The organism is Blautia sp. MCC270 (assembly GCF_018785605.1).
GTDB lineage: Bacteria > Bacillota > Clostridia > Lachnospirales > Lachnospiraceae > Blautia_A > Blautia_A fusiformis.
The window spans coordinates 1-85,656 of the sequence record NZ_WQQD01000008.1; the positions used below are offsets into that span (position 1 = coordinate 1).

The 85,656-nt window shown below is 46.1% G+C and carries 73 protein-coding genes, 1 tRNA gene and 1 pseudogene; 62 read left to right on the forward strand and 13 right to left on the reverse strand.

Annotation, left to right across the window (positions count from 1 at the left end):
• Together GPK58_RS03365 and GPK58_RS03370 are read left to right on the forward strand one after the other, a co-directional pair.
• Nucleotides 1-422 (forward strand): carbohydrate ABC transporter permease (locus GPK58_RS03365; RefSeq protein ID WP_215638204.1); only part of this gene is annotated, 422 nt, incomplete at its 5' end.
• The gene (locus GPK58_RS03370; RefSeq protein WP_092068387.1) at nt 422-1,243 is read left to right on the forward strand and encodes a carbohydrate ABC transporter permease; all 822 of its coding nucleotides are present in this window, start codon (nt 422-424) and stop codon (nt 1,241-1,243) included. The genes GPK58_RS03365 and GPK58_RS03370, both read left to right, overlap by 1 nt.
• Nucleotides 1,244-1,333: 90 nt before the next feature.
• Here the strand turns inward: GPK58_RS03370 and GPK58_RS03375 are convergent, their stop codons facing one another.
• Both GPK58_RS03375 and GPK58_RS03380 read right to left on the reverse strand, forming a co-directional pair.
• Nucleotides 1,334-2,464, reverse strand: coding sequence for a pyridoxal-phosphate-dependent aminotransferase family protein (locus GPK58_RS03375; protein ID WP_215638205.1), 1,131 nt, complete (start codon nt 2,462-2,464; stop codon nt 1,334-1,336).
• A gap of 48 nt (nt 2,465-2,512) precedes the next feature.
• Nucleotides 2,513-3,076 (reverse strand): ECF transporter S component, encoded by a 564-nt coding sequence (locus GPK58_RS03380; RefSeq protein WP_215638206.1) that lies wholly within the window; start codon nt 3,074-3,076, stop codon nt 2,513-2,515.
• Between the two features lie 443 nt (nt 3,077-3,519).
• Between GPK58_RS03380 and GPK58_RS03385 the strand changes: the two genes are divergently transcribed.
• The 4 genes from GPK58_RS03385 (at nt 3,520) to GPK58_RS03400 (ending at nt 8,468) form a co-directional block, all read left to right on the forward strand.
• Nucleotides 3,520-4,650, forward strand: coding sequence for a hypothetical protein (locus tag GPK58_RS03385; RefSeq protein WP_059086908.1), 1,131 nt, complete (start codon nt 3,520-3,522; stop codon nt 4,648-4,650).
• A 176-nt stretch (nt 4,651-4,826) separates the two neighbouring features.
• Nucleotides 4,827-5,600, forward strand: coding sequence for a class I SAM-dependent DNA methyltransferase (locus GPK58_RS03390; protein WP_215638207.1), 774 nt, complete (start codon nt 4,827-4,829; stop codon nt 5,598-5,600).
• A gap of 17 nt (nt 5,601-5,617) precedes the next feature.
• Nucleotides 5,618-6,499, forward strand: coding sequence for an Hsp33 family molecular chaperone HslO (gene hslO, locus GPK58_RS03395; protein ID WP_015527218.1), 882 nt, complete (start codon nt 5,618-5,620; stop codon nt 6,497-6,499).
• Nucleotides 6,500-6,518: 19 nt separating this feature from the next.
• Nucleotides 6,519-8,468 (forward strand): NAD(+) synthase, encoded by a 1,950-nt coding sequence (locus tag GPK58_RS03400; RefSeq protein ID WP_215638208.1) that lies wholly within the window; start codon nt 6,519-6,521, stop codon nt 8,466-8,468.
• 23 nt (nt 8,469-8,491) lie between these two features.
• On the opposite strand, the gene GPK58_RS03405 is transcribed toward GPK58_RS03400, so the two are convergent.
• On the reverse strand, nt 8,492-8,929 hold the full coding sequence (locus tag GPK58_RS03405) for an FMN-binding protein (RefSeq protein WP_015527216.1): 438 nt from the start codon (nt 8,927-8,929) through the stop codon (nt 8,492-8,494).
• 239 nt (nt 8,930-9,168) lie between these two features.
• Between GPK58_RS03405 and addB the strand changes: the two genes are divergently transcribed.
• Nucleotides 9,169-12,519, forward strand: coding sequence for a helicase-exonuclease AddAB subunit AddB (gene addB / locus GPK58_RS03410; RefSeq protein ID WP_215638209.1), 3,351 nt, complete (start codon nt 9,169-9,171; stop codon nt 12,517-12,519).
• The gene (addA, locus tag GPK58_RS03415) at nt 12,500-16,222 is read left to right on the forward strand and encodes a helicase-exonuclease AddAB subunit AddA (protein WP_215638210.1); all 3,723 of its coding nucleotides are present in this window, start codon (nt 12,500-12,502) and stop codon (nt 16,220-16,222) included. Before addB ends, addA begins: the two co-directional genes overlap by 20 nt.
• 52 nt (nt 16,223-16,274) lie before the next feature.
• On the opposite strand, the gene GPK58_RS03420 is transcribed toward addA, so the two are convergent.
• Nucleotides 16,275-17,735, reverse strand: coding sequence for an RsmF rRNA methyltransferase first C-terminal domain-containing protein (locus GPK58_RS03420; protein WP_215638211.1), 1,461 nt, complete (start codon nt 17,733-17,735; stop codon nt 16,275-16,277).
• Nucleotides 17,736-17,991: 256 nt separating this feature from the next.
• Between GPK58_RS03420 and GPK58_RS03425 the strand changes: the two genes are divergently transcribed.
• The 10 genes from GPK58_RS03425 (at nt 17,992) to GPK58_RS03470 (ending at nt 26,454) form a co-directional block, all read left to right on the forward strand.
• Nucleotides 17,992-18,309, forward strand: coding sequence for a PadR family transcriptional regulator (locus tag GPK58_RS03425; RefSeq protein ID WP_015527209.1), 318 nt, complete (start codon nt 17,992-17,994; stop codon nt 18,307-18,309).
• A 2-nt stretch (nt 18,310-18,311) separates the two neighbouring features.
• Nucleotides 18,312-19,088, forward strand: coding sequence for a DUF1700 domain-containing protein (locus GPK58_RS03430; RefSeq protein ID WP_092068371.1), 777 nt, complete (start codon nt 18,312-18,314; stop codon nt 19,086-19,088).
• Complete coding sequence (locus GPK58_RS03435) at nt 19,085-20,002, forward strand: DUF4097 family beta strand repeat-containing protein (protein ID WP_215638212.1); 918 nt, start codon at nt 19,085-19,087, stop codon at nt 20,000-20,002. Before GPK58_RS03430 ends, GPK58_RS03435 begins: the two co-directional genes overlap by 4 nt.
• A gap of 13 nt (nt 20,003-20,015) precedes the next feature.
• A complete protein-coding gene (locus GPK58_RS03440; protein ID WP_015527206.1) occupies nt 20,016-20,198 on the forward strand; it encodes a PspC domain-containing protein in 183 nt (60 codons plus the stop codon).
• 97 nt (nt 20,199-20,295) lie between these two features.
• Nucleotides 20,296-20,487: a small, acid-soluble spore protein, alpha/beta type gene (locus GPK58_RS03445; protein ID WP_015527205.1), complete on the forward strand. Its 192-nt coding sequence runs from the start codon at nt 20,296-20,298 to the stop codon at nt 20,485-20,487.
• A gap of 168 nt (nt 20,488-20,655) precedes the next feature.
• Entirely contained in the window at nt 20,656-21,600 is a 945-nt protein-coding gene (locus GPK58_RS03450; RefSeq protein ID WP_215638213.1) for a DUF308 domain-containing protein, read from the forward strand.
• 43 nt (nt 21,601-21,643) lie between these two features.
• Complete coding sequence (locus tag GPK58_RS03455; RefSeq protein ID WP_021651344.1) at nt 21,644-22,462, forward strand: arginase family protein; 819 nt, start codon at nt 21,644-21,646, stop codon at nt 22,460-22,462.
• Nucleotides 22,459-23,229 carry a prolipoprotein diacylglyceryl transferase gene (locus GPK58_RS03460; RefSeq protein ID WP_015527202.1) on the forward strand — a complete coding sequence of 257 codons (771 nt, stop codon included), beginning with the start codon at nt 22,459-22,461 and terminating at the stop codon, nt 23,227-23,229. The genes GPK58_RS03455 and GPK58_RS03460 overlap by 4 nt, the downstream gene beginning before the upstream one ends.
• Nucleotides 23,230-23,333: 104 nt before the next feature.
• A complete protein-coding gene (locus tag GPK58_RS03465) occupies nt 23,334-25,145 on the forward strand; it encodes a S8 family peptidase (protein ID WP_215638214.1) in 1,812 nt (603 codons plus the stop codon).
• 220 nt (nt 25,146-25,365) lie between these two features.
• A complete protein-coding gene (locus tag GPK58_RS03470) occupies nt 25,366-26,454 on the forward strand; it encodes a class II aldolase/adducin family protein (protein ID WP_215638215.1) in 1,089 nt (362 codons plus the stop codon).
• A gap of 151 nt (nt 26,455-26,605) precedes the next feature.
• Here GPK58_RS03470 and GPK58_RS03475 read toward each other — a convergent pair whose 3' ends face one another.
• The gene (locus GPK58_RS03475; RefSeq protein WP_215638216.1) at nt 26,606-27,832 is read right to left on the reverse strand and encodes a 6-phosphofructokinase; all 1,227 of its coding nucleotides are present in this window, start codon (nt 27,830-27,832) and stop codon (nt 26,606-26,608) included.
• A 157-nt stretch (nt 27,833-27,989) separates the two neighbouring features.
• On the opposite strand from GPK58_RS03475, the gene GPK58_RS03480 reads away from it, so the two are divergent.
• The 17 genes from GPK58_RS03480 to GPK58_RS03560 all read left to right on the forward strand — a co-directional run bounded on the left by GPK58_RS03480 (nt 27,990) and on the right by GPK58_RS03560 (nt 41,933).
• Entirely contained in the window at nt 27,990-28,220 is a 231-nt protein-coding gene (locus GPK58_RS03480) for an HPr family phosphocarrier protein (RefSeq protein ID WP_022426601.1), read from the forward strand.
• Nucleotides 28,221-28,436: 216 nt separating this feature from the next.
• A complete protein-coding gene (locus GPK58_RS03485; RefSeq protein ID WP_021977088.1) occupies nt 28,437-28,715 on the forward strand; it encodes an autorepressor SdpR family transcription factor in 279 nt (92 codons plus the stop codon).
• Nucleotides 28,705-29,361 carry an SdpI family protein gene (locus tag GPK58_RS03490; RefSeq protein ID WP_021977089.1) on the forward strand — a complete coding sequence of 219 codons (657 nt, stop codon included), beginning with the start codon at nt 28,705-28,707 and terminating at the stop codon, nt 29,359-29,361. The genes GPK58_RS03485 and GPK58_RS03490 overlap by 11 nt, the downstream gene beginning before the upstream one ends.
• 156 nt (nt 29,362-29,517) lie before the next feature.
• On the forward strand, nt 29,518-29,949 hold the full coding sequence (locus GPK58_RS03495; protein ID WP_021977090.1) for a hypothetical protein: 432 nt from the start codon (nt 29,518-29,520) through the stop codon (nt 29,947-29,949).
• A gap of 144 nt (nt 29,950-30,093) precedes the next feature.
• Nucleotides 30,094-31,380 carry a vWA domain-containing protein gene (locus GPK58_RS03500; protein ID WP_242996937.1) on the forward strand — a complete coding sequence of 429 codons (1,287 nt, stop codon included), beginning with the start codon at nt 30,094-30,096 and terminating at the stop codon, nt 31,378-31,380.
• Complete coding sequence (locus GPK58_RS03505; protein ID WP_215638217.1) at nt 31,377-32,897, forward strand: ATP-binding protein; 1,521 nt, start codon at nt 31,377-31,379, stop codon at nt 32,895-32,897. Before GPK58_RS03500 ends, GPK58_RS03505 begins: the two co-directional genes overlap by 4 nt.
• 124 nt (nt 32,898-33,021) lie before the next feature.
• Nucleotides 33,022-33,894 carry a phosphoribosylaminoimidazolesuccinocarboxamide synthase gene (locus GPK58_RS03510; protein WP_021977093.1) on the forward strand — a complete coding sequence of 291 codons (873 nt, stop codon included), beginning with the start codon at nt 33,022-33,024 and terminating at the stop codon, nt 33,892-33,894.
• A gap of 176 nt (nt 33,895-34,070) precedes the next feature.
• Nucleotides 34,071-34,889 (forward strand): class B sortase, encoded by an 819-nt coding sequence (gene srtB, locus GPK58_RS03515; protein ID WP_021651401.1) that lies wholly within the window; start codon nt 34,071-34,073, stop codon nt 34,887-34,889.
• Nucleotides 34,890-34,921: 32 nt separating this feature from the next.
• Nucleotides 34,922-35,644, forward strand: a complete 723-nt coding sequence (locus GPK58_RS03520) for an NAD-dependent protein deacylase (protein WP_110103217.1) — start codon at nt 34,922-34,924, stop codon at nt 35,642-35,644.
• 49 nt (nt 35,645-35,693) lie between these two features.
• Nucleotides 35,694-35,888: a DUF951 domain-containing protein gene (locus GPK58_RS03525; RefSeq protein WP_022426426.1), complete on the forward strand. Its 195-nt coding sequence runs from the start codon at nt 35,694-35,696 to the stop codon at nt 35,886-35,888.
• Nucleotides 35,889-36,003: 115 nt separating this feature from the next.
• Nucleotides 36,004-36,291: a 30S ribosomal protein S6 gene (gene rpsF, locus GPK58_RS03530; protein WP_015527189.1), complete on the forward strand. Its 288-nt coding sequence runs from the start codon at nt 36,004-36,006 to the stop codon at nt 36,289-36,291.
• A 73-nt stretch (nt 36,292-36,364) separates the two neighbouring features.
• Entirely contained in the window at nt 36,365-36,823 is a 459-nt protein-coding gene (locus GPK58_RS03535; protein ID WP_015527188.1) for a single-stranded DNA-binding protein, read from the forward strand.
• Between the two features lie 48 nt (nt 36,824-36,871).
• A complete protein-coding gene (rpsR, locus tag GPK58_RS03540; protein ID WP_021651398.1) occupies nt 36,872-37,135 on the forward strand; it encodes a 30S ribosomal protein S18 in 264 nt (87 codons plus the stop codon).
• Nucleotides 37,136-37,307: 172 nt separating this feature from the next.
• Nucleotides 37,308-39,356 (forward strand): DHH family phosphoesterase, encoded by a 2,049-nt coding sequence (locus tag GPK58_RS03545; protein WP_215638218.1) that lies wholly within the window; start codon nt 37,308-37,310, stop codon nt 39,354-39,356.
• Between the two features lie 2 nt (nt 39,357-39,358).
• Nucleotides 39,359-39,805 (forward strand): 50S ribosomal protein L9, encoded by a 447-nt coding sequence (gene rplI / locus GPK58_RS03550; RefSeq protein WP_015527184.1) that lies wholly within the window; start codon nt 39,359-39,361, stop codon nt 39,803-39,805.
• A gap of 3 nt (nt 39,806-39,808) precedes the next feature.
• On the forward strand, nt 39,809-41,137 hold the full coding sequence (dnaB, locus tag GPK58_RS03555) for a replicative DNA helicase (RefSeq protein ID WP_015527183.1): 1,329 nt from the start codon (nt 39,809-39,811) through the stop codon (nt 41,135-41,137).
• Between the two features lie 226 nt (nt 41,138-41,363).
• Nucleotides 41,364-41,933, forward strand: coding sequence for a MerR family transcriptional regulator (locus GPK58_RS03560; protein WP_022426424.1), 570 nt, complete (start codon nt 41,364-41,366; stop codon nt 41,931-41,933).
• Between the two features lie 46 nt (nt 41,934-41,979).
• On the opposite strand, the gene GPK58_RS03565 is transcribed toward GPK58_RS03560, so the two are convergent.
• A complete protein-coding gene (locus GPK58_RS03565; protein WP_015527180.1) occupies nt 41,980-42,150 on the reverse strand; it encodes a DUF362 domain-containing protein in 171 nt (56 codons plus the stop codon).
• Between the two features lie 207 nt (nt 42,151-42,357).
• Between GPK58_RS03565 and GPK58_RS03570 the strand changes: the two genes are divergently transcribed.
• On the forward strand, nt 42,358-42,558 hold the full coding sequence (locus tag GPK58_RS03570) for a DUF1858 domain-containing protein (RefSeq protein ID WP_015527179.1): 201 nt from the start codon (nt 42,358-42,360) through the stop codon (nt 42,556-42,558).
• A 106-nt stretch (nt 42,559-42,664) separates the two neighbouring features.
• Here GPK58_RS03570 and GPK58_RS03575 read toward each other — a convergent pair whose 3' ends face one another.
• Complete coding sequence (locus GPK58_RS03575) at nt 42,665-43,432, reverse strand: adaptor protein MecA (RefSeq protein WP_021651393.1); 768 nt, start codon at nt 43,430-43,432, stop codon at nt 42,665-42,667.
• A 359-nt stretch (nt 43,433-43,791) separates the two neighbouring features.
• Between GPK58_RS03575 and GPK58_RS03580 the strand changes: the two genes are divergently transcribed.
• The 10 genes from GPK58_RS03580 to GPK58_RS03625 all read left to right on the forward strand — a co-directional run bounded on the left by GPK58_RS03580 (nt 43,792) and on the right by GPK58_RS03625 (nt 54,500).
• Nucleotides 43,792-44,061, forward strand: coding sequence for a hypothetical protein (locus GPK58_RS03580; protein ID WP_227573883.1), 270 nt, complete (start codon nt 43,792-43,794; stop codon nt 44,059-44,061).
• Nucleotides 44,062-44,246: 185 nt separating this feature from the next.
• On the forward strand, nt 44,247-45,896 hold the full coding sequence (locus tag GPK58_RS03585; RefSeq protein ID WP_215638219.1) for a glycosyl hydrolase family 18 protein: 1,650 nt from the start codon (nt 44,247-44,249) through the stop codon (nt 45,894-45,896).
• An 82-nt stretch (nt 45,897-45,978) separates the two neighbouring features.
• Complete coding sequence (locus GPK58_RS03590) at nt 45,979-46,701, forward strand: N-acetylmuramoyl-L-alanine amidase (protein ID WP_302690699.1); 723 nt, start codon at nt 45,979-45,981, stop codon at nt 46,699-46,701.
• A gap of 69 nt (nt 46,702-46,770) precedes the next feature.
• A complete protein-coding gene (locus tag GPK58_RS03595) occupies nt 46,771-48,768 on the forward strand; it encodes a hypothetical protein (protein ID WP_173723233.1) in 1,998 nt (665 codons plus the stop codon).
• The gene (locus GPK58_RS03600) at nt 48,758-49,468 is read left to right on the forward strand and encodes a glycosyltransferase family 2 protein (protein ID WP_021651388.1); all 711 of its coding nucleotides are present in this window, start codon (nt 48,758-48,760) and stop codon (nt 49,466-49,468) included. The genes GPK58_RS03595 and GPK58_RS03600 overlap by 11 nt, the downstream gene beginning before the upstream one ends.
• Nucleotides 49,469-49,486: 18 nt before the next feature.
• Nucleotides 49,487-51,745, forward strand: coding sequence for a DUF2298 domain-containing protein (locus tag GPK58_RS03605; protein ID WP_173723235.1), 2,259 nt, complete (start codon nt 49,487-49,489; stop codon nt 51,743-51,745).
• Nucleotides 51,746-51,881: 136 nt separating this feature from the next.
• Nucleotides 51,882-52,463, forward strand: a complete 582-nt coding sequence (locus GPK58_RS03610) for an HD domain-containing protein (protein WP_015527168.1) — start codon at nt 51,882-51,884, stop codon at nt 52,461-52,463.
• A gap of 12 nt (nt 52,464-52,475) precedes the next feature.
• Nucleotides 52,476-53,558 carry an L-threonylcarbamoyladenylate synthase gene (locus GPK58_RS03615; protein ID WP_173723237.1) on the forward strand — a complete coding sequence of 361 codons (1,083 nt, stop codon included), beginning with the start codon at nt 52,476-52,478 and terminating at the stop codon, nt 53,556-53,558.
• On the forward strand, nt 53,539-53,967 hold the full coding sequence (rpiB, locus tag GPK58_RS03620) for a ribose 5-phosphate isomerase B (protein ID WP_015527166.1): 429 nt from the start codon (nt 53,539-53,541) through the stop codon (nt 53,965-53,967). The genes GPK58_RS03615 and rpiB overlap by 20 nt, the downstream gene beginning before the upstream one ends.
• 38 nt (nt 53,968-54,005) lie before the next feature.
• Entirely contained in the window at nt 54,006-54,500 is a 495-nt protein-coding gene (locus tag GPK58_RS03625) for a deoxycytidylate deaminase (RefSeq protein ID WP_015527165.1), read from the forward strand.
• Between the two features lie 86 nt (nt 54,501-54,586).
• Here GPK58_RS03625 and GPK58_RS03630 read toward each other — a convergent pair whose 3' ends face one another.
• The gene (locus GPK58_RS03630; RefSeq protein ID WP_215638220.1) at nt 54,587-57,271 is read right to left on the reverse strand and encodes a sensor histidine kinase; all 2,685 of its coding nucleotides are present in this window, start codon (nt 57,269-57,271) and stop codon (nt 54,587-54,589) included.
• 42 nt (nt 57,272-57,313) lie between these two features.
• Nucleotides 57,314-58,015 carry a response regulator transcription factor gene (locus tag GPK58_RS03635; RefSeq protein WP_021651384.1) on the reverse strand — a complete coding sequence of 234 codons (702 nt, stop codon included), beginning with the start codon at nt 58,013-58,015 and terminating at the stop codon, nt 57,314-57,316.
• Between the two features lie 269 nt (nt 58,016-58,284).
• Here GPK58_RS03635 and GPK58_RS03640 point away from each other — a divergent pair.
• Nucleotides 58,285-59,186, forward strand: a pseudogene (locus tag GPK58_RS03640) (radical SAM protein).
• Between the two features lie 182 nt (nt 59,187-59,368).
• Here GPK58_RS03640 and GPK58_RS03645 read toward each other — a convergent pair.
• Together GPK58_RS03645 and trkA are read right to left on the reverse strand one after the other, a co-directional pair.
• On the reverse strand, nt 59,369-60,808 hold the full coding sequence (locus GPK58_RS03645) for a TrkH family potassium uptake protein (RefSeq protein ID WP_021651380.1): 1,440 nt from the start codon (nt 60,806-60,808) through the stop codon (nt 59,369-59,371).
• 12 nt (nt 60,809-60,820) lie between these two features.
• The gene (gene trkA / locus GPK58_RS03650; protein ID WP_015527160.1) at nt 60,821-62,179 is read right to left on the reverse strand and encodes a Trk system potassium transporter TrkA; all 1,359 of its coding nucleotides are present in this window, start codon (nt 62,177-62,179) and stop codon (nt 60,821-60,823) included.
• 313 nt (nt 62,180-62,492) lie between these two features.
• Between trkA and GPK58_RS03655 the strand changes: the two genes are divergently transcribed.
• From GPK58_RS03655 to GPK58_RS03665, 3 genes are read left to right on the forward strand one after another with little or no spacing between them, the layout of a single operon-like run.
• Nucleotides 62,493-62,669 carry a spore coat associated protein CotJA gene (locus GPK58_RS03655; RefSeq protein ID WP_243269284.1) on the forward strand — a complete coding sequence of 59 codons (177 nt, stop codon included), beginning with the start codon at nt 62,493-62,495 and terminating at the stop codon, nt 62,667-62,669.
• The gene (locus GPK58_RS03660) at nt 62,669-62,947 is read left to right on the forward strand and encodes a spore coat protein CotJB (RefSeq protein ID WP_015527158.1); all 279 of its coding nucleotides are present in this window, start codon (nt 62,669-62,671) and stop codon (nt 62,945-62,947) included. Before GPK58_RS03655 ends, GPK58_RS03660 begins: the two co-directional genes overlap by 1 nt.
• Before the next feature lie 3 nt (nt 62,948-62,950).
• Nucleotides 62,951-63,574, forward strand: coding sequence for a manganese catalase family protein (locus GPK58_RS03665; RefSeq protein ID WP_015527157.1), 624 nt, complete (start codon nt 62,951-62,953; stop codon nt 63,572-63,574).
• A 135-nt stretch (nt 63,575-63,709) separates the two neighbouring features.
• On the opposite strand, the gene GPK58_RS03670 is transcribed toward GPK58_RS03665, so the two are convergent.
• Nucleotides 63,710-67,951 (reverse strand): 2-hydroxyacyl-CoA dehydratase, encoded by a 4,242-nt coding sequence (locus GPK58_RS03670; RefSeq protein WP_173775713.1) that lies wholly within the window; start codon nt 67,949-67,951, stop codon nt 63,710-63,712.
• A 302-nt stretch (nt 67,952-68,253) separates the two neighbouring features.
• On the opposite strand from GPK58_RS03670, the gene tgt reads away from it, so the two are divergent.
• From tgt to GPK58_RS03720, 10 genes are all read left to right on the forward strand, one after another.
• Nucleotides 68,254-69,405, forward strand: coding sequence for a tRNA guanosine(34) transglycosylase Tgt (tgt, locus tag GPK58_RS03675; RefSeq protein ID WP_015527155.1), 1,152 nt, complete (start codon nt 68,254-68,256; stop codon nt 69,403-69,405).
• Nucleotides 69,406-69,562: 157 nt separating this feature from the next.
• Nucleotides 69,563-69,877, forward strand: a complete 315-nt coding sequence (gene yajC, locus GPK58_RS03680; protein WP_015527154.1) for a preprotein translocase subunit YajC — start codon at nt 69,563-69,565, stop codon at nt 69,875-69,877.
• 676 nt (nt 69,878-70,553) lie between these two features.
• Nucleotides 70,554-71,909: an SPFH domain-containing protein gene (locus GPK58_RS03685; protein ID WP_015527153.1), complete on the forward strand. Its 1,356-nt coding sequence runs from the start codon at nt 70,554-70,556 to the stop codon at nt 71,907-71,909.
• Between the two features lie 84 nt (nt 71,910-71,993).
• Complete coding sequence (locus GPK58_RS03690) at nt 71,994-73,079, forward strand: hypothetical protein (RefSeq protein WP_015527152.1); 1,086 nt, start codon at nt 71,994-71,996, stop codon at nt 73,077-73,079.
• Between the two features lie 13 nt (nt 73,080-73,092).
• Nucleotides 73,093-73,893, forward strand: coding sequence for a TPM domain-containing protein (locus GPK58_RS03695; RefSeq protein WP_215638222.1), 801 nt, complete (start codon nt 73,093-73,095; stop codon nt 73,891-73,893).
• Between the two features lie 266 nt (nt 73,894-74,159).
• The gene (gene leuB / locus GPK58_RS03700; RefSeq protein ID WP_015527150.1) at nt 74,160-75,245 is read left to right on the forward strand and encodes a 3-isopropylmalate dehydrogenase; all 1,086 of its coding nucleotides are present in this window, start codon (nt 74,160-74,162) and stop codon (nt 75,243-75,245) included.
• A gap of 117 nt (nt 75,246-75,362) precedes the next feature.
• Complete coding sequence (ilvD, locus tag GPK58_RS03705) at nt 75,363-77,036, forward strand: dihydroxy-acid dehydratase (RefSeq protein WP_021651413.1); 1,674 nt, start codon at nt 75,363-75,365, stop codon at nt 77,034-77,036.
• A 15-nt stretch (nt 77,037-77,051) separates the two neighbouring features.
• Complete coding sequence (gene ilvB, locus GPK58_RS03710; RefSeq protein ID WP_015527148.1) at nt 77,052-78,734, forward strand: biosynthetic-type acetolactate synthase large subunit; 1,683 nt, start codon at nt 77,052-77,054, stop codon at nt 78,732-78,734.
• Nucleotides 78,727-79,809, forward strand: coding sequence for a 3-phosphoserine/phosphohydroxythreonine transaminase (gene serC / locus GPK58_RS03715; protein WP_015527147.1), 1,083 nt, complete (start codon nt 78,727-78,729; stop codon nt 79,807-79,809). The genes ilvB and serC overlap by 8 nt, the downstream gene beginning before the upstream one ends.
• A complete protein-coding gene (locus GPK58_RS03720) occupies nt 79,809-80,972 on the forward strand; it encodes a phosphoglycerate dehydrogenase (RefSeq protein ID WP_021651414.1) in 1,164 nt (387 codons plus the stop codon). Before serC ends, GPK58_RS03720 begins: the two co-directional genes overlap by 1 nt.
• 867 nt (nt 80,973-81,839) lie before the next feature.
• Here the strand turns inward: GPK58_RS03720 and GPK58_RS03725 are convergent.
• On the reverse strand, nt 81,840-82,811 hold the full coding sequence (locus tag GPK58_RS03725) for a carbohydrate kinase family protein (RefSeq protein ID WP_022427213.1): 972 nt from the start codon (nt 82,809-82,811) through the stop codon (nt 81,840-81,842).
• 215 nt (nt 82,812-83,026) lie between these two features.
• Between GPK58_RS03725 and glgB the strand changes: the two genes are divergently transcribed.
• Nucleotides 83,027-85,300, forward strand: coding sequence for a 1,4-alpha-glucan branching enzyme (gene glgB / locus GPK58_RS03730; protein WP_215638223.1), 2,274 nt, complete (start codon nt 83,027-83,029; stop codon nt 85,298-85,300).
• A gap of 126 nt (nt 85,301-85,426) precedes the next feature.
• Nucleotides 85,427-85,499, forward strand: a tRNA-Thr gene (locus tag GPK58_RS03735).
• Nucleotides 85,500-85,656 lie beyond the last annotated feature (157 nt).

The following is an 85,656-nucleotide window of genomic DNA, read 5'->3' on the forward strand; positions in this document are numbered from 1 at the left end:
TGGCTATTGTATGGAAATCCATCTATGGTGTAGATGCATGGCGAGGTATTGGTTATGTTATGACTATCTTTCTTGCAGGTCTGAATACGATTCCGAAATCTTATTATGAGGCTGCGCAGATCGATGGTGCAAACTTCTGGCAGAGACTTCGGTATGTAACACTTCCGATGCTGAGTGGTGCTATCATGATCAACCTTGTATTTGGTATTACATATGGTTTGAAAGTATTCGATATTGTTTATGTACTTACAAACGGCGGTCCTGGACATGCAACAGAGGTTCTTACAACTTATGCATTCCAGCTCTATTCCAGAGGCCAGTATGGAATGTCTTCTGCATTGAATACTGTTCTTCTTGTAATTACAGCGATCATAGGTGTATTTATTGTTAAGACATTAAGTAAACAGGAGGTACAGCAGTAATGGCAAAAAAAAGAATTCAGAATTTATTAAAACATGTTGTATGTATCCTGCTTTGCTTATGTGTCGTGCTTCCATTTTATATGGTATTGATCAACTCTTTTAAGACAAAAGCAGAGGCAGCCAGAATGAGTCTGGCACTTCCTACAGAGTGGGTATTTTCCAACTACTCTGAGGTTATTGAAAAAGGAAGCCTGATCCAGGGATTCCTGAACAGTTTTGCATATGCGCTGATCGCTACAACACTTGGCGTTGTACTTTGCTCCATGGCTGCATTTGTTATGTGCCGTAAGAGAACAAAATTGAATGTATTCCTGTATTACTTTGTACTTTGCGGACTGTTCTTCCCGGTCAACTATGTAACATTGGTACGTGTACTCAGTACACTGCACCTGAACGATACAAGAGTTGGCATTATCATGGTATTTACCAGTGCAATGATTCCGTTCTGTGTATTTACCATCCGTAACTTCGTAATCTCTGTCCCGGTTGAGCTGGACGAGGCTGCTGTTATCGACGGCGCAGGCCCGTTAAGCCTGTTCTTCAAGATCATCATGCCGCTTCTGAAACCAACTATGGTAACATGTTTTATCCTTCAGTTCATGACAGTATGGAGTGATTTCCTCACACCTTTGTATCTGTCAAGCAAGAGCCGTCTCTTCCCGATGACAATGGCTGTATATCAGTTCTTCGGAAAGAACAAGAGTTACTGGAACTATATTTTTGCTGATATCGTACTTACCTGTATCCCGGTTATTATTGTTTACATGATCGGCCAGAAATACATCGTAGGTGGTATGACATCCGGTGCGGTAAAAGAATAAAGAAAAATATTATAAGAATTATAAAAAAGCACTGCGAGATGAAAAGTTGGATTCATCTTACAGTGCTTTTTACTATTGAAATCTCAGAAATTACTGCATGTTTTTGCAGAAGATATCCTCCATGGAAGCCTTAAGCGGAACGCCAAGCCTGCGTAAAGTCCCGTCCAGGGCTGCGAAAACTTCTCTTACATTATAGAATGTAGCGTTGTTTCCCATATGTCCGATGCGGATCACTTTGCCAGCCAGGACATCGAAGGAACCTGCCAGCATAATGTTGTAGCCTTTTTTTACTCCCTCAAGGATCGCTTCGGCTGTTGTGCCCTCCGGTACTTCAAAAACAGTAACTGTACTGGAATATCCGCTGTGCAGGTAAAGGTTCAGGCCTGCTCCTGTAATGGCCTTTCGGGAGGCTGCGGCGATTCTGGCATGGCGTGTAAGGATCCCAGGATCATCGGCAATGTTGTCAATAGCAGCCCGCAGGCCATAGATATCGCTGATCGGCATGGTATATGGAAACCATTTTTCTTCATAATAATGTGCAAAGGTTGTGAGATTTGCGTAGAAAGAAGCAATGGGTGTCTTTCTTTCAGTCATTGCCTTCTTTGCATCGCTGCTGACTACAACAAAGGTAAGTCCCGGAGGTGCAGATACCACCTTCTGTGATCCGCCGCACATGATATCGATCTGGCATGCATCAATGTTCAGGGGCTCGCCGAAGGAAGCGGAGACAGAATCTACAACGGTAAGGATCCCGTATTTTTTAAGAAGCGGGCAGATGGCAGATACATCGTTAAGCATGCCACTTGGAGTATCGCCGTGTACTACGGTTGCATATTTGTAGTCATGGTTATCCGCAAGGAAGGCTTCCAGTTCCTTTACATCGAAAGTGTTCTGATAATCTCTGGTATAAAGCTCCGGTCTGCCTCCGTACATGGAAACAAAATCGGCAAAGCCTTTTCCGTAGATACCATTGTCCAGAACAAGAACTTTATCTCCGGGCTCAGTCATGGAAGCAATGGCAGCCTCCAGTCCAAGGATACCCTCACCGCTTAAGATGAGAGTTTCGTTGGAGGTATGGAGAAGAGAGCTGATCTTCTCGCAGGTTTCTTTATAAAATTCGACAAAATCTTCGTCCAGATCCGGATTTGTGCATTCCATGCTTCTTGCCAGACGGACATTCTCTGCGACCTGTGTAGGTCCCGGTGTCATGATCTTATACATAAGCTCACCTCTTGATCTTTATATTATTTCCGCAAATTACGGCAGCTGTTACAGCTGTTTTTTTAATCCGGTTTTTCTTGCTGCAAGGTTTAATGGCGTGATCACTACGAGAACGATGACAGCTGCAACACCGATCTGGACCAGGTTTCCCGGGATGGAAGATACCGGTGCCAGTGGATTTCCATAGATGATAACCTCTGCAATGTAGTATCCCACAACCTTGATCACGCAGGCTGCGGCAATGGCGATCACATACCATTTCATGTTCTGGTGCAGGGGATCCTCTGTGAGCTTACCTACTGTGAAGCCCATGATCCCTACAATAATAAGAGTAAATGGTGCCCACAGGGTCCAGCCGGAGAGAAGGTCAAAGAGCCCCATTCCGATCCCACCGGCAATGGCTCCGGTTTTCTTTCCGAATAAAATGGCACCGATGAATAACGGTACATTTCCAAGGTGGATCAGTCCGCCGTTGGCAGCGATCGGAAGCTTAACATTAATAAATGCGGTGAAGATATAAGTCAGTGCAACAAATGCGGCTGTAATGGTGAGAAACTGAACAGATGAAAGCTCCTGGTCAGTTCTATGAGATGTCTGAACTGCTTTTTCCATAGTGATAGATCCTTTCCCGAAAACATCGATGTATGGATGTCCTCTTTTCATATATTTTTGGTTGGGTATACTTTACAACATGAGTGTACATGAATAAAGACACAATTATAGAAAAAAAAGAGGGGACAGATTCAAGGAGATATTTGTCATTAAAACAGGAGGCTTACTTGGTGGGGAATAAATCAGAACTTTCGTAATGAAGGCGTAAAACGGGAAATACAGGATCAGCATAAGAAGAGAATAAGATAGGTATATCTGGGAAAATTATAATGTTAGAAAAATCCTGTACGGAGCAGGATATCTGCTTACAGGATATTCATAAAGTACAGGGAGAAATCAATTGACAAAGCTGTAATAAAATCGTAAACTATAGCAAAGAGTGTGTTCAGGAGTGAATATTCCGGACACATTTTGTGACTGATGATGATTATGAGGAGGATACTATGAAGAATAAAAAATTTATTGCACTTTTAGCTATGACTGTTGCTCTTTCTGGTGTCATGACGGCATGTAGTTTCGGAGGAGGAAAAGAGGACAGCGTGGTTGTGGAGTCTACTCCTACTCCGACACCGGCGAAAAAAGCGAAGGTTACACCGACTGTTGCAGCAGACGCACAGAATACAACCTATACATCCAAGGATAAATCCGTAGCGATCAAGCTTCCAGATGCAACCTGGGCCAACAAGTCCGATGAGACAGATATGGTAAGCTTCGAGTCTCCGGACCAGGGCAGGATCCTGATCCTTCACGGCTCCGGTGCAGATCTGGAATCTGCAGTGATCCCGAACTCCCAGGATATGGCAGTTTCCATGACACAGGCAGAGAACATGGTAAATGGAACCGATTTTGAGATCCAGGATTACAAGGCAGATCAGAAAGACGGAATCAACATTTATTCCTATACTGTGAAATATAAGGATACGACCAAGAGTGACGGTTATGTATATGCTATCAATAAATACTTTGTAAATGACAGTGAGTATTACAGCCTTGTGGCATCTGTTAAAAAAGAGGATGCTCTGAAAAAGGTTCAGGAGTCTGTCGACAGCTTTGCGATCCTTGGTGATTCCACTCTGAAGAGTGCGGCAAATGGTTCCGCAGCCAAGACTGCCGGTAAAGGTAATGCAGCAGCTTCCTCTGACGGAAGTGCATCTGCAGATGGTAATGCAGCAGCTTCTTCTGACGGAGCAGCAGATGGAACTACAGCTGCCGACGGAAGCACATCTACAGACGGAAGTGCAGCATCTGACGGAACATCTACAGACGGAAGCAGTACATCTGATGGTTCTTCCAATGGAACTGCATCCACTGACAGCAGCTCCTCCGGTGCTATCGTAAATGGCGGATTTACAGATGAGCAGCTTGGCAACACAGATGAGACAAGAACTATTTACAGAAATTCCGATGGTAAACCACGTGTTATCGTTCCGGACGGAAACGGTGCATGGATGGATAACGAAGGAAACCGTTTCACCTTCTCTTCTCAGTATGACTGTGATGTATATGAAGAGGATGGAACAAGCTTCTACTGGCACGGTGAGGCTGCAGACGTATACTATATGCCTGTACAGTAAAGCCTGGAGTAGCAGGAAATTCGGTTAGATAAGAATTCCGGGATCACAGCTTTTGTGGCTGCGGTCCCGGATTTTTTGTGTCATATTATGTCAGAGGCGTATACTTATACAGGAAGACATGGTATAATGTGAACGCTGCGGGCGATGGAACGCCCGGAAAATATTTGGAGGTTTTTATGGAAGCATACAGTGATTTCGCCAGAGTTTATGACATTTTCATGGACAATGTGGAATATGAAAAATGGGCGGAATATCTTATAGGAAGTCTTAAAGAATACGGAATTGAATACGGGATCGTGCTGGAACTTGGCTGTGGGACCGGAGTGATGACAGAGCTTCTGGCTGAGTCCGGTTATGATATGATCGGTGTGGATAACTCTGAGGAAATGCTTGGCGAAGCCATGGAAAAACGTGCAGAATCCGGTCATGAGATCCTTTATCTGGAACAGGATATGCGGGAGTTTGAACTTTATGGAACAGTACGTGCTGTCGTCAGCGTCTGTGACTGTATGAATTACATCACAGAGGAGGATGATCTGCTTACTGTATTTAAACTGGTGAACAATTATCTTGATCCGGATGGAATTTTCATATTTGATATGAACACCCCGTATAAATACCGGGAAATGCTTGGAAATACGACTATTGCAGAGAATCGGGAAGAGGGAAGCTTTATCTGGGAAAATGAATTTGATGAGGAGACCGGGATCAATGTGTATGATCTGACTCTGTTTCTTCCGAGAGAAGATGGTCTTTATGAGAGAGACGAGGAAATTCATTACCAGAAGGCCTATGATCCGGAGAAAGTAAGGGAACTTCTTGAAAAGGCAGGCCTGATCCCGCTGGCGGTTTATGACGCATACACCAAGGATGCACCGAAGCCGGACAGCGGAAGATTGACTTTTGTGGCCAGAGAACATGGAAAGGAAATTCCGTCAGACGAGAAATAAAGGAGGAAATTTTTTATATGAGTGATTATATTGTAAGAGCAACAGCAGCAAACAGCCAGATTCGTGCATTTGCGGCTGTTACAACCGATATGGTGGAGACAGCGAGAAAGAATCATAACACCAGTCCGGTGGCAACAGCGGCACTGGGACGTCTCCTTACCGGCGGTGCCATGATGGGAGCTATGATGAAAGGGGAAAAGGATCTCCTTACACTTCGGATCCATGCAGGCGGACCACTGCAGGGAATCACAGTAACTGCAGATTCTCACGGAAATGTAAAGGGCTATGTTGGGAATCCGGATGTATGTATCCCGGCAAACAGCAAAGGCAAGCTGGATGTTGCGGGAGCTGTCGGCGTAGGCTTTATGGATGTGATCAAGGATATGGGACTGAAAGAGCCATATGTGGGACAGGTTGCTCTTCAGACCAGCGAGATCGCAGAAGATCTCACCTATTATTTTGCAACCAGCGAGCAGGTTCCGTCTGCGGTAGGACTGGGTGTGCTGATGAATAAGGATAATACAGTCCGTCAGGCGGGAGGCTTTATTGTACAGCTGATGCCTTTTGCAGAGGAAGAGGTGATCGCAAAGCTTGAGGAAAACGTATCAAAGATCGATTCTGTTACCAATCTTCTGGAGCAGGGACACACACCGGAAAGTCTTCTTGAAAAAGTACTGGAAGGCTTTGACATAGAGATCAATGATACACTGCCCACACAGTTCCATTGCAACTGCTGCAGAGAGCGTGTGGAAAAAGCGCTGATCAGCATCGGAAGAAAAGAACTTAACGAGATGATCCAGGAAGGCAAGGACATTGAGATGAACTGCCATTTCTGCAATAAGAATTATAATTTTACCGTGGAAGATCTTAAGAGGATCATAAGAGAGTGCAAGCGATAAAACTCGGGAGGAAGAAAAAATGAAGCATGGTTTTATCAAGGTGGCAGCGGCAACGCCGAGAGTTACCGTTGCAGACTGCAAGGCAAACGGAGAGGAAATCCTGAAGGCCATTCATGAAATGGAAAAGGAACATGTCAAGCTGATGGTATTTCCGGAATTTTGTGTCACAGGATATACCTGTCACGATCTTTTTCTCCAGAGATGTCTTCTGGATAGTGCGTGGGATGAGCTTCTGCATATTGCAGAGGAGACAAGGGAGACGGACGCCCTGATCTTTGTGGGACTCCCGCTGCGTCACAGAGGCAAGCTCTATAATGTGGCAGCAGCTCTGAATCATGGCCGTATCGTGGGATTTGTTCCCAAGACTCATATTCCGAATTATAATGAGTTTTATGAGCAGAGACAGTTTGCAGGTGCAGAGGAAGAAGATGTGGAATTTGTGGACTTCCTGAAGTGCGAGAAAAATGAGGAGGATGAGTTCTGGGATGAAATTCCTTTTGGAACAGAGCTGATCTTTGAATGTAAGGAATTTCCGGAATTCACCGTTGCAGCAGAGCTTTGTGAGGACCTTTGGGTTCCTGCACCGCCAAGTATCCGTCATGCTATCAACGGTGCCCATATCATCGTCAATCTTTCTGCCAGTGATGAGATGGTAGGGAAGGATTCCTACCGGAGAACACTGGTAAGCGGGCAGTCAGCACGACTGATCTGCGGATATATTTATGCCAGTGCAGGGGAAGGGGAGTCTACCCAGGATCTCGTGTTTGGCGGACAGAATATGATCGCAGAGAACGGTTCCATGCTTGCGGAAAGCAGACGCTTTGAGAACGGCATCATTTACAGTGAGATCGATGTGCAGAGACTGGCTGATGAGAGAAGAAGAATGTCCACGTATCCGGCAGTTTCTACCTGCAGTCATACAAGAGTTGATTTTTCCGTAGCAGAGGAGGAAACAAGACTTACCAGAAAATATCCACAGTATCCCTTCGTTCCGTCTGTGAAGGAAGAGCGTGATGAGCGCTGCGAGGAGATCCTGAACATCCAGGCTATGGGACTTAAGAAACGTATGGAGCATATCCACAGCAGGAGTGCGGTAGTAGGACTTTCCGGAGGACTGGATTCTACCCTGGCGCTTCTTGTAATGGCACGTGCCTTTGACCGGATGGAAATGCCGAGAGAACAGATCCACTGTGTGACTATGCCATGCTTTGGAACCACAGACAGAACCTATCAGAATGCCTGCAAGTTAAGCCGTTGCCTTGGTGCAAGGCTTACCGAGGTAAATATTAAAGAGGCGGTAAATATCCATTTCCGGGATATCGGACATGATCCGGAGATCCACGATGTGACGTATGAGAACAGTCAGGCACGTGAGCGTACTCAGATCCTGATGGATACGGCAAACAAGGAAGGCGGCGTTCTTGTGGGAACCGGAGACCTTTCCGAGCTGGCTCTTGGCTGGGCAACCTATAATGGCGATCACATGTCCATGTATGGTGTAAATGCTTCTGTCCCGAAGACACTGGTACGTCATCTGGTACGTTATTATGCGGATACCTGCGGAGATGAGGAACTGAAGGAGGTTCTTCTGGATATCCTGGATACTCCGGTAAGCCCGGAGCTTCTTCCTCCTAAGGATGGCAAGATCGCCCAGAAGACGGAGGATCTGGTAGGACCTTATGAGCTTCATGATTTTTATCTGTATTACATGCTGCGTGCAGGATTTACACCGGATAAGATCTACAGGCTTGCCTGCCTGACCTTTGAGGGGATTTATGATAAAGAGACGATCCTGAAATGGCTGAAAACCTTCTATCGGAGATTTTTTGCCCAGCAGTTCAAGCGTTCCTGTCTGCCGGATGGCCCGAAGGTAGGTAGCGTGGCACTTTCTCCAAGAGGAGATCTCAGAATGCCAAGTGATGCAAGTGCAAGGATCTGGCAGGATGTGCTGGAGAAGATTGAAATCTGAACGTAGATCGCAAAGCGGAGAGCTTAAGTGTTCTCCGCTTTTTTTACTGCATCCGTGATAGCTGAAAGGAGTACCTGGGAGGTATATTTCCGGTCTCCTGCGTACTGAATGTCTTCCAGGGACTGACTGGAATAGATCTGACTTGCCAAAGAATCCAGAACCGGTTCCATAAGAGGATAGGAAGCTTTTGTGGTTTCATTTAAATTCACCAGACGGATGGCCTTGATCCTGTCAGCATTTACAGTAACTTCCACATCGAAGGTATTCTCGTTCAGGGTGATGGAAGAGGTATAGACGCCCGGCTTGTAGCGGGATTTTTCGCTGGCTGTATGACTGGCATTTTTTCCGGGACCGAACATGAAGAAAAGAACGACAGCCAGAACGACAGCCAGAGCCAGAAAGACAGCTGTGTAAATGATCTCTTTCATATGTAGGACGATGATCCTGGTTTTGGAACTCATGGCGCACGCCTCCCAAAGCTTTTTATATAGTTTATTATCGGGAGGGAGGATTTATGCCACAGCTGTGCCCAGGTTATCCGATACTGTGCCTGGAAAAATAAGGAAAAGAGCAGGCAGATATTTCAGAATATAGAGAACGACCGTTCTATAGGAGTAGAATTTGTGGTATGATAGGAATACTTCAGGCGCAGGATGGCGCCGGAATGACTGAAAATCTGCAAGTGATCGGGAGGATGAAGATGTCATTACAGTTTATCATAGGAAGTTCCGGAAGCGGAAAATCCTGTTATGCTTATCAGAATATCATAGAACAGGCGGGGCTGCATCCTGAGAAGCTTTTTTATGTGATCGTGCCGGAGCAGTTTACCATGCAGACCCAGAAGACACTGGTGGAGATGAGTCCGGGCAGGGGAATCCTGAATATTGATATCCTGAGCTTTGAGCGTCTTGCGTACCGTGTTCTGGAGGAAGTTGGAGGAGACAGCCGCATCCTTCTGGAAGAAACCGGTAAGAGTATGGTGCTGCAGAAGATGGTACAGCAGCATGGAAAGGAGCTTTCCTATCTGGGAGGTCAGATGCGTAAAGCGGGATACCTGGATGAAGTGAAGTCTATCCTGTCGGAGTTTATGCAGTACGATATCCGGAACAGTGAGATCCAGGAGATGATCGAGGATTCCGGTGACAGAGCGTTACTTCAGATGAAACTGAAAGACGTAGCTGTTCTTTACCAGGCATTTACCGGATATCTGAAGGATCATTATATGACAGGAGAAGAAGTAATGGATGCGCTGGAAAAAGCTCTTCCGTTTTCTGAAAAAATGAAAAACAGTGTACTCCTTCTGGATGGTTACACCGGTTTTACGCCTATTCAGATGCGTGTTGTGGGAGAACTTCTTGCTGTCTGTGAGAAGGTGATGGTAACGGTGACCATGGATGCGGATGAGAATCTGAGCATGAGAGGAAAACCTTATCAGCTTTTTTATATGAGCCGTCAGATGATCCACGGGCTTTCGGAGCTGACCAGGGAGATCGAGACACCGGTTCTTTTGAAGGATGTGGGAAAATCCCGCTTTTCCCAGGCACCTGCCCTTCATTTCCTTGAAAAAAATATCTTCCGTTACCGAAAAAATATATATAAAAAAGCGCAGGATGAGATCTGCATGTTTTCGGCAGTGAACCCGCAGAAGGAAATGGAAGAAGCTGCCCGCCGGATCGCCAGACTTGTAAGGGAAAAGGGCTGCCGTTACGGTGAGATCGCCGTGATCACAGGTAACCTGGAGGAGTATGGAAATCTTGCAAAGCAGGTATTTACAGCAGCAGGGATCCCGTATTTCATTGATGAGAAGCATACGGTCCTGATGAATCCGTTTGTAGAATATTTCCGGGCAGCACTTGAGATGGCAGTGCAGGATTTTTCCTATGAGAGTGTATTCCGGTATCTCCGGTGCGGAATGTCCTGTGTGACCAGGGAGGAAGCAGACCTTCTGGAGAATTATGTGCTGGCTCTTGGTATCCGTGGATTTAAGAAATGGGATGAAGTGTGGGTGCGTATTTACCGGGGAATGCCGCCGGAAAGCATTCAGAGGCTTAATGAGATCCGGCAGCGGTTCGCAGATGAGACCAGAGAGCTTGCGCTAAGCTTTAAAGGTGGGAAAAAGACGGTGCGGGAATACTGTACTTTTCTCTACGAGTTTGCAGTGCGGAGCCAGGTGCAGCAGAAACTGAAGCATCAGGAACTGAAATTCAAGGAACAGGGCGACAAGGCCATGGAAAAGGAATATGCCCAGATCTACGGAATTGTTATGGAACTTCTGGATAATATGGTGGAGATCCTTGGAGAGGAAACCGTGAACCGCCAGGATTTCCGTCAGCTTCTGGAAACAGGACTGAACCAGGCCAAGGTGGCTCTGATCCCGCCAAGTATGGACCAGGTACTTGTGGGAGATATGGAGAGAACCAGGCTGAAGGATATCCGTGCACTGTTTTTTGTGGGAGTAAATGAAGGAAATATTCCGAAGAATACATCCGGTGGAGGAATGCTTACGGAGATTGACAGAGAATTTTTTAAAGATCAGGGGATCCAGCTTGCACCGGGGCCAAAGGAACTGATGAACATGCAGCGATTTTATCTGTATCTGAACATGACCAAGCCAAGAGAACTGCTCTGTCTGTCCTTCTGTCAGTCCGACAGCCAGGGAAAAGCCCTGAGTCCGGCCTTTCTTGTCAGTAATATCCGGGAGATGTTTCCGGAAATGGAGATCCGGCAGTGCGGAGATATGCAGGAACCTATGGAATTACTGGAGCTTCCGGGAATCAGCCTGGATTATTTCCTGAGAGGGCTTGCAGGAGAAGCTTACCAGGATAATGCGGTCTTCCAGGAACTGTACAGCTGGTATCTTCAGAGCCCGGAATACCGGATCCTTGTAAAAAAACTTACAGAGGCATCTTTTTCAGAACGACCGTCAGACAAGATCGGAAAAACAGTGGCAAAGATCCTCTATGGAGAAATTTCCCCGTACAGTGCTACCCGGCTGGAGCGTTTTGCGGCCTGTGCATTTGCACATTTTCTGCAGTATGGCCTGAAGGTTACAGAACGTGCAGAGTATGAGTTCCGGGCTATGGATATGGGAAATGTCATGCATATGGCACTGGAAAAATTTGCGGCGGAAGTCCGAAAAGAGGGACTGGACTGGGCAGAGCTTACGGAGGAAGAGCGAAACCGTATCATAGACAGCTGTCTGGATCAGGTTTCCGCAGATTACGGAAATACGATCCTTAAAAGCAGTGCGAGAAATGAATATATGATCGAACGGACCAGACGTATTTTGCGGCGTACCGTGTGGGCTTTGCAGGAACAGCTGAAGCATGGAGCATTCCGGCCGGAAGGATTTGAGGTGAGGTTTCAGGGCGGAAGGATCGACCGTGTGGATATCATGGAAGAGCCGGAGAACAACCGGGTCTATGTGAAGGTGATCGATTATAAAACCGGAAATACTTCGTTTGATCTGCTGGCGTTGTATCATGGCCTTCAGCTTCAGCTGATGGTCTATCTGGATGGAGCATTACAGGTGGAAAAACGGAAGTATCCGGATCGCGAGATCGTTCCGGCCGGTGTGTTTTATTATAATGTGAAGGATCCTATGATACAGGAGAAGATCCATGCGGATATGGAAAGCATCAATGAGCAGATGCTGAAGAAAATGAAAATGAACGGGCTTGTACAGGCAGATGATAATATGAGTACCAAAATTGACAGCACTATGGCCTCCATACCGGTATCCCTGAACCGGGACGGAAGCTTCAGCAAAAGATCTTCTGTTGCCTCCAGGAAGCAGTTTGATGCTCTGGGAGCGTATGTGCGGAGAAAGATCTGTGACATCCGGGAATCGATCCTGGATGGAAATGCGGCAGTGGAACCCTATGAACTTGGAAAAAAGAATGCCTGCACATATTGTCCGTATCTTACTGTGTGCGGCTTCGACAGGAAGATACCGGGATATGAGTTTCACAGGCTGTCGTCCATAGAAGAAGATGCACTGTGGAAAAAGATCATGAAGGGAGAGGAAGAGAATGGCAGTGAAATGGACTGAGGAGCAGAAAAAGGTCATCACGCTCCGGGAACGGAATATTCTGGTCAGCGCAGCAGCCGGTTCCGGTAAAACTGCAGTGCTGGTGCAGCGGATCTTAAGTAAGATCATGGATCCTTTGAAACCGGTGGACATTGACCGTCTTCTGATCATGACATTTACAAGGGCGGCAGCGGGAGAGATGCGGGAACGTATCGAACGTGGACTGGATCAGGCACTGGCTGAAGATCCGGATAATGAGCATCTGCAGAGACAGATGACGTTGATCCATACGGCACAGATCACTACCATTGACGGCTTTTGCGCCTATGTGATCCGAAATTATTTTCATCTGATCGGACTGGATCCGGGTTACCGGACTGCAGATGAGGGTGAACTGAAGCTTTTGCAGGAAGATGTGCTGAAGGAGCTTTTTGAAGATCATTATGCAGAAAGAGAGGCAGATTTTACTGCATTTGTGGAATGCTATGCGCCAGGAAAAACGGATGAAGGACTGAAGGAACATGTGCTGGAGCTTTATAATGCTGCGATGAGTAATCCATGGCCCGAAAAATGGCTGGACAGCTGTGTGGAGAATTATCATCTGGATCCGGAAAAAGGTCTTGAGGGAACGCGATGGTTCCGATATCTGTGGGAGGCTGCAGATTGTGCACTGAAAGAAGCGGAAGAGCTTACAGAAACCGCAATGAAGACCTGTCAGCTCCAGGATGGACCGGAGCTTTATCTGGAGGCTCTGGAAAAAGATATGATACTGATCCGGCAGTTAAAACAACTGTCCGTTAAAAGGGATTATGATGAGATAGCGCAGAATCTCCGGAATCTGAAGTTTGCAAGACTTTCCTCAAAAAAAATGGAGGGAGTATCGGAGCAGCTGAAAAATCTGGTAAAAGCTCTTCGCGAAGATGCAAAAGATAATCTGAAGGAACTGGGGATCCGATATTTTTACGGAAATCTGGTTGAGCTGACGGAACTGACAGAAGCATCTGCACCACCGCTGGAGATGCTGGTAAAGCTGACAAAGGATTTTGCAGAACGTTTCCAGGCAAAGAAGCGTGAAAAAAATGTTCTGGATTTTTCAGATATGGAACATTTTGCCCTGGACATCCTTCTGAAAAAGGAAGGAGAAACCTATGTGCCCAGCCAGGCGGCAAGAGAGCTTTCTGAAAAATATGATGAGGTCCTGCTGGATGAGTATCAGGACAGTAATCTGGTTCAGGAGATCCTGATGCAGACAGTTTCCGGCTGGGTCAATGAACGCAAAAATATCTTTATGGTAGGAGATGTAAAGCAGAGCATCTACCGTTTTCGTCTGGCCCGTCCGGAACTGTTCATGGAAAAATATAAGAGCTATTCACTGGAAGACAGTCCGGAACAGCGGATCGACCTGCACAAAAATTTCCGAAGCAGACCGGAAGTCCTTGAAAGTGTCAACTTTATTTTCCGGCAGATCATGGGGGAAGATTTGGGAGGAATTGCTTACGACGAGGCGGCAGCTCTGTATCCCGGAGCTTCTTTTCCGGAAGGCCAGGATCCGGAATTTGTAAAAACAGAGATCCTTCTTGTGGATAAATACAGTCCGCTGCTGGAAGAGGAGGATGAAGAAGTAACGGAGAATGAGAGAGAGCTGGAGGCCCTTGCCATTGCAGGAAGAATCCGATCTATGGTAGGGCATGAACGGGTGCTGGATAAGGAAACGGGAGAGTATCGACCTCTTCAATATGGAGATATCGTGATCCTGCTCCGATCTGCTTCAGGCTGGGCTGAAACCTTCGGGGAGGTTTTGAGTGCAAGAGGGATACCGGTATATACGGCCTCCAGAACCGGATATTTTTCTGCAACAGAGGTTGTGACACTGCTGAATTATCTCCGGATCCTGGATAATCCGCTGCAGGATATTCCCATGACCGGCGTACTGCGTTCACCGATCGTTGGATGTACCACAGAAGAGCTGGCTGAGCTTCGGATCGCATATCCGGAAGGAATGATCTATGAATGTGTGTGCAGGTTTGTGGAGGACTACAGAAAGCATGGGAGTTTTGAGGAAAACAAAAAAATCCTCGGAGAGAAGCTGTCCTGTTTTATGGACACCATGAATACACTTCGTGATAAGGCGGCTTATACGCCGGTCCATCAGCTGATCCTGGAGGTACTTGCACGTACCGGATATGGAGACCATGCAAAGGCAATGCCAAATGGTGAACAGAGGAATGCAAACCTGAACATGCTTGTGGAAAAGGCAATGGAATATGAGAAGACAAGCTATCGAGGCCTTTTTAATTTTGTAAGATATATCCAGAAGCTTCAGCAGTATCAGGTGGATTACGGGGAGGTAAATCTTTCCGGAACCGGGGAAAGTGCAGTACAGATCATGACGATCCATAAGAGCAAGGGACTGGAGTTTCCGGTAGTGTTTGCAGCAGGAATGGGAAAACGCTTTAATTTCCGGGATATGAACACAAGTATCCTGATCCATCCGGAGCTGGGGATCGGTGCGGATGCGATCCTGCCGGAGAAGAGGATCATTGCTCCATCCCTGTGTAAGCAGATCATACGGAGAGCGCTTCTGATGGAAAGTCTCGGTGAAGAGCTGAGAGTACTTTATGTAGCGCTTACGCGTGCAAAGGAAAAACTGATCCTCAGTGGAACCATTGGAGCTCTGCATCCGGAATTGGGAGAATTGTCCGCATTAAGGGACAGTGAGGAACCATTGCTTTCTCTGGGCAGGAGGCTTGGCGGGAAGACTTACTGGGATTATGTGCTTCCGGCACTGGCAAGACATCGCTGCATGGCACCATTATTTCATGAATATGGCATCTTTATGAATACCGCAAATCCTCTGTACAAAGATCCGGCAGAATTCAAAGTTACACGGGTCACAGCACGGGAACTGACAGAAAGCGAGGTTATGGAACAGGCAGAGCGGGAAATGAAGAAGGAAACACTGGAGAACTGGAATCCGGGCAGAGTTTTTGACAGTGAGATCCGGGAGGAGATCCAGAGACGTTTTTCCTTTGTATATCCCTATCACTATCTGGAAGATCTTCCTGTGAAGGTGAGTGTATCAGAACTGAAAAAGCGAAGCTACCACAGTGAGCAGGATCTGGAAGAAACGGTGGATTATGAGACGGAAGAAGAGATCCAGCCGCTGGTTCCCCGATTTATCGAGGAGAAGAAAGAGGAAGGGTATACAGGGGCACTTCGTGGAACGGCTTATCATCGTGTAATGGAATGCCTGGACTATCAGAAGACAGCAAACAGGGATGAGATCCGCAGACAGCTGAGAGAATGGGTTGACGCCAGGAAGATGGAAAGAAAAGAGGCTGAGTCGGTCCGGGTAAAGGATATCTGGAATTTTGTGGAAGCACCTCTCGGACAGCGGATGAAAGCAGCTTCAGAGAAGAGACTTCTGTTCCGGGAGCAGCCTTTTGTGATCGCAAGAAAAGCTTCGGAGCTTGATCCGCAGTGGCAGTGTGAGGAAAATGTTCTGGTACAGGGAATCATTGATGCGTATTTTATAGAGGATGAAGAAATCGTTCTGGTGGATTATAAAACGGACTTTGTGAGACGTGGAGAAGAACAGAAGCTGATCGACCGTTATCATGTACAGCTGGAGGATTACGCCCAGGCGCTGGAACGGATGACAGGCCGGAAGGTGAAGGAACGGTATATTTATTCGTTTACTTTTGGAGAAGCGTTCAGTCTCTGATCTGAAAATGAAATGATATGTTAATGTGGGCAGATATCCTGCGGCGGAGAGATTACACTCTCCAGCCAGCAGGATATTTGTTTTTCAGGATCCCGTTTACAAGCTTTCCGAAGCCGAGAGGATAACCGTCCACACAGAGAAGGTGCCAGCCTTTTTTGTGAGCGGCCTCTTCCGGCTCGATCATAAGAGTTTCGCCTTTCAGATAACAGGTAAGCCGCTCGTCGGAAACCGGCAGGGAGATAACTGCTTCCACATCTCCTTTGTGAAGCGCCAGCGCCAGAGGCTGAGACGGCTCAAAACGGTTTTTCTTCAGATCACCCAGGTAGAGGCCGTTTCGAAGAAAGGAGATTCCGCGGAGATCCAGAGGGAAGGGCAGCTGATAGTATACTTTATCTTTGCGGACTTCCACACGGTTCCAGTCAAATTCCTGACCGCCAATGGTTTTCAGGCCGATCTCAGAGAAAAATTCCTCCAGCCATTTCCGGGTATTTTTGTCCGGTCCTTTTGCGGAAAAGCGGAAAACAGGTGGAAGAGAGTCACCTTTTTTGCGGAACAGGGCGAGAAAATGACCTTCGCCATCCATTTTGTGTGGAAAGATTCGGACGCATTTTTGAAGTTCTTCCGGATTAAATGCATTTAAGCTTAACGCGATTTCGGAATCGGAAGTGTCTGCTGTGCCGGCATATTCCGGGCGGCCGCTGGAGAAGCCTTCATATCCTGGCATTTCCATAAGTTCCATATCCGGGCGTTGTCTGAGAAGATAGGCTACCACTTCTTCGTCTTCGCATGGGGAAAAAGTGCAGGTGGAATAAAGCAGCATTCCGCCCGGACGGAGCATATCGGCGGCTTTTAAGACCAGGTCTTTCTGGATATCAGAAAGCTCAGCAGATTTTTCCGGTGTCCAGTCGCGGGCAAGGGCTTCCTCTTTTCGGAACATGCCTTCCCCGGAGCATGGAGCGTCCAGAAGGATCTTATTGAAGAAAGCAGGAAAACGCTGGGCAAGTTTGGCGGGTTTTTCGTCGGTGACGAGCATATTTTTCATGCCAAAAAGCTCCAGATTCCTAAGAAGGGCTCTGGCTCTGGAAGTACTGATATCGTTGGCAAGGAGAAATCCGGTGTCATTTAAGGCTGCACCCAGGGCAGTGGCTTTTCCTCCGGGAGCTGCGCAGAGATCCAGGACAAAATCTCCAGGTTCGATAGGAAGCCTGGAAGCTGGTGTCATGGCACTTGGTTCCTGGAGATAATAAAGACCCGCCTGGTAGTAAGGACATCGTGCAGGGCGGCTTTCCTCCTCGTAGAAGTATCCGGTATTGATCCACGGGATCGGCCGGATAGGGAAAGGGGAAAGCGCCTGAAAATCCTGGCAGGAGAGCTTGGCGGTGTTTACACGTAGACCGTAGGTGCGGGGATTTTTGTAGCTTTTCAGGAAAGCATCATAATCATCTCCCAGCATTTCTTTCATACGCTCCAGAAAAGGAAGCGGTAATGTCTGTATTTTATCTGAATCTGTCATAATTTCCTCCATAATATAAACTTGACTCTTTCGGATATTGTGTGAAAAGAGTGGTTTCCGAAAAATATTATAAAGTATAGAGGGATTTTTCTAAATACTATTGACAAAACTATATTATACGATATATAGTATTATTCACAGAACAATATTACATGACTTATCATGTGAGCGTTGGATCGTGAAGTGATCGCGTTCATCAGCATGTAGTAAGACGGAATGTGAATGTCCGTTTTACAGGTCATAGAGAGGTGAGCAGATGGTATTTAATACAGGAGCAGCCCTCCTGGATGCGATCGTTCTGGCTGTTATTTCCAGAGAGAAGGACGGTACCTACGGGTACAAGATCACCCAGGATGTGCGAAGTGTTCTGGAGGTTTCAGAATCTACGCTGTATCCGGTCCTTCGCAGGCTTCAGAAGGATGAATGTCTGGAAGCCTACAATATGGAATATGCAGGCAGAAACCGGAAATATTATAAGCTGACAGATAAGGGCGCAGCGCAGCTGAATCTTTACAGAAGTGAATGGGAGATCTATTCATCCAAGATCACCAGGATGTTTGAGGAGGGAGTTTGATTATGAACAGAAAGCAGTTTATGGAACAGCTTGAACGGCTGCTTTCCGATATTTCAGAGGCAGAGAGACAGGAAGCACTGGAATATTATGAAGGATATTTTGATGATGCAGGTCCTGAGAATGAAGGAGAAGTGATCCGGGAACTGGGAAATCCGGGGAAGGTTGCTGCGATCATTAAGGCAGATCTTCAGGAGAACAGTGAAGATTACGGGGAATACACAGAGAACGGATATCAGGATACCCGTGTGAAAGAGAACGGGGAAATGCCGGACCATTATACAGAAGTAACCGTATACGGAAATGGACAGGGAGAGGCCCATCGTGATACGGGAAATACAGAAAATTTCGAAGACCGCAGGAAAAGACGTGCCCAGCGCGGCTATCACGCAGAGAAAAAGCAGAATAAGGCAGGAATCATTCTTGCGCTGATCGTTCTTGTTTTTGCGGCTCCTCTGATAAAAGGATTATTTGGCGGAGTACTGGGGATTTTGGTGACACTGGCATTGCTGCCTTTTCTGCTGACATTTTTTGCAGGAGCGGGATCGATCATCCTTGTGATCGGTGCAGCTGCGTGCATTGTTGTTGGGATTGCCATGACGGTGTCTCTTCCGCCGGCCGGGATCCTGACTATCGGTATCGGATGCCTGATGATGGCATTTGGACTTTTGTTACTGTTACTGACGGTGTGGTTTACAGGTAAGATATTGCCTGCGATCCTGCGGAAATTTACGGGATTTTGCAGCAATCTCCTGAATGGAAGAAAGGCGGAAAAAGTATGAAACGTTTTCTGAAGGTAATTCTGATCCTTGCAGCAGTATTCGGTGTAGCAGGCCTGGGACTTACTGCCGGCGGAGCTGCCATGGGAGCGACTATGGGAGATGTGAGTGTTCTGGATCATGGAATCACGCAGGTGCTTCGTGTTCTGGATCATGAAGACAGCTGGGAAGTGGAAGATTCCGAGGAAGATATGGATGAGCAGGAGGACGATTTTCAGGCAGCTGCAGAAAGCGCGGTAACTGAGAAGGGCGTTCTGGCAGACAGTGCAGACAGTTCCGCATATACGAAAGTATATGAGGCCTCGGCTGTGTCAGACCTTTTCTGTGATCTGAGATACGAAGAACTGGTTTTGAAAACATGGAATGAGGATAAAGTTCAGGTGAAAGTTTCAGGGAAGGATCACAATCGCATTCAGATCAGCAATGACAACGGTAGTCTGAGAATTGCAAGCAATCAAAAAGTGAGAAACCGTTCCATAGAAATTTTTTGCCCGGAAAACTTAAGCTTTCAGAAGATAAAACTTCAGATGGGAGCCGGAACCATCGAACTGGATGGTGATTTTAAAGCGGAGCAGATGGAAGTAAATGTGGGGGCCGGAACCATTGAAAATTCCGGCAGCCTGGATATAAAGGAAGCAGATTTTACAGTCGGAGTGGGAACTGCTGACATCAGTGAACTTCAGGTGGAGAATTTAAAAGGAAACTGTGGTATGGGAGATATGGAGCTTACACTTACAGGAAAAGCTGCTGAGTATAATTATGAGTTGAAATGTGGTCTTGGAAATCTGGAGGTGGATGATTCTCTGGGAACATCCATTACTTCCGGAAATAAACAGATCACAAATGAAGGTGCCACGAAAAATATAAAACTGGATTGCGGAATGGGAAACGTTGAGGTTGAATTTGAAGAAGATTAAAGGAGGAAGCATTATGAGCAACAAAAAACTTTACAAATCATCAGTAAACCGTATGTTATGTGGTGTCTGCGGCGGAATTGCGGAATACTTTAATATCGATCCGACTCTTGTCCGGCTGGTATGGGTGATCATCACGCTGATGGGCGGAGCCGGAATCCTGGCGTATATCATTGCGGCGATCATTATCCCGGATTAAAAATGACAGTACCCATAAAGGACGGACATATTTTTCAGAATGCATAATTTATCCGGAAATTGTCCATACTCCATAAAAAAGATGAGGAGTGTGGAAGATGAACAGGGAGAAAGAAGTAAAAGCATATCTTGAGGGAAAGCTTTCCCAGGCGGAAAAACTGAAATACGAGATTGCCGATGAGATGGGAGTTCTGGATAAAGTGATCAAAGACGGGTGGAAAAGCCTTTCTGCAAAAGAAACCGGACGGATCGGTGGTCTTATGACAAAAAAGAAGAAACATAAAAAGTAAAATACAGCCTGAAGGAACAAGGCGAAATGACGCCGGAAAAGTCCTTCGGGCTGTATTGAATTATAAGAATATTTTTCTGGAAAAAAGAAATTTTTTTGACGGTTCAGGGTGGACTGACCAGTGGAAAAGAGCTATACTGTTGGAATAACAGAGGAGGTATGAAGGAACATGGGTGAAAAAATCAATAACATTCTAAAGGGTGAGATCATCTCCTCAGTATTTTATATACTGCTGGGACTTTGCCTGATCCTGATCCCCACGCAGACGGTGGACGTGATCTGCAAAGTAGTATTCGGGCTGATCCTCATCGGAGCTGGCATTTATCATATCTATATTTACATACGTGGAAAAGCGAAAGCTACGATCATGGATCTTCTAAGTGGTGTGGTTGTTTTTGTGCTAGGGGTGTTTCTTTTTATGACACCGTCTATCGTGATCAAACTGCTTCCATGGATGCTCAGCGCTTTTGTACTGGTTGACAGTCTGTGGAAGTTTAAAGGAGCATTCCTTCTGAAAAAAGGAGGAAACGGCGCATGGAGCGTGCTTCTGATCGGAAGTCTTGTTTTCATTGCACTTGGAATCGTGATGCTGTTTGGAAGATTTCCGAAGATCATGACTCTGCTGATCTTTTCCGGCTGGGTGCTGGTGTGTGACGGAGCTGCGGATATCGTATTCTATATTATTATGAAGCTGGGGCTTCGAAAGATCGCAAAAAAAGCGGAGACAGAGAAGGAAGATTCTGGTGCAGACAGTTCAGATGCTGTAAATGAAACGGCAGATATGGATGTGCCAAATGATACAAGAACCCAGGATGAAAACGCGCCGAGTGAGCAGCAGAGTGGGAAGGAAACAGAATATCCAACAGAAACTACAGCAGAGACTACAGCGGCTATGCTGGCGCAGGATGCAGACGGATATTCTGCGGACAGAAAAGAGACAGAAGAATCCACAGAACCGGAAGAAGAGCAAAAGCAGAAGAATTCCCGATGGGAAAAAGAACCGGAGAATGTGGAGATGAAGCTCTGGGCTGTAGGCAAAGACCAGGCGGAAACCGGCAGCCTGAAGGATCTTCTGGACGGTTCCGATGAAGAATTGGAAGAGTGGAAGGACTGACCCTTCTCTTGCATCATCTGCCATTCCGTGGTAAGATGTGCACATGAAAAATACAGATAAAAATATAAAGATACTGATGATGGATTTTTCCGGAATATATGAGGATCAGCAGTTCTGGAGGGGAAAAGAAGTATCCCGGGTGGAGGCCAGGGACATTCCCGGAACCAACTGCTACTGTGATGAGGATGCGATGAATGCCATTCGCAGCCGTATTGCCCCTTATTCTTCCGGAGGAATCCATTTTATTGATTCTGGAAACTATCACTATATGACAAGGATCTGGCTGGAAAAGATATCGGAGCCTTTCTCGCTTCTTGTATTTGACAATCACACGGATATGCAGCCGCCGGCATTCGGAGGTCTGCTTTCCTGCGGAGGATGGATCTACGATTCTGTTATGGAACTTCCATTGCTTAAAAGGGTGATCCTGATCGGCCCGGATGAGGAAGCTTTTTCCAGAGTGGAATCGGAGATTCAGGAAAAGGTGGAATTCTTGAGCAGAGAGAAGCTTCTGGAAATGGAAGAGGCGCAGGTGTGTGCGTTTGTAAGCAAGCATGTGGGAAAGCTGCCGCTGTACATTTCTGTGGATAAAGATGTTCTCTGCAAGGATGATGCGGACACGAACTGGAGCCAGGGGGATATGCGCCTGAATACGATGCTGGAATGTCTGAAGAGAGTCAGAGAAATATGTGCAGAGGGAATCCTGGGCGTGGATATCTGTGGTGAATGTGATGTAGCAGAATCTGGAAACAGCGCCTTGAATGACCGGGCCAATGCTACATTGCTGGAGTGTTTTCTGTCCGCATACGGGAGCGAAGATCATGACGGAAATAAGAATGAGATAACAGGAGGAAACCGATGAAAAATGAACTTCTTACCATCGGGCCATTTACGGTATACGGTTATGGTCTGATGATCGCCATTGGAATTTTGGCAGGCTGCCTGACTGCAGAATACAGAGCCGGAAAACAGAAGCTTGACAGTGAACAGATCTTTCCAATGATCCTGTGGTGCCTGGTGGGTGGATTTTTCTGTGCAAAGCTTCTCTTCTGGATCACAGAGTGGAAATCAATTGTTCAGGATCCGGGATTTATAATGGAAACTTTAAGCTCCGGTTTTGTGGTGTTTGGCGGTATCATCGGCGGGATACTGACGGGGCTTCTGTATTGCAGGATCAGAAAGCTTGTATTTTTTAAATACGCGGATGTGATCCTGCCATCTGTGGCACTGGCCCAGGGATTTGGACGGATCGGATGTTTCCTGGCGGGCTGCTGTTATGGAAAAGAGACAGAGAGTGTTTTTTCTGTGATATTTCAGAATTCCGAATATGCGCCCAATCACGTGGCGTTGATCCCGACGCAGTTGTATTCCAGCGGACTGGATTTTCTGCATTTTCTTTTGTTGTTGCTGATCGCACGGAACAAAAAAGAAGATGGTCAGGTCACTGCCTGTTATCTGATCTTTTATAGCATTGGACGGTTTGTGATCGAGTTTTTCCGTGGGGATATTATCCGTGGAAGTGTGGGAATTTTGTCGACTTCCCAGTTTATCAGTATTTTTACAGGGATTGCGGGGATCGTGCTGCTGATACGGATCAGGAAAAAAAGAGATAGCAAGAGCAGTGTTTAAACGGATCAGGGAAGTCCCATGTATCAGGAAAAAGTTGGACAATAATGGTATAAGGACAGGTTTTCGCTGCATACATCTATGAAAAAGGCGAAAGCAGGCCTGTCATGCTCAGAAAAGAAGATTTTGAACCAAATATGAAAACAGAGGATAAGATCCCCGGAGCGCAGACGGAAAATCCGGCACAGAGTCAGCGCTTCGGGGATTTTATCGTGAAATATATGCAGAATGTCCAGGATACTATGGAACTTTTTCCGGGGGCATCTTTTAGGGCGATCAATGAAATTTTCGGGGTTCTTTATGTTCCGCTGGAAAGTATGGGAGAAATTGAGGTCACGGGAACCTCCTATAATTCGATCCCGAAATGTTATACCTACATGGATATGGAGGCAGCAGGGGAATCAGGGATCAACAGGCTGCACGATCACCCTTATCTGAAGCTGCGTGGAAAAGGTACTGCGGTGGCGGTGATCGATTCGGGGATTGATTATCAGAATGAAGTGTTTCGAAATGCAGGCGGCTCCAGAATCGCTTATTTATGGGATCAGTCCATAGAAGAGGAAGAACAAAATCAGTCTGGACGGGAGTTGGAAGCTGAAAATGGAGATGCAGATAATTTGCCGAGGGATGATATAGCAGATACAGAAGTTCCATATGGCAAATTATTCCGGAAAAAGGATATCGACCGGGCACTGGCTTCCGAGGAGCCGTTTGCCATCGTGCCATCCAGAGATACCAACGGCCATGGCACGGCACTGGCGGGTATTGCTGCCGGAAATATGGTACCCGGAGAAAATTTTACCGGAGCAGCGCCGGAGGCAACCCTGATCATCATCAAGGTAAAGCCGGCAAAGCAATATCTCCGGAATTTTTATCTTTATCCTCCGGAGGCAGAAGCTTTTCAGGAAAATGATGTGATGATGGCCATTGCTTTTGCGATTTCCCAGGCCAAAAAGCTGAAGATGCCACTTTCTATCTGCCTGGGGATTGGAAGCAGCCAGGGCGCGCATCTGGGGACCAATGCGTTAAGCCAGTATGTGGACTATGTGGCAAATTTTTCTCAGGTATCCGTATCTGTGGCAGCAGGAAACGAAGGAAATACAAGAAACCACAGTACGGGGATTTTTTCTCAGGGAAGGGAACAGATCGTGACAGAACTCCGTGTAGCGGAAAGAGAGCAGGGCTTTACCATAGAATTCTGGGGAGAACCGCCGGAAATCTATGAGCTTTCCATCCAGTCACCAACCGGTGAGATACTGGAAGTCAGTAGTTCCATAGGTTCCAGAACCCAGGAGCTGTCATTTGTTTTTGTGGAAACAAAGGTGTATGTGAATTATATCTTGATCGAGCGTCAGACCGGATATTCCCTGGTGTATATCCGATTTTTCCATCCGGCGTCCGGTATCTGGAAAATTTTTACTCAGGCAAGAAATCAACAGAACGTACAGTTCCATATATGGCTTCCTGTGGAAGGGCTGATCTCCCAGGATACCTATTTTCTGGAACCATCCCCCTATACCACGGTGACAGCGCCGGGAGACGCCAGGAACAGCATTACGGCAACTGCCTACCAGCATCGTGACGGAAGCATCTACATTGCAGCAGGCAGAGGCTATACGCCAGATGGCATGATAACTCCACATCTGGCAGCTCCTGGCGTTAACGTAAAAGTGCCGCTGGTACGAGGCGACTTTGGAACCCGCTCCGGAACCAGTATATCCGCCGCACAGACCGCCGGCATCGCGGCACTTCTGTTTGAATGGGCGATCATACGGGATAACCAGCCGTTTTTTACCGGGAGCAGCGTGAAATATTATCTGCAGAGAGGCGCAAGAAGAGAAGAAAACATGCAGTACCCAAACCCGGAGTGGGGGTATGGGAAGGTGGATCTGTATCATACCTTTGAACTGCTGACGTGAGATGATGAGAATTGGAAAAAATATGAAAAGCAGAAACAGATCATTTCCTTTGGAAAGAGTAGATGCACAAGATGCATAGATATTACATTTGGAAAAATAAAAAAAGGATACGAAAGTACTAATTTTGGAAAAAATATTCATATAGATAATTCACTTTGTATCGTGTACTATAAATATATGGAAAAATCATATAATGACACAACAGGGAGGAATTTTACTTATGGAGCTTTCAACTTTGGTAAAAATGTCAAACACTTACGGAAGCAATCCGGCCTATGTTTTGGCAGGAGGCGGTAATACTTCTGTAAAAGACGATACAACACTGTATGTAAAGGGATCCGGTACACAGCTTGCTACCATTAAGGCAGAGGAATTTGTCAAAATGGACAGAGCCCGTCTGAATGAGATCATGAAAACGGAATATCCGGCGGATGATGTGAAGCGTGAATCTGCATATCTTGCAGATGTAATGGCGGCAGTGACCGATGAGGATAAAACCAAACGTCCCAGCGTGGAAGCACTGCTCCACAATCTGTTTGCCTATACGTATGTCCTGCATGTTCATCCGACACTTATCAATGGACTGACCTGCGGAAAGGGCGCAAAGGCTCTTTGCGAAGAGCTTCTTGGAAAAGATGTACTCTGGATCGATATCTGCAAACCGGGATACACACTTGCCCGTATCTGCTTCGAGAAAATGAATGCCTATAAAGAAGAAACAGGAAAAGACGTGCAGGTTCTTCTGCTTCAGAATCACGGAATTTTTGTTGCGGCTGATACTGTAGAGGAGATCGGCGTTTTATTCGATGGTGTGATCGGAAAGCTGGAAAAGCAGGTAAAGAGAACTGCGGATGTAAGTGATGCAGTTACACCTGAAAAAGAGCAGGCAGCACAGAAGCTTTCCAGTCTGCTTGGACATGCGGTGGAAGTCGTACCGGCTGCGGAGGCGGATAATTTTGTAAAAGATAAAACTGCTGCGGCACCTCTTCTGAAGCCGTTTACTCCGGATCATATTGTATATTGCGGACCTTATCCGTTATTTGTAGAAAATATTGATGAGGCGAAAAATGCGATGGATGCATTTATGGCAGAGAATGATAAAGAGCCAAGACTGATCCTGGTACAGGGAGTTGGTGCATTTATCATGGAAGATGACAAAGGAAAGGCAGCAAAGGCACAGCTTCTGGTAAAGGATGCGATCAAGCTTGCAGTGTATGCAGAGAGCTTTGGCGGCCCGCTGCAGATGACCGATGAGATCACATATTTTATCACACACTGGGAAGCAGAAGCATATCGCAGTAAGAAATAAAAAAGAAAAATATATAGAGAGAAATAAAGAAAATGCATCGGGAACTATTAGGAAATTCCCGGTGCATTTTTTATCGAATGACGGATAAACAGTTACTCAGGACAGAGTTACGCAGCAAATGTGGATATTTTTATCCGCATTACCACAAATCTTATTTTCGATACACGAACGCCGGCAGTCCATCCTCACCAACCGGAACATTTACAGTTCCCTGGATCAGCGGGCGGGCATAGCGGATAAAGTCTTCGGTGACATCGGAGCCGTCTTCTGTGATCCATTCCACAGGGACCGTCTTTTCTTCGTTGCAGATAACGTTGACATCCTCCAGTGTACATTTCATGGAGTACGGAGAATCACTCTGACGTTTAAATGCGATCATCTTTCCGGTTTCGCCGTTCAGGGCAGCCTGTACACCAAATTCACCGGCGAGGATGCCTTCTTGCTGGTCTGTTCCGGCGAGCATAGCTGCAGAGCAGCGCTGGCTTACATTGAGCTCTACGGAGCGGGCTTTGACACCAAGACGGTTGCGTACAAGATTCTCAAGATATTTACCGCAGCCAGCAAGCATCTTGTGACCGAAGGCGTCGGTTCCGGCAGCGCTGTCGTATTCGCAGATGAAAGTGCCGTCTTTATCATGGATTCCCTCAGATACACAGACTACGACGTTGCAGTTTTTCTCGAAGGCAGCATGAACTTTCTGGAGAAATTCTTCTACATCGAAATCCGTTTCCGGAAGATAAATGAGAAGTGGGTTGTCTCCGGTGTATTTCCGGGCAAGGGCAGCTGCTCCGGTGAGCCAGCCTGCGTGACGTCCCATGATCTCGATGATGGTGACGGATTTTTTCTCATAAACACAGGCGTCCAGGGTGATCTCACGGACAGTGGAAGCCACGTAACGGGCAGCACTTCCGAATCCTGGAGTATGGTCTGTGTTTACAAGATCGTTATCAATGGTCTTCGGCTCGCCGAGGATACGGATATCACTGTCGATCTTTTCGGCATAGCGGGAAAGCTTGCTGACGGTATCCATGGAATCATTTCCTCCGATATAAAAGAACCAGCCGATGTTCATCTCCTCGAATTTCCGGAACAGCTTCGGATAAACCGGATCTTCCAGAGATTCCGGAAGTTTGTAACGGCAGGAGCCAAGATAGGCGCCAGGTGTCCAGGTAAGAGCGCGAAGCTGTTCGCCCGGAAGTGCTTCCTGAAAATCAAGGACTGTTCCGTTTAAAAATCCCTCAATACCGTTGACCATGCCATAAACGTGGTCGATCTCTTCTGTATGTTTAAGTGCTTCAGATACCACACCGTAAAGACTGCTGTTGATCGCTGCGGTCGGTCCGCCGGACTGTCCTGCGATAAGGTTCTTTTTTGACATTTTGATACCTCCTAGGTGTTGTTTTTTTATATTGTAACAGAAATAGGAGAAGATAACATCTAAAAAAATCACCTTTTTTATAAAAAAATTACTCTATACAAATAATTATATCATAGTAAAATAGTAGTATAGATAGAGAAAAGAGGTGAAAAAAACGATGACAGTAAAAAAAGTACAGTTTGAGAGCATGGATGAAGTGAACCGTTTTCTTGATGTGACGGAGCATTTTCCGTTTGCAGTGGATCTGAAAAGGGGAAGCAGAACAGTAAATGGCAAATCCATTCTTGGAGTTGCATCCATTGGCCTTGGCATAGAGATGGACTTTTGTGCACATGTGCCGGAGCTTGCGCCGGAGATCACATCCAGTCTTGGTTTTTGCATGAGGTAGGTTTAAGAGGGGAAAAAATAAATAATGGTTGATCGATGGTGAATGAGGATATCGTAAGGTCGCAGAGGCGATGATCGGTATCCTCATTTTTTGATATATGACAAATGTAACTATTTAGAAAAAAATCTAAATACTTATTGACCGGGGAATCCGGAAGTGATATATTCTATTTAGAAATATTTCTAAATACCATCCGAAAGGAGGAAGACATACACGATGGCGTTTGCGGAAACCTTCAAGGCACTTTCGGACCCTGTGCGGAGAGAGATCCTGCAGCTTCTGAAAAACGGGAAAATGTCAGCCGGAGAGATCGGAGGACATTTTGACATGACAGGTGCAACCATATCCTATCATCTGAAAATTCTGAAGAAGGCAGATCTTGTGTGGGAGACGAAGGTGAAGAATTTCGTGTATTATGAACTGAATACCACAGTAGTGGAGGAACTGCTTTTGTGGCTCAGTGATCTGAAAGGAGGAAATAGTGATGAAAGATGAAGAAAAGAAAGAATTTCTGAAAGAGTATAAAATGTCCCTGATCTCCGGAAGTATCCTTACGATCTCGCCGTCACTGGCAGGAATCCTTCTGTGGAACCGTCTGCCGGAGAAGATCGCCACACATTTTGACCAGCATAATCTGGCCAACGGCTGGAGCAGCAAGCCTGTGGCAGTTTTTGGGATCCCGTTTCTGCTTCTGCTGGTTCATCTGTTCTGTGTTTTTTTTACAGCCAATGATCCAAAGAGAAAAAATATCAACAAGCGCATTTTTACCATGATCCTGTGGCTGGTTCCGGTGGTATCTGTGATCACCTGCATGTCAATCTATGGCCTTGCTCTGGGAATGGACATTGATATGGGAATGATCGTGAACATCATGGTTGGTATCATGTTTATCATTCTCGGAAATTATATCCACAAGGTGAAACAGAATTACACGGTGGGAATGAAGCTTCCCTGGACGTTAAACAGCGAGGAGAACTGGAACCGTACCAACCGTATGGCTGGCTGGGTGCTGATCCTGTCAGGAGTGCTTTTTCTTATGAATTCGCTGCTTCTGAAAACGGAAATTGTCCTGATCATAATTCTGGCAGCAGTGTTTGTTCCAATGATCTATTCATTTATTCTTTATAAGAAGGGAATCTGAGAAGATATTCCCGGGCCGTCATTGTCAGAAAAAGGCAGTGACGGCCTCTTTTTTACCAAAAAATAATGTTCAAACAAAGCGGTCCGTGATATGATAATGTCATACAAAAATATTTCCTCAAACACTATAAACAGACATCGGACAGGAGGGATCATTATGACAGAATTAAGCCGTTTTCAAAAAGATGTGGAAGTTGCTGCCAGTGCCCTTGAAATGCGGGCAGAGAACGAGGATGCCAGGGAGGAGGCTATCCACCTTTACCGGAAATTCGGAAGTACAAAACAGGAACCGCTGCGGCTGGCAGTTGCACTGCGGGGATATTTTCTGGAGGAAGGTGTGGAGGAAGCGGAGCGTGCGGATTACGGAGCGTACCTGAAGAAACGGATCCGCCCGGCAGTGGAACGCCTGATCCTGGAAGATGACTGGGAAAAGATCGGGAAGCTTTATGAGAATGAGTGGTTTGGGGAACAGGAGCTGGAAGTGTTCCTGAAACTGGCCGAAGAGTGGAGGAGACCTGCGGCATTGATGGGACTTCTCCATTTAAAAAAAGAAAAGTATGGATTTAAAGAGAAAAAATTTGAACTGTGAACAAACCTGGTGAAAAATGTAATACCAGATGTATTTTGGCACGTACAGACGTACAGAATGTAAATGACAATAAAGAGATATTCAGGAACATGGGATGGAAAGGAATAAAAACTGGTTTGGTCAGAAGGAAAGGGGGCAGATCCGGTGAATCGGAAGCAGGAAGAACTGGGGACACATATCCTGGAAAATGTAAGGAACGAACTGTACTACTATTTTCCATATCTGGACGGTGCTTTTGCCTGCATTTCCGGGAAAGGCTCGGAAGAAACCAGAACCATCGGAACAGATGGAGAATTCTTCCTTTTTTCACCGGAATATCTGCTGGAACTTTATGTGAAAAAGCCGGAGGCAGTGCGACGAGGGTATTTACATATGCTGCTGCACTGCCTGTATTTGCACCTTTTCCTGGAAAATCAGGAGGACAGACGTTTATGGAACCTGGCCTGTGATATTGCTGTGGAACAGATCATTTCCAGAGAAAAGATCCCGGTTCTGGAAACCGGTGGAAATGCAAAAAAAATCCGGGAAAAAGTCTTTCATATTCTTGGAAACGGCGCGGATTCCGCAGAAAAGATCTGTCGGAAACTGAAAGAACAGACCTTTCCATTTCATCTGGAAGAGCTGGAAGAAACTTTTCATTTTGATGATCACACACTCTGGGATAATTGCACAGGAGAAAAAGGGAAAAAGACAAGAGAAAAATGGAACAGACTTCTTTCCTATACTGCCGCAAACCGCCAGGATCACCGGAAACGACGGGGAAGCCAGAAAGGGGACCAGAGGGAAGATGCAGGCCCCATAAGATCCGGAAGATACGATTACAAAAAATTTCTCCGCCAGTTTTCCGTACTGCGGGAGGAAGTGGAACTGGATACGGAGAGTTTTGATTATATTTTTTATAATTACGGAATGGAACATTATGGAAATCTTCCGCTGATCGAGCCGCTGGAATATAAGGAAGTGAACCGTCTTGAGGAGTTGGTGATCGCCATTGATACTTCCGGTTCCTGTGATGGAGAGACTGTGCGGAGATTCCTGGAAGAAACCTATTCCATTCTCAGTGAAAAAGAGAATTTTTTCCATAAGATGAAAGTCTATCTGATCCAGTGTGACTGCTGTATCCAGGATGTAAAAGTGATCCATTCGGAAGAAGAATGGAAAGAATACAGCAAAGATATCACCATACAGGGGCGGGGAGGAACAGACTTCCGACCGGTGTTCCGGTATGTGAAGGAGCAGCAGGAGAAGAAGGAAATCCGCCGTCTTAAAGCCCTGATCTATTTTACAGACGGAGACGGGATCTATCCGGGAAGTAAGCCGGATTACGAGACGGCCTTTGTATTTTTGCATAAAACAGAAAAAATGGAGCTTGTTCCGCCCTGGGCGATCCGGCTTGTGGCAGAGCAGGAAGGAGTGCGTCATAACATATGAATATAAAAGAGGCAAAAGAAGAGATTAAACATACCTTACTGGCTTACAACCGGAAAGATGCAGCCGGACGTTATACATTTCCCAGACTCCGGCAGCGTCCCATTCTGCTTATGGGCCCTCCTGGAATCGGAAAAACCGCCGTCATGGAGCAGGTGGCAGAGGAATGCGGAGTAGGGCTGGTAGCCTATACCATCACCCACCATACAAGACAGAGTGCGGTAGGACTGCCCAGGATCGTGACCCGGTGCTATAACGGAAAAGAGGTCAGTATCACAGAGTATACCTTAAGTGAGATCATTGCCTCTGTGTATGACTGTATGGAACGTACCGGAAAAAAAGAGGGGATCCTGTTTATCGATGAGATCAACTGCGTTTCCGAGACACTTGCGCCGACCATGTTGCAATTTCTTCAGAACAAGACGTTCGGAAGCTACAGCGTACCGGAGGGATGGCTGATCGCTGCAGCGGGAAATCCTCCGGAATATAATAAGTCGGTCCGGGAATTTGATATCGTAACCCTGGACCGTGTGCGTAGGATGGATATCGAGGCAGATCTTGATGTGTGGATGGAGTATGCCTGGAAAAAGGAGATCCACGGATCGATCCTTGCTTATCTTGGCATGAAAAAAGATCATTTTTATTCCGTGGAGAATACAGTGGACGGGAAGTTCTTTGTGACGGCAAGAGGATGGGAAGATCTGTCCGAAATTCTGAAAGCTTATGAGGAACTAGGCGTTGAGATCACGGAGAATCTGATCGGGGAGTATCTTTGTCGGGATGAGATCGCAAGGAGCTTTTTTGCCAGTTATCAGCTGTATCGGAAGTACGGAGAGGACTATGGGCTGAAACGCCTGCTTTCCGGAGAAATGGCGGAGGAAGAACAGCAGAAAAAAGTAAAAATGGCGGAAGGTGCTTCGTTTGAGGAACGTTTTCTGGTAACTGGCCTTCTGCTTAGCGGACTCAACGGAAGTTTTCTGGATTATGAAAAGCTGGATAAAGAGACAGGCGCTGTTTATCAGGAACTCCTGCATCTGAAAGCTTTTCTTCATGATAAAAAGGACATGACGGCGCTGGATGAATTTACAGATGTGAAGAAGAAAAGTCTGGCTGTCCGTCTGGAGGCGGAGCTTCTTAACCTGGAACAGCAGACCACGGAAGAGTTTGTGATCCGTACTCTGGAGGAATTCAGCCTTACTATCCGAAAGGAACATATCACAGATACAGAGACTGGTTTTGAACGGATCCGGCAGCTGTTTACGGAAATGGTAGAGAAGAGAAAAGACTGTGCTAAAAAGATCAGCAGAGAGCTGGAACGGGCATTTGCCTTTATGAAAGCATGTTTCGGAGACGGACAGGAAACGGTGCTTTTTGTCACCGGACTGACCAGGAACAGTCATGCAGCTGCTTTTATCCGGGAGTATGGATGTGACCCTTATTTTGCCTGCAGTGAGAAGCTTCTTTACCGGAAACAGGAGAAAAAACTTCAGGAGGAATGTGAGTCGCTATTAAAAATATGAATGATCCCTTAACGAATACTTATGACTGAAAAGGGCCTGGCATCTTGACAGGAGGGCTTGAGTGGTGATACGGTAACGGTGTCGAAAACAAAAACCAAATAACCGAATGATGAGGTGTGAGAACATGCAGGAATTAAAACCAATCAAAGAAGGTAAAGTACGTGAGATCTATGACAATGGCGACAGTCTGATCATGGTTGCAACAGACCGTATCAGCTGCTTTGACGTAATTCTGAATAATGAAGTTACAAAGAAAGGTGCTGTACTGACCCAGATGTCCAAATTCTGGTTTGACATGACTGAGGACATTCTTCCAAACCACATGATTTCTGTAGATACCAAGGATATGCCGGAGTTTTTCCAGCAGGAGAAATTTGAAGGAAAATCCATGATGTGCCGTAAGCTGAACATGCTGCCGATCGAGTGTATCGTACGTGGATACATCACAGGAAGCGGCTGGGCAAGCTACAAGGAGAACGGTACTGTATGCGGCATCAAGCTTCCGGAAGGTCTGAAAGAATCCGACAAGCTGCCTGAGCCGATCTACACACCATCTACCAAGGCTGAGATCGGTGATCACGATGAGAATATTTCTTTTGAGCAGAGTATCGATCATCTTGAGAAATACTTCCCTGGAAAAGGACGCGAGTACGCAGAAAAACTTCGTGACAACACCATCGCTCTTTACAAAAAATGTGCAGAGTATGCACTCAGCAAGGGAATCATCATTGCAGATACAAAATTCGAGTTTGGTCTTGATGAGGACGGCAACATGGTCATCGGTGATGAGATGCTGACACCGGACAGCTCCCGTTTCTGGCCGGCAGAAGGCTATGAACCAGGACATGGCCAGCCATCTTTTGACAAACAGTTTGCACGTGACTGGCTGAAAGCCAATCCGGACAATGACTGGACACTTCCGCAGGAGATCGTGGACAAGACCATCGAGAAATATCTCCAGGCATACAAAATGCTCACAGGCAAAGAACTGGACTGAAAATAACAGCAGCTCTGAAATAGAATATACCTTACAAGCCGCTTCGGATGCCCATTCCGAGGCGGCTTCTTTCTGTATAAAACAGGACAAAAACAAAACGGTTGCAAGAAAACGGAGGGATATTTATAATAAATACAGAAACCAGATGATCCTGACAGATTTAAAGGAGTGTGATTATGAGCAGGAAAAACAAGGTGAAAAAGAAAAAAACAGTTGGAGATCATATTCTGACGATCGTTCTGATCGTGGCAATCTGTATTTTCTGTTATGCAGCTTTTAACCTTTATCATATTTATACAGAATATAAAAAAGGAACCGATGAATATAACAGCATTTCCGAAATGGCAGTGACAGAACGTGATCCGGACCAGGTGGAAGAGATAGATCAGCCGGATGAACAGCCTGTAGCACCTGTGAGCATTGATTTTGATTCTCTCAGGAGTATCAATGAGGATGTGATCGGCTGGATCTATATGGAAGCATTGCCTGAGATCAGTTATCCGGTGGTACAGGGAGAGGATAATAATTTTTATCTGCACCAGACATATGAGAAAAATTATAATTTTGCGGGAACGATCTTTATTGATTATGAGAACAAAAGAGATTTCAGCGATTGTAATACCCTGGTGTACGGACACAACATGAAGAATGGTTCCATGTTTGGAATGCTGAAAAAGTACAGAGCGGATGAGACGCTTTATAATACCAGCAAATATTTCTGGATCCTCACACCGGAAAAAGATTACCGGTATGAGATCATTGCAGCGTATACGACTTCTGTAAACAGCGATACGTATACCTTATTTAAAGGACCTGGCAAAGAGTTTCTGGAATATGAGAAAAAAATGTTCCAGAATTCGGAGATCAGAACAGATGCCACTGCAAGTGAAGCCAATGTGAAGGATAAGATCGTTACATTATCAACCTGTACCGGCAATCAGGCAACACGTTTTGTGGTACAGGGAAAAAGAGTGAATGCGGTGAACCCACAGTAGAGCTTTTGCGGATAAGTTTGGGAGGAAATGATATGGGAAATGAGATAGAAAAATTACAAAAGATCATTGATGAGAGCAGAAATATTGTATTTTTCGGCGGCGCAGGTGTTTCAACAGAAAGCGGGATCCCGGATTTTCGAAGCCAGGACGGACTGTATAACCAGAAATATGATTACCCGCCGGAGACGATCTTAAGCCATACATTTTTTATGCGAAAACCTGAGGAATTCTTTAAATTTTACAGAGATAAGATGCTTTGTGATACTGCAAAACCGAATGCGGCACATCTTAAGCTGGCGGAGATGGAGCAAACAGGAAAGCTGAAGGCTGTGATCACTCAGAATATCGATAATCTTCACCAGATGGCAGGAAGTAAAAAGGTCCTGGAGCTCCACGGAAGCGTTTACCGAAATCATTGTATGAAATGCGGGAAATTCTATGATTTTAAATATATGAAGGAATCGAAAGGTGTTCCGCGGTGTAGCTGCGGCGGCATGATCAAGCCGGATGTGGTCCTTTATGAGGAAGGGCTGGATGACTATACGATCCAGGAATCAGTAAGAGTGATCTCGGAGGCGGAGGTGCTGATCATTGGGGGAACTTCTCTGGCGGTATATCCGGCAGCAGGCCTGATCGATTATTTCCGGGGAAATCATCTGGTGGTGATCAATAAGGCACCGACACCGAGGGATAAATATGCGGATCTTCTTATTAAAGAACCGATCGGGCAGGTGTTTTCTCAGATAAGAGTCTGAAAATATGGGAACCTGGGATGATCTGCAAATTAAAAATGAGGAGTATCAAATGGGATTAAATTATGAAGTTGGAGATATTGTCACACTGAAGAAGGCTCATCCCTGTGGCAGTAAAGAATGGGAAATCCTTCGCGTAGGAGCGGATTTCCGCCTGAAATGCAAGGGCTGCGGACATCAGATCATGGTGGCACGTAAGCTGGTTGAGAAAAATACACGAGATTTGAAAAAAATTGAAAAAAATTAAATTTATGCTTTACATCACGGGAGAGATGTGCTAGAATCAACAATCGTGATATATTTCATATCCTTGCTCTTTGACAGGCAAAGGGCCAAAAGACCATAAGGAGGTTAAGACAAGCATGAACAAGTACGAGTTAGCATTAGTTGTGAGCGCTAAGCTTGAGGACGAAGCACGTGACGCTGTAGTTGAGAAAGCAAAAGGCTACATCACACGTTACAACGGCGTGATCACAGAAGTTGAAGAATGGGGTAAGAAGAAATTAGCTTACGAGATTCAGAAAATGCATGAAGGCTTCTACTATTTTATTCAGTTTGAAGCAGATTCTCAGTGCCCGGCGGAGATCGAGAGACATGTCCGCATCATGGACAATGTATTAAGATACCTGGTTGTCAAGAAAGAGGCATAATTTTTGCAGCGGATTTTTGAAAACACCATTAAGAACCTGTTCAGTTAAGTGAAATCATAAGAGAGGTAGAACGATGAACAAAGTAATATTAATGGGACGCTTGACAAGAGATCCTGAGGTAAGATATTCCGCAGGAGAAAATGCCCTGGCAATCGCCAGATATACACTGGCAGTTGATCGCAGATTCCGTCGTGACGGAGAGGCAAGTGCTGATTTTATCAGCTGTGTTTCTTTCGGACGTACAGCAGAATTTGCAGAAAAGTATTTCAGACAGGGACTGAAAATTGCAGTTACGGGACGTATCCAGACAGGAAGCTATACGAACCGTGAAGGACAGAAGGTTTATACGACAGAGGTTGTTGTTGAGGATCAGGAATTTGCTGAGAGCAAAGCATCAAGCGACAGCTATGCAGCAGCTCATCCGAGAACAGAGGCAGCACCTGCAACGTCTATGCCGAGTCCGAGCGCAGCAAGCGCCGACGGCTTCATGAACATTCCAGATGGAATTGATGAGGAGCTGCCGTTCAATTAGAACATCTGATCAAGACAGATGAGACGAATAAGATAGGAGGAAACAATCATGGCTTACAATAGAGGCGAGAGACCAGATTCTCCGATGAAGAGAAGAGGCGGACGCAGAAGAAAAAAAGTTTGTGTATTCTGCGGTAAAGAGAATAACGAGATCGATTACAAGGATGTAGCAAAGTTAAGAAAGTATGTTTCCGAGAGAGGTAAAATTCTCCCGAGAAGAATTACAGGTAACTGTGCGAAACATCAGAGAGCACTGACAGTTGCTGTTAAGAGAGCACGTCATATGTCCCTGATGCCATACGTTCAGGACTAATTCTGATCTTATACGGGGTCGTTGCGAAACAGATGAGCAGTCATCTGGAGGCAGCGGCCCTGTTTTTTTATGAGCAAAACAGATTTTATCATTGCTATGGAATTATAATAAGGAATCTGGTATAATGTTAAATAACTTGTGGGTTAAATTACATTAAGAACAGGAAAAAGCAATGAACAACAAAGTTAAATTCAAGGGGCCTATGAAACACTTCATGCGCTGGCCGCTGTACCTTTCGGTCCTGGTCGTGCTGCTGGACCTGCTGGTGTTTATTGTAAGTGTAAAGGCCGGAATTCTGGTGTCTGTAGGTACTGTGATCTATATTTTTATCGCAGTACAGCTTTTTCGATATCACAAACCGCTGATCATCAATGATATGATCGCATTTGCCAATCAGTATGATGTGGTAGAAAAGCGGATGCTGGAAGAACTGGCGCTTCCTTATGCCATTATGGATATGGAAGGCCGCATGATCTGGTCCAACCGTATTTTTTCAGAGATCACGGGGAGAGATCAGTTTTATAAAAAAAATATCAGCACAGTTTTCCCGGATATTACTCCGGACAAGCTTCCTGTAGCCGATGAACCGGAAATTTCTGAGATGAGTATACATTTCGGGGATCGGATCTATCGGGTTTCCATGCAGCGGGTGACTATGGGCGAAGTAGTCAGCCATGCGGATATTCTGGAGAATATGTCCCAGAATGTCAGTCTGATCGCCATGTATCTTTATGATGAAACAGAGCTTAAGGAATACATCCAGAAAAATGAGGATAACAAGCTTGTTGTAGCACTGGCTTATCTGGATAATTATGAAGAAGCACTGGAGAGCGTGGAGGATGTGAGAAGATCTCTGCTTATCGCACTGATCGACCGAAAGATCACCAAGTATTTTTCCAACTTTGACGGCCTTGTGAAGAAACTGGAGAAAGATAAATATCTTCTGATCATGCGCCAGAGTTCACTGGAAACACTGAAGGAACAGCGTTTTCATATCCTAGATGAGGTTAAGACCGTTAACATCGGAAATGAAATGGCTGTGACATTAAGTATCGGAATCGGTCTGAATGCTTCTACGTATATCCAGAATTACGAATATGCCAGAATTGCCATTGAGATGGCACTGGGCCGTGGCGGTGATCAGGTAGTGATCAAAAATGAAAATAATATTACCTACATTGGCGGCAAGGCACAGCAGATGGAGAAATCAACCCGAGTGAAGGCACGAGTGAAGGCTCAGGCTCTGAAGGAATTTATGAGCACCAAGGATCGAGTGGTGGTTATGGGACACAAGATCACAGATGTGGATGCTCTGGGAGCTGGGATCGGTATTTACCGTGCCGGTAAGACTCTTGGTAAGCCGGTGCATATTGTGATCAATGATCCGACCACATCCATTCGGCCGCTGATGAGTGGATTTATGGAGAATCCAGATTATGAGCCGTCCATGTTTGTGGACAGTGATCAGGCCAAAGAACTGGTGGATAACAATACGGTAGTAATTGTGGTGGATACCAACAAGCCAAGCTATACCGAATGCCAGGATCTTCTCTATATGACAAAGACCATTGTGGTATTGGATCATCACCGCCGCGGCAGCGAGGTGATCCAGAATGCAGTTCTGTCCTATGTGGAGCCATATGCATCCTCAAGCTGCGAGATGATCGCAGAGATCCTGCAGTATTTTGCAGATGGGCTGAAGCTTCGCAGTATTGAGGCGGACTGTATTTATGCGGGTATCATGATCGATACCAACAACTTTACAACAAGAGCGGGTGTGCGTACCTTTGAGGCAGCAGCATTCCTGCGCAGATGCGGAGCAGATGTGACACGTGTACGTAAGATGCTCCGGGATAATATTGATTCTTATAAGGCGAGAGCGGAGGCAGTTCGTACTGCGGAGATCTACAGAGATTATTTTGCCATTGCAAGATGTCCGAGTGAAGGTCTGGAAAGTCCTACCGTTGTAGGAGCACAGGCGGCCAATGAGCTGCTCAATATCGCAGGAGTCAAGGCATCTTTTGTTCTTACCAGCTATAATAATGAGGTTTACATCAGTGCCAGAGCCATTGATGAAGTGAATGTACAGGTCATGATGGAACGGATGGGCGGCGGCGGACATTTGAATATTGCCGGTGCACAGGTGAAAGACACCATGGATGAGACCGAAAGAATGCTGAAAGAAATTATAGACCAGTTATATCAGGAAGGGGACAAATAGAAATGAAAGTAATTCTTCTGGAAGATGTTAAATCCCTGGGTAAAAAGGGACAGATCGTAAATGTAAGTGACGGATATGCAAGAAACATGATCCTGCCAAAAAAGCTTGGTGTTGAAGCTACATCCAAGAATCTCAATGACCTGAAACTCCGTAAGGCAAATGAAGAAAAGGTTGCACAGGAAAACCTGGACGCTGCCAAGGCATTTGCAGAGGAGCTTTCCACAAAGGAGGTTATCCTTACTCTGAAGGTAGGTGAAGGCGGAAGAACATTCGGTTCTGTATCCTCAAAAGAAATCTCAGAGGCAGCCAAAAAACAGCTGAATCTTGATATCGATAAGAAAAAGCTCCAGCTGGAGAATCCGATCCGTAACCTGGGTGTTACCAATGTTCCGGTACGACTTCATCCGAAGGTAACCGGAAGTCTCAAAGTCTGGGTAAAAGAGGCGTAATCAATGGAAGAAGCACTGATCAAGAGGATTCTGCCTCACAGTATTGAGGCAGAGCAGTCAGTGATCGGATCCATGATCCTGGATCGTGATGCGATCCTGGTGGCTTCCGAGATCCTGACCAGTGATGATTTTTATCAAAAACAATATGGTATCATTTTTGATGCCATGGTGGAGCTCTGTAATGAAGGACAGCCGGTAGATCTGATCACTCTGCAGAATCGTCTCAAGGAGAAAGAGCTTCCGCCGGACATCAGCAGTATGGAATATGTCCGTGATCTGATCGCAGCAGTTCCTACATCAGCCAATGTGAAATACTATGCCAATATCGTAAGCGAAAAGGCAGTTCTCCGTCGGCTGATACGGACTACGGAAGAAGTTGCCAATGCCTGTTATCTGGAAAAGGACAGTACGGAAACCATACTTGAGGAATCCGAGAAAAAGTTGTTTAATATTTTGCAGAGAACAAATGGCAGCGATTATGTGCCGATCCAGCAGGTTGTGTTGAATGCAGTCAGCAATATTGAGAAGGCTTCCAAGCTGAAGGGCTCCGTTACCGGGATCCCGACCGGATTTGTGGATCTGGATTATAAGACTTCCGGTATGCACGCGTCCGATCTTGTACTGATCGCAGCTCGACCTTCCATGGGAAAAACTGCCTTTGTATTGAATATTGCCCAGTATATGGCGTTTCGTAAAGATGTGACCGTGGCTATTTTCAGTCTGGAGATGTCCAAGGAGCAGCTGGTAAACCGTCTTCTTGCTATGGAATCTCACGTGGATTCCCAGAATCTCCGTACCGGAAATCTGAAAGATGAGGACTGGACGAAGCTGGTAGAAGGAGCGGATATTATCGGTGGCTCCAATCTTATTATTGATGATACACCTGGAATCTCCATTGCGGAGCTTCGTTCCAAATGCAGAAAATATAAGCTTGAGCATAATCTGGGGATCATCATGATCGATTATCTTCAGCTGATGAGCGGAAGTGGAAAATCGGATTCCAGACAGCAGGAAATTTCAGATATTTCACGATCGCTGAAAGCGTTGGCAAGAGAGATCGATGTACCGGTAATTGCGTTATCACAGCTTAGCCGTGCAGTGGAACAGAGACCGGATCACAGGCCGATGCTTTCGGATCTTCGAGAGTCCGGAGCTATTGAGCAGGATGCGGATGTGGTCATGTTTATCTATCGAGATGATTATTATCACAAAGATACCGAGAAGAAAGACATTGCGGAAATTATCATAGCCAAGCAGAGAAACGGTCCGATCGGAACTGTGGAGCTGGTATGGCTGCCGAGATATACCCAGTTTGTAAATATGAAAAAATAGAGCCGTGCAGACGGTAAATGAAAGGCTGTCAGGATGAAAGCTTATAGTTATCCTGATGGCCTTTTGTATTTTTGTCTGTGTGATCGTGGAGTTCGGGATGCTATGGATATAGGCAAAGAGTCATATTTGGTAAAATTATGTCAACCGATTATTCTTGCTATTTCCTGATCTCAGGGGTTATACTGTAGACAGCAGCAGTGAATCTCTATATAAGGGGGCGTTCACAATGGAAAAAAGATATACAGTCAGACAGGCCGTAACACTGACCGGAGTGAAATCTTATGTCCTGCGTTACTGGGAGGAAGAACTGGAGCTTCGGATCGGACGCAATGAACTGGGACATCGCTATTATACACCGTTTGATATCCAGCTTTTTCTTAAAATAAATGAGCTGAAAAGTAAAGGACTTCAGTTGAAAGCAATCCGTACACTGATCCCACCGGAGGCAAGAAAGGCAGATACACCGGATTTTTCAGAATCTGGTATCAGGATCCTGGATGGAGAAGCTGTTGAGCTTGAAGATATCCCAATGAAAAAAACGGGATCTGAAAAGGAGTTCATGGAAAAAACGGAATCCGGGAATACAGAGAAGTGCGGAGCAGATAACGATAAGATACTGGAGTTTCAGGAAATCATGGAACGCCTGATCCGTGAGGAAATGCAGAGAAAGAAAGAAGGAGAGTACCGGTGTCGTTCTCTGGATGAAGCAATCCGCAGGCAGCAGCAGGCAAGAAGAGAAGCGGCAGCTTCCTGTGAGGGAAAAAAGAATAAAAAAAACAGAAAAGGCTGCCGGTAAACCGGCAGCCTCACTCATTATAGCAGCTTATCAAGCTAATGATGCATTACTCAGCAGAGATAGCACCAACTGGACAGGCCTCAGCGCATGTTCCGCAGTCAACACAAGCGTCTGCGTCGATTACATAATGCTCGTCTCCCTGAGAAATAGCCTCGTTCGGGCACTCACCCTCACATGTTCCACAGCTAACGCACTCGTCAGAAATTACATATGCCATAATTGATATCCTCCTTTTAAATTGTGTATTGTATGTATCCCCTACCAGGGATTCTATTCCCATTCTAATATATCTGCATAAAGAATACAAGTATAAATTTATAAACAAAACTGAAAATTCGTAACCCGTTGATTCCATTCCGGATTCGTATTATAATAGCAGAACGGAATGAAATATTTCGATAAAACAGTAAAGGAGAATACAATCATGGCAAAAGTTACAAAGAGCATGCTGATCGGAGAACTGCTCACTGTAGACCCGAATATCGCACCGATCCTGATGAGAGCAGGAATGCATTGTCTTGGCTGCCCGTCTTCACAGATGGAATCTCTGGAAGAAGCAGCAATGGTCCATGGCCTGGACGCAGATGTCCTCGTAGCTCAGATCAATGATTTTCTTGGTGAGTAATAAACAGAAGCTTTTTTGCTGAAACAAAAGGACCGCTGTCGGGAAATGCAGATCATATGGATCGCATTCCGACAGCGGTTTGTTTGTCTGTAGGATATTTGGTTTGTCAGATATTCAGAAGCTTCTGAAGTGCATGATCAGCAATCAGTGCACAGTGCTCTCTGAGGTAGGCTTCACCGGCTGGTGTGAATGCACGGCCGATGCCATACTCGGAAAGGATATTGCAGACCTTGTTAAATTCTTCAGGTGTACAGTCTGACTGATGAAGTACCAGCTGATAGACACCGTCTTCTCCTTCACGATAGAGAGTATTATCACCGGTAAAGAAACCATTCATACCATGAGATGCGGCAATAACATCATCCAGCCCCGGGAAAGAGTACAGGCGTATAAGCTTTACAGAACTCTCAGCCGGCTGCTGTGATGCATCCGGAGTTTCTGTTGCCTGAGAGGCGGAAGTTTCCGCCCTTTTTTCTTCCGGTTTCTGTGAAAGATCCTTAAGCTTGGATTCACAGAGCTTCTGGAAGATATCGATGATATTGTCAGCGCCATCGATCTCTACGGTATCGGAAGGTTTGTTGCCCTTGAAGGGTGCAAATTTGGAAAAACGTGTATCCAGTTCTTCAGGATCTTCCACTTTAGTGATAATGAGGATAATACTTTCGGCATTGACAGGAATAGCCTCGATCATCAGAGGAATATTATCTGCTTCAAAACCAAATTGTATCTGTGCCTGCTGCATCATATCACGAAAGAGACGTTTGGCTTTTTCGGTACCGTATGCAAGTTCGCTGATACGGATCTGATGACTGTCCAGATCTTCTTTCGTCAGGGTACAGCGGATCTGATTTTCATTGATTTTTTCTATTTTCATATGATCACATCCTATAGGTAAATAAATTTAATCTTTTACATACTGTATTATATAACAGTTATACACAAGATGTAAAGATGTAGAAACCGGAGAAAAAAGAAAATTTCTGATTCTTTTATAAAAGACTTGCATCTGAAGGGAAATCAGGTATAATGAAAAGCAGAAAAGCTGTCTCCTCCCGGAAGCAAGAAGACAGTAACGATAACTTAAAGTCATATTTTTCTGAAGATAAGGATTCTGTGTGAAATTCATCGGCGAGTCTGTCGGTACACAGAGAAATTCCCCCCATTTTATTATTTATATTTTATTACAAGTATCATCCTAACAGGGAAGTTGCAGCTTTTCGAGAACCATTGCTGGTGTTTTCTGAAAATCTAACCAGGAAAGGAGGTCGGGATACGCCAAATATATCACAGGAAAAAAAGAAATCCGCAAAACCCCTTCGAAGGGAGCTGGAGCTTTATCGTGAGAACGGAGTTTCTCTTTATCTCGATGGAGCACCAAGCACTCCGAAAAAAATCGCAAAAGCCTGTCAGATTGCGGAAAACGGGGTCTATATGCGGGATTATACGGAAGATGAAGACGGCCATATCGCCTGTGTAAGCTTTGATCTTATTCGCAAAGAATGACCGTACATAAGAAAAAACGGTTCCCCGGATAACGATCATCCCCTGCACTCATGCATACCATACGGGGAACCGAAATTCTAAAGAAATTGTGAAAAATTATTAAAAGTCGATTTTTATAACGAAATGTAGACAAGATATGTTATAATGAAACAAATTATGACATTTTATACCGAAAGGAAAAAAACATGATAAAAAAACACATACCGGTCCTTGTGGTAGGTCTGCTGATCGTTCTGGTCGCTCTTGCCGGAGGGGCTGTTTACGGGATCAATAAGCTTATACCAAGCAGGAAACAGATGGATCTGACAGAATACTATGGCCAGAATGCAGACGGTGAGGCTGCGTTGATACTTGGAACTGAGAAACTGGAAGAGAAGGCACTTATTTCAGGAGAAGATGTATATCTTCCGCTGGATGTAGTGAACGGATATTTGAATCAGAGATATTACTGGGATAGCGAAAACAAGAAGATACTGTATGCAACACCATCCAGTCTCACAGAGGAACCGGCTTCAGATAAGGCAGACGGAAACGTGTGGCTGAAGGATGACACGGTTTATCTGAAACTGGATTATGTAAAAAAGTATACAGATATCGATTCTTATATAGAGCAGGATCCTGCAAGGGTTGCGATACAGTACAAATTTACCAATGTGGAGACCGTGACCACGAAGAAAGATACCGTGATCCGTTACCGGGGCGGGATCAAGGCGCCGATCCTTTCCAAACTGGCGAAGAATACAGTTCTCCGGCTGATGAATGAAGGAGAGGACTGGGATCAGGTGGCAACCGATGACGGTTACATCGGTTATATTCAGAAGAAAAAAGTAAGTGCTGTGGATACAACGGATTATGAAAGGAATTTTAAAACAGAGTCCTATACATATCTTACCATGGATGAGCCGGTGAACCTGGCATGGCACCAGGTTACCAGCACAGATGCAAACAGCTATTTCGCAGATGCGGTACAGAATATGACAGGCGTGAATGTGATCTCTCCAACCTGGTTTTCTGTAACAGATAACTCCGGAAATATTTCAAGTCTTGCATCTGGGGAGTATGTGATGCAGGCACATGAAAAAGGACTGAAGGTATGGGGACTGGTGGATAATTTTAATGAGAACATGAGTACCACAGAAGTTCTTTCAAAAACCAGTTCAAGGCAGAATCTGGAGAATCAGCTGATCACTTATGCACTGAAAGCAGGACTGGATGGAATCAATGTTGATTTTGAATCTTTGAGCGAAGGAGTAGGAATCCATTTCCTTCAGTTTTTAAGAGAGCTTTCTATCCAGTGTCACGCCAATAATTTGGTACTGTCTGTAGATAATCCGGTTCCGGAAGATTTTACCAGTCATTATGACCGTGCGGAGCAGGGCAAGGTTGTGGATTATGTGATCATTATGGGCTATGATGAACATTACGTAGGCTCCGATGCCGGTTCTGTGGCATCTCTGCCATGGGTAGAACAGGGGGTTAAGGATACGCTTTCAGAAGTAGCGGCTCAACGGACGATCCTTGCGATTCCGTTCTACACAAGGCTCTGGAAGACTACAGATGGCGGTGCACTGACAAGTGAGGCCATCGGTATGGATCAGGCACAGCAGACGATCAGTGATAACGGAGCAGAAACATACTGGGACAAGAAGACAAGTCAGAATTATGGAACCTATGAAGGGGACGGTGCCACATACCAGATCTGGCTGGAGGACTCTAAGTCTATTGCGGAAAAGGTTAAACTGATCAAAAAATACAAACTGGCAGGTGTGGCAGAGTGGAAACTTGGATTCGAGAACAGCGGGATCTGGAGCGTGATCACAGAAAACCTGTCATAAACAGAAGAAAACATTGTGATCTTCACAATGCTAAAAACACTCCCGGCAACATATATTAAAATAAATATGCCGGGGGTGTTTTGTGTTGAAAAAACATTTCATAGAATTGGCAATGGCAGTTCTTATGCTGGTCTGTTTTTATATTCTGTCATGGGAAGCGGCAGAAACTGCAGGCAGACTTATAGATGTATCTGGAAATATAAAAGCAGATCAGGTGATCCTGGTGGATGCCGGTCATGGCGGTGTGGATTCCGGAATGGTGGGAATCGGTGGACTGAAGGAAAAAGGAATCAATCTGGATATTGCCATGAAGCTAAAAACGATCCTGGAAAAAAAAGGCCTTGCCGTAGTAATGACCCGGGAAGAAGATAAAGGTCTTTATGAAAATGGTACAAAAAATATGAAAGCACAGGATCTGCAGAATCGTATTGAACAGATCCAGAAATATGAACCGGTGCTTTCTGTGAGTATCCACCAGAACAGCTACAGTGATCCCGGAGTAAAAGGTCCGCAGGTATTTTATTATGAGGATTCGGAAGGCGGAAAAGAACTGGCACTTGCGATCCAGGAAAACATGAACCGGAAGCTTTCCATTGCACGGCCGCGGGTGGCAAAAGGAAACAGAACCTATTATCTTCTGAAGAGAAGTCCGGGTGTGATCAATATCGTAGAATGTGGATTTCTTACAAATCCGGAGGAAGCCGCCCTGCTTCAGACAGAGAAGTATCAGAGAAAGGTAGCAGAGGCTGTGGCTGATGGAATCGTTACATATCTGAAAAAACAGAAGGAAAACGAAAATAATTGAAAAAAATGTGAATAGCCTTTTCATAGGAAGGTGATTCTGCTATACTTTACGTGAATTAAGGAGAATCCTATGCTTGGAATCATTTATCTTATATTATGTATGTTAACAGGAATGGAAATGGCAGGATGTCTGTTTCCGCGTCAAACAACTGAAAGAGGAAACAGGATATGGGTGGTCCTGCCGGCAGCGTTTGGGATGGGAATCCTGATGCTGACCTGGGCAGTCTATATTCTTTCCTGGATGTTCAGCATATGCGCGGGGGCAGAGCATCCTCTTTTTTATGGAAATCTGATCGTATTTCTGGTAGATATCCTGCTGCTTTCGGGAATCTTCCGGTGGAAAAAGAAAAAACAGCAAAAAATGTTTGTGATATCCGAACGGATGATCAGCAGAAAATGGATCCTGAAAAAAGAGGTTCTGCTTTTTGGCATTTTGACGGTTTTTGTGACCTGGATGATGTTTTACGTTTTCCATATGAAAGACGGCATTCTGTACTCCGGCTTTTCGGTATACGGAGATTATGCACCCCACACGGCAATGATGCGATCTTTTTCACGGGGAAATAATTTTCCTACCCATTATCCGCATTATGGCGGGCAGGATGTGAAATATCATTTTATGTTCCAGTTCCTTGTGGGAAATCTGGAGTATCTGGGCCTTCGTCTTGATCTGGGATATAATCTGGTAAGCATCCTGTCTCTGGCGGGATTTCTTATGGTGCTTTACGGGATCAGCTACCGGATGTTCAAAAGCTTCTGGGCAGGGGCAGCTGCCATTGTTTTCTTTTTTTTCCGCAGCGGAACAGCGTTCTGGCGTTATCTGTGGGAACATCTTCAGGCGGGGGACCTTGTACGTACTCTGGAAGAAAATACGGCGTTTATCGGTTATACTACCAATGAAAACTGGGGATTATGGAATTTCAATGTATATCTGAACCAGCGTCATCTGGCTTTCGGCCTTCTGATGGCAGCTGTAGCGGTATGGACCTTTATGGATTGGGTGGAAGCCGGATGCAGTCACAAGGAGCAGGGATTTTTGTGGGTCCGTAACCGTTTTTTTACAAAAAAAGCCTGGATCTGCAGAAATGTGGATACGGCGATCCTTCTGGGGCTGTTTCTGGGATTAACTGCCTTCTGGAACGGGGCTGCGCTGATCGGCGGCCTTCTGATCCTTGCCGGACTGGCAGTGTTTTCTGACGGTAAACTGGATTATGTGATCTGTGCCGGACTGGCGGTGCTTTTTTCGGAACTGCAGTCGAAGATCTTTGTGTCGGGAAGTGTTATGAGTCCATCCTTTTATTGGGGCTTTCTGGCAGATAATAAAAGCATTTCCGGTGTACTCTGGTATCTGGTGGAGATCAGTGGATTTTTCTTTGTGGGAATGATCGTGGCAGCAGTATTTCTGAAGAGAGGTCAGCGGGCAGTGCTGATGGGCTGTTTGCTTCCAATGGCATTTGCATTTCTGGTATCTCTGACTCCGGACATCAATGTCAATCATAAATATGTGATGATTTCCTATGCCTTTGTGACAGTTTTCTGGGGATGGATCGTAAGATGTGTTTTCCTTGCAGGGAAAAACAGCTGGAAGAAATGGGCGGGTCGCGCAGCGGCAGCGGTCCTTTGTATCTGTCTTAGTGCAACGGGGATCTATGATTACGTGATCATCTTAAGAGACAACGATTCTGCACACAGGATGACTGTAAATATGGAAAGCAGCCTGACGGACTGGCTCAGTGCAAATCTTAAGAAAAATGATCTTCTGCTGACACCGGAATATACCATGAACGAGGTCACCATGTCCGGTGCCATGCTGTATTGCGGATGGCCTTATTATGCATGGTCTGCAGGGTACGATACGGGCTATCGTGCCGGCCAGGCAGTGCTCATATATACCACGGATGATCCGGAGCTACTGAAAGCTGCCGTAAAACAGGAAAAGATCACATATATCCTGTTTGAGGAGGATATGGAATTTGAACAGCAGGAATGTCGTGAGGATATCATCAGGGAGACATATCCACTGGTGTATACCTCAGAGGATGGGAGAATAAGAATCTATGAAACATGACAGCTTATATATCATTATGCCGGCATATAATGAAGAAAAAAATATCGGGACCGTGATCGAGCAATGGTATCCGGTAGTGGAGAGGATCGGCGGGGACAGCCGCCTGGTGATCCTGAATGATGGCAGCAAAGATGCTACCTACAAAAAAATACAGAATTATCAGAAAAATTATGACCGTCTTATAGGAATCGATAAACCGAATGAAGGACATGGAGGAACAATACTCAGGGGATATCGTTACGCAGTAGAAAAGGGTGCCGATTATATTTTTCAGACGGATTCAGACGGCCAGACACTTCCGGAGGAATTCTGGCAGTTTTGGGAAAAACGTCAAAAGTGTGGGCTTCTTATCGGCTACCGGCAGAAAAGAGAGGACGGGCTTTCCAGGGTTTTTGTGACAAGAGTATTGCGACTTGTGCTTTTCCTTATTTTTGGAACCTGGGTAAAAGATGCAAATACGCCATATCGGCTGATGGATGGAAAACAGCTCGCCAAAGTACTGAAGCGTATCCCAAGCGGATTTTTCCTTTCCAATGTGCTGATGACCGTGATCTATGAAAAACATCATCTTTATGTGGAATATATCCCCATCACATTCCGACCGAGACAGGCCGGAAAAAACTCTATCAACATGAAACGGATCATAAAGATCGGAAGACAGGCATTTGCGGACTTTATCCGTCTGCGGGGCAGAATCTGATACAGGAGGGACAGAAGGATGAAAAAAAAGATCAGAGAATTATTTCCGGAGCTGACTGCAGCAGTGCTCCTGACAGTACTTTCTGCGTATCTCCTGGGAGGAGATGTATGGACATTCTGGACCTGGTGGCTGCTTGCGCTGTTTATGGGAATGGTGGCAATGCCGGTCACAGGAAGGCTTTTTGGTGGTTTTGAAGACCGGGGCTGGCTTTTTTCAAAGGTACTTGCCATTGCGGTTACCGGATTTCTCACCTGGCTTCTGGTAGCGGTGGAAATCCTTCCTTTTACAGCAGCAGTGTGTGTAGGAGTATCTGTGGCTGTTGGCATTTTATGTGCTGTACTTTTTCATGTTCAGCTGAAGCATGGCATTGAATGTTATCCGTCAGGAAAGATGCAGCTGATCTTTCGGGAGGAGCTTCTGTTTTTTGGGATCTTTCTGCTGTGGACTTATCTGGCAGGATTCCGGCCACAGGCATATGGAACAGAGAAATTTATGGATTATGGCTTCATGGAGGCCATGATGCGGAGCAAAACTCTTCCTGCACGTGATCTCTGGTATTCACAGGGAACCATCAATTATTACTATGGCGGGCAGTATTTTGCAGTGTTTCTTACGAAGCTTACAGGAAGCAGAGTGGAAGTGACTTATAATCTGATGCGTACCTTTGTGGTAGCGTTTGCCTTTGTGTATCCGTTTTCCCTGGTCCATCAGATGACGAAGGACAGGCTGTATGGACGACTGGATGGAAAGAAGAAATATATTCCTTCACTGGCAGGAGTTACTGCAGGTATTGCAGTATCTATCGCGGGAAATGTACATTATATCGTCTACCGTTGTGTACTGCCGCTGATCCGGAAGATACAGGGAGTGGCAGAAACAGCCAGCTACTGGTTCCCGGATGCAACTCGTTACATAGGGTATAATCCGGTGAATGACAGTGATAAGACCATACATGAATTTCCATGCTATTCGTTTGTCCTGGGGGATCTTCATGCCCATGTGGTAAATGTGATGTTTGTGACATTTCTGGTGGGAATGCTCTATGCATGGCTGAAAATGATCCGAAAAAGAGGGCCTGAGCCTGAAAAACAGGAACGCAGTGTTTTCTGGCTGAGACAGCTTCTGATGCCGCACATCCTTCTGGCGTCCGTTTTTCTTGGCATGTTCCAGTGGACCAATTACTGGGATTTTGTGATCTATTTTGTAGTGACCGGTGGAGTTGTCCTGATCGCAAATATCATACGATTTGAGGGAAAGATAATCAGGATCCTGGCAGTGACGATCGTACAGGCAGTGGAGATCATAGGTCTCTCTTATCTGGTGATCCTGCCCTTTACATTGAAATTTGATACGATGGTACAGGGGGTGGCACTGGCACAGCATCATTCACTGTGGTATCAGCTTCTGATCCTCTGGGGACTTCCGGTGCTCCTTACTGTTTTGCTGATCCTGTCTGTCATCACAGAAAAAATGAAGGGACTGAAGCATAAAAGTCTCTATAGGCTGCTGGAGGCGATCACAGTTCCGGATCTTTTTGCAGTGATCATGGGCTTATGTGCTATCGGACTGGTTTTGATCCCGGAGCTTGTATATGTGCGGGATATTTATGAAAATGGAAATGCCAGAGCCAATACTATGTTCAAGCTGACGTATCAGGCATATATACTTTTCGGAATGACAATGGGATATGGGATTTATCGTATGCTGGTGATATCCAGACAGAAGATCATCCGGATCCTTTCAGGTGTGGGGCTTTTTGTACTGCTCTGGACCGTGGGCTATTTCGGAAATGCCGTGCATTCCTGGTTTGGGGATGTCTGGAAGGTTTCGGAGTATCAAGGACTGGATGCAACTACATTTCTTGAGCAGGATTTTCCTCAGGATGCGTCGGCGATCCGCTGGCTGAAGCAGAATATCAAGGGCTCTCCTGTGGTGCTCGAGGCTAACGGGGACAGCTATACCGGATATGAGAGAGTTTCTGCATCTACGGGGCTTCCGACCGTACTGGGATGGTATGTGCATGAATGGCTCTGGAGAAATAATGTACCTGACCTCAATGAAAAAAGTGCGGACATCCAGACTATTTATACATCTACAGATGCAGAGACGGTAAAAAAACTGATCAGCCGTTATGATATTTCCTATATCTTTGTAGGAGGACAGGAAAAAGAAAAATACGGAACAGAGCTTAATGACCGTGTTCTTCAGAGTCTGGGAAGCATTGTCTTTGAAGATGATATGTCAGGAACCTACATTGTGAAAGTGGAGCAGGATTGACATTTTTTCCATAATAACGCTATAATGTAACTATTATGTAGCTATCTGTTAACGGATATGCTCAGCAGGAGATTTCTGCTGAGCAGTATACAGAAAAAAGTGACAGTTGCAGGATGGCAGCAGAGAGGAGGATATTATGAACAGAATCGACAGACTTTATATGGAAATGATCCATTATTATCAGGGGGATCCGAAGCATATCCAGCATTTTGTGAAGGTGCATGATCTTTCAAGGCTGATCGGCCAGAGTGAGGGTCTGGATGAAGATACGATGCATGTTCTGGAAGCTGCGGCTCTCGTTCATGATATCGGGATCAAAGTCGGTATGGAAAAATACGGACGCTCTGATGGAAAGACGCAGGAAGCAGAAGGTCCGGCAGCTGCCAGAGAGATGCTTACCGCACTGGGCTTTCAGGAGAGGGTGATCCGCAGAGTGGAATATCTGGTAGGACATCATCATACCTATAAGGATATTGACGGGCTGGATTATCAGATCCTTGTGGAAGCTGATTTTCTGGTTAATTATTTTGAAGATGGACTGGATAAAGAACATATAAAGAAAAGTGCAGAGAAGATCTTTAAAACAGAAACAGGTAAAAAAATAGTAAAAGACATGTTTTTCCCGGAGACTTTTCAGAAATCCGAAACCTGGGCACAGGATGCCCTTCAGGATCTGGAAGATTTTATTGAAGAGCAGGGGATTTATATCAGACAGTAAATGGAGCGTAAAATGAAAGCAGAAATAGCAGTTATGACAGCGGAGAATATAGACAGAAAGGCAATTGCCAAAGGTGGCGAGATTCTGAAAAACGGCGGGCTTGTGGCATTTCCCACAGAGACTGTATACGGCCTTGGAGGAAATGCCCTGGATCCGAAAGCATCGATGAAGATCTATGCAGCCAAGGGAAGACCTTCGGACAATCCGCTGATCGTACATATCGCAGATATCCGTGACCTGGATAAGATCGTTACGGAGGTTCCTGAAAAAGCCAGAATACTGGCTGAGAAATACTGGCCGGGTCCACTGACAATGATCCTTCCCAAGGCAGATATCGTGCCAAAGGAAACAACCGGAGGACTGGACAGTGTGGCAGTACGTTTTCCAAGTGATCCTATCGCACAGGAGTTGATCCTTGCGGCTGGCGGATATGTGGCAGCGCCAAGTGCCAATACTTCCGGAAGACCAAGTCCTACGACAGCGGGACATGTGGCAGAGGATCTGGGAGAAGCCATTGATATGATCATTGATGGAGGACAGGTAAATATCGGTCTGGAATCTACGATCGTAGATTTTACAGAAGACATACCGGTAGTCCTGCGGCCGGGATATATTTCCCTGGAAATGCTCCGGGAAACACTTGGAGATGTAAGGATGGATAAGGGGCTGATCAAACCGGACAGCAAAGTCCATCCAAAAGCACCGGGAATGAAATACCGTCATTATGCACCAAAGGCAGATCTTGCCATTGTGGAGGGGGCCACAGAGGGTGTGATCGCGGAGATCGAAAAAAGAGCTGGAGAGGCTGAGGAGAAGGGACTGACGGTGGGGATCATCGCAACAGATGAAACAAAAGGCCGATATTCACATGGAATCGTAAAGAGTATCGGAAGCCGGGAGCAGGAAGAAACGATCGCGCATCATCTGTACGAGGTCCTGCGTGATTTTGACAGCTGTAATGTAAGTGCCATTTATTCAGAGGCATTTTTTACACCAAGAATGGGACAGGCGATCATGAACCGCTTACTGAAAGCGGCTGGTCATAAAATTATCAACGTTGAGGAGGAGAAAGAAAATGATAGCACTGGGATGTGATCATGGCGGCTATGAGCTGATGCAGGAGGTAAAGAAGCATCTGGAAGAGAGAGGACTGGAGTACAAAGATTTTGGATGCAATGGTCCGGAATCTGTAGACTATCCTGTTTATGGAAAGAAAGTAGCACAGGCAATCGTAGACGGTGAGTGTGAGAAAGGAATCCTGATCTGCGGAACAGGTATCGGAATTTCCATCACTGCTAATAAATTCAAGGGAATCCGTGCTGCACTTTGTACAGATTGCTTTACTGCAGAGGCAACAAGACTTCATAACGATGCCAACATTCTGGCCATGGGCGGTCGTGTAGTAGGACCGGGACTTGCTCTGAAGATCGTGGATACATTCCTGGATACACCATTTTCCGGGGATGAGCGTCATATCAGAAGGATCAACATGATCGAGGATTGATCGATCAGTAAGAAACCAATAGAAAAAGAGGATTCTGTATGGATAAAAAAGGACAGAAACGACAGGGATATCTTTCCTGGGATGAGTATTTTATGGGTGTTGCCATGCTTTCCGGCATGCGTTCCAAGGATCCGCATTCACAGGTTGGTGCCTGTATCGTAAGTGAAGATAACAAGATCCTGTCAATGGGGTACAATGGATTTCCAAAGGGATGCTCCGATGATGAGTTTCCCTGGGGAAGAGAAGGAGATCCGCTGGATACCAAATATCTTTATGTGACACACAGTGAGCTCAATGCCATCCTGAACTACCGGGGAGGAAGTCTGGAAGGTGCCAAGCTTTATGTGTCCCTGTTTCCCTGCAACGAATGTGCCAAGGCTATTATCCAGGCAGGGATCAGGACTATCGTATACGACTGTGATAAATATGCAGATACTCCGTCGGTGATCGCATCCAAAAAAATGCTGGATGCAGCCGGAGTCCGGTATTATAAATATAACCGGACAGACCGTGAGATCACCATTAAAGTGTAAAAGAGAACAAAAATAAGAGAAAAACAGCAGCCTGGCTCCTGATTTATCATATCATCAGGGCTTCCGCTGCTGTTTTTTATGAATGGTTAAGAATGTGCTTCGGAATGAGAATCTTCCGGTGCGGATAAGGCTGTGGGAGAGATCTTTTGTGGAAAACTTAAGCAGACTTTGAAAAGGTCACCGTCCAGATAAAGTTTAAAGGTGCCACCTTGAAGCTGGGTAAGGCTCTGTGCGATGGATAATCCAAGTCCGCTGCCTTCTGTATTTCTGGCAACATCGCCACGGATGAAACGTTCGGTCAGTTCTTCAGCCGGAATGTTCAGAGGCTGTGCGGAAATATTTTTCAGGGTAAAGATGACTTGATCTTTTTCCAGAAGAACTTCTGCATAGACCCTTGTGTTCTCCATGGCATATTTCAGAATATTGCCGAAAAGATTTTCAAGGATACGCCACATCCGTCTGCCATCGGCATAGATCATGGCAGGAGAATCCGGCAGATGTGTCATCAGGGTCAGATGTCTGTTTTCCATCCGTTCTTCGAATTCACCCATCACCTGGTAAAGCATTTCCACAAAGTTCAGTTCCGTCATTTCCAGAGAAAGATTTCCGGTACTGGCTTTGGAAGCTTCCACTACATCTTCGGTCAGACTTTTCAGACGATGTGCCTTTGAGTCCAGGATCTCAAGATATTTCAGTGCTTCCGGATCTTTGAGGTTCAGCCTTTTCAGCAGATCAATGTAATTGATGATGGAAGTCAGCGGCGTTTTCAGATCATGGGAGACATTGGTGATCAATTCGGTTTTCATACGCTCATCTTTGAGGCTTTTTTCCACGGCAGCGTCCAGCCCGTCACCAATGCGGTTGATATACTGTGCCATTGCTTTCTGATCACCACGGAGTTCCTTTTCCGGGATCTTGTAAGTGAGCTCTCCATCGGTGATCCGTTTCAGGCCATCAAGGAGGAGTTCCCGTCCAAGAGCAATTTTGTAGACGCAGAAAAGCGCACCCAGATCCAGAAGGAATAGAAGCAAAAACATCAGGAACCATCCATCAGATGCCGCGAGCAGGGCACTGAAGAAAAATTCAAGGAATAGAAATACGCCAAGTCCCACTACCATACGTATTCTGCTGATGGTATTCCTGGAGAAAAAATCGATCAGCTTACCGGCTTTACAAAGACACAGATGGGGAAGCTTCAGGCATTTGCGAAGCAGGCTGTTTTTCCACAGGGTGCGAGCTTTGATTCTGCGGATCAGGCTTAAATAGCCGATCCAGAACAGGCACGTGATCAGGAAAATCGTGATACCCAGGATGATCAGGGAGGAGACAAGGTTATAGGTGGAAGCTTGCATGCTCAGTCCTGCAGTCAATACACTAAGTGCCGGGATACACACAAGTCCGGCTGCTACTTCCGTATAGATCCTGTCAAAAAAGTTCAGTTCTGGTTGAGCAGTGTCTGTATTACCGCTAGCGGAATTTCTTTTTCCGGTGTGGACAGTAAGCCAGATAAAATCTATGATAAAGAGCAGAAAACTGATCACGGTGATCACAGCAGCCGGGATAAATAAAGTACGGTAAGTCAGGAAATGCTGTCTGTCAGTTTTAATGGAATCCTGTACAGGAAGGCTGGTATCATCGATCCAGGCAAGAAAACTGCAGTTTTCATCGTATGTGGAGTTTCGAAGGAGATCGATCCAGTTTCCTACAGAAGGGTTTGCAGCAGCGGAAAGGTTCAGATTCATAAGACCATTCCGGGCATTTTTCTCATCTGTGGCAGTTTCGTTGACATTTAGGAACACGTAAGGCTTTTTGTCTGAAAAACCGGAAATATCAGTCAGGTCGGAAGTATAGGCTGCATCTGTATTTGTGAAGATTTTCTGTGAGGTGTTATCCGTATAGGCATAATGGATATTGGAATTATCACTGCTGTATTCATCCAGTGTCTGAGCAGCTTCTGTCCAGCTGGAAAAAAGATCCCGGGCATTATCCAGCTGCTCAAAGGCATCGTTCAGGTTCCCTTTGAAATTCCTGGTTTTGGATGAGGTGGAATTCATGTAATCCAGGAGACTGTCGTAACCTTCCGGTGCACAGGGGATATCAAGGATCGGAGTGAGCATATCTGCCACGTCTGTGTAAACCACGTTTCCGTTTTTGTCTGTAATGTTTTTCAGAGGTTCCTGTGACTGGATGCCGCCGTCTGCATATTCGGCGCTCAGAGCGGAAAGAATCCTCTCAGTCCAGTCTTTCTGGGAAATTCCCTCGTATTTCAGGGCACCGGAGTTGGCATTTAGTTGCAGGGTTCCGTCTTCCAGAGCTTTTTTGAAATCGGAATAGTACATATATTTTTTTTCACCCTCCGGGGTGGTAAGGCCCAGGACGATCCAGTCATCATTGGAATGGATACTCTGTGAGCTCCATTCCTTAAGATCATTGAAGGAATAGGCTAGTCCGGAGGTGTTTTTGAAGGAGAGGGAATCTCCGTTATAAAGCTCTCCGAGATCAATGTATGCATCTTCGTTTGTTTTATCCAGGATTTCTCTGGCTGAGATTCCGGACAGGATTGTGGAAGCTTTTGAGTAAAAGCTGTCAGCAAAAGCAGAGGTCTGGAAATAATCCTTTGTTTTAAGATCTTCTGCAGAGTCCATCCGGATACCTGCCTGGATCACCAGTGCCGCTGAAAAGACCATGATCAGAGGCAGGATAAGGGCAAGGACAAGAGCAGGAATGCGCATAAATGAACGGTTTTTTTCCGTATGTTTATTTTTATTCATAATACCCCTTTCTGAAGTACAGATACTTCATGGCCGGCTGGCTCACCGGCTCAGTTTTTCGATTTTATAACCCAGGCCCCAGACAACTTTCAGATAGCGGGGATCCCTGGGGTTGATCTCAATCTTTTCGCGAATGTGACGGACGTGGACGGCTACCGTGTTATCCGCGGCCAGAGCATCTTCATTCCAGATGCTCTCGTAGATCTGTGTGGTGGAAAAAACACGTCCGGGATTTTTCATGAGAAGAAGCAGGATATTATATTCGATGGGCGTCATCCGTACCGCTTCTCCATCTACCAGCACCTCTTTTTTGTCATCGTTTACCGTAAGACCTCCGGTTGTGTAGATGTGTTCTGATGCTACCGGTGCAGCGGAGCCAAGCTGTGTGTACCGGCGCAGCTGGGATTTTACCCTGGCGATCAGCTCCAGAGGATTGAAAGGTTTGGTGATATAGTCATCTGCACCGATGTTAAGGCCTAGGATTTTGTCCGTGTCTTCAGATTTTGCGGACAGGATGATGATGGGCAGAGGATTGCTTTCCCGGATCTTGACTGTTGCCCGGATCCCGTCGAGACGGGGCATCATCACATCGATGATCAGCAGATCTACAGTTTCGCTGTTCAGGATATCCAGTGCTTCCTGTCCGTCATAGGCTTTCAGAATGTGATAGCCTTCCTGCGTAAGATAGATTTCGATAGCTTCCACGATGTCTTTGTCGTCATCGCAAACAAGTATGTTAGCCACTTTTTTGTACCTCCCTGATGTTATTAGAATAGCAGCCGGAAATTAAGACGAAAGGGGTAAATTCTTAAGATTCCATGAAATCCATTGTACTATATTAAGTATATAGTGTAAACAGAGAAAGCCTTGTTGGCAGCAGACGTGATGTGCTAAACTAGTACTAGATAACAGAAAATAACGATATTGGAAGAAAGATCAGGAGAAAAGTGAAAGTGGAGAATGAAAATAAAATCAGCAGTATGGCAGGGAGCGCGCACTGTACGGAAGAAATTATGTCAGCTTGTGCTCTTTGTCCAAGAGAATGCCTGGCAGACCGGAGTGCAGGGAAAAAGGCTTCTGTGGCATGGATGAGAGAATTTATCTGGCAAGGGCTGCACTTCATATGTGGGAGGAACCCTGTATCTCCGGAACAAAAGGCTCCGGGGCAGTGTTCTTTTCCGGGTGCGGGCTGCGCTGCTGTTTCTGCCAGAATCATGATATTGCCATCGGGAGCAGGGGACGGGCTGTAAGTGTGGAACGGCTTGGAGAGATTTTTCTGGAACTGAAGGAAAAAGGAGCTGCAAACATCAATCTGGTAACAGGTGCACACTATGTACCACAGATCATAGAGGCACTGGATATGGCCCGAAGGAATGGTCTGGATATTCCGGTGGTGTATAATTCCAGCGGGTATGAAAAAACAGAAACCCTGAAGCTTCTGGAAGGATATGTGGACATTTATCTTCCGGATCTGAAATATCTGGATCCGGAGCTTGCACAGAAATTTTCTTATGCGCCGGATTATGTGCAGGCTGCAAAGGCTGCAATTGGAGAGATGGTGCGTCAGACCGGGAAATGTGAGTTTGGAGAGGATGGATACATCCGGAAAGGAACTATTGTCCGTCATCTGATCCTGCCGGGACATACAGGAAATTCCATAAAGGCTCTGAGGTATCTTCATGAAACCTATGGGGAAGATATTTATATCAGTATTATGAATCAGTATACGCCGGTGAGAAAATTTGTGGAATTTAAGGAATTAAACCGGAAAGTTACAAAAAGAGAGTATGAAAAAGTTCTGGATGCTGCTGTGGATATGGGGATTCAGAATGGATTTATACAGGAAGGAGAAACTGCTTCAGAAAGCTTTATTCCGGATTTCGATTATGAGGGAGTGGAAAAAAATACTCCATAAATGGAAGGAGGCCGGTACTTTCGTACCGGCGCGTATGAAAAAGAAAAATATTATAGAAAGTTCATCACCTTCTATGGTTTATAATATACAGTAAAAATGTGAAGAAAGTGTGTCTAACATTTGAAATAAATGTGAAAAGAACAATTTATGCCACAAACATAGCAAAATATGACGAATATTTATCAGAATTTCTTCCAGGTTTCACGAAGGAAAAGGATCAGGATCGGAAATAGCTCCAGTCGGCCGGCCAGCATATCGAAAGAAAGGACCAGCTTGGACAGCGGAGAAAAGATCCCGAAGTTTCCGGTAGGACCGATCAGGGAAAGACCGGGACCCACATTGTTTAAAGTGGTGACTACGGCTGTGAAATTTGTTACAAGATCAAATTCATCAAAACTGATGATAAAGATAGATGTAGCCACGATCATCAGATAAACGATCATATAAATATTGGTGGCACGCATAACTTCGTGAGACACCGCTTTTCCGTCCATTTTGATCTTTTTTACTGCATTGGGATGCAGATAAAGATGCAGTTCCTTGCGGACGGATTTTGCAAGAAGCAGAAGACGGGAAATCTTGATTCCGCCGCCTGTACTGCCGGCACAGGCACCACAGAAGGTAAGCAGTACCAGGATCGTTCTGGATACCGCAGGCCACTGGTTAAAATCCGTAGTGGCATAACCGGTGGTGGTGATAATAGAACCAACCTGGAAAAATGCCTGTTGAAGTGCTTCCCACACATTGTCAAACAGATGTCGGACATTGAATGTGATCATCAGGGCAGAAGCGATGATCACAAAGAAGTAGCAGCGGACCTCTTCAGATTTCAATGCTTGAGAAAACTTCCTGGTGAGAAGAAGAAAATAGACATTGAAGTTTACGCCAAACAGGATCATAAAGATGGTGATGACGATCTGAATATATAAGCTGTAGCTTCCCATACTGTCGGATTTGATTCCGAACCCACCGGTTCCGGCAGTTCCAAATGCTGCACAGAGACTATCGTAAAGAGGCATCCCCCCAAGAAGCAGGAGGATGATCAGTGCAACAGTGAGTGCAATGTAGATCTTGTACAGGATCTTGGCAGTTGACTGGACTTTTGGAAGAAGCTTTCCTACGGAAGGACCGGGGCTTTCTGCCTTCATAAGGTTCATATGATAGCCACCTGCAAGCGGAAGCAGTGTCAGGATAAATACCAGAACACCCATACCACCGATCCAGTGGGAAAAACATCTCCAGATATTGATGCTGTAAGGCATCTGTGATGGATCGGAGAGAATACTGGAACCGGTTGTAGTGAAACCGGAAACAATCTCAAAAAAAGCATCAATGGGATTCGGGATAGCCCCGCTGAGCACAAACGGCACAGCACCGACAATACTGAGGACGATCCAGCTTAAAGCAGTAGTCACAAGGCCTTCACGGGCGTAAAACGCTTTCTTGGACGGTTTGCGGCTGACCAGTGGAACACCGATGGCCAGACATGCCAGAATCGTGATCAGGAAGGCAATACCGGATTTTTCGCGGTAGATAAGGGCAGTGATGCCGGGAACCAGCATACAGACAGCCTCCACATTCATGATCCATCCCAGGATATAAATAATAATCGAATAATTCATTTGGCAGTACCTCTATTTTTCAAGTATATCTGTGATGTCGCGAAGCCCCTTGTGAGTGGTTACGATGATCACGGTATCTCCCACCTGGATCATATCCTGACCACGGGGAATGCGGATGCGGCCGTTGCGGTTCAGGCATCCCACCAGAAGATTCTTGCGGAGATTCAGCTCTGCAAGAGGGATATAAGTTACGGCAGATTCCTCACGGATCGCAAATTCCAGTGCTTCTGCATTGCCATCCAGAATATGATAAAGGGTTTCTACATTGCTGCCGATGCTGTTCTGAGTGGCACGGACATACTGCAGGATATAATCAGCAGTGATATTTTTCGGGTAGATGACACTTCCGATATCCAGGGAGTCGATGACATCATCAAATTCCAGACGGTTGACCTTGGCAACCAGCTTGGCATCGGAGATGCTTTTGGCAAAGAGAGCAAGAAATACATTCTCCTCATCCAGATTTGTCAGAGTGACAAAGGATTCGGACTCGGAAAGTCCTTCTTCTAGCAGAAGAGAACGGTTCGTTCCGTCACCATTGATGATAGTCGCATCTGGAAGCAGTTCGCTTAAGTGCTCACAGCGGTTTTTGTTCTGCTCGATGATCTTGACACTGATCTTCATACCCAGAAGTGCATGGGCAAGATAATAGGAAATGGTTCCGCCACCTACGATGATACAGTTTTTGACCTGATTGGTCTTGAGACCGATCTTACGGAAAAATGCCGCTGCATTAAGCGGAGAAGCCAGAATGGAAACCATATCTCCGTCGTGTATAATGTGATCACCACCAGGAATGGATACATTGTCACGGCTCTCGATCGCGCAGACCAGAATATCACTTCGGAAAGCATCTGAGATCTGGGAAACGCTCATTCCGTCCAGCTTGAATTCCGGGAGAACTTTAAACTTGAGAAGTTCTACACGACCACGTGCAAAGGTGTCAATCTTGATCGCAGATGGAAAACGGAGAAGCCGTGAAATTTCCTGGGCAGCGGCAAACTCCGGGTTAATGATCATGGTAACACCAAGACGTTCTTTGATGAATCCGATTTCTTTTTCATAAATGGGGTTACGGACGCGGGCGATGGTCTGACAGTGGTTGGCCTTCTGCGCGATCAGACAGCAGAGAAGGTTCAACTCGTCAGAAGCGGTAACTGCGATCAGAATATCTGCAGTATCAACACCTGCCTCCATTAAAGTATTGATGCTGGCACCATTACCGACGATTCCCATAGCGTCGATATTTTCGCAGAGATCATTGATCTTGTCGGCAATAACGTCGACAAGAGTGATATCAATATCCTCTGCCTGAAGCTGCTCTGCAAGATTTCTACCGACTTTTCCGCAGCCTACAATAATTACCTGCATAATTTCCTCCTTCAATAGCCGGTCAGGGCTACAAATCATAAGTAAAAGCGCCCATCCGTGTAAAGATAGGCAAGGATATTATAGCACTGTATATCTGATTTTTAAACAGTAATATTTTCCTGTATATATAGAAAAAAATGGCAGAAAGATAGATATATATGAAGGAAAGTGAACATTCCTGTTTTCACAAGTTTAAAAAACGGTCATAAAATATAGCGTGATCATGAATGAAAGGATTTCGATTATGGACCGATTTCAGATGAATCGTTCGGGCTGCCGGCCATATCAGTATACCTGTGGGATGAATAGCGGGATGGCAGGCCGGACGGATCGATCATTTTCTGATATGGCAAAACAGGTTCCTGCAATGGCGTATGTGCCATACCAGGAATTTGCGCCTACCTTTGAGCTGAAAAAAGCTCTTCAGGTCGGAACTATTTTCCCTGAGCTTTGCAAGCCGTTCTGCGGCAGGAGAGGAGGAAGTCGATGATGTATGGAAATTGTACTTCCAAAAAAGAACTGCTGCAGTTTATTGACCAGGTAAGCTTTGCCATTGACGATCTTCTCCTTTTTCTGGATACGCATCCAAAAGAAAAAAGAGCTCTTGAATATTACAGTGAGCTTTCAGCAAGAAGAAATGAGCTTCTGGAAAAATATGCAAAATTTTATGGACCGCTGACCATTGATACCGGAAACGACAGCAATCTTAAGTCATGGCAGTGGATGGAACAGCCGTTTCCATGGGAACAGGAAGGAGGGTGCAGATAAGGTATGTGGAATTATGAAAAAAGACTCCAGTATCCTGTAAATATCAAGACGCCTAACGCAAAGCTGGCACAGTTTATATCCAGCCAGTATGGCGGGCCGGACGGAGAAATAGGAGCTTCCATGCGGTATCTTTCCCAGCGTTTTACCGCACCGAACCGGATGGTCGCGGCAGTGCTCAATGATGTGGGAACAGAAGAACTGGCACATTTGGAAATCGTGTCCACCATTGTCCATCAGCTGACAAAGGATCTTTCTATGGAAGAAATCGAGAACAGCGGACTTGGGCCGTATTATATTGACCACACGGTGGGAATCTGGCCGCAGGCTGCAGGTGGAGTGCCCTTTAATGCCTGCGAATTCCAGAGTAAGGGTGATCCGATCACGGATCTGTTTGAAGATCTGGCGGCAGAACAGAAGGCACGCTCCACCTACGATAATATCCTCCGGGTGGTGAAAAATATCCCGGAGGTTGCAGATCCCATCCGTTTCCTTCGGGCAAGAGAGGTAGTCCATTTCCAGCGTTTCGGTGAAGCACTGAGATCCGTGCAGGAGCAGCTGGATGCCAAAAATTTCTATGCCTTTAACCCGAGCTTTGATGCTCCGTGCAAAGCCTCCTGTGAAGAGTGATGGATCAGAGAAAAAATCTGTCTGACAGGAATCATATCTGAAATAAAAAAAGCTGCACAGCCGGCAGGGATCCTGCGGCTGTGCAGCTTTGAATTTGTTTTTTGGGAAAAAGATGTTTGTAACCTACATTTCTTGTTATGCGTCTTTTTTATCGTCTTTATGCAGATTCTTCTGTGCTGTGGAAAGCATAAGCTTGATCCTGTTCAGCTGATTTACTTCGCTGGCACCTGGATCGTAGTCGATGGCAACAATGTTGGCTTCCGGATGCTCACGGCGAACTTCTTTGATGACACCTTTTCCTACGATGTGGTTCGGCAGGCATCCAAAAGGCTGGATGCAGACGATGTTCGGGACACCGCCGTGGATGAGTTCCATCATCTCTCCGGTCAGGAACCATCCTTCACCGGTCTGATTTCCGGCAGAAACGATGGGCGCAGCCATTTTTGCAAGATCACGGATATCTGCGGCCGGTGTAAAGTGGCGGCTCTGCTCCAGGGCCTCATTTGCTGTTTTTCTCAGCCAGTCGATGGCTCTGAGACCAAGATTTGCGATGGTTGCCTTGGATTTCTTGAATCCAAGCTTTTCAACCTTGAAATTCTGGTTGTAGAAGCAGTAGCAGATAAAGTCGATAAGATCCGGAACAACCGGTTCTGCCCCTTCTGCCTCCAGAAGATCTGCCAGGTGGTTGTTGGCAGCAGGCAGGAACTTGACAAGGATCTCACCTACGATACCAACGCGAGGCTTTTTCTCATCGGAGATCGGGATCGTATCAAAATCATGGACCATCTCACGGCACATTTTTTTGAAGGTACCATGGCTGACGCTGCTGCCTGTTACGAAGGCAATGACGCGCTGCTCCCAGATCTTGTGCTTGCGGTTTACGATACCCTTTTCCAGCTCGTAAGGACGCATGCGATATACGCATTTCATCAGGATATCACCGAATACGGCACCGTAAACGATACGCCTGATCAGCGGCAGTGTCAGCTTAAAGCCAGGGTTGCTCTCCAGTCCGCTTAAGTTGAGGGAGATAACCGGAATCTGTTCCATGCCGGCTTTTTTCAGAGCACGGCGGATGAATGCGATATAGTTGGAGGCACGGCAGCCGCCGCCTGTCTGAGACATGATGACTGCAGTTTTGTTCAGGTCATATTTGCCGGAAAGAAGAGCATCCATGATCTGTCCCACAACCATCAGGGACGGATAGCAGGCATCGTTGTTTACATATTTAAGACCCACATCAACAGCATGCTTGTTGTCGTTGGGGAGGACTTCCAGGTTATAGCCGGATGCTTTAAAAGCAGCCTCAAAGATTCCGAAGTGGAATGGAGACATCTGCGGGCAGAGAATGGTGTACTCCTTACGCATCTGCTTGGTAAAGGATATCTTCTCAATGGAAGCCGGCTTGATGTTCCTTTTTTTATTTTGTGCCTGTTTTGCACGGATAGCAGCAATCAGGGAACGGATACGGATCCTTGCCGCACCCAGGTTGTTGACCTCATCGATCTTCAGGCAGGTGTAGATCTTGTCACTTCCATCCAGGATCTCATAAACCTCATCGGTGGTAACGGCATCAAGTCCGCATCCGAAGGAATTCAGCTGGATCAAATCCAGATCCTCTCTTGTTTTTACAAAATTTGCGGCAGAGTAGAGACGGGAGTGATACATCCACTGGTCGTTGACACGGATGGGACGCTCCAGATGTCCAAGGTGTGCAACGGAGTCTTCGGTAAATACGGCGATTCCGTAGCTGTTGATCATATCCGGGATACCGTGGTGGATTTCCGGATCAATATGGTATGGACGGCCTGCAAGAACGATTCCGCGGCGGCCGGTTTCTTTCAGGTACTGCAGGGTTTCTTCACCCTTTTTCTGGATATCCATATGTACGGCTGCAAGTTCTTCCCAGGCCTTATGGGCAGCAGCTTTGACCTCGGCAGCAGGAATATCCTGGAATTCTTCCACAAGGCGGTTTGTCAGGATATCCTCGGAAGTAAATGCCAGGAACGGGTTGCGGAAGGTGATGGATGGATCACTGAGCTCGTCCACATTGTTTTTGATATTTTCCGCATAGGAAGTAACGATCGGGCAGTTATAATGGTTGACCGCATCCGGGAACTCGTTGCGTTCGTAAGGGATGCATGGGTAGAAGATAAATTTCACACCGTTACGGATCAGCCATGTGACATGTCCGTGAGCAAGCTTGGCCGGGTAGCATTCGGATTCACTTGGGATGGATTCGATACCCAGCTCGTAGATCTTACGTGTGGAAGTAGGAGAAAGTACCACCTGGTATTTCAGCTCTGTAAAGAAGGTATACCAGAACGGGTAATTCTCAAACATGTTCAGAACACGTGGGATACCAACCTGTCCACGGGTAGCCTTATCTGCGGAAAGTGGTTCATAGGAAAAGATCCTCTTATATTTGTAATCGAAAAGGTTCGGGATATGATCCTTGTTCTTTTCTTTTCCAAGTCCGCGCTCACAGCGGTTTCCACTGATGTATTTACGGCCGCCGGAGAATTTGTTGATGGTCAGACGGCAGTTGTTGGTACATCCGCGGCAGTTTGCCATGGAGGTGGTGTACTGGAGGCTGTTGATCTGATCGATGGAAAGCATGGAAGTTTTTTCACCCTCCTGATAGCGCTCCCTTGCGATCAGAGCAGCACCGAAAGCACCCATGATCCCGGCGATATCCGGGCGGATGGCCTGGCAGTTGGCAATCTTCTCAAAGCTGCGGAGAACTGCGTCATTATAGAAGGTACCACCCTGTACAACGATATGCTTGCCAAGCTCGGAAGCATCGGAAACCTTGATAACCTTGTAGAGGGCGTTTTTGATAACGGAGTAGGCAAGACCAGCGGAGATATCGGAAACCTCAGCGCCTTCCTTCTGGGCCTGCTTAACTTTGGAATTCATAAATACAGTACAGCGCGTTCCAAGATCAATGGGATGTTTTGCAAAAAGAGCTGCTTTTGCAAAGTCCTGTACTGTGTAGTTTAGAGATTTTGCAAAGGTTTCGATAAAGGAACCGCAGCCTGAGGAACATGCTTCGTTGAGCTGTACACTGTCAACAGTCTGGTTACGGATCTTGATACATTTCATATCCTGACCGCCGATATCCAGGATGCAGTCTACTTCAGGATCAAAGAAAGCAGCTGCGTAATAATGGGAAACGGTTTCGACTTCACCTTCGTCAAGAAGAAGTGCCGCTTTGATCAGGGCTTCGCCGTAACCGGTGGAGCAGGAAAAAGCAATTTCTGCATCTTCCGGAAGAAGGCTGTAAATCTCCTTGATGGAGTTGATGGTGGTTTTCAGCGGGTTTCCGTTGTTACTGCTGTAGAAGGAATAAAGAAGAGTTCCGTCTTCGCTTACCAGCGCGGTTTTTGTTGTGGTAGAGCCGGCGTCGATCCCCAGGAAGCATTTTCCCTTATAGGTGGAAAGATCTCCGGTTTTTACCCTGTAGGCACTCTGACGGTCATGGAAAGCCTGGTAGTCGTCCTCTGTAGCAAAAAGCGGCTCCATACGTTCTACCTCAAAATCCAGCTTGATGGTAGTCCGCATGCGTTCCTTCAGTTCAGTCAGGGAAACGGTAACATCCTGCTTTGCATTCAGGGCGGAGCCGATGGCTGCGAACAGATGAGAGTTGTCTGGTGCGATAATATGTTCATCATCCAGCTTCAGGGTTCGGATAAAAGCAGTCTTCAGCTCAGAAAGGAAGTGAAGAGGCCCGCCAAGGAAGGCAACGTGTCCGCGGATCGGTTTACCGCAGGCAAGACCAGAAATGGTCTGGTTGACAACTGCCTGGAAAATGGAGGCAGAAAGGTCTTCCTTAGTTGCTCCGTCGTTGATCAGTGGCTGGATATCTGTTTTTGCGAAAACACCACAACGTGCCGCAATGGGATAAAGTGCCTTGTAATGTTTGGCGTATTCATTAAGACCTGGTGCATCGGTCTGGAGCAGAGATGCCATCTGGTCAATGAAGGAACCGGTACCGCCGGCACAGATGCCATTCATACGCTGCTCTACATTTCCGTTTTCGAAATAGATGATCTTGGCATCCTCGCCTCCAAGCTCGATAGCAACATCCGTCTTTGGTGCCAGCTTCTGCAGGGAAGTGGATACGGCGATAACCTCCTGTACAAAAGGTACTTCCAGATGATTGGCAAGTGTCAGTCCGCCGGAACCTGTAATGACCGGACAGAGTGTCAGTTCACCAAGCTGATCCTCAGCTTTCTGAAGAAGATCTGCAAGGGTTTCCTGGATATTTGCAAAATGTCTCTCATAGTCGGAGAAGACAAGCGTATCGTTTTCGTCTAAGATCGCAATCTTAACAGTGGTGGAACCAATGTCAATTCCAAGTGTGTGTTTCTTCATAAAAAATTGATTTCCTCCTCGTTGTATCTATACAGGGGTTGCCCGACTCTGACATTTCTGTCAGATGGGAGTTGTTTCTTCTTATTATAAAGGATTTTTAAGCGAATATTCTATATTATACGATATCGTTTAAAAAATGGCAATGTAAAAGTTTAACAATCAGTAGCCGTAAAGAAAAAAATGTGTTATGATATTGACTAAAAGTTTTGAAAGATATTTGCATCGGCAGCTGGTTATGGCTGTATCTGCGACGCAGATGCCGGGCAGAGACAACTTTAAAATGTTTTTAGAAGGGAAATGAAATGGCAGAATATAAACTGATCACAACAGAAGGAAGAGCGAAAAGGGGCGAGTTTAAGACGGTCCACGGAACGATCCAGACTCCTGTTTTTATGAATGTAGGAACAATTGCAGCAATTAAAGGTGCAGTTTCCACTGTGGATCTTCATGAGATCGGTACACAGGTAGAGCTGTCCAATACCTATCATCTTCATGTGCGCCCTGGCGACAAGGTGGTAAAGCAGCTGGGAGGTCTTCATGAATTTATGAACTGGGACAGACCGATCCTTACCGATTCCGGCGGATTCCAGGTGTTTTCGCTGGCGAAGCTTCGTAAGATCAAGGAAGAGGGCGTGTATTTTAACTCTCATATCGATGGTCATAAGATTTTTATGGGACCGGAGCAGAGCATGCAGATCCAGTCAAATCTGGCTTCTACCATTGCAATGGCTTTTGATGAGTGCCCAAGCAGTGTGGCAGACAGGGATTATGTACAGAAATCGGTAGCGCGTACAACACGCTGGCTTAAAAGATGCAAGGATGAGATGGCTCGTCTGAACAGTCTGCCGGATACCATTAACAAGAACCAGCTTCTTTTTGGCATTAACCAGGGGGCTGTTTATGAAGATATCCGTATTGAGCATGCCCAGGCTATCGCGGAGATGGATCTGGACGGCTATGCAGTTGGTGGCCTTGCAGTTGGTGAAAGTCATGAGGAGATGTACCGGATCCTGGATGAGGTGGTTCCGCATTTGCCGCAGAACAAGCCGACGTATCTTATGGGGGTTGGTACCCCGGCCAATATCCTGGAGGGGGTTGAGCGTGGTATTGACTTTTTTGACTGTGTATATCCCAGCCGTAACGGCCGTCATGGTCACGTGTATACCAACCATGGCAAGATGAATCTTTTTAATGCAAAGTATGAGCTGGATTCCAAACCGATCGATGAGGAGTGCCAGTGCCCGACCTGCCGTCATTACAGCAGAGCGTATATCCGTCATCTTCTGAAGGCGAAGGAGATGCTTGGCATGAGGCTTTGTGTTCTGCATAATCTGTATTTCTATAATCATATGATGGAAGAAATCAGGGATGCGCTGGATGCAGGGAATTTTGCGGCTTATAAGAAGATGCGTCTGGAAGGCTTTGAGGAAGGCAGGATCAACGGGAACCGGTAAGTTTTATTTATAAAATTTGTGTAAATTACTTTGATTTTATAAGAAAACTCTTGAAGGTTTTTTGGTTTTTGTGTATGATAGTACGAAGTGACACTTTTAGAGGTCAGTAACGGCGGGGGTACCGCAGATTATTTGTTTTTAGCAGGAGGAATTTGAAATGATCGCATCATCTACAGCGGCAGCTGGCGGACTTAGCGCGGGTCTTGGTATTGTCTGGATCGTAGTTCTGTTTGGAATTATGTATTTTATGATGATCCGTCCGCAGAAGAAGGAGCAGAAGAGAACTCAGACTATGTTGAACAGCATGGAGGTTGGTGACAGTGTTGTTACTACCAGTGGTTTTTATGGTGTTGTTATTGATATGACTGAGGAAGATGTTATTGTTGAGTTTGGTAATAATAAGAATTGCCGTATTCCTATGAGGAAGCAGGCGATTGCTGAGGTTGAGAAGGCTGATCAGGCTTCTGCTTGATGCTTTTTTCGCAATAACTTGAATATGAGAGAGGCACTGCGTTTTTTTGTGACGTGGTGTCTTTTTTTGTTTGGATGGGGGATGAAGGGATGAAGGGACGCCGGGGAAGGGGATGCTGGCTGGTCTGCGGCTTCGTCGGGGGCTGGCTTCTAGGACGCCGGAAATCTGCTAAAAGCGTTTTTAAAAAGTCCGAACTCGCGGCCTGCTGCCGCTCAGACAGCGGACTTTTGAAAAACAACGCAGATTCCCGCCGTCCAAGAATCAGCTCCCCTCCTGCAGAAGCAGAGCCATCCAGCATCCCCTTCCCCGGCTGGTGCTTCCAGTGAGAAATAGTGTCGTTTGACGGTTGGTTGTGGGTCGTCAGCGCTGCGCTGGACGACTGCAATGGCTGAGGTTGTGTTTGGGTGGTGGGACGGCTGAGGCGCTGCGCTGTCAGCCTGGGATTGCGGATGTGCCTAGAATTGCGGATGTGATGGGAGAATAGCCTTTGATGCCAGCGCAGATGGACTGTGTGGATGTGATGGGAATATGACAATTGTAATATTGTATAGAAATAAGTGGATTTTTGGTAAAATTCGTGTAATAATGATGTTACTATCAGAAATGAGAGTGACGATGGCTTTGGAATATCGTAAAATTGTAAATAAGAATGAATTTTCAGAAAGGGGTTGGATTTATGGGTCTTATCAGAGCGGCTGTGGGTGCAGCGGGTGGTACGTTGGCGGATCAGTGGAAGGAGTTTTTTTACTGTGAGGCTATGGATAAAGAAGTGATGGTTGTGAAGGGGACGAAGAGGTCTTCTTCCAGGTCTTCCAATAAGCATGGGAGTGATAATATTATTTCCAGCGGCAGCGGGATCGCTGTGGCGGATGGTCAGTGTATGATGATCGTGGAGCAGGGAAAGGTTGTTGAGGTTTGTGCGGATCCGGGAGAGTATACGTATGATGCTTCTACGGAGCCGAGTATTTTTTCAGGTAGTCTGGGTGACGGAATCAGGAAGACCTTTGATACGATCGGGAAGAGGTTTGCTTTTGGCGGTGATACGGGTAAGGATCAGAGGGTGTATTATTTTAATACCAAGGAGCTTGTGGATAACAAGTTTGGTACTGCTAATCCGATCCCGTTCCGGGTTGTGGATTCCAGGATCGGGCTGGATGTGGATGTGGCTGTGAGATGTCATGGTGTTTATTCCTATAGGATCGCGGATCCCCTTCTTTTTTATACGAATGTGTGTGGAAATGTGGAGCGGGAGTATACCAGAGAGGAGCTGGACGGACAGCTGAAGGCGGAGTTTATCAGTGCGCTGCAGCCTGCTTTCGGAAGGCTTTCGGAGCTGGAGTTGCGTCCGAATCAGATCGTGACTCATAATACGGAGCTGGAGAATGCCATGAATGAGGTGCTTTCTGCCAAGTGGGAGGAGCTTCGTGGGCTTAAGGTGGTCAGTGTGGCACTTGGTTCTGTGACATTGCCGGATGAGGATGCCGAGATGATCAAGCAGGCTCAGCGTACGGCTATGATGCGTGATCCTGCTATGGCTGCGGCTACTCTGACCGGGGCCCAGGCGGATGCTATGAAGGCTGCGGCTTCTAATTCAGCAGGGGCTATGACTGGTTTTATGGGCATGGGTATGGCTGCTAATGCAGGTGGTCTGAATGCTCAGCAGTTGTTTGAGATGGGCCAGAAGCAGCAGGCGCAGCAGCAGAGTGTACAGCAGCAGGCAGCGCAGCCGGTTTCGCCGGCAGGGAACGGAGCAGGGGCTGCGGCTGGTTCCTGGACCTGCAGTTGTGGTGCGGTTTCTTCAGGGAAATTCTGTCCGGAGTGTGGTGCATCGCGTCCGGTGGAGGACAGCTGGACCTGTTCCTGCGGTACGGTGAATAAAGGCAAGTTCTGTATGAACTGTGGAGCGAAGAAACCGGAGAAGAAGATGCAGTATCGCTGCAGCAGGTGCGGATGGGAACCGGCAGATCCGGAGAATCCACCGAAATTCTGCCCGGAGTGCGGTGATCCGTTCGGACCGGAGGATGCAGTATAGATCAGAAAGAGAGATGGTCAGGAGCAAAATGCAGGGTAACTCCTGCCGGTTGTTGGATACAGAATGATGAAGTGAGGTGAATATATGGCGAAGATGCAGGAGTTTAAGTGTCCGTGCTGTGGTGGCTCCATAGAGTTTGACAGTTCTGTGCAGAAGATGAAGTGTCCGTTTTGTGATACGGAGTTTGATGTCGGGACGTTATCGGAATATGCCCAGACTGTGGAGGAAGAGCAGCCTGAGGATATGAGCTGGTCGGATGAGGCCGGCAGTGAGTGGCAGGACGGGGAGAGTGAGGGGCTGCGTACCTATGTGTGCAAGTCCTGCGGCGGTGAGATCGTGGGAGATGCCAATACGGCAGCAACGGCCTGCCCGTTTTGCGGAAGTCCGGTGGTAATGACCGGGCAGCTGTCCGGTGCACTGAAGCCGGATTATGTGATCCCGTTTAAGCTGGACAAGAAAGCGGCAAAGGAGAGGCTGAAAAAGCATCTTACCGGTAAGAGGCTTCTGCCGAAAGCATTTAAGTCAGAGAATCATATCAGCGAGGTTAAGGGCATCTACGTTCCGTTTTGGCTGTATGACACAGACGCAGATGCAGATATCCGTTACCGTGCAACAAAGACCCGGTTCTGGAGCGATAGTGATTATGATTATACGGAGACTAGCTATTATGCAGTACACAGAAGTGGTTCTCTTGGTTTTGATCATGTACCGGTGGATGGCTCTGCCAGCATGGAAAATGATCTGATGGAGTCTATAGAGCCTTTTGATTTCAAAGAAGCGGTGGATTTTCAGACTGCGTATCTGGCTGGATATTTTGCAGATAAATATGATGTGACAGCCAGCGAGTGTGAGGAACGTGCCAATGAGCGTATCCGCCGCAGCACAGAGGCTGCATTCCGGGATACGGTGAGAGGATACGCCAGTGTGGTACCGGAGAATACCAGTATCCGGCTTCATAACGGGACAACGAAATATGCGTTATATCCCGTATGGATCCTGCAGACGAAGTGGAAGGGTGATAATTACATATTTGCCATGAATGGTCAGACAGGGAAATTTGTGGGAAATCTGCCTACAGACAAGAACGCTTTTGCACGATGGTTCCTGGGAACAACGGGGGTCGTGAGTGTGATCACTTATATTATCCTGTATCTGATCTGGGCTTTGTAGGGAGGTGGATGCCATGAAAAAAAGAATATCTGTATTTTTGATATCGATCCTTTTGTATCTGGCATGTGCTTTTCCAGTATGGGCAGGCACCGTAAGCCGTCTGGATGACCAGGCGGGCCTTCTGGATGCAGAGCAGCAGGAGAGCCTGAGCAGTACTCTGGATGAGATCAGTGAGCGGGATCAGGTAGATGTTGTGGTCGTTACCGTTAACAGTCTTGAGGGAAAAACAGCCCAGGCGTATGCGGAGGATTATTTTATTGACCATGGATATGGACAGGGGGAAAATGGTGACGGTATTTTATTCCTGTTGGATATGGGAGACCGTAACTGGGCCATTGCAACACACGGATATGCGATAGAAGTGTTTACGGATGCCGGACAGTCCTACATCATGGATCAGGTGAAGCCTTATTTAAGTGACGGTGATTATAACGAAGCGTTTCATAAGTTTGCCACGGAATGCGATGATTTTATCACGCAGGCAGATGAGGCAGAGCCATACGATGTGGAAAACCTTCCGGATGAGCCTTTTGCGGTTGGGATAAACCTGCTGATCGCTCTTGCTGTGGGGCTTGTGGCAGGATTACTGGTGACCGGAAATATGAGAAGAAAGCTGAAAACTGTGCGAAAACAGGATTGGGCGGCTTCTTATGTGCGGCAGGGCAGTATGAATGTGACCAGAAGTAATGATTTTTACCTCTACAGTACGGTATCAAAATCCGCAAAACCGAAAAATGAGGATAATAACGGTGGTTCCAGCACCCATACCTCATCTTCCGGTGATACCTTCGGTGGTTCTAGCGGGAAATTCTGAGAAGATCATCAGGAAAAACAGAATATGATAAAAAAAGAAAGACTGCGGTACCGGAATGGTAGGGCAGTTTTTCTTTTTTCTGTGTGCGAAAGTATGTCTCTGTGGCGGCAGAAACAGGGAATTGCCGTTTATTTTTTGCATTCCGGAAATAACTTTATCTATTTAATAGGTTGAAATCCGTCGAAAAGTGCGTTATGATAATAACAATTATCCACACCAGTGCGTTAAAATTTTACAGCACAGGGGAAATCGGAGGAGTGAATAAAATGGAGTACAAGATTGCCCTGATTCCGGGAGACGGAATCGGTCCGGAGATTGTTGCCGAGGCCAAAAAAGTTTTAGACAGAGTATGTGAGAAATACAGTCATAAATTTTCATACACAGAGGTTCTTTTAGGAGGGGCATCCATTGATGCTCACGGAGTACCTCTTACAGAGGAAGCCATTGCCCAGGCAAAAGCTTCTGATGCAGTACTGATGGGTTCCATTGGCGGCGATGCCAAGACATCCCCGTGGTACAAGCTGGAGCCGTCCAAACGCCCGGAGGCAGGTCTTCTTGCGATACGTAAGGCGCTGAACCTGTTTGCAAACCTTCGTCCGGCTTATCTTTACAATGAGCTTCGTGATGCATGCCCGCTCCGTGATGAGATCATCGGAGATGGTTTTGACATGATCATCGTAAGAGAGCTTACAGGAGGTCTTTATTTCGGAGCAAGAAAGACTACTGAGGAGAACGGAGTCCGCACAGCAGTAGATACTCTTTCTTATAATGAGAATGAGATCCGCCGTATTGCCATTAAGGCATTTGAGATCGCACGTAAGAGAAGAAATAAGGTTACAAGTGTAGATAAAGCCAATGTTCTTGATTCTTCCAGACTCTGGAGAAGTGTAGTAGAGGATGTGGCAAAGGACTATCCGGATGTAACACTGGAGCATATGCTGGTTGATAACTGTGCAATGCAGCTGGTACGTGATCCGAAGCAGTTTGATGTTATCCTTACAGAAAACATGTTCGGAGATATCCTCTCTGATGAGGCAAGTATGGTGACCGGTTCTATCGGAATGCTTTCCTCCGCAAGCTTAAATGAGACAAAGCTTGGTCTCTATGAGCCGAGCCATGGTTCTGCACCGGATATCGCAGGCCAGAACAAGGCAAACCCCATCGCAACCATTCTTTCCGCTGCTATGATGCTGAGATATTCTCTGGATCTTGATAAAGAAGCAGATGCTGTGGAAACAGCAGTACAGAAGGTTCTTACAGAGGGTTACAGAACAGGAGATATCATGTCTGACGGATGCAAGCTTGTCGGAACCAAAGAGATGGGCGATCTGATCGCAGATGCCATTGCATAAATGAAGCGGGACAGAGAGAAGAAAACGAAACAGAACAGAAAAAACCGGTACCTGGAAGAGGAAGTCTATAAAGATACCGGATCCTATCGTAAAGAATAAAAAGGAGAGACCTTAAAAATGAAAAGTGATACCGTAAGAAAAGGCACACAGCAGGCACCACATCGTTCCCTGTTCAATGCCCTTGGAATGACAAAGGAAGAAATGGACAAACCACTGGTAGGAATCGTAAGTTCTTATAACGAGATCGTACCGGGACATATGAACCTTGACAAAATTGTAAATGCTGTAAAGCTCGGCGTTGCAATGGCTGGCGGCACACCGGTTGTATTTCCGGCGATCGCAGTATGTGACGGAATCGCAATGGGACACGTTGGAATGAAATATTCCCTTGTAACACGTGACCTGATCGCAGATTCCACAGAGGCCATGGCACTGGCTCATCAGTTCGATGCTCTGGTCATGGTTCCCAACTGTGACAAAAACGTACCTGGCCTTCTGATGGCAGCGGCAAGGATCAACGTTCCTACTGTATTCGTAAGCGGCGGTCCGATGCTTGCCGGCCATGTAAAAGGACACAAAACCAGTCTTTCCAGTATGTTTGAGGCAGTAGGATCCTATGCAGCAGGAACCATCACAGCAGATGATCTGGAAGAATTCGAGAACAAAACCTGCCCGACCTGCGGATCATGTTCCGGTATGTACACTGCGAACAGCATGAACTGCCTGACAGAGGTTCTCGGTATGGGACTGAAAGGAAACGGTACCATCCCGGCAGTATACTCTGAACGTATCCGTCTTGCAAAGCATGCAGGAATGCAGGTAATGGAAATGTACAGAAGGAACATCCGCCCAAGAGACATTATGACAAAAGAGGCAGTTTTAAATGCACTTACAGTAGATATGGCACTTGGATGCTCCACAAACAGTATGCTTCATCTTCCGGCTATCGCACATGAGATCGGAATGGATTTTGATATCAGCTTTGCAAATGAGATCAGTGAGAAGACCCCGAACCTTTGCCACCTTGCACCGGCAGGCCCGACCTACATGGAAGATCTTAATGAGGCCGGTGGTGTCTATGCGGTCATGAATGAGCTGAACAAGCTGGGACTTCTCCATACAGAGTGTATGACAGTAACCGGAAAAACAGTAGGTGAGAATATCAAAAACTGTGTAAACCTGAATCCGGATGTTATCCGCCCTATCGACAATCCATATACAAAGACAGGCGGACTTGCCGTACTGAAAGGAAACCTTGCACCGGATGGTGGTGTTGTAAAACGTTCTGCAGTTGTACCGGAGATGCTGGTACATGAAGGTCCTGCACGTGTATTTGACAGCGAGGATGACGCAATTGTTGCCATCAAGAGCGGTAAGATCGTAGAGGGAGATGTTGTGGTTATCCGCTATGAGGGACCAAAGGGTGGCCCTGGAATGAGAGAGATGCTGAACCCTACATCTGCCATCGTGGGAATGGGACTTGGTTCTTCCGTAGCCCTGATCACCGACGGACGTTTCAGCGGTGCATCCAGAGGAGCCGCTATCGGACACGTATCACCGGAGGCAGCAGTAGGCGGCCCGATCGCACTGGTTGAGGAAGGCGATATCATCAGCATCAATATTCCGGAGCTGAAACTGGAGATCAAGGTTTCAGATGAAGAGATGCAGGCTAGAAGAGAAAAATGGCAGCCAAGAGAGCCGAAGGTGACAACCGGATATCTGGCAAGATACGCTTCCATGGTAACATCCGGAAACCGTGGTGCGATCCTGGAAGTACCGAAAGCAAAATAAGGAGGAACGAAAGATATGCAGCTTACAGGTGCAGAGATCATCGTAGAATGTCTGAAGGAACAGGGCGTTGATACCGTATTTGGATATCCGGGCGGCGCGATCCTGAATGTTTACGATGCCTTATATGAATACAAAGATGAGATCACACATGTACTGACCTCCCACGAGCAGGGTGCATCCCATGCTGCTGACGGTTATGCAAGAGCGACCGGAAAGGTAGGTGTCTGCCTGGCAACCTCCGGTCCAGGAGCAACTAACCTGGTAACAGGGATCGCGACTGCATACATGGATTCCGTACCGATGGTAGCCATTACTGCAAACGTAGGAAGACCACTCCTGGGAAGAGATTCTTTCCAGGAGGTTGATATCGCAGGTATCGTAATGCCTGTAACAAAATACAGTTTCATCGTAAAGAATATCGAAGATCTTGCAGATACGTTAAGAAGAGCATTTTATATTGCAAAAAGCGGAAGACCCGGCCCGGTGCTTGTGGATGTCCCGAAGGATATCACAGGAATGAAATATGAATATGAGCCATGCCATCCGGCTACGGTTAACCGTGAGATCAAAAGTATCCGTAAAGAAGATATTGATCAGGCACTGGAAATGATCAGAGAGGCAGAGAAACCGTTTATTTTTGTTGGCGGCGGATGTGTGATCTCCGGTGCTGACCAGGAAGTACGTGAGCTGGCTCGCAGGATCCAGGCTCCTGTCTGCGATACTCTGATGGGCAAGGGCACCTTCCCGGGAGAAGATCCTCTCTATACAGGTATGGTAGGTATGCACGGAACCAAGACTTCCGATCTTGGCGTAACAGAGTGCGATCTTCTTATTGTTCTCGGTGCACGCTTCAGTGACCGTGTAACAGGAAATACCAAAACTTTTGCACATAATGCAAAAATCCTTCAGATCGATGTGGATGCTGCGGAGATCAATAAAAATATCAAAGTGGATGCCAGTGTGATCGGTGATGTGAAGGAAGTGCTGAAACGCCTTCTGGAGGAAATTCCGAAGAAAGAACATCCGGAGTGGATCGCACATATCCAAGAATTGAAATCAAAATATCCGCTGAATTATGATCACACACAGCTTACAGGTCCGTATATTATAGAGAAGCTTTATGAGTTGACCAACGGTGATGCGATCATCTCCACAGATGTTGGACAGCATCAGATGTGGGCGGCGCAGTATTATAAATACAAAGAGCCGAGAACTCTTCTTACTTCCGGCGGCCTTGGAACCATGGGCTACGGCCTTGGCGCTGCAATTGGCGCGAAGATGGGCAGACCGGAAAAAACAGTTGTAAATATAGCAGGTGACGGATGCTTCCGTATGAATATGAATGAGCTGGCAACAGCTGCACGCTGTGGCAGACAGCTGATCCAGATTGTTATGAACAATCATGTACTGGGAATGGTGCGTCAGTGGCAGACGCTTTTCTATGGAAAGAGATATTCTTCCACAGTACTGGATGACGCCGTTGATTTTGTGAAATTATCAGAGGCGCTGGGTGCAAAAGCCATTCGTGTGACAAAGATGGAGGATGTGGAGCCTGCACTTAAGATGGCACTGGCAGCAGAGGGACCTGTCGTTCTGGATTGCTGGATCGATCAGGATCTGAGTGTGTTCCCGATGGTACCGGCTGGTGCGAACCTTGATGATGTATTTGACGAGGAGGATATGAAGAAACATGAGTAGAGTGTATAATTTTTCTGCCGGACCGGCAGTGCTTCCAGAGGAAGTACTCAAAGAAGTAGCGGATGAGATGATGGATTATAACGGCACAGGAATGTCTGTTATGGAAATGAGCCACAGAAGTGCAGCTTTTCAGGAGATCATTGATACTGCAGAGAAAGATCTTCGCGAGCTTATGAACATTCCGGATAACTACAAGGTACTTTTCCTTCAGGGAGGAGCATCCCAGCAGTTTGCCATGATCCCGATGAACCTTATGAAAAACAAGGTCGCAGATTATATCGTAACAGGACAGTGGGCAAAAAAAGCTTATCAGGAAGCTCAGAAATACGGAAAAGCAAACAAGATCGCCTCTTCTGAAGATAAAACCTTCAGCTATATCCCGGACTGCAGTGATCTGCCGATCAGCCCGGATGCAGACTACGTATACATCTGTGAGAACAACACCATTTACGGCACAAAATTCAAAAAACTTCCAAACACAAAAGGTAAGACTCTGGTAGCAGATGTATCCTCCTGCTTCCTGTCTGAGCCGGTGGATGTAAGCAAATATGGTATTATCTATGGCGGTGTTCAGAAGAACATCGGACCGGCAGGCATGGTTATCGTGATCATCCGTGAGGACCTGATCACAGAGGATGTTCTTCCGGGAACCCCAACCATGCTTACTTATAAGACACATGCAGACGCAGGCTCTCTTTACAATACGCCGAATGCTTACTGCATCTATGTATGCGGAAAAGTATTTAAATGGCTGAAGAAGATGGGCGGTCTGGAAGTGATGAAACAGCGCAATGAGGAAAAAGCAAAAATCCTTTATGATTACCTGGATTCCAGCAAGCTGTTCAAAGGAACTGTAGTTCCGGAAGACAGATCTCTTATGAATGTACCGTTCGTAACCGGTGACAAGGAAATGGATGCCAAGTTTGTCAAAGAGGCAACTGAAGCAGGACTTGTAAACCTGAAAGGACACCGTACTGTTGGCGGAATGCGTGCCAGCATCTACAATGCCATGCCAAAGGCCGGCGTAGAGGCACTGGTTGCATTCATGAAAAAATTCGAGGAGGAGAATGCATAATGTTCCAGTATCATTGCCTGAATCCTATCGCTGAAAAAGGTCTGAAACTTTTTGGCGATAATTATAAAAAAACAGAGACCGCTGACCAGTGTGACGCAATCCTTGTAAGAAGTGCAAAAATGCACGACATGGAGCTGCCGAAGAGCGTTTGCGCAGTTGCACGTGCAGGTGCAGGCGTCAATAATATTCCGGTTAAGGAGTATGCAGAGAAGGGGGTTGTTGTATTCAACACGCCTGGAGCTAACGCAAACGGCGTAAAAGAGCTGGTACTTGCAGGTATGCTCCTTGCATCCAGAGATATCGTAGGAGGTATCGAGTGGGTTGCACAGGAGAAAGATAAAGAGCACATCGGCAAGCTTGCCGAGAAGCAGAAAAAACAGTTCGCAGGATGCGAGATCAGCGGCAAAAAGCTTGGTATCATCGGTCTTGGAGCCATCGGAGCCATGGTGGCAAACGCAGCATGCGGTCTTGGCATGGAAGTATATGGCTATGACCCATATCTTTCTATTGATGCGGCATGGAACCTGTCCAGAACCATCAAGCACAGCAAGAGCCTGGATGAGATCTACAGCCAGTGCGATTATATCACCATTCATGTGCCGCTTCTTGACAGCACTAAGAAGATGATCAACAAAGAAGCTTTCGATAAGATGAAGGACGGCGTAGTTCTTCTGAATTTTGCAAGAGATCTTCTTGTTGATGAGGATGCGCTGATCGAGGCTGTTGAGAGTGGCAAGGTTAAGAAGTATGTAACTGACTTTGCAAATGAGACAGTTGCAGGACGCGAGGGTATTCTGGTAACTCCGCATCTTGGTGCGTCTACAGAGGAATCTGAAGAGAACTGTGCAGAGATGGCTGTAAAAGAGATCCGTGATTACCTTGAGAATGGTAATATCAAAAATTCTGTTAATTATCCGAACTGTGATATGGGTACCTGTGTGGCTGTCGGAAGAATCTCTCTTGCGCACAGCAACACACCGAATATGATCAGTCAGGTTACCAAGATCCTTGGATCTGAGGGACTGAATATTGCGGATATGACGAATAAGAGTAAAGGGGAGTTTGCTTATACTCTTATTGATCTTGAGAGTGCGGCATCTGCTAAGGCGTTGGATGAACTCAAGGAGATTGAGGGAATGTATAGGGTGCGTGTTGTTAAGTAAAGTAACAAGAGGTTAGAAATACTTTTTTTTAAATACTGTGTGGCGTTTGCTTTTTTTGGCGAATGGCGCACAGTATTTTTTTGAGGAAAAAAGGAAAACCGCAAAGGGGCCGCAAAGCCGCGGCCCCTCTGCACACCCCTCGGGCTTTTTTTTAGGAGTGCTTGGTTGTGGAGGACGGGAGTTTGGTTGACTTGTGTCTGTATGCGACGGTGCTGGGAACGAAAGGTTGAGCCGATGGAGGAGAACGGCTTGAAGGGGTTGTTGAGAGTGAAAAAGTCTTGAGGCCGTTATAGGTATGTGACGGTATTGGATGTGGAAGGTTGAGCCGAGAGTGAGGGTGGGAGGGCGTTGGTAGGTCTCGATGTGCGGGGCACATCTGCGGATTTTTTGGAATAATATAGAAGTGAATTTGAGTGGTAAATATATCAAATGCAGATATATTAAATGATCAAATGCAAATATATCAAATGTAAATATATCAAATGCAGATATATCAAATTCAAATATATCAAATAATCAAATGTAAATATATCAAATGCGAATATATTAAATGTAAATATATTAAATGTAAATATATCAAATACAAATATAATGTGCAAATATAATATGCGTAATGATATTGGTTGTAAATTTTTATACGATAAGACATTAATAAAAATATATGATATAACAGGGAAAATATGTAGAACACACAACAATTGGCGGATAGGCGCGAAGCGCTGTTTCCGCGGTACGTGCCCGGAAAGAGGGGGTGCAGGGGGAGAAAAACGGGCTTCGTAACTTTGAGTGCTTTCTCCCCCTGCGGTGTTTTCTCAGCTTTTCAAAGCCAATAAACAAAAAAATAATTCAATAAAAGAAAAACATACACTACTTGCGGGATGCAATGAAGTCAAGAACTTCATCTCTTTCAGGCATTACGCGGAGTGCTCCCTTCTTTGTTGTGATGAGAGAAGCTGCTGCATTTGCAAAAGTAAGAAGCTCTGCGAGATTTTCGTCAGTGAGATCCTCAAGACCGTGTTCCAGCACATAATTCAGGGTGCTTGCACAGAAGGTGTCTCCTGCACCGGTGGTTTCAATGGTTTTTTCCTGAAGGAAAGGAGCAGCCTCGACCTTCCGTCCGCGATAATAAGCGCGGCTTCCGTCTTTTCCCATTGTGATCAGCACAAGCGGGATATGATATTTTTCTTCGATAAGGGCAGCACCCTTATCATAATCTGTTGTGTCAAAAAGAAATTCCACTTCATTATCAGAAATCTTCAGTACATCACAGCGTTCCATGCCGTATTCGATCTCTTTGCGGGCATCGTTCAGATCCTTCCAGAGTGGAGGGCGTAAGTTCGGGTCAAAGGTGATGATGCATCCGGCTTCTTTTGCCACGTCAAGAGCATAGCGGGTTGCTTCACGGACACCCTCATGTGTGGAAGAAAGCGTGCCGAAATGGAAGATCCTGGAATTGCGGATCAGATCGGCATCTACCTCATCCTTTGTCAGCATCATATCTGCACCTGGATTACGGTAGAAAGAAAAATCACGGTCTCCGTCCGGGTAAGTATGTACAAAAGCAAGGGTAGTGTGAATTTCATCGTCCATGACAAGATTTCTGGTATCAATGCCGCATTCTTCTACGGCAGCCTTCAGCTGCTTGCCGAACATGTCGTTTCCGACCTTTCCGATAAATGCAGTTTTTTTGCCAAGACGGTTCAGCATGGCAAGAACGTTACAGGGAGCTCCGCCCGGGTTTGCCTCGAAAGTAGGGTTTCCTTGGGAACTGTCACCGTTTTCTGTGAAGTCGATCAGAAGCTCGCCGAGAGCTGTTACATCATACTGTCTGTTTTCCATTGATGATTCCTCCTGATAAGTTATTTGTTTCATATTCTGCTTCATATTATAATCGTTACACATGATTTTGGGAAGAACCAAATCGAATTATTTTCTGTTCTGTTACCGGTTACTTGTGGTGCTTTTTGCGAAGATTAGAACTGTTATCTTTATTTTTCTGTAAAATGGTGGTAAACTTAGTCTATAAAACAACAAATATGATGGAGGAGACGATTATGGCTGATAAAGCGTATGAATATATGGATTGGCCCCGGATCGAGGCAATCGTTTATGGGGAGGAGGCATCACCTCGTGATGTGATGCAGCCAAGGGTAACAGAGGATGGCGTTCTGATCCAGGGATTTTTTCCGGGAGCGGATGCTGCAGAGGTTGTTGTAGGGGAAAAGAGTTATCCGATGATTCTGGAAGATGAGGCTGGTTATTATGCTGTAATGCTTCCACTGAAAAGGATTCCGGAATATCGTTTCCGTGTGATAAGAGGAAGCAGGAAAGAGACTTTTTACGATGCGTATGAATGTCCATGCCAGATCACGGAAGAGGAGGAACGAGCTTTTTGTGCCGGTGTCTATTACAAGGCATATGAGAAGCTGGGAGCGCATCCGGGGACCTGTGGCGAGGTAGAAGGAACATATTTTGCTGTCTGGGCACCCAATGCAATCCGTGTCAGTGTGGTCGGTGATTTTGACAGGTGGGATGGAAGGCGTCTTCCGATGCATCGGATGCCAATGTCCGGAATTTTTGAGATTTTTGTTCCAGGTGTACAGGCAGGGGCCTCTTACCAGTATGAGATCAAGATCAAAGGCGGCGATGTACAGCGGAAGTCTGATCCTTACGGAAATGGAACTCAGGGAGCGCCGTCTGTGATTTCTGTTGTAACAGAGCTGGGGGATTTTTTATGGCAGGATGAAGCGTGGATGAAGGAACGTGAAAGGTTTGCCAGCCGTGAAGTTCCGGTTTCTATTTATGAAACGGATGTAACAGAGTGGAAAAACAGTGGTGAATTGGTGGAGTTTCTGAAGGAAACCGGTTATACGCATGTAGAATTTCATCCGGTGATGGAGTATCTTGACCGAAGTTCAGGAGGATATTCTACGTCTGCGTATTATGCTGTGACTACCCGTTTTGGGACTGCGGCAGATTTCCGGACACTGGTGGAGGATCTTCATCAGGCAGGGATTGGCGTGATCCTGGACTGGACACCGGCTCAGTTTCCGCGGTTTGATGCAGGGCTTGAGAAATTTGACGGAACTCCTCTTTATGAAGTACAGGATCCGGCTATGGCCGTTCATCCGATGTGGGGCACCATGCTTTATAATTACGGAAGTCCTATGGTCAAAGATTTTCTTATTTCCAATGCGTTTTTCTGGCTGGATGAATTTCATGTGGACGGATTTCGGATGGATGATGTAGATGCGATGCTGTATCTGGATTTTGGAAGAGAGGCGGGACAGTGGACGGCTAATCTTTATAGTTCTAATGAGAATCTTCAGGCACTGGAGTTTCTGAAGCATCTGAATTCTATTGTGAAGAAGCAGTATCCGGGGATTCTTCTGATCGCACAGGAGGATGGTTTATGGCCGCAGCTTACAGACAGTGTGGAGAATGATCATCTGGGGTTTGACTATAAATGGAGTGGTGGCTGGACAAAGGATCTTCTTTCTTATCTGGAAGCAGAGCCTTTGGATAGACGAAATTATTATGATCAGCTGACGCTTTCCATGATGTATGCATATAGTGAGCATTATGTACTGACTCTGGGGAAGAGAGATGTGGGTACGTTAAAAGAGTTTCTGGAGAAGCTTCCGGGATCTTCAAGGCAGAAGGATGCTCAGCTGCGTGCTGCGTATGGCTATCTGATGCTTCATCCGGGTGTGAAGATGACTGCGCCGGATGGGGATGTGGGGCCGGAAATGAGGGCGTATCTGCATGATCTGAATGAACTTTACAGGAATCATCCGGCGTTGTATGCAATGGATGGTAATTCGGATGGGTTTGAGTGGATCCAGTTTACCAGCTATGATGAGAATGTGGTTGCGTTTCTTCGTAAGACGGAAAAGCCGGAAGAAACGATTCTTGCGGTGTGTAATTTTTCACCGGTATCTTATGACAGTTACCGGGTTGGTGTGCCTTTTGCGGGGAAATATAAGGAAATTTTCAACAGTGACAGTGAAAAGTTTGGCGGACAGGGTGTGGTGAACGCACGGGCGAAAGCGGCTATTCATATGGAGTGTGATAACAGGGAATTTTCTTTGAAGCTGAAGCTTCCGGCTTATGGTGTGGCGGTATTTGGGTGTACACCGGAGAAGGGGGATGTGAAGAAAAACTCTGTGAAGAAAGGAAATGTGAAAAAGACTGTGGGGAAAAGCAGGGGAAAGCGTATGGATAAAGCGAAAATGACGGTGGTTGAAAAATCTGTGGCTGTAAAGGATGCGGTAAAGGTTGTGAAACGGGTGGCTTCTCGCAGGAAGGGGGCTTCCGGGGATGAGTGATGGTTTGTGAATTAAATGGGAATATGGTTGGGGGTGATTGGGGTGGTGAGGATTTGAGTGGATTGTAGGAAAAAGTGCTTGCATTTTTTGTAAAATACGGTATAATATCAGTTGTGTTTAGCACAAGCTGGAATAGCTCAGTCGGTAGAGCACTTCACTCGTAATGAAGGGGTCGTGAGTTCGAGTCTCATTTCCAGCTTATATATGACTGATGGGAGTCCGGTGTCTTTGGAATGTGAAGATGCCGGGCTTTTTTTGGTGTGTATGGATGTGGTCGAGGGACGCCAGAGGAAGGTGGCATCGCTCCGGGCAGGGACTCCGTCGGGGGATACTACTAGGGCTCCGTGAGACGGCTA

Excerpts from the sequence above, each read along its gene's own strand:
- rpsR (WP_021651398.1), top strand. The coding sequence starts at position 36,872 with ATGGCTTACAATAGAGGCGAGAGACCAGATTCTCCGATGAAGAGAAGA.
- GPK58_RS03375 (WP_215638205.1), bottom strand. The coding sequence starts at position 2,464 with ATGTATAAGATCATGACACCGGGACCTACACAGGTCGCAGAGAATGTC.
- GPK58_RS03660 (WP_015527158.1), top strand. The coding sequence starts at position 62,669 with ATGTATGGAAATTGTACTTCCAAAAAAGAACTGCTGCAGTTTATTGAC.
- GPK58_RS03435 (WP_215638212.1), top strand. The coding sequence starts at position 19,085 with ATGAAACGTTTTCTGAAGGTAATTCTGATCCTTGCAGCAGTATTCGGT.
- hslO (WP_015527218.1), top strand. The coding sequence starts at position 5,618 with ATGAGTGATTATATTGTAAGAGCAACAGCAGCAAACAGCCAGATTCGT.
- GPK58_RS03695 (WP_215638222.1), top strand. The coding sequence starts at position 73,093 with ATGAAAAAAAGAATATCTGTATTTTTGATATCGATCCTTTTGTATCTG.
- GPK58_RS03495 (WP_021977090.1), top strand. The coding sequence starts at position 29,518 with ATGACAGAATTAAGCCGTTTTCAAAAAGATGTGGAAGTTGCTGCCAGT.
- GPK58_RS03460 (WP_015527202.1), top strand. The coding sequence starts at position 22,459 with ATGAAAAATGAACTTCTTACCATCGGGCCATTTACGGTATACGGTTAT.
- ilvD (WP_021651413.1), top strand. The coding sequence starts at position 75,363 with ATGAAAAGTGATACCGTAAGAAAAGGCACACAGCAGGCACCACATCGT.
- GPK58_RS03440 (WP_015527206.1), top strand. The coding sequence starts at position 20,016 with ATGAGCAACAAAAAACTTTACAAATCATCAGTAAACCGTATGTTATGT.
- GPK58_RS03645 (WP_021651380.1), bottom strand. The coding sequence starts at position 60,808 with ATGAATTATTCGATTATTATTTATATCCTGGGATGGATCATGAATGTG.
- trkA (WP_015527160.1), bottom strand. The coding sequence starts at position 62,179 with ATGCAGGTAATTATTGTAGGCTGCGGAAAAGTCGGTAGAAATCTTGCA.
- GPK58_RS03655 (WP_243269284.1), top strand. The coding sequence starts at position 62,493 with ATGGCAGGCCGGACGGATCGATCATTTTCTGATATGGCAAAACAGGTT.
- GPK58_RS03690 (WP_015527152.1), top strand. The coding sequence starts at position 71,994 with ATGGCGAAGATGCAGGAGTTTAAGTGTCCGTGCTGTGGTGGCTCCATA.
- GPK58_RS03670 (WP_173775713.1), bottom strand. The coding sequence starts at position 67,951 with ATGAAGAAACACACACTTGGAATTGACATTGGTTCCACCACTGTTAAG.
- GPK58_RS03420 (WP_215638211.1), bottom strand. The coding sequence starts at position 17,735 with ATGACAGATTCAGATAAAATACAGACATTACCGCTTCCTTTTCTGGAG.
- GPK58_RS03665 (WP_015527157.1), top strand. The coding sequence starts at position 62,951 with ATGTGGAATTATGAAAAAAGACTCCAGTATCCTGTAAATATCAAGACG.
- addB (WP_215638209.1), top strand. The coding sequence starts at position 9,169 with ATGTCATTACAGTTTATCATAGGAAGTTCCGGAAGCGGAAAATCCTGT.
- GPK58_RS03630 (WP_215638220.1), bottom strand. The coding sequence starts at position 57,271 with ATGAATAAAAATAAACATACGGAAAAAAACCGTTCATTTATGCGCATT.
- GPK58_RS03720 (WP_021651414.1), top strand. The coding sequence starts at position 79,809 with ATGTTCCAGTATCATTGCCTGAATCCTATCGCTGAAAAAGGTCTGAAA.
- GPK58_RS03570 (WP_015527179.1), top strand. The coding sequence starts at position 42,358 with ATGGCAAAAGTTACAAAGAGCATGCTGATCGGAGAACTGCTCACTGTA.
- GPK58_RS03615 (WP_173723237.1), top strand. The coding sequence starts at position 52,476 with ATGAAAGCAGAAATAGCAGTTATGACAGCGGAGAATATAGACAGAAAG.
- GPK58_RS03505 (WP_215638217.1), top strand. The coding sequence starts at position 31,377 with ATGAATATAAAAGAGGCAAAAGAAGAGATTAAACATACCTTACTGGCT.
- GPK58_RS03595 (WP_173723233.1), top strand. The coding sequence starts at position 46,771 with ATGCTTGGAATCATTTATCTTATATTATGTATGTTAACAGGAATGGAA.
- GPK58_RS03470 (WP_215638215.1), top strand. The coding sequence starts at position 25,366 with ATGGAGCTTTCAACTTTGGTAAAAATGTCAAACACTTACGGAAGCAAT.
- rplI (WP_015527184.1), top strand. The coding sequence starts at position 39,359 with ATGAAAGTAATTCTTCTGGAAGATGTTAAATCCCTGGGTAAAAAGGGA.
- GPK58_RS03480 (WP_022426601.1), top strand. The coding sequence starts at position 27,990 with ATGACAGTAAAAAAAGTACAGTTTGAGAGCATGGATGAAGTGAACCGT.
- GPK58_RS03450 (WP_215638213.1), top strand. The coding sequence starts at position 20,656 with ATGGGTGAAAAAATCAATAACATTCTAAAGGGTGAGATCATCTCCTCA.
- GPK58_RS03455 (WP_021651344.1), top strand. The coding sequence starts at position 21,644 with ATGAAAAATACAGATAAAAATATAAAGATACTGATGATGGATTTTTCC.
- srtB (WP_021651401.1), top strand. The coding sequence starts at position 34,071 with ATGAGCAGGAAAAACAAGGTGAAAAAGAAAAAAACAGTTGGAGATCAT.
- ilvB (WP_015527148.1), top strand. The coding sequence starts at position 77,052 with ATGCAGCTTACAGGTGCAGAGATCATCGTAGAATGTCTGAAGGAACAG.
- GPK58_RS03490 (WP_021977089.1), top strand. The coding sequence starts at position 28,705 with ATGAAAGATGAAGAAAAGAAAGAATTTCTGAAAGAGTATAAAATGTCC.
- tgt (WP_015527155.1), top strand. The coding sequence starts at position 68,254 with ATGGCAGAATATAAACTGATCACAACAGAAGGAAGAGCGAAAAGGGGC.
- rpsF (WP_015527189.1), top strand. The coding sequence starts at position 36,004 with ATGAACAAGTACGAGTTAGCATTAGTTGTGAGCGCTAAGCTTGAGGAC.
- GPK58_RS03600 (WP_021651388.1), top strand. The coding sequence starts at position 48,758 with ATGAAACATGACAGCTTATATATCATTATGCCGGCATATAATGAAGAA.
- leuB (WP_015527150.1), top strand. The coding sequence starts at position 74,160 with ATGGAGTACAAGATTGCCCTGATTCCGGGAGACGGAATCGGTCCGGAG.
- GPK58_RS03625 (WP_015527165.1), top strand. The coding sequence starts at position 54,006 with ATGGATAAAAAAGGACAGAAACGACAGGGATATCTTTCCTGGGATGAG.
- GPK58_RS03565 (WP_015527180.1), bottom strand. The coding sequence starts at position 42,150 with ATGGCATATGTAATTTCTGACGAGTGCGTTAGCTGTGGAACATGTGAG.
- GPK58_RS03575 (WP_021651393.1), bottom strand. The coding sequence starts at position 43,432 with ATGAAAATAGAAAAAATCAATGAAAATCAGATCCGCTGTACCCTGACG.
- yajC (WP_015527154.1), top strand. The coding sequence starts at position 69,563 with ATGATCGCATCATCTACAGCGGCAGCTGGCGGACTTAGCGCGGGTCTT.
- GPK58_RS03545 (WP_215638218.1), top strand. The coding sequence starts at position 37,308 with ATGAACAACAAAGTTAAATTCAAGGGGCCTATGAAACACTTCATGCGC.
- dnaB (WP_015527183.1), top strand. The coding sequence starts at position 39,809 with ATGGAAGAAGCACTGATCAAGAGGATTCTGCCTCACAGTATTGAGGCA.
- GPK58_RS03445 (WP_015527205.1), top strand. The coding sequence starts at position 20,296 with ATGAACAGGGAGAAAGAAGTAAAAGCATATCTTGAGGGAAAGCTTTCC.
- GPK58_RS03465 (WP_215638214.1), top strand. The coding sequence starts at position 23,334 with ATGCTCAGAAAAGAAGATTTTGAACCAAATATGAAAACAGAGGATAAG.
- GPK58_RS03560 (WP_022426424.1), top strand. The coding sequence starts at position 41,364 with ATGGAAAAAAGATATACAGTCAGACAGGCCGTAACACTGACCGGAGTG.
- GPK58_RS03510 (WP_021977093.1), top strand. The coding sequence starts at position 33,022 with ATGCAGGAATTAAAACCAATCAAAGAAGGTAAAGTACGTGAGATCTAT.
- glgB (WP_215638223.1), top strand. The coding sequence starts at position 83,027 with ATGGCTGATAAAGCGTATGAATATATGGATTGGCCCCGGATCGAGGCA.
- GPK58_RS03380 (WP_215638206.1), bottom strand. The coding sequence starts at position 3,076 with ATGGAAAAAGCAGTTCAGACATCTCATAGAACTGACCAGGAGCTTTCA.
- GPK58_RS03400 (WP_215638208.1), top strand. The coding sequence starts at position 6,519 with ATGAAGCATGGTTTTATCAAGGTGGCAGCGGCAACGCCGAGAGTTACC.
- GPK58_RS03385 (WP_059086908.1), top strand. The coding sequence starts at position 3,520 with ATGAAGAATAAAAAATTTATTGCACTTTTAGCTATGACTGTTGCTCTT.
- GPK58_RS03535 (WP_015527188.1), top strand. The coding sequence starts at position 36,365 with ATGAACAAAGTAATATTAATGGGACGCTTGACAAGAGATCCTGAGGTA.
- GPK58_RS03520 (WP_110103217.1), top strand. The coding sequence starts at position 34,922 with ATGGGAAATGAGATAGAAAAATTACAAAAGATCATTGATGAGAGCAGA.
- GPK58_RS03605 (WP_173723235.1), top strand. The coding sequence starts at position 49,487 with ATGAAAAAAAAGATCAGAGAATTATTTCCGGAGCTGACTGCAGCAGTG.
- GPK58_RS03485 (WP_021977088.1), top strand. The coding sequence starts at position 28,437 with ATGGCGTTTGCGGAAACCTTCAAGGCACTTTCGGACCCTGTGCGGAGA.
- rpiB (WP_015527166.1), top strand. The coding sequence starts at position 53,539 with ATGATAGCACTGGGATGTGATCATGGCGGCTATGAGCTGATGCAGGAG.
- GPK58_RS03390 (WP_215638207.1), top strand. The coding sequence starts at position 4,827 with ATGGAAGCATACAGTGATTTCGCCAGAGTTTATGACATTTTCATGGAC.
- GPK58_RS03610 (WP_015527168.1), top strand. The coding sequence starts at position 51,882 with ATGAACAGAATCGACAGACTTTATATGGAAATGATCCATTATTATCAG.
- GPK58_RS03370 (WP_092068387.1), top strand. The coding sequence starts at position 422 with ATGGCAAAAAAAAGAATTCAGAATTTATTAAAACATGTTGTATGTATC.
- addA (WP_215638210.1), top strand. The coding sequence starts at position 12,500 with ATGGCAGTGAAATGGACTGAGGAGCAGAAAAAGGTCATCACGCTCCGG.
- GPK58_RS03475 (WP_215638216.1), bottom strand. The coding sequence starts at position 27,832 with ATGTCAAAAAAGAACCTTATCGCAGGACAGTCCGGCGGACCGACCGCA.
- GPK58_RS03430 (WP_092068371.1), top strand. The coding sequence starts at position 18,312 with ATGAACAGAAAGCAGTTTATGGAACAGCTTGAACGGCTGCTTTCCGAT.
- GPK58_RS03725 (WP_022427213.1), bottom strand. The coding sequence starts at position 82,811 with ATGGAAAACAGACAGTATGATGTAACAGCTCTCGGCGAGCTTCTGATC.
- GPK58_RS03405 (WP_015527216.1), bottom strand. The coding sequence starts at position 8,929 with ATGAGTTCCAAAACCAGGATCATCGTCCTACATATGAAAGAGATCATT.
- serC (WP_015527147.1), top strand. The coding sequence starts at position 78,727 with ATGAGTAGAGTGTATAATTTTTCTGCCGGACCGGCAGTGCTTCCAGAG.
- GPK58_RS03525 (WP_022426426.1), top strand. The coding sequence starts at position 35,694 with ATGGGATTAAATTATGAAGTTGGAGATATTGTCACACTGAAGAAGGCT.
- GPK58_RS03585 (WP_215638219.1), top strand. The coding sequence starts at position 44,247 with ATGATAAAAAAACACATACCGGTCCTTGTGGTAGGTCTGCTGATCGTT.
- GPK58_RS03425 (WP_015527209.1), top strand. The coding sequence starts at position 17,992 with ATGGTATTTAATACAGGAGCAGCCCTCCTGGATGCGATCGTTCTGGCT.
- GPK58_RS03685 (WP_015527153.1), top strand. The coding sequence starts at position 70,554 with ATGGGTCTTATCAGAGCGGCTGTGGGTGCAGCGGGTGGTACGTTGGCG.